This window comes from Micromonospora gifhornensis, assembly GCF_016863515.1.
Classification (GTDB): domain Bacteria; phylum Actinomycetota; class Actinomycetes; order Mycobacteriales; family Micromonosporaceae; genus Micromonospora; species Micromonospora gifhornensis.
In genome coordinates this window covers 172,183-285,406 of record NZ_BOPA01000010.1, presented here as the reverse complement: position 1 = coordinate 285,406, position 113,224 = coordinate 172,183, and the positions used below count along the sequence as shown (strand labels likewise).

At 71.1% G+C, this 113,224-nt stretch carries 107 protein-coding genes, 4 pseudogenes and 1 riboswitch (2 of these 112 running past the window's edge); of the genes and pseudogenes, 55 read left to right on the top strand and 56 right to left on the bottom strand.

Annotated elements, in window-relative coordinates; all coding sequences use genetic code 11:
• On the top strand, positions 1–581 hold the 3' portion of the coding sequence (locus tag Vgi01_RS05850) for an MDR family MFS transporter (protein WP_204290373.1). The gene continues 769 nt to the left of window position 1, outside the view; the window shows 581 of its 1,350 coding nt (coding positions 770–1,350); its start codon lies off the left edge, out of view; it ends in the stop codon at positions 579–581.
• Positions 582–651: 70 nt separating this feature from the next.
• Complete coding sequence (locus tag Vgi01_RS05845; RefSeq protein WP_204290372.1) at positions 652–1,953, top strand: MFS transporter; 1,302 nt, start codon at positions 652–654, stop codon at positions 1,951–1,953.
• 551 nt (positions 1,954–2,504) lie between these two features.
• Here Vgi01_RS05845 and Vgi01_RS31605 read toward each other — a convergent pair.
• The 3 genes and pseudogenes from Vgi01_RS31605 to mshA all read right to left on the bottom strand — a co-directional run.
• Positions 2,505–3,107, bottom strand: a pseudogene (locus Vgi01_RS31605) (hypothetical protein); the annotation flags it as partial.
• A gap of 787 nt (positions 3,108–3,894) precedes the next feature.
• A complete protein-coding gene (locus Vgi01_RS05835) occupies positions 3,895–4,449 on the bottom strand; it encodes a type III secretion system chaperone family protein (RefSeq protein ID WP_373306874.1) in 555 nt (184 codons plus the stop codon).
• 156 nt (positions 4,450–4,605) lie between these two features.
• On the bottom strand, positions 4,606–5,952 hold the full coding sequence (gene mshA / locus Vgi01_RS05830; RefSeq protein ID WP_204290370.1) for a D-inositol-3-phosphate glycosyltransferase: 1,347 nt from the start codon (positions 5,950–5,952) through the stop codon (positions 4,606–4,608).
• Positions 5,953–6,136: 184 nt separating this feature from the next.
• Here mshA and Vgi01_RS05825 point away from each other — a divergent pair, with 184 nt between their 5' ends.
• Positions 6,137–6,325, top strand: coding sequence for a hypothetical protein (locus Vgi01_RS05825; protein ID WP_102658169.1), 189 nt, complete (start codon positions 6,137–6,139; stop codon positions 6,323–6,325).
• Positions 6,326–6,336: 11 nt separating this feature from the next.
• Positions 6,337–7,128 carry a class I SAM-dependent methyltransferase gene (locus Vgi01_RS05820; RefSeq protein WP_204290369.1) on the top strand — a complete coding sequence of 264 codons (792 nt, stop codon included), beginning with the start codon at positions 6,337–6,339 and terminating at the stop codon, positions 7,126–7,128.
• A gap of 5 nt (positions 7,129–7,133) precedes the next feature.
• Here the strand turns inward: Vgi01_RS05820 and Vgi01_RS05815 are convergent, their stop codons facing one another.
• Positions 7,134–8,216, bottom strand: a complete 1,083-nt coding sequence (locus Vgi01_RS05815) for a UDP-N-acetylmuramate dehydrogenase (RefSeq protein ID WP_204290368.1) — start codon at positions 8,214–8,216, stop codon at positions 7,134–7,136.
• A 70-nt stretch (positions 8,217–8,286) separates the two neighbouring features.
• Here Vgi01_RS05815 and Vgi01_RS05810 point away from each other — a divergent pair, with 70 nt between their 5' ends.
• The 8 genes from Vgi01_RS05810 (at position 8,287) to Vgi01_RS05775 (ending at position 16,468) form a co-directional block, all read left to right on the top strand.
• Complete coding sequence (locus Vgi01_RS05810) at positions 8,287–9,051, top strand: maleylpyruvate isomerase family mycothiol-dependent enzyme (protein WP_102658172.1); 765 nt, start codon at positions 8,287–8,289, stop codon at positions 9,049–9,051.
• Positions 9,052–9,263: 212 nt separating this feature from the next.
• Entirely contained in the window at positions 9,264–10,571 is a 1,308-nt protein-coding gene (locus Vgi01_RS05805) for an ABC transporter substrate-binding protein (protein ID WP_204290367.1), read from the top strand.
• Positions 10,572–10,689: 118 nt separating this feature from the next.
• Positions 10,690–11,697 carry a carbohydrate ABC transporter permease gene (locus Vgi01_RS05800; protein WP_204290366.1) on the top strand — a complete coding sequence of 336 codons (1,008 nt, stop codon included), beginning with the start codon at positions 10,690–10,692 and terminating at the stop codon, positions 11,695–11,697.
• On the top strand, positions 11,694–12,527 hold the full coding sequence (locus tag Vgi01_RS05795; protein WP_102658175.1) for a carbohydrate ABC transporter permease: 834 nt from the start codon (positions 11,694–11,696) through the stop codon (positions 12,525–12,527). Before Vgi01_RS05800 ends, Vgi01_RS05795 begins: the two co-directional genes overlap by 4 nt.
• Positions 12,524–13,897 (top strand): GH1 family beta-glucosidase, encoded by a 1,374-nt coding sequence (locus tag Vgi01_RS05790; protein WP_204290365.1) that lies wholly within the window; start codon positions 12,524–12,526, stop codon positions 13,895–13,897. The genes Vgi01_RS05795 and Vgi01_RS05790 overlap by 4 nt, the downstream gene beginning before the upstream one ends.
• Positions 13,898–13,916: 19 nt before the next feature.
• Complete coding sequence (locus Vgi01_RS05785; protein ID WP_102658177.1) at positions 13,917–14,924, top strand: LacI family DNA-binding transcriptional regulator; 1,008 nt, start codon at positions 13,917–13,919, stop codon at positions 14,922–14,924.
• A 107-nt stretch (positions 14,925–15,031) separates the two neighbouring features.
• Positions 15,032–15,442: a RidA family protein gene (locus Vgi01_RS05780; RefSeq protein ID WP_102658178.1), complete on the top strand. Its 411-nt coding sequence runs from the start codon at positions 15,032–15,034 to the stop codon at positions 15,440–15,442.
• 72 nt (positions 15,443–15,514) lie between these two features.
• The gene (locus Vgi01_RS05775) at positions 15,515–16,468 is read left to right on the top strand and encodes an endonuclease domain-containing protein (protein WP_204290364.1); all 954 of its coding nucleotides are present in this window, start codon (positions 15,515–15,517) and stop codon (positions 16,466–16,468) included.
• A 139-nt stretch (positions 16,469–16,607) separates the two neighbouring features.
• Here the strand turns inward: Vgi01_RS05775 and Vgi01_RS05770 are convergent, their stop codons facing one another.
• Entirely contained in the window at positions 16,608–17,123 is a 516-nt protein-coding gene (locus Vgi01_RS05770) for an O-acetyl-ADP-ribose deacetylase (protein ID WP_204290363.1), read from the bottom strand.
• Positions 17,124–17,126: 3 nt separating this feature from the next.
• The gene (locus Vgi01_RS05765) at positions 17,127–17,903 is read right to left on the bottom strand and encodes an EI24 domain-containing protein (protein ID WP_102658181.1); all 777 of its coding nucleotides are present in this window, start codon (positions 17,901–17,903) and stop codon (positions 17,127–17,129) included.
• A 164-nt stretch (positions 17,904–18,067) separates the two neighbouring features.
• On the opposite strand from Vgi01_RS05765, the gene Vgi01_RS05760 reads away from it, so the two are divergent.
• The 6 genes from Vgi01_RS05760 to Vgi01_RS05735 all read left to right on the top strand — a co-directional run bounded on the left by Vgi01_RS05760 (position 18,068) and on the right by Vgi01_RS05735 (position 23,385).
• Complete coding sequence (locus Vgi01_RS05760) at positions 18,068–18,976, top strand: ABC transporter ATP-binding protein (protein WP_204290362.1); 909 nt, start codon at positions 18,068–18,070, stop codon at positions 18,974–18,976.
• Positions 18,977–18,986: 10 nt separating this feature from the next.
• The gene (locus Vgi01_RS05755; RefSeq protein ID WP_204290361.1) at positions 18,987–19,721 is read left to right on the top strand and encodes an ABC transporter permease; all 735 of its coding nucleotides are present in this window, start codon (positions 18,987–18,989) and stop codon (positions 19,719–19,721) included.
• An 11-nt stretch (positions 19,722–19,732) separates the two neighbouring features.
• Positions 19,733–20,998 (top strand): sensor histidine kinase, encoded by a 1,266-nt coding sequence (locus Vgi01_RS05750; protein ID WP_102658184.1) that lies wholly within the window; start codon positions 19,733–19,735, stop codon positions 20,996–20,998.
• Entirely contained in the window at positions 20,995–21,636 is a 642-nt protein-coding gene (locus tag Vgi01_RS05745; protein ID WP_204290360.1) for a response regulator, read from the top strand. The genes Vgi01_RS05750 and Vgi01_RS05745 overlap by 4 nt, the downstream gene beginning before the upstream one ends.
• Before the next feature lie 2 nt (positions 21,637–21,638).
• Positions 21,639–22,622 carry a helix-turn-helix transcriptional regulator gene (locus Vgi01_RS05740; protein ID WP_204290359.1) on the top strand — a complete coding sequence of 328 codons (984 nt, stop codon included), beginning with the start codon at positions 21,639–21,641 and terminating at the stop codon, positions 22,620–22,622.
• Between the two features lie 82 nt (positions 22,623–22,704).
• Positions 22,705–23,385, top strand: a complete 681-nt coding sequence (locus tag Vgi01_RS05735; protein WP_204290358.1) for a nucleotidyltransferase domain-containing protein — start codon at positions 22,705–22,707, stop codon at positions 23,383–23,385.
• 33 nt (positions 23,386–23,418) lie between these two features.
• Here the strand turns inward: Vgi01_RS05735 and Vgi01_RS05730 are convergent, their stop codons facing one another.
• The 9 genes and pseudogenes from Vgi01_RS05730 to Vgi01_RS05690 form a co-directional block, all read right to left on the bottom strand.
• Positions 23,419–24,156 (bottom strand): alanyl-tRNA editing protein, encoded by a 738-nt coding sequence (locus Vgi01_RS05730; RefSeq protein ID WP_204290357.1) that lies wholly within the window; start codon positions 24,154–24,156, stop codon positions 23,419–23,421.
• A gap of 11 nt (positions 24,157–24,167) precedes the next feature.
• Complete coding sequence (locus Vgi01_RS05725; protein ID WP_102658197.1) at positions 24,168–25,055, bottom strand: alpha/beta fold hydrolase; 888 nt, start codon at positions 25,053–25,055, stop codon at positions 24,168–24,170.
• Positions 25,052–25,366: a DUF2516 family protein gene (locus Vgi01_RS05720; protein ID WP_013736126.1), complete on the bottom strand. Its 315-nt coding sequence runs from the start codon at positions 25,364–25,366 to the stop codon at positions 25,052–25,054. The genes Vgi01_RS05725 and Vgi01_RS05720 overlap by 4 nt, the downstream gene beginning before the upstream one ends.
• Before the next feature lie 564 nt (positions 25,367–25,930).
• Positions 25,931–26,521: pseudogene (locus Vgi01_RS31600) on the bottom strand (hypothetical protein); the annotation flags it as partial.
• Positions 26,518–27,225, bottom strand: a complete 708-nt coding sequence (locus Vgi01_RS05710; RefSeq protein WP_204290355.1) for a helix-turn-helix domain-containing protein — start codon at positions 27,223–27,225, stop codon at positions 26,518–26,520. The pseudogene Vgi01_RS31600 and the gene Vgi01_RS05710, both read right to left, overlap by 4 nt.
• A gap of 341 nt (positions 27,226–27,566) precedes the next feature.
• Positions 27,567–28,526 (bottom strand): asparaginase, encoded by a 960-nt coding sequence (locus Vgi01_RS05705; RefSeq protein ID WP_204290354.1) that lies wholly within the window; start codon positions 28,524–28,526, stop codon positions 27,567–27,569.
• Between the two features lie 94 nt (positions 28,527–28,620).
• A complete protein-coding gene (locus Vgi01_RS05700) occupies positions 28,621–29,448 on the bottom strand; it encodes a beta-keto acid cleavage family enzyme (protein WP_204290353.1) in 828 nt (275 codons plus the stop codon).
• A gap of 86 nt (positions 29,449–29,534) precedes the next feature.
• Positions 29,535–30,647, bottom strand: coding sequence for a CAF17-like 4Fe-4S cluster assembly/insertion protein YgfZ (gene ygfZ / locus Vgi01_RS05695; RefSeq protein WP_204290352.1), 1,113 nt, complete (start codon positions 30,645–30,647; stop codon positions 29,535–29,537).
• Positions 30,644–31,072, bottom strand: coding sequence for a Fur family transcriptional regulator (locus Vgi01_RS05690; protein ID WP_102659440.1), 429 nt, complete (start codon positions 31,070–31,072; stop codon positions 30,644–30,646). The genes ygfZ and Vgi01_RS05690 overlap by 4 nt, the downstream gene beginning before the upstream one ends.
• A 69-nt stretch (positions 31,073–31,141) precedes the next feature.
• On the opposite strand from Vgi01_RS05690, the gene Vgi01_RS05685 reads away from it, so the two are divergent.
• Complete coding sequence (locus Vgi01_RS05685) at positions 31,142–31,990, top strand: aminotransferase class IV (protein WP_204290351.1); 849 nt, start codon at positions 31,142–31,144, stop codon at positions 31,988–31,990.
• 8 nt (positions 31,991–31,998) lie between these two features.
• Here Vgi01_RS05685 and Vgi01_RS05680 read toward each other — a convergent pair whose 3' ends face one another.
• Positions 31,999–32,592: a heme-binding beta-barrel domain-containing protein gene (locus tag Vgi01_RS05680; protein WP_102659442.1), complete on the bottom strand. Its 594-nt coding sequence runs from the start codon at positions 32,590–32,592 to the stop codon at positions 31,999–32,001.
• Positions 32,592–32,693 carry a small membrane protein MtfM gene (gene mtfM, locus Vgi01_RS31105; protein ID WP_013736135.1) on the bottom strand — a complete coding sequence of 34 codons (102 nt, stop codon included), beginning with the start codon at positions 32,691–32,693 and terminating at the stop codon, positions 32,592–32,594. Before mtfM ends, Vgi01_RS05680 begins: the two co-directional genes overlap by 1 nt.
• Positions 32,694–32,705: 12 nt before the next feature.
• On the opposite strand from mtfM, the gene Vgi01_RS05675 reads away from it, so the two are divergent.
• The 3 genes from Vgi01_RS05675 (at position 32,706) to Vgi01_RS05665 (ending at position 35,592) form a co-directional block, all read left to right on the top strand.
• Positions 32,706–33,080, top strand: coding sequence for a DsrE family protein (locus Vgi01_RS05675; RefSeq protein WP_204290350.1), 375 nt, complete (start codon positions 32,706–32,708; stop codon positions 33,078–33,080).
• Between the two features lie 92 nt (positions 33,081–33,172).
• Entirely contained in the window at positions 33,173–33,553 is a 381-nt protein-coding gene (locus Vgi01_RS05670) for an SCP2 sterol-binding domain-containing protein (RefSeq protein WP_204290349.1), read from the top strand.
• Complete coding sequence (locus tag Vgi01_RS05665) at positions 33,550–35,592, top strand: amylo-alpha-1,6-glucosidase (RefSeq protein ID WP_204290348.1); 2,043 nt, start codon at positions 33,550–33,552, stop codon at positions 35,590–35,592. Before Vgi01_RS05670 ends, Vgi01_RS05665 begins: the two co-directional genes overlap by 4 nt.
• Before the next feature lie 7 nt (positions 35,593–35,599).
• On the opposite strand, the gene Vgi01_RS05660 is transcribed toward Vgi01_RS05665, so the two are convergent.
• Together Vgi01_RS05660 and Vgi01_RS05655 are read right to left on the bottom strand one after the other, a co-directional pair.
• A complete protein-coding gene (locus Vgi01_RS05660; protein WP_239088810.1) occupies positions 35,600–36,463 on the bottom strand; it encodes a hypothetical protein in 864 nt (287 codons plus the stop codon).
• 55 nt (positions 36,464–36,518) lie between these two features.
• Complete coding sequence (locus Vgi01_RS05655) at positions 36,519–37,037, bottom strand: winged helix-turn-helix domain-containing protein (RefSeq protein WP_204290347.1); 519 nt, start codon at positions 37,035–37,037, stop codon at positions 36,519–36,521.
• A 288-nt stretch (positions 37,038–37,325) separates the two neighbouring features.
• On the opposite strand from Vgi01_RS05655, the gene Vgi01_RS05650 reads away from it, so the two are divergent.
• The 3 genes from Vgi01_RS05650 to Vgi01_RS05640 all read left to right on the top strand — a co-directional run bounded on the left by Vgi01_RS05650 (position 37,326) and on the right by Vgi01_RS05640 (position 43,417).
• Complete coding sequence (locus Vgi01_RS05650) at positions 37,326–41,705, top strand: S8 family serine peptidase (protein WP_204290346.1); 4,380 nt, start codon at positions 37,326–37,328, stop codon at positions 41,703–41,705.
• Positions 41,706–42,096: 391 nt separating this feature from the next.
• Positions 42,097–43,263 carry a glycosyltransferase family 2 protein gene (locus Vgi01_RS05645; RefSeq protein ID WP_102659449.1) on the top strand — a complete coding sequence of 389 codons (1,167 nt, stop codon included), beginning with the start codon at positions 42,097–42,099 and terminating at the stop codon, positions 43,261–43,263.
• A gap of 13 nt (positions 43,264–43,276) precedes the next feature.
• A complete protein-coding gene (locus tag Vgi01_RS05640; RefSeq protein ID WP_013736143.1) occupies positions 43,277–43,417 on the top strand; it encodes a hypothetical protein in 141 nt (46 codons plus the stop codon).
• Positions 43,418–43,678: 261 nt separating this feature from the next.
• On the opposite strand, the gene Vgi01_RS05635 is transcribed toward Vgi01_RS05640, so the two are convergent.
• The 5 genes from Vgi01_RS05635 to Vgi01_RS05620 form a co-directional block, all read right to left on the bottom strand.
• Positions 43,679–44,002 carry a DUF1416 domain-containing protein gene (locus Vgi01_RS05635; RefSeq protein WP_204290345.1) on the bottom strand — a complete coding sequence of 108 codons (324 nt, stop codon included), beginning with the start codon at positions 44,000–44,002 and terminating at the stop codon, positions 43,679–43,681.
• A gap of 1 nt (position 44,003) precedes the next feature.
• Positions 44,004–44,852, bottom strand: coding sequence for a sulfurtransferase (locus Vgi01_RS05630; protein ID WP_102659451.1), 849 nt, complete (start codon positions 44,850–44,852; stop codon positions 44,004–44,006).
• 209 nt (positions 44,853–45,061) lie between these two features.
• Complete coding sequence (locus Vgi01_RS31370) at positions 45,062–45,139, bottom strand: Ms5788A family Cys-rich leader peptide (RefSeq protein ID WP_311202345.1); 78 nt, start codon at positions 45,137–45,139, stop codon at positions 45,062–45,064.
• Between the two features lie 72 nt (positions 45,140–45,211).
• The gene (locus Vgi01_RS05625; protein ID WP_102659452.1) at positions 45,212–45,997 is read right to left on the bottom strand and encodes an LmeA family phospholipid-binding protein; all 786 of its coding nucleotides are present in this window, start codon (positions 45,995–45,997) and stop codon (positions 45,212–45,214) included.
• A gap of 130 nt (positions 45,998–46,127) precedes the next feature.
• Positions 46,128–47,162 carry a hypothetical protein gene (locus Vgi01_RS05620; RefSeq protein ID WP_102659453.1) on the bottom strand — a complete coding sequence of 345 codons (1,035 nt, stop codon included), beginning with the start codon at positions 47,160–47,162 and terminating at the stop codon, positions 46,128–46,130.
• Between the two features lie 254 nt (positions 47,163–47,416).
• On the opposite strand from Vgi01_RS05620, the gene Vgi01_RS05615 reads away from it, so the two are divergent.
• The 3 genes from Vgi01_RS05615 (at position 47,417) to mshD (ending at position 50,068) form a co-directional block, all read left to right on the top strand.
• Positions 47,417–48,157, top strand: a complete 741-nt coding sequence (locus Vgi01_RS05615; protein WP_102659472.1) for a winged helix-turn-helix transcriptional regulator — start codon at positions 47,417–47,419, stop codon at positions 48,155–48,157.
• A gap of 75 nt (positions 48,158–48,232) precedes the next feature.
• Positions 48,233–49,093: a polysaccharide deacetylase family protein gene (locus tag Vgi01_RS05610; RefSeq protein WP_239088809.1), complete on the top strand. Its 861-nt coding sequence runs from the start codon at positions 48,233–48,235 to the stop codon at positions 49,091–49,093.
• Between the two features lie 33 nt (positions 49,094–49,126).
• Positions 49,127–50,068 carry a mycothiol synthase gene (gene mshD / locus Vgi01_RS05605; protein WP_102659454.1) on the top strand — a complete coding sequence of 314 codons (942 nt, stop codon included), beginning with the start codon at positions 49,127–49,129 and terminating at the stop codon, positions 50,066–50,068.
• Positions 50,069–50,080: 12 nt separating this feature from the next.
• Here the strand turns inward: mshD and Vgi01_RS05600 are convergent, their stop codons facing one another.
• Positions 50,081–50,911 (bottom strand): NUDIX hydrolase, encoded by an 831-nt coding sequence (locus Vgi01_RS05600; protein ID WP_204290344.1) that lies wholly within the window; start codon positions 50,909–50,911, stop codon positions 50,081–50,083.
• 88 nt (positions 50,912–50,999) lie between these two features.
• Here Vgi01_RS05600 and Vgi01_RS05595 point away from each other — a divergent pair, with 88 nt between their 5' ends.
• A complete protein-coding gene (locus Vgi01_RS05595; RefSeq protein WP_204290343.1) occupies positions 51,000–51,968 on the top strand; it encodes a Gfo/Idh/MocA family protein in 969 nt (322 codons plus the stop codon).
• A gap of 67 nt (positions 51,969–52,035) precedes the next feature.
• Here the strand turns inward: Vgi01_RS05595 and Vgi01_RS05590 are convergent, their stop codons facing one another.
• The 3 genes from Vgi01_RS05590 to Vgi01_RS05580 form a co-directional block, all read right to left on the bottom strand.
• Positions 52,036–53,040 carry an inorganic phosphate transporter gene (locus Vgi01_RS05590; protein WP_204290342.1) on the bottom strand — a complete coding sequence of 335 codons (1,005 nt, stop codon included), beginning with the start codon at positions 53,038–53,040 and terminating at the stop codon, positions 52,036–52,038.
• 4 nt (positions 53,041–53,044) lie between these two features.
• The gene (locus Vgi01_RS05585) at positions 53,045–53,671 is read right to left on the bottom strand and encodes a DUF47 domain-containing protein (RefSeq protein ID WP_013736154.1); all 627 of its coding nucleotides are present in this window, start codon (positions 53,669–53,671) and stop codon (positions 53,045–53,047) included.
• Between the two features lie 357 nt (positions 53,672–54,028).
• The gene (locus Vgi01_RS05580; protein WP_013736155.1) at positions 54,029–54,535 is read right to left on the bottom strand and encodes a DUF402 domain-containing protein; all 507 of its coding nucleotides are present in this window, start codon (positions 54,533–54,535) and stop codon (positions 54,029–54,031) included.
• Positions 54,536–54,671: 136 nt separating this feature from the next.
• On the opposite strand from Vgi01_RS05580, the gene Vgi01_RS05575 reads away from it, so the two are divergent.
• The gene (locus tag Vgi01_RS05575; protein WP_239088808.1) at positions 54,672–56,816 is read left to right on the top strand and encodes an ATP-dependent DNA helicase; all 2,145 of its coding nucleotides are present in this window, start codon (positions 54,672–54,674) and stop codon (positions 56,814–56,816) included.
• Positions 56,817–56,829: 13 nt separating this feature from the next.
• Here the strand turns inward: Vgi01_RS05575 and Vgi01_RS05570 are convergent, their stop codons facing one another.
• The gene (locus Vgi01_RS05570) at positions 56,830–58,137 is read right to left on the bottom strand and encodes an AI-2E family transporter (protein ID WP_148272344.1); all 1,308 of its coding nucleotides are present in this window, start codon (positions 58,135–58,137) and stop codon (positions 56,830–56,832) included.
• Between the two features lie 160 nt (positions 58,138–58,297).
• Between Vgi01_RS05570 and Vgi01_RS05565 the strand changes: the two genes are divergently transcribed.
• Together Vgi01_RS05565 and Vgi01_RS05560 are read left to right on the top strand one after the other, a co-directional pair.
• The gene (locus Vgi01_RS05565) at positions 58,298–58,636 is read left to right on the top strand and encodes a GroES family chaperonin (protein WP_203223022.1); all 339 of its coding nucleotides are present in this window, start codon (positions 58,298–58,300) and stop codon (positions 58,634–58,636) included.
• 90 nt (positions 58,637–58,726) lie between these two features.
• Positions 58,727–58,894, top strand: coding sequence for a hypothetical protein (locus Vgi01_RS05560; protein WP_013736159.1), 168 nt, complete (start codon positions 58,727–58,729; stop codon positions 58,892–58,894).
• 37 nt (positions 58,895–58,931) lie between these two features.
• Here Vgi01_RS05560 and Vgi01_RS05555 read toward each other — a convergent pair whose 3' ends face one another.
• Both Vgi01_RS05555 and Vgi01_RS05550 read right to left on the bottom strand, forming a co-directional pair.
• The gene (locus Vgi01_RS05555) at positions 58,932–60,425 is read right to left on the bottom strand and encodes a PrsW family intramembrane metalloprotease (RefSeq protein WP_204290429.1); all 1,494 of its coding nucleotides are present in this window, start codon (positions 60,423–60,425) and stop codon (positions 58,932–58,934) included.
• An 89-nt stretch (positions 60,426–60,514) separates the two neighbouring features.
• Positions 60,515–61,708, bottom strand: coding sequence for an FUSC family protein (locus Vgi01_RS05550; RefSeq protein ID WP_239088807.1), 1,194 nt, complete (start codon positions 61,706–61,708; stop codon positions 60,515–60,517).
• A 167-nt stretch (positions 61,709–61,875) separates the two neighbouring features.
• Here Vgi01_RS05550 and Vgi01_RS05545 point away from each other — a divergent pair, with 167 nt between their 5' ends.
• On the top strand, positions 61,876–62,538 hold the full coding sequence (locus Vgi01_RS05545) for an HD domain-containing protein (protein ID WP_204290340.1): 663 nt from the start codon (positions 61,876–61,878) through the stop codon (positions 62,536–62,538).
• On the opposite strand, the gene Vgi01_RS05540 is transcribed toward Vgi01_RS05545, so the two are convergent.
• Positions 62,525–62,815: a DUF4031 domain-containing protein gene (locus Vgi01_RS05540; protein WP_126711328.1), complete on the bottom strand. Its 291-nt coding sequence runs from the start codon at positions 62,813–62,815 to the stop codon at positions 62,525–62,527. The genes Vgi01_RS05545 and Vgi01_RS05540 overlap by 14 nt on opposite strands.
• Before the next feature lie 69 nt (positions 62,816–62,884).
• Here Vgi01_RS05540 and Vgi01_RS05535 point away from each other — a divergent pair, with 69 nt between their 5' ends.
• Positions 62,885–64,285 (top strand): FAD-binding oxidoreductase, encoded by a 1,401-nt coding sequence (locus tag Vgi01_RS05535; RefSeq protein WP_204290339.1) that lies wholly within the window; start codon positions 62,885–62,887, stop codon positions 64,283–64,285.
• Between the two features lie 44 nt (positions 64,286–64,329).
• Here Vgi01_RS05535 and Vgi01_RS05530 read toward each other — a convergent pair whose 3' ends face one another.
• Both Vgi01_RS05530 and Vgi01_RS05525 read right to left on the bottom strand, forming a co-directional pair.
• Positions 64,330–64,839 (bottom strand): hypothetical protein, encoded by a 510-nt coding sequence (locus Vgi01_RS05530; RefSeq protein ID WP_204290428.1) that lies wholly within the window; start codon positions 64,837–64,839, stop codon positions 64,330–64,332.
• A gap of 85 nt (positions 64,840–64,924) precedes the next feature.
• Positions 64,925–66,742 (bottom strand): glycerol-3-phosphate dehydrogenase/oxidase, encoded by a 1,818-nt coding sequence (locus Vgi01_RS05525; RefSeq protein WP_204290338.1) that lies wholly within the window; start codon positions 66,740–66,742, stop codon positions 64,925–64,927.
• A gap of 124 nt (positions 66,743–66,866) precedes the next feature.
• Between Vgi01_RS05525 and Vgi01_RS05520 the strand changes: the two genes are divergently transcribed.
• From Vgi01_RS05520 to Vgi01_RS05510, 4 genes are all read left to right on the top strand, one after another.
• Positions 66,867–69,275 (top strand): S8 family serine peptidase, encoded by a 2,409-nt coding sequence (locus Vgi01_RS05520; RefSeq protein ID WP_204290337.1) that lies wholly within the window; start codon positions 66,867–66,869, stop codon positions 69,273–69,275.
• Between the two features lie 126 nt (positions 69,276–69,401).
• Positions 69,402–69,533: a hypothetical protein gene (locus tag Vgi01_RS31100; RefSeq protein WP_275409870.1), complete on the top strand. Its 132-nt coding sequence runs from the start codon at positions 69,402–69,404 to the stop codon at positions 69,531–69,533.
• Between the two features lie 43 nt (positions 69,534–69,576).
• Positions 69,577–70,512 (top strand): GNAT family N-acetyltransferase, encoded by a 936-nt coding sequence (locus Vgi01_RS05515; protein ID WP_204290336.1) that lies wholly within the window; start codon positions 69,577–69,579, stop codon positions 70,510–70,512.
• 88 nt (positions 70,513–70,600) lie between these two features.
• Positions 70,601–70,843, top strand: a complete 243-nt coding sequence (locus tag Vgi01_RS05510; RefSeq protein ID WP_233196934.1) for a hypothetical protein — start codon at positions 70,601–70,603, stop codon at positions 70,841–70,843.
• A gap of 67 nt (positions 70,844–70,910) precedes the next feature.
• Here the strand turns inward: Vgi01_RS05510 and groL are convergent, their stop codons facing one another.
• The 3 genes from groL to Vgi01_RS05495 all read right to left on the bottom strand — a co-directional run bounded on the left by groL (position 70,911) and on the right by Vgi01_RS05495 (position 74,483).
• Positions 70,911–72,533 carry a chaperonin GroEL gene (groL, locus tag Vgi01_RS05505; RefSeq protein WP_102659469.1) on the bottom strand — a complete coding sequence of 541 codons (1,623 nt, stop codon included), beginning with the start codon at positions 72,531–72,533 and terminating at the stop codon, positions 70,911–70,913.
• Positions 72,534–72,808: 275 nt separating this feature from the next.
• Positions 72,809–74,152, bottom strand: coding sequence for a hypothetical protein (locus Vgi01_RS05500; RefSeq protein ID WP_204290335.1), 1,344 nt, complete (start codon positions 74,150–74,152; stop codon positions 72,809–72,811).
• 127 nt (positions 74,153–74,279) lie between these two features.
• Entirely contained in the window at positions 74,280–74,483 is a 204-nt protein-coding gene (locus Vgi01_RS05495; RefSeq protein ID WP_018787966.1) for a cold-shock protein, read from the bottom strand.
• A gap of 218 nt (positions 74,484–74,701) precedes the next feature.
• On the opposite strand from Vgi01_RS05495, the gene Vgi01_RS05490 reads away from it, so the two are divergent.
• Positions 74,702–75,232, top strand: a complete 531-nt coding sequence (locus Vgi01_RS05490) for a GNAT family N-acetyltransferase (RefSeq protein WP_102659471.1) — start codon at positions 74,702–74,704, stop codon at positions 75,230–75,232.
• Positions 75,233–75,379: 147 nt separating this feature from the next.
• On the opposite strand, the gene paaN is transcribed toward Vgi01_RS05490, so the two are convergent.
• The 5 genes from paaN to Vgi01_RS05465 form a co-directional block, all read right to left on the bottom strand.
• On the bottom strand, positions 75,380–77,056 hold the full coding sequence (paaN, locus tag Vgi01_RS05485; RefSeq protein WP_204290334.1) for a phenylacetic acid degradation protein PaaN: 1,677 nt from the start codon (positions 77,054–77,056) through the stop codon (positions 75,380–75,382).
• Positions 77,057–77,109: 53 nt separating this feature from the next.
• Positions 77,110–78,126: a GNAT family N-acetyltransferase gene (locus Vgi01_RS05480; protein WP_204290333.1), complete on the bottom strand. Its 1,017-nt coding sequence runs from the start codon at positions 78,124–78,126 to the stop codon at positions 77,110–77,112.
• A 47-nt stretch (positions 78,127–78,173) separates the two neighbouring features.
• The gene (locus tag Vgi01_RS05475) at positions 78,174–79,190 is read right to left on the bottom strand and encodes a GNAT family N-acetyltransferase (protein ID WP_204290332.1); all 1,017 of its coding nucleotides are present in this window, start codon (positions 79,188–79,190) and stop codon (positions 78,174–78,176) included.
• Positions 79,191–79,494: 304 nt separating this feature from the next.
• Entirely contained in the window at positions 79,495–80,781 is a 1,287-nt protein-coding gene (gene thrC, locus Vgi01_RS05470; protein WP_013736177.1) for a threonine synthase, read from the bottom strand.
• A 9-nt stretch (positions 80,782–80,790) separates the two neighbouring features.
• Positions 80,791–80,926: riboswitch (SAM riboswitch) on the bottom strand.
• A 182-nt stretch (positions 80,927–81,108) separates the two neighbouring features.
• Positions 81,109–81,558, bottom strand: coding sequence for a DoxX family protein (locus Vgi01_RS05465; RefSeq protein WP_204290331.1), 450 nt, complete (start codon positions 81,556–81,558; stop codon positions 81,109–81,111).
• A 264-nt stretch (positions 81,559–81,822) separates the two neighbouring features.
• Here Vgi01_RS05465 and Vgi01_RS05460 point away from each other — a divergent pair, with 264 nt between their 5' ends.
• Complete coding sequence (locus Vgi01_RS05460; protein ID WP_204290330.1) at positions 81,823–82,530, top strand: DUF4232 domain-containing protein; 708 nt, start codon at positions 81,823–81,825, stop codon at positions 82,528–82,530.
• Positions 82,531–82,600: 70 nt separating this feature from the next.
• On the opposite strand, the gene Vgi01_RS05455 is transcribed toward Vgi01_RS05460, so the two are convergent.
• The gene (locus Vgi01_RS05455) at positions 82,601–83,524 is read right to left on the bottom strand and encodes an ABC transporter permease (RefSeq protein ID WP_239088806.1); all 924 of its coding nucleotides are present in this window, start codon (positions 83,522–83,524) and stop codon (positions 82,601–82,603) included.
• Positions 83,524–86,388: an alpha/beta fold hydrolase gene (locus Vgi01_RS05450; protein ID WP_204290329.1), complete on the bottom strand. Its 2,865-nt coding sequence runs from the start codon at positions 86,386–86,388 to the stop codon at positions 83,524–83,526. Before Vgi01_RS05450 ends, Vgi01_RS05455 begins: the two co-directional genes overlap by 1 nt.
• Positions 86,389–86,758: 370 nt before the next feature.
• Between Vgi01_RS05450 and Vgi01_RS05445 the strand changes: the two genes are divergently transcribed.
• The 7 genes from Vgi01_RS05445 to Vgi01_RS05415 are packed head-to-tail and all read left to right on the top strand — an operon-like array spanning position 86,759 to position 95,026.
• Positions 86,759–87,931, top strand: coding sequence for a hypothetical protein (locus Vgi01_RS05445; RefSeq protein ID WP_102655905.1), 1,173 nt, complete (start codon positions 86,759–86,761; stop codon positions 87,929–87,931).
• Positions 87,918–90,440, top strand: a complete 2,523-nt coding sequence (locus Vgi01_RS05440) for a sensor histidine kinase (protein WP_204290328.1) — start codon at positions 87,918–87,920, stop codon at positions 90,438–90,440. Before Vgi01_RS05445 ends, Vgi01_RS05440 begins: the two co-directional genes overlap by 14 nt.
• Positions 90,437–90,907: a roadblock/LC7 domain-containing protein gene (locus Vgi01_RS05435; protein ID WP_102655907.1), complete on the top strand. Its 471-nt coding sequence runs from the start codon at positions 90,437–90,439 to the stop codon at positions 90,905–90,907. The genes Vgi01_RS05440 and Vgi01_RS05435 overlap by 4 nt, the downstream gene beginning before the upstream one ends.
• Positions 90,904–91,380, top strand: coding sequence for a DUF742 domain-containing protein (locus Vgi01_RS05430; protein ID WP_102655908.1), 477 nt, complete (start codon positions 90,904–90,906; stop codon positions 91,378–91,380). Before Vgi01_RS05435 ends, Vgi01_RS05430 begins: the two co-directional genes overlap by 4 nt.
• Entirely contained in the window at positions 91,358–92,122 is a 765-nt protein-coding gene (locus tag Vgi01_RS05425) for a GTP-binding protein (RefSeq protein ID WP_204290327.1), read from the top strand. Before Vgi01_RS05430 ends, Vgi01_RS05425 begins: the two co-directional genes overlap by 23 nt.
• 41 nt (positions 92,123–92,163) lie before the next feature.
• A complete protein-coding gene (locus Vgi01_RS05420; protein ID WP_204290326.1) occupies positions 92,164–92,643 on the top strand; it encodes a hypothetical protein in 480 nt (159 codons plus the stop codon).
• Between the two features lie 37 nt (positions 92,644–92,680).
• Complete coding sequence (locus Vgi01_RS05415) at positions 92,681–95,026, top strand: AAA family ATPase (protein WP_204290325.1); 2,346 nt, start codon at positions 92,681–92,683, stop codon at positions 95,024–95,026.
• 3 nt (positions 95,027–95,029) lie between these two features.
• On the opposite strand, the gene Vgi01_RS05410 is transcribed toward Vgi01_RS05415, so the two are convergent.
• The 6 genes from Vgi01_RS05410 to Vgi01_RS05385 all read right to left on the bottom strand — a co-directional run bounded on the left by Vgi01_RS05410 (position 95,030) and on the right by Vgi01_RS05385 (position 100,301).
• Entirely contained in the window at positions 95,030–95,539 is a 510-nt protein-coding gene (locus Vgi01_RS05410) for a GNAT family N-acetyltransferase (protein ID WP_102655911.1), read from the bottom strand.
• 104 nt (positions 95,540–95,643) lie between these two features.
• Positions 95,644–96,618 carry a hypothetical protein gene (locus Vgi01_RS05405; protein ID WP_239088805.1) on the bottom strand — a complete coding sequence of 325 codons (975 nt, stop codon included), beginning with the start codon at positions 96,616–96,618 and terminating at the stop codon, positions 95,644–95,646.
• 81 nt (positions 96,619–96,699) lie between these two features.
• Positions 96,700–97,119, bottom strand: a complete 420-nt coding sequence (locus Vgi01_RS05400) for a DUF3263 domain-containing protein (RefSeq protein ID WP_204290324.1) — start codon at positions 97,117–97,119, stop codon at positions 96,700–96,702.
• 205 nt (positions 97,120–97,324) lie between these two features.
• Complete coding sequence (locus tag Vgi01_RS05395) at positions 97,325–98,338, bottom strand: ABC transporter permease subunit (protein WP_102655913.1); 1,014 nt, start codon at positions 98,336–98,338, stop codon at positions 97,325–97,327.
• The gene (locus tag Vgi01_RS05390) at positions 98,335–99,345 is read right to left on the bottom strand and encodes an ABC transporter ATP-binding protein (protein ID WP_102655914.1); all 1,011 of its coding nucleotides are present in this window, start codon (positions 99,343–99,345) and stop codon (positions 98,335–98,337) included. The genes Vgi01_RS05395 and Vgi01_RS05390 overlap by 4 nt, the downstream gene beginning before the upstream one ends.
• A 170-nt stretch (positions 99,346–99,515) precedes the next feature.
• A complete protein-coding gene (locus tag Vgi01_RS05385) occupies positions 99,516–100,301 on the bottom strand; it encodes a DeoR/GlpR family DNA-binding transcription regulator (protein ID WP_102655915.1) in 786 nt (261 codons plus the stop codon).
• 188 nt (positions 100,302–100,489) lie between these two features.
• Between Vgi01_RS05385 and Vgi01_RS05380 the strand changes: the two genes are divergently transcribed.
• From Vgi01_RS05380 to nagA, 3 genes are read left to right on the top strand one after another with little or no spacing between them, the layout of a single operon-like run.
• Positions 100,490–101,419 (top strand): SIS domain-containing protein, encoded by a 930-nt coding sequence (locus Vgi01_RS05380; protein ID WP_204290323.1) that lies wholly within the window; start codon positions 100,490–100,492, stop codon positions 101,417–101,419.
• A 50-nt stretch (positions 101,420–101,469) separates the two neighbouring features.
• Positions 101,470–102,411, top strand: a complete 942-nt coding sequence (locus Vgi01_RS05375; protein ID WP_239088818.1) for an ROK family protein — start codon at positions 101,470–101,472, stop codon at positions 102,409–102,411.
• Positions 102,408–103,517, top strand: coding sequence for an N-acetylglucosamine-6-phosphate deacetylase (gene nagA, locus Vgi01_RS05370; RefSeq protein WP_204290321.1), 1,110 nt, complete (start codon positions 102,408–102,410; stop codon positions 103,515–103,517). The genes Vgi01_RS05375 and nagA overlap by 4 nt, the downstream gene beginning before the upstream one ends.
• Before the next feature lie 7 nt (positions 103,518–103,524).
• Here the strand turns inward: nagA and Vgi01_RS05365 are convergent, their stop codons facing one another.
• Positions 103,525–104,790: a DUF4032 domain-containing protein gene (locus Vgi01_RS05365; RefSeq protein WP_102655919.1), complete on the bottom strand. Its 1,266-nt coding sequence runs from the start codon at positions 104,788–104,790 to the stop codon at positions 103,525–103,527.
• Between the two features lie 59 nt (positions 104,791–104,849).
• Between Vgi01_RS05365 and Vgi01_RS05360 the strand changes: the two genes are divergently transcribed.
• Together Vgi01_RS05360 and Vgi01_RS05355 are read left to right on the top strand one after the other, a co-directional pair.
• Positions 104,850–105,617: a phosphatase PAP2 family protein gene (locus Vgi01_RS05360; RefSeq protein ID WP_204290320.1), complete on the top strand. Its 768-nt coding sequence runs from the start codon at positions 104,850–104,852 to the stop codon at positions 105,615–105,617.
• 9 nt (positions 105,618–105,626) lie between these two features.
• On the top strand, positions 105,627–106,859 hold the full coding sequence (locus tag Vgi01_RS05355; RefSeq protein ID WP_204290319.1) for an APC family permease: 1,233 nt from the start codon (positions 105,627–105,629) through the stop codon (positions 106,857–106,859).
• Positions 106,860–107,006: 147 nt separating this feature from the next.
• On the opposite strand, the gene Vgi01_RS05350 is transcribed toward Vgi01_RS05355, so the two are convergent.
• A complete protein-coding gene (locus tag Vgi01_RS05350; RefSeq protein ID WP_204290318.1) occupies positions 107,007–107,267 on the bottom strand; it encodes a hypothetical protein in 261 nt (86 codons plus the stop codon).
• Positions 107,268–107,434: 167 nt separating this feature from the next.
• On the opposite strand from Vgi01_RS05350, the gene Vgi01_RS05345 reads away from it, so the two are divergent.
• The 3 genes and pseudogenes from Vgi01_RS05345 to Vgi01_RS30485 form a co-directional block, all read left to right on the top strand.
• Positions 107,435–107,734, top strand: a complete 300-nt coding sequence (locus Vgi01_RS05345) for a type II toxin-antitoxin system Phd/YefM family antitoxin (protein WP_204290317.1) — start codon at positions 107,435–107,437, stop codon at positions 107,732–107,734.
• Entirely contained in the window at positions 107,731–107,973 is a 243-nt protein-coding gene (locus Vgi01_RS05340; protein ID WP_204290316.1) for a type II toxin-antitoxin system RelE/ParE family toxin, read from the top strand. The genes Vgi01_RS05345 and Vgi01_RS05340 overlap by 4 nt, the downstream gene beginning before the upstream one ends.
• A 28-nt stretch (positions 107,974–108,001) precedes the next feature.
• A pseudogene (locus tag Vgi01_RS30485) lies at positions 108,002–108,183 on the top strand (hypothetical protein); the annotation flags it as partial.
• Here the strand turns inward: Vgi01_RS30485 and Vgi01_RS05335 are convergent.
• From Vgi01_RS05335 to Vgi01_RS05320, 4 genes and pseudogenes are all read right to left on the bottom strand, one after another.
• The gene (locus Vgi01_RS05335) at positions 108,149–108,394 is read right to left on the bottom strand and encodes a transposase (RefSeq protein WP_204290315.1); all 246 of its coding nucleotides are present in this window, start codon (positions 108,392–108,394) and stop codon (positions 108,149–108,151) included. The pseudogene Vgi01_RS30485 and the gene Vgi01_RS05335 overlap by 35 nt on opposite strands.
• Positions 108,395–108,455: 61 nt before the next feature.
• A pseudogene (locus Vgi01_RS31365) lies at positions 108,456–108,650 on the bottom strand (suppressor of fused domain protein); the annotation flags it as partial.
• Between the two features lie 456 nt (positions 108,651–109,106).
• Entirely contained in the window at positions 109,107–109,778 is a 672-nt protein-coding gene (locus Vgi01_RS05325; protein ID WP_204290314.1) for a hypothetical protein, read from the bottom strand.
• Positions 109,775–113,224, bottom strand: the 3' portion of a protein-coding gene (locus tag Vgi01_RS05320) for a LamG-like jellyroll fold domain-containing protein (RefSeq protein ID WP_204290313.1). The gene runs 7,392 nt beyond the window's last position; only the last 3,450 of its 10,842 coding nucleotides appear in the window; its start codon lies beyond the right edge, outside the window; the stop codon is at positions 109,775–109,777. The genes Vgi01_RS05325 and Vgi01_RS05320 overlap by 4 nt, the downstream gene beginning before the upstream one ends.

The following is a 113,224-nucleotide window of genomic DNA, read 5'->3' as shown; positions in this document are numbered from 1 at the left end:
CGGTGATCGCCCTCAACGGCGTGCTCATCGTGATCGGTCAACTCTTCGTACCCCGGCTGATCCGGGGGCGCAGCCGGTCGCACGTACTCGCGCTGGCGGCGGTGGTGATGGGCGTCGGCTTCGGGCTTACCGCGTTCGCCGACGTGGCCTGGTTCTACGGGTTGACGGTGTTGATCTGGACGCTCGGCGAGATGCTCAACTCGCCGTCCAACGCCACCCTCATCGCCGAACTCTCGCCGAGTGAGCTGCGCGGCCGCTACCAGGGGGTCTTCTCGCTGTCCTGGCAGCTGGCCGGTGCCGCCGCGCCGATCCTCGGCGGCCTGGTCCGGGAACAGGCCGGCAATGCCACGCTCTGGCTCGGCTGCGCCGTCATCGGTCTGGTGATGGCGGTGGGTCATCTGCTCTCCGGGCCCGCCCGGGAGCGGCGGGCCCTCGCGCTGCGCACCGCCGGCACCCCGCCCGTGGTCACGCCCCAGTCGACGGCCCCCCAGCCGGCCGCGCCGAAGGCGGCCGAGCCGGTCGCGCCGGTCGCGCCGGTCGCGCCGAAGGCGGCTGAGCCGGCCGCGACCACCGGCGGGTAGGGCCGCAGAGGAGCCCGAACTCCGGTCAGGCAAGATCTGTTAGGTAACCGAACAGATCTGGGGGGTCGGGGTGCGCGAGCGTCGGGCGGCCACAGCCGTACGCGGGTGGTTCGCCGACACCGCCGGCGGGCTGCCCGCCACCTTCTGGTACCTCTGGGTCGGGTTGCTGATCAACCGCGCCGGCGCGTTCGCGATGCTGTTCCTGTCGCTCTACCTGACCGCCGCCCGGGGTGCCAGCGAGTCGCTGGCCGGCGTGGTGGTCGGCGCATACGGCGCGGGCGGAGCGGCCGGCGTACTGCTCGGTGGGGTGCTGGCCGACCGGTGGGGACGACGCTCGACCCTGGTGGCGGCGCACCTGGTCACCGCCGCGCTAATGGTCGCGCTGGCACTGAGTCAGCACCTCGGCGTGATCGCGGCGCTCGCCCTGCTGGTCGGCGTCACCCACTCGATGCCGAGCCCGGCCTTCGTCGCGGCGATCGTCGACGTGGTGCCCGAGGAACGCCGGTCCCGCGCGTTCAACCTCCAGTTCTGGGCGTTCAACCTGGGCATGGCGGTGGCCTCGCTGCTGGCCGGCCTGCTGGCCGAGGCGAGCTACGTCGCGCTCTTCCTGGTGGACGCCGCCGCCACCCTGGCCACCGCGGTGCTGATCGCCTGGAAGGTGCCGGAGACCCTACCCACCCTGCGGGCGTACGGGCAGCCGAAACCGTCGCTGGCCGGCCGCCGGCCCGGGCTGCACACCGCGCTGACCGACCGGCACTTCATGGTCTTCGTCGGGCTGACATTCGTGCTGGCCGTGCTGACCATGCAGGCGTCGACGATCATGCCGCTGGCGATGCGCGCGGACGGGCTCGGCCCATCGGCGTACGGGACGGTGGTGGCTCTGGGCGGGGTGCTGATCGTGCTGGGGCAACTCTTCGTACCCCGACTCATCGACCGGCGGCGCAAAGGGACCGTACTCGCCGTCTCCACCGCGCTGCTCGCGGTCGGCTTCGGTGCCCTGGCCGTCGCCGACGACCTCGTCTTCTACCTCGGGGCCTGCGTGGTCTGGACGGTCGGCTCGATGCTGGCCGCGCCCCCCAACGCGCAGATCAACGCGGACCTGGCACCACCGGTCCTGCGGGCGCGCTACCAGTCGGTGTTCTACCTGGCCTTTCCGGCGGCATCGTTCGTCGCGCCCACGCTCGGCGGGTTCAGCCTGCAGTCGTGGGGCGACGGACACTGGCTGGTCATGGGCGCGTTGGGCCTGCTGGCCGCCGGTGGCCATCTGCTCGCCGGGCCGCCCCGGGAACGGCGGGTCGCCGCCCTGCGCCGCGCCACGGCGAGCCCGGTCGCGGACGAGGCCGCCCGGTCTACCCTCGCAGCGCCCAACTGATCAACCCGGGCCACTCGGGCCGCACTGCTAGCTGATCAACCCAGGCGGGCCGCGCTGCCGGCTGATCAACACGCCACTCGGGCCGCGCTGCCGGTTGATCAACACGGTTTCGGCGCAATGGCGGTTACCGGACGCCCGGGTAACCGCCATTGCGCCGTAACGGCGCTGGGCCGCGCGCGGACAACACGATGTGCCCGGCACGTGGGCACCGGGCACATCGGTTCATCGCTACGACCGGCGGCGGCGGGCGGCACTCACCCCCGTAAGCGACGCCCGCTCGCGCCGCCGGTCCAAACAGGCGGGCACCGTCCCCCAACGGTGGATCCACCCGTCCCCCGACACCTCGCTTGGTGCACAGATCTGATCGATCCGCCGCTCCCCCGAACGGTTCCAAGCGTGGCGCGGTGCAATAACGCTAGTTCGCCCCATGGGACGGATTCAACCTGGTTGGCTGTCTCGCCCGTCACAGCGCGCCCGTGTCCCGTTGGGCTGCTTGATGGGGCTTCGTTCACGGCTAACAGCGCATACCCGGCGAGGATTCCCGCAAACGCTCACGCGTCCTCCCGATCGGGTGACTCGGTACGGAAGAAGTTGCTCTGCCGGCCGTCTCGCAGCTGTTCCTGGTAGATCAGGTTGAGCCGGCGCAGGTCGAAGGTGTGGAACCACTCGTCCCAGGTGATCTCACGGATCCGGCTGCTCTCCCGGTAGCCCGGGATGTTGAAGGTCAGCACGCCGGCCCGGCCGTCCCGCTCGGTCCCGCTGATCGTCGCCGGCTTCGCGCCGCGCTCCCGGGCCCACCGCTGGATCACGTCGTGGTTGGTGGTGACCAGGCTCCGCCCCGGGCGCTCCGGCCGGTCCTGCAACGACGAGATCATCTGCGACGACCGCGTCGAACGGGCCGTCGACCTCCCGGTCCGCACCCCGCCACCTGCTGCGGCCGTCTTCGCCGCACTACGGGAGGCGGGTGCAGTCTTCGCTGCACCGCGAGCGGGTGCCGTCTTGGCCGCGCCACGAGCTGGTGCCGTCTTGGCCGCGCGACGAGCGGGTGCCGTCTTGGCCGCGCCACGAGCGGGTGCCTGCCGGGTGGCCGCGCGCGCCGTCGTACCCGTCTTGGTGGTGCTGCCCGCTGCGGTCTTCGCCGCCGCTGCGGTCTTGCGGGGAGCCGCCTTCCTTGCCCCGGCCGCAGTCGTCCGCGCAGTCGACGTCGCCGTGCGGGCGGACGTGGCCGTGCGGGCCGGGGCGGTCTTGCGGGCGGCGGTGGTCTTACCGGCCGGCGCGGTCTTCGCAGCCGACGCCGTCTTGCGAGGGGCCGCCTTCCTTGCCCCGGCGGCGGTCGTCCGCGCAGTCGCTGTCGTCTTGCGGGCCGTGCTGGCCTTGCGTGCCGCCGTCGTCGTCTTACGGGCGGTACTGGCGTTACGGGCGGTGCCCGTCGTCGCCGTCCGCGCCGGGCCGGTCCGCTTGGCGGGTGCGGCCTTCGCCCGTCCCGTGGCGGTACGAGCCGACGCCGACTGCTTCGTCGCGGTGGTCTTCGTGCTGCTGGCACGGCCGGCCGGTCCGCTGCTGCCACGCGCCGCCCCGCCCGAACGCAGCGTGCTGGCGAGTCTCTTCACCAGTTCCGGCTTACGCAGGGCGGAGATGCCGGAGACCCCGTACCGACGCAACTGGCCACGGATGTCGTCCACCCGCATCCGGGAGATCTCCGACTCGGAGATCCGTGGCGTGTTCGGGGTCTGGTTGCTGGCCTGCTGCTTGGTCCTGGTCGCGGTCCCGCCGCGACCCGCGCTGTTTCGCTGAGCCATGGACGCTCACGCTCCTCGACACTGAAGTCTCGGCGCGCGGCGGGTCCCAAAGCCGCACCGCGCGGTGCGGCTTACCCCGTAGCGGCGAGCTAAACCACGCTGCGGTGAACGCGTTGCCGGCTGCCGTGCGGCGGCACCCCGGTCAGGGCCGGTCCGCGCCACCCTCCGGGGCGGCACCGGCGGCGGCTGCCGGGTTGTCGGCAGGGGTCTGCCCCGACGGCTCGAAGAGATGCGCGAAGGCCGCGAGGTTCGCGGTGGATTCGCCCCGCTTGACCCGCCACTCCCATTCCCGCCGGATCGAACTGCCGAAGCCGATCTCCAACATCGTGTCGAAGGACTCGTCGGCGTAGCTGAGCACCGCACCGAGGATGCGGTCCAGCTCGTCGGCGTCCACTCCGGCGGGGTTGACCCGGCCGGTGAGGTAGATGTCGCCGACCGCGTCGATGGAGAAGGAGACGGCGTACATCCGCGCGTTGCGCTGCAACAGCCAGGCCCAGAGCTCCTCGCGGCGCTCGTCCGGCTGACGCATCACGAACGCCTCGATCCGCAGCGCGTGCTCGCCCACGATCAGGTTGCAGATCGTCTTGAGCTTGTGCGTGCCGGGCAGGGTCACCGCGTACGCGCCGGGACCGGTCGGCTCGCAGGGCAGTTCCCGCTCGGCGCAGACCGACTCGATCAGAGCACCCAGGTCACTCATCGGCTCCACTCTACGGCCGCCCAACCTGCCGCTGCCCGGCGACGGGCGGCGTCGCGCGGGCCGACGGGCGGGCGGGCCGGCGGGCCGGCGGGCCGGCGGGCGTTAACAAGGGGCCCTTCCTATGCACGAGGCGTTAAAAGGGTGCCCTTCCTTTCATCAGCAGGAGGCGGCGAGGGCGGAGGTGAGATGGGCGCGGTGGGCGGTGATCGCTTCGCCGTACACGGCGAGCAGACCCTCGGCCGTACGGTGCCAGGAGAAGTTGCGGGCGTGCCGGGCGGCGCCGAGCGACAGCTCCCTCCGACGGGAATGGTCGGGCAGCAGGCGGGCCAGGGTGTGCGCCCAGTCGACCGGGTCGTGTCCGCGCACCAGCATCCCACTGACCTGGTCGCGTACCGCGGTCACCAGGCCGCCGACGGCGGCGGCCACCACCGGCGTACCGCAGGCCTGGGCCTCCAGGGCGACCAGGCCGAAGGATTCGTTGTACGACGGCACCGCGACCAGGTCGGCCGCCTGGTACAGCAGGGGCAACTCGGCGCCGGTACGCGGCGGCAGGAAGTGGATCCGGTCGGCGACGCCGAGCGACGCGGCCAACTCGATCAGGGCGGTGGGGCGGTCGAGGCCGCTGCCGCTGGGGCCACCGCAGATCACCACGGAGACCTCCTGGGCCAGCGCCGGATCCCGCTCGCACAACGCGGCGATCGCGCGGATCAGCACGTCCGGGGCCTTCAACGGTTGGATCCGACCGACGAAGGCGACCAGGTAGCCGGTGGTGGGCAGGCCCAGTCGGGCCCGCGCGGCACTTGTCGCGGCGTCCCGGTCACCGACCGGTGGGCGGAAGCGGTCCAGGTCCACCCCGGGCTCGACCACCGCGACCCGGCTCGGGTCGGCGGTGTACCTGTCGATCAGGTCCTGCGCCTCGACCCGGGTGTTCGCCACCAGCCGGTCGGCCTCGGCGACGACCTGTTCCTCGCCGATCACCCGGGCTTTGGGTTCGGGGCGGTCACCGGCGGCGAGCTGCGCGTTCTTCACCTTGGCCAGGGTGTGCGCGGTGTGCACCAGCGGCACTCCCCAGCGGTCCTTGGCCAGCCAGCCGACCTGCCCGGAGAGCCAGTAGTGGGAGTGGATGAGGTCGTAGTGGCCCGGCGGGCGGGACGCCTCGGCACGCAGTACGCCGGCGGTGAAGGCGCAGAGCTGGCCGGGAAGTTCCTCCTTGGTCAGCCCTTCCAGCGGGCCGGCCATCACGTGCCGGACGTGCACCCCCGGCGCGACCTCCACCACCGGCGGCAGGTCACCAGAAGTGGCCCGGGTGAAGATCTCCACCTCGACGTCGGCCTCGGCCAACCGCCGGGCGACCTCAAGGATGTAGACGTTCATGCCGCCTGCGTCCCCGGTGCCGGGCTGGTGCAGGGGCGAGGTGTGCACCGAGAGCGTGGCGATCCGTCGGGGTCTCGGCCACGGCAGGGCACCTCGCTGACGACCGACGCCGGTGTGCAATTCCGCCACTTCTGCTCCCTATGCCAGGGTTGATGCCATACTGCACGACCGACGTGCCTCTGCGTCAACCTCCGCGCCAGATGTCATCTTCCCGATCGGCGGCTGGTAATACGTCGCCCAGGCCGACGGGCGTGACCGACCTCATCACCGGGGAAGCTCCGACCCTCGGCGTGACAGGGGCGAGAATGGCCGGATGAGTCGTGTCGCCGTCGTCACCGGGGCATCCAGCGGACTCGGCGCCGGGACCGCTCGGTGCGCCACCCAGGCGCCACACGTCAACGTGGACCGTCTCGTCGTACGCCCATTGGCGCAGGCCGCCCGGCACATGGTGCACCGGGTGAGCGGCACGGGTGCCGGTGACCGGTCACCCGGCGGAGCCTGAGGAACGCTGCCATGGCGGCGCGTACGCCCCGGCCGCTCGGAACCATCACCCGCGGCACCACAAATCCCAACCGGCTCCGACGGGTGGACAACTGGATCGTCGACACCTGCGGCGACGCGTTACGCGCCGCACCGGACCCACTCGTGGTGGACCTGGGGTACGGCGCGAGCCCGGTGACAGCGGTGGAACTGCGCACCCGACTGGCCGCCGGGGTACGCCCCGACGTACGGGTGGTCGGCCTGGAGATCGATCCGATCCGCGTCGCGGACGCCCAACCCGCCGCCGACCCACCCGGCCTCACCTTCGCCCGGGGCGGATTCGAACTCGCCGGCCTGCGCCCGGCCCTGGTGCGCGCGTTCAACGTGCTACGCCAGTACGACGAGAGCGAGGTGGCCGCCGCCTGGGCCACCGTCACCAGCCGACTGGCACCCGGCGGACTGTTCGTCGAGGGCACCTGCGACGAACTGGGTCGCCTCGCCGGCTGGATCCTGCTCGACGCCAACGGCCCGCGCACGCTGACCCTGGCCGCCCGTCTGTCCACTCTGCAGACCCCGGCCGAGTTGGCCGAACGGCTACCCAAGGCGTTGATCCACCGCAACGTCCCCGGTGAACCCATCCACGACCTGATCCGCGCTCTGGACGACGCCTGGCACGCTGCCGCCGGCTACGCCCCGTACGGCCCCCGCCAGCGTTGGCTGCACGCGGTGGCCGCCGTACGCGCCCAGGGCTGGCCCATCCTCCACCGCCCCCGCCGCTGGCGCCAAGGCGAACTGACCCTCCCCTGGCCCTCCCCCACCCCCTGACGCGGTTAGAGGGTGCAGGTTATGAGGACGGGTTCGGGGTGGAGGGTTACGGCGAAGCGGGCGTGGACGCCGTCGCGGATCTCCCGGGCCAGGGTGAGGAGGGCTTCGGTGGTGGCGGTGCCGGTCTGGTTGGTCAGGGCGAGGGTGTGCTTGCTGGAGATGGCGACGCCCTCGGGGCCGGCGTAGCCCTTGCCGAAGCCGGCCTTGTCGATCAGCCAGGCGGCGCTGACCTTGACCAGGTCGCCCGCGCCCGGCCAGGCGGGCGGCTCACCGATGTCGGCGGCGTGCTGCCGGAGCACCTCGTACTCGGCGGCATCGAGGACGGGGTTGGTGAAGAAGGAGCCGACCGAACGGGTGTCGGGGTCGGCGGCGTCCAGCACCATGCCCTTTCCGGCGCGAAGCTCCAGCACGGTGGCGCGGGCGTGTGCGAGCGGCACCCGGTCACCGACCTCGACGCCGAGCGCGCGGGCCAGTTCCGCGTACCGGACCGGGCCGGACAGCGGCGAGCGGGCCAGCCGGAAGTCGACAGCGAGCACGACCCAGCGCTCGCTGTACTTGAAGATGCTGGCCCGGTAGGCGAAGCCGCAGTCGGCGGCGTCCAACAGACTGATCGTCCCGGCGGTACGGTCGTACACCTGCACGCCGACGATGGTCTCGGCGACCTCCTGGCCGTACGCGCCGACGTTCTGGATCGGGGTGGCGCCGGTGGAGCCGGGGATGCCGGACAGGCATTCCAGGCCGGACCAGCCGTTGCGCACCGTGGCGGCGACCAGGTCGTCCCACGGCTCGCCGGCCTCGACGCGGATGGTCACGGTCTGCTCGTCCTCGGTCAGCACCCGCAGGCCTCGGGAGCGGACCAGGATCACCGTGCCCGGGAACCCGGCGTCGCCGATCACCACGTTGCTGCCCCCGGCGAGCAGAAGCACATGTTCGCCCGCCTCGCGTACGTGCGCGACAATCTCCTCGGCGGTGGTTGCGGTGACGATCCGCCGGGCAGGTCCGCCGAGGCGCAATGTGGTGTATTGCGACAGTTCGCCGGGAATGACGGGTTGAGCGGCGGCTGTCGGCTGGGCGTAGACGTCAGGCACATCTTTCACCCTAGGCTGAGAGGTAGCCGTGGCACCCACTGGTGGCCCGGTCACCCCCGGGAGGATGGCGATGAGCAGAATGCACGGCAGCAAGGACTTCTGGATCGGTGCACTCCGCGCGGAGGGCCCGGCGTTCGCCGCCGCGGTCGCCGACGCCCCGCCCGAGACACCCGTGCTTTCCTGCCCCGGCTGGACGGTGACCGACCTGGCCCTGCACCTCACCGGCATCTACCAGTGGGTACGCGACGTCGCCGGGTCCGGCCGGGCCACCGCGCCGGAGCAACGCCGGTCGCAGCGCCCCGAACTCGTGCCGGGGCTCACCGCCGCACAGCAGTGGCAGCAGGCGTACGACGAGCTGATGGCCCTCTTCGACACCCTGGACCCGGAGGCCCCGGCCTGGAACTGGGCCCCCCAGCCGAAGAAGGCCGGCTTCTGGCCCCGCCGGATGGCCCACGAGACGGCCCTGCACCGCTGGGACGCCCAGCTCGCCATCGCCGCCGGCGAACCGATCGAGGCCAAGCTCGCGGCCGACGGGGTGAGCGAGGTGCTCGACACCTGGCTGCCGGCCGGTCGCCGGGCGGCGAGCGGTCAGTGGCGCGGGGTGGTTCGGCTCAGCGCGACCGACGCGGCGCAGGAGTGGTACCTGCGGCTGCGCGGTGAGGGGGTGGCGCTGCTGGACACCGGCACCATCCTCGATCACGACGAGCACCACGCCCGGGTGCACGTCAGCGGCACGGCGAGCGACCTGCTGCTGGCGCTCTGGGGCCGGGTCAGCTTCGACACCCTGTCCGTGGCCGGCGACCCCACCCTCCTCGACGGGGTACGCACCGGCTGATTGACGCCGTTACGGCGCAATGGCGGTTACCGGGCACCCCGGTAGCCGCCATTGCGCTGTAACGACGACCTCGCACCGATTGGCCGTGGCCATTCTGTGACCCCAGCCGAGAGAGCGCTCTCTTGACACGCCCCGGCGGGGGACGCAGGCTACGTGAGAGCGCTCTCAGACTCATCCACCACCACTCACCCACTGAGAGGGGTCACCAGACCATGGCCACTTTTCCGCGCCATCGCCTTGCGGCGGTCGCCTTGGCAACCGTTGGTGCGCTACTCGCCACCAGCGGCTGCGCCAGCGACGACGACGCCGCCGGCGACGGCCAGATAACGCTTACCGTCGACGTCTTCGGACAGTTCGGCTACGAACAGCTCTACCAGGAGTACATGGACGCCAACCCGGGCGTGAAGATCGTCGAGCGGGGCACCGGCGGCAACCTCGACGAGTACTCGCCGAAGTTGACCCAGTGGCTCGCCGCGGGCAAGGGCGCCGGTGACATCGTCGCCATCGAAGAAGGTCTGATGGTCGAGTACAAGGCCAACCCGGACAACTTCGTCAACCTGCTCGACCACGGGGCCGCCGAGCTCAAGGGCAACTTCCTGGAGTGGAAGTGGAACCAGGGGCTGACCGCCGACGGGCAGAAGCTGATCGGGCTCGGCACGGACGTGGGCGGCATGGCGATGTGCTACCGCACCGACCTGTTCGCCAAGGCGGGGCTGCCCACCGAGCGCGACGAGGTCTCCAAGCTCTGGCCGACCTGGGAGGAGTACATCGCGGTCGGCGAGCGGTTCAAGGCGGCAGACACCGGCGCGTCGTTCCTGGACGCGGCGACCAACACGTTCAACACCATCGTGCTGCAGACCGCTGGCAAGGCGCAGGGCTACCACTACTACGACACCAGCAACAACCTGGTGGTGGACAGCAACCCGGCGGTCAAGCAGGCCTGGGACACCACCATGAAGATCATCGGTGCCGGCCTGTCCGGCAAGTACGGCTCCTGGTCGGAGGAGTGGGTCTCGGCCTTCAAGCAGTCCAAGTTCGCCACCATCGCCTGCCCGGCGTGGATGACCGGGGTGATCGAGGGCAACGCCGGCGCGGAGGCCAGCGGAAAGTGGGACATCGCCCGGGTGCCCGGCGACGGCGGCAACTGGGGCGGCTCGCACCTGGCCGTGCCGGCGCAGAGCAAGCACAAGGAAGAGGCCATCAAGCTGGCCAAGTTCCTGACCAGCCCGCAGGGCCAGATCGGTGCCTTCAAGGTCAAGGGCCCGCTGCCGTCCTCGCCGCAGGCGCTGAGCGACCCCGCCATCGCCGAGGCCACCAACGCGTACTTCTCCGGTGCGCCGATCGGGACGATCTTCGGTGAGGGCGCGAAGACGTTGCAGCCGGTCTACATGGGCCCGAAGAACCAGGCGGTACGCACCGAGGTCGAGAACGCCGTCCGCACCGTCGAGCTGGGACAGCGTACGCCCGAGCAGGGCTGGCAGGACGCCGTCAACAACGCCAAGAAGGCCGCCGCCAAGTAACCGGCCCGACTGCCTCCACCCCCGCCGCCGATCCACCCCCGCCACGCTCGCCGAGCGTGCGTGGCCACCGGCCGGAGGATCGGCGCGGGGCGGGGGCGTGGAAAGGAGTCAACGGGTCATGGCGTTGCAGCTCGACGCGCGACCGCCGACCGCGCCGACACCGGGCCGGTCCCGACTGTCGCGGGCCGGCCGGCTCAGCCGGATCGACGCGAAGTACTCGCCCTACCTCTACATCGCCCCGTTCTTCGTGATCTTCGCGATCTTCGGGGCCTGGCCGCTGGCGTACACCTTCTGGGTTTCCTTGCACGACTGGGACCTGCTGGGCAGCAATCCCACATTCATCGGCGCGGACAACTACACCCGACTGCTGGCCGACAGCGACTTCTGGCACTCGGTGGTCAACACCCTCGGCATCTTCCTCCTCAGTACGGTGCCGCAGCTGCTGCTGGCGCTCTGGCTGGCCAACCTGCTCAACCGGCAACTGCGGATGCGTACCGGCTGGCGGATGGCGGTGCTGGTGCCCAACGTGACCTCCACCGCCGCCGTGGCGATCGTCTTCGGGGTGCTGTTCGGCCGCGAGTTCGGCATGATCAACTGGCTGCTCGACCTGGTCGGCATCGACGGGATCGAGTGGAAGTCCAACCGGTTCGCCTCCTGGGTGGCCATCTCCACCATGGTCGACTGGCGGTGGACCGGCTACAACGCCCTGATCTTCCTGGCCGCCATGCAGGCCATCCCCCGCGACCTGTACGAGGCGGCGGCGATCGACGGCGCGAACCGGGCCCGACAGTTCTGGTCGGTCACCGTACCGCTGCTCAAGCCGACGATCATCTTCTGCGTCATCATCTCCACAATCGGCGGGCTGCAACTGTTCACCGAGCCCCGGCTGTTCCACTCCGGCACCAACGCGATCCGGGGCGGGCCGCTGCGCGAGTCGCAGACGATGACCATGTACATGTTCGAGAACGCCTTCGCGCCGTACTACAACTTCGGCTACGGCTCGGCGGTGGCCTGGCTGCTGTTCGCCCTGATCGCCATCGTCGCCGCGATCAACGTACTGATCATCCGCCGGCTCGGTTCCTCCGCCCGACCGCCGGAGGCCAAGCGAAAGGGAGGGTTCCGATGAGCCGGCTGTGGCGGGCGAGCCCGCTGACGTACTTCGCGCTTGTCGCCGCCGGAGGTTTGTCGGTCTTCCCGATCTACTGGATGTTCGTGGTGGCCAGCCGCTCCAGCGACGCGATGGGGCAACTGCCGCCGCCGGTCACGCCGGGCGGCAACCTGGGCGCCAACATCTCCCGACTGTTCGCCAACACCGACGCGTACTTCCTGACCGGTCTGATCAACTCGGCGATCGTGGCGATCACGGTCACCGTCTCGGTGGTGTTCTTCTCCTCGCTGGCCGGGTTCGCCTTCGCCAAGCTGCGCTTCCGGGGCAGCAACGCGCTGCTGATGATCATCATCGCGACGATGATGGTGCCCACCCAGCTCGGCATCATCCCGCTGTACATGCTGATGACGAAGCTGAACCTCAACGACCGGCTGCCCGCGGTGATCCTGCCCGTCCTGGTCACCGGCTTCGGTGTGTTCATGATGCGGCAGTACGCCGGCCAGGCGATCAGCACCGAACTGATCGAGGCGGCGCGGGTGGACGGCTGCGGCACCGCCCGGATCTACTGGAACGTGGTGCTGCCCGCGTTGCGGCCGGCCATCGCGGTGCTCGGGCTACTCACGTTCATGACCACCTGGAATGATTTCCTGTGGCCGTACGCGGTGCTCAACGATCCGGAGAACCCCACCGTGCAGTTGTCCCTGCGGGCCCTGTCCGACGGCTACTACCAGGACATGTCCCAGGTGTTCACCGGTACGGCAATCGCCACGCTGCCGCTGCTGCTGGTGTTCGTACTGTTCGGACGGCAGATCATCGGCGGAATCATGGAAGGTGCGGTCAAATCGTGAGTGGAATCCGGTTCCCGGAGAATTTCCTGTGGGGGGCGGCGACGGCCGCCTATCAGATCGAGGGGGCGGCCCGCGACGACGGGCGCGGGGAGTCGATCTGGGACACCTTCAGCCGCACACCGGGCAAGGTGTACGCCGGGCACACCGGCGACGTCGCCTGCGACCACTACCACCGGTACGCCGACGACGTGGCGATGATGGCCGAGCTGGGCCTGCAGGCGTACCGTTTCTCGGTTTCCTGGCCCCGGATCCAGCCCGACGGCAGCGGCCCGGTCAACCCGCGCGGCCTGGACTTCTACGACCGGCTGACCGACGCGCTGCTGGGTCGGGGGATCGACCCGATCGTCACCCTCTACCACTGGGACCTGCCGCAGACGTTGCAGGACCGGGGTGGTTGGACGGCGCGGGAGACCGCCGAGCACTTCGCCACCTACGCCGCCGCCGTGTACGCCCGGCTCGGTGACCGCATCGGCACCTGGACCACGCTCAACGAGCCCTGGTGCTCGGCGTACCTCGGCTACGGCAACGGCGTACACGCCCCCGGGGTGCAGGACCCGGGTGCCGCCTTCAGCGCCGTGCACCACCTGCTGCTGGCGCACGGCCTGGCCACGCAGGCGCTGCGCGCGGGCGGTACCGAGCGGGTCGGCATCACCCTCAACCCGGCCGACGTACGCCCCGCCGACGCGGAGAGCGCCGCCGACGCCGACGCGGTACGCCTGGTCGACGGCCTGCACAACCGGATCTTCCTGGATCCGCTGCTGGTCGGCGGCTACCCCGACGACGTCCGTGAGCACGTGGCCCGGATCGTCGAGCCGGTGTTCGTCGTCGACGGCGACGAGAAGATCATCGCGGCGCCGATCGACCTGCTCGGGATCAACTACTACGCGCCGACCTACGTCGCCGGGCGACCGGACGGCGCGGGTGGCGGCGGCGCGTACCCGGGCACGGCAGCAGCGGTGGAGTTCCTGCCGCCGGTCGGCCCGCTCACCGACATGGGCTGGATGATCGAACCGGCCGGGCTGACCCGGCTGCTGGAACGCATCGCCACCGACTATCCGCCGGTGCCGCTGATGATCACCGAGAACGGCGCGGCGTTTCCGGACAAGGGCAGCTCGGACGGGACCAGCCAGGTGCGCGACGAGGACCGGATCGCGTACCTCGACGGGCACCTGCGTGCCGCGCACGAGGCCATCGCCCGGGGCGTCGACCTGCGCGGCTATCTCGTATGGTCATTGCTGGACAACTTCGAGTGGGCCGAGGGGTACCGCAAGCGGTTCGGCATCGTGCACGTCGACTACCTCACGCAGCGGCGTACACCGAAGTCCAGCGCCCGGTGGTACCAGGAGGTGATCTCCCGGAACGGGCTGTGACGAGGCGGTGGTTTCTCCGATGACGGGCGCGCAACGGCCCACTCTGGAAGCGGTGGCGCGGCGGGCCGGAGTGTCCCGGGCCACCGTCTCCCGGGTGGTGAACGGTTCCACCACGGTCGCCGAGCCGATCCGGGAGGCGGTCCGCCAGGCGGTGGCCGAGCTGGGGTACGTGCCGAACCTCGCCGCCCGCTCCCTCGTCACCCAGCGGACCGACTCGATCGCCCTGGTGATGCCGGAGGAGGCGACCCGGGTCTTCTCCGACGACCAGGTCTTCCCCGGCATCATCCGGGGCGCAGCCCAGGAGTTGGAGGCCGCCGACAAGCAGTTGGTGCTGATGCTGGCCGGCTCGCCGGCCGGGCACGAACGGGTCGAGCGGTACACCACCGGACGGCACGTCGACGGGGTGCTGTTCGCCTCGCTGCACGGTGCCGACCCGCTGCCCGCCAAGCTCGCCGCGCTGGGCATCCCGGTGGTGTGCAGCGGCCGGCCCCTCGACGGCGCGAACGTGCCGTACGTCGACGTCGACCAGGTCGCCGGGGTGACCAAGGCGGTACGCCACCTGATCGACACCGGTCGGCGACGCATCGCCACCATCGCCGGGCCGCAGGACATGGTCGCCGGCATCGAACGGCTGGCCGGCTACCGGGACACGGTGGCCGCCGCCGGGCTGCCGCAGATGGTGGCGGTCGGCGACTTCACCCGGGAGTCCGGTGCGGCGGCGATGCGGGAACTGCTCACCGCCCACCCCGACCTGGACGCCGTCTTCGCCGCATCTGACCTGATGGCGCACGCCGCCCTGCGTACCCTGCGCGAGGCGGGACGGCGGGTGCCGCAGGACGTCGCGGTGATCGGTTTCGACGACATCGAGACCGCCGCGTACACCGAGCCGCCGCTGACCACCGTGCGGCAGCCGATCGTGGAACTCGGCCGGCAGGGCACCCGTCTGCTGCTGCGCCTCGCGGCCGGCGAGGAGGTCGAACCCGCCCTCATCCTCCCCACCGAACTCATCCTCCGCGACTCCGCCTGAGGTGTAAGGAAGGGCACCTTGTTAACGCCTCCGGTAGAGCAAGGGCCCCTTATTAACAAACACTTATCGCCTGGCACCCGGCTCGGTGGGCGGCTAGCCTGCCCCGCATGTCCCACCCGGTTCGCCTGCTGCCCGTTCCCGCGCTCGCCGACGTCGCCCCGTACGCCTATCTGGCCACCGTGGAACCCGGTGCCCGCCTGGTCTTCACCGCGGGCGCCTGCCCGCTCGACGCCGAGGGCCGGACGGTCGCTCCCGGCGACCACGCGGCCCAGGCCCGGCAGGTGATGGCCAACCTGGAGACCGCCCTGGCCGCCGCCGGCGCCACGCTCGCCGACGTCGTCAAGAGCACCGTGTACGTGGCCTCCACCCGCCAGGAGGACCTGGTCACGGTCTGGGAGGTGGTACGGGCGGCCTTCGGCGACCACGACGCCCCCAGCACCCTGCTCGGGGTGACCGTGCTCGGCTACCGCGACCAACTCGTCGAGGTCGAGGCGATCGCCGCCATCCCCGCCTCCTGAACCCGCCCTCTGGGTGCATTTGTTGTCGTCCCAGGGACAACAAATGCACCCACATTGCGCTGCAATCGATCGATGCGGATGCCGAGCGACGATGCGGATGCGATGGAGTGGTTGCTGTTCGAGCAATCGGGGATGTTGAGCTGGGCGCAGGCGACCGCCGAACTGACTCCGGCGAAGGTGCGGCACCTGCTGGCGACCGGCCGGTGGGGCAGGGTGTGCCGCGGCATTCTCCGTGCCGCACCGCCCGGCGAGCCGTACCGCCGGGAGCAGCAGTGGTGGGCTGCGGTGCTGGCCGCCGGGCCGGGCGCAGTGCTCGCCGGGCTCGCGGCGGCGACGGCTGGCGGCCTGCAGGGCAAGTGGCGCTACGAGACCGTTGACGTGTTGGTCCCCCACCAGCGACGGCAGGCAGATCTACTGCGCCGTCTGCCGCTCGGCCTACCTGCGGTACGGGTACGACGTGCACGGCACCTGTTGGCCGAGGATCGGCAGCGTGGCCGGCCCGACCGTACGGCGATGGCACGGGCCCTCGTGGACGCAGCGCAATGGGTGCGTACCGACGACGAAGCGCAGCAGCTCCTGGCGGCGGGATGTCAGCAACGGCGGGTGACACCGGCGGAACTTGCAGCGGTCCTGGATCGGATGCCTCGGGCCGGGCGGCGCAGGCTGATCAGGGAGACGATCAACGACATCGCCGGCGGTGCGGAGGCGCTGTCCGAGATCGATCTGGTCCGGCTGTGTCGGCGGTACGGGCTGCCTGCACCACAGGCGCAGCAGCAACGCCGGGACACCGACGGGCGGCTGCGCTACCTGGACGCGTACTGGCCGCAGTGGCGGCTACACGTCGAGGTCGACGGTGGACATCACATGGACGCCCGACACTGGGCCGCCGATCTGCGTCGACAGAACCGGATCTGGATCGAGGGCGACCGCATCCTGCGGTTCACCGCCTTCGACATCCGGCACCGCCCAGACGAGGTCGCGGCGCAACTCCGCGCCGCCCTCACCTCAGCCGGTTGGCCAGGATGATCACCAATGCCACTCGCTTTGGGTGCACTTCTTGTCGCCCTGGCAACAACAAACGCACCCAGTCGCGTGGTGCCGGGCGGGAGCGGGCGGGAGCGGGCGGGTCAGGCTGGCGCGGGCCGAGAGAGCGAGCCGCGGCGGGTCAGGGGGTCGCGTGGACCTGCTTGGCGGTGGCGTGGGTGTCGGGGCCGAAGAGGACCAGCCGGGCCTCGGTGAGGTTGGTCGGGGTGGCCGCACGCAGCACCGTCAGGGCCTGGCGGACCGCGTCGGCGACCGGCCAGCCGTAGACGCCGGCGGAGATCAGCGGGAAGGCGATGGTGACCGCGCCCAGGTCGTCGGCGACGGCGAGGCTGTTGGTGTAGCAGTCGCGCAGCAGCGCCGAGCGGTCCTCGGTGGCCGACCAGACCGGGCCGACGGTGTGCACCACCCAGCGGGCCGGCAGGTCACCGGCGGTGGTCGCGACGGCCTGGCCGGTCGGCAGGCCCCGGCCGTAGCGGGAGGCGCGCAGCGCCCGGCATTCGGCGAGGATCGCCGGGCCGCCCCGGCGGTGGATGGCACCGTCCACTCCACCGCCGCCGAGCAGTGACGAATTGGCGGCGTTGACCACCGCGTCCACCCGTTCGGCGGTGATGTCTCCCTCGACCAGGGTGATGTCCACGGGTCAGTCCTCCGTGACGGGTTGGCCGAGGGCACGGCGGGCGAGCAGGGTGGCACCGGCGATCGCGGCCGGCATGAGCAGCACCGCGCCGAGCGGGATCAGGAAGCAGACGAAGACCGCCATCCCGAAGCCGAGCGCGGTGGGACGGTCGACCTTCAGCGCTGCCCGACGCTCCCGCAACCCCTTGCCGCGCCGGTAGAAGGGCGCGCCGACAAGTTCCACGGCGAGCAGCCAACCACCGACGGCGGCACCGATCACCGGTACCACCGTCTGGCCGAGCAGCGGAATGAACCCGGCCGCGAACAGCGGAATGCCGAACAGCGCTGCCAGGGCGACCAGCCGGATCGAGTCGGCGGCGCTGCGCCGCAGGGACGCCCAGAACGGCACCTCGACCGCGTCGGGCGCGCCGCCGTACCGCTGCTCCACCCGCTCGGAGATCTTCTCGTAGAACGGGTCGCCGATGACCAGGGTGACGGCGGTGAAGGTGAGCACAGCGAGCAGGCCACCGAGGCCGAGGACGGCCAGGCCGGCGATCACCCGGACCACCCTGCGGGCCGCCGTCGACCAGTCGTCGGCGAAGGGGGTCACCGCCGTGGCCAGGTCGCCGACGAAGGCGACCAGGATGGCGTACGCGGCCAGGAACAGCACGCCGGAGATCAGCGCCGGCACCACGCCGAGCAGCATCAGACCGGGATTGCGTACGTACAGCCCGATGCCACGCAGCAGGAACCCGGCACCATCGGCGAACCGCCGCGCGGTGCTCGTGGCGGTGCCGGACATCTCGGAAACGTTCACGCCGCTGAGCCTAGTCACCGGCCAGCACATCAACCGATCGACGGATCGTTCGGGTCAACCGGAGCCGAACGAGATCGTCTACAGCTGGTCGATCCCGTACCGGCCCGCCGCGGCGACGCTGTACGGGTAACCGAGCGAAGGGCGATGCGATGCCGGTGATCGAGGTGTCCCACCTGCACAAGCGGTACGGCGAGACGGTGGCGGTGCAGGATGTGTCGTTCGACGTCGCGGCGGGCGAGATCTTCGGCGTCCTCGGCCCGAACGGTGCGGGCAAGACCACCACCGTGGAGTGTGTCGCCGGGTTGCGCGTCCCCGACGGGGGCGAGGTGTCCGTCCTCGGGCTGGACCCTCGCCGGGACGCCACCCGGCTGCGCCATCTGGTGGGGGTGCAGCTACAGGAGAGCCGGTTGCCGGACCGGCTCCGGGTGGCGGAGGCGCTGGAAATGTACGCCTCGTTCTACCGCGACCCGGCGGACCCGGCCCAACTCATCGACGAGTTGGGGCTCGGCGAGAAGCGCAACACCCCGTACGACAAGCTCTCCGGCGGCCAGAAGCAACGGCTCTCCATCGCGCTGGCGCTGGTCGGCAACCCGAAGATCGCCATCCTGGACGAGTTGACCACCGGGTTGGATCCGCAGGCCCGCCGGGACACCTGGAGTCTGATCGAGCGGGTCCGGGATCGCGGCGTGACGATCGTGCTGGTCACCCACTTCATGGAGGAGGCCGAGCGGCTCTGCGACCGGCTCGCCGTGATCGACAAGGGGCGGGTGATGGCGTTGGACAGCCCGGCCGGGCTGGTCTCGGCCGTGGTACCCGACCAACGGATCCGGTTCCGCCCGTCCACTCCGCTCGACGATCACCTCCTCACCGGGTTGCCGCAGGTGACCTCGGTGACCCGCAGCGGCACCCAGGTGGTGGTGACCGGCACCGGTGACGTGCTGCACGCGGTCACCTCCGTCCTCGCCCGTAACCAGATCATCGCCGCCGACCTGCGGCTGGAGCAGGCCACGTTGGACGACGCGTTCGTCGAGCTGACCGGGCGCCGGCTCACCGACTGAGGGGAACGCCATGCACGCCTTCAGCCAGATCCTCAAGACCGAGGCACGGCTCTACCTGCGGGACACCTCGACGATGGTGCTCACCATCGCACTGCCCACCCTGATCCTGGTGGTCCTCGGACTCATCCCCACCCTCCGCCAGCCCACTGCGGATCTCGGCGGGCAGTCCTTCATCACCTACTTCACTCCGTCCCTGCTGGTGGTCACCCTGGCGATGGTCGGCGTGAACGTCCTGCCCACCGTGCTGGCCACCTATCGGGAGCGCGGCATCCTGCGCCGGCTGGCCACCACCCCGGCCAGCCCGCTGGCCCTGCTGCTGGCCCAACTGGTGCTGGCGCTGATCGGCATTCTGATCAGCGCGGTGCTGCTCGCCATGGTGGCCCGGCTGGCGTTCGGCGTACCGCTGCCGCAGCATCCGCTCGGCTTCGCCGCCGCCCTGGTCCTCGGCACCGCGGCGCTGCTCGCGCTGGGACTGCTTGTGGCGGCGGCCGCGCCCACCGCCAGGTCGGCCCAGGCGCTGACCGTACCGGTGTTCATGGTGGTGATGTTCTTCGGCGGCGTGTACCTGCCGAGGTTCCTGCTGCCCGACTTCATCGCCGAGATCGGCGCCTACGCCCCGCCCGGAGTACAGGCCCTGCTGGATGCCTGGACGGGCACCGCACCGCACCCGCTGCATCTGGTGATAATGGCGGTGGTCGCGGTGGCCGCCGGTGCTCTCGCGACGAAACTGTTCCGCTGGCAGTAGGCGGGGATCCGATGACCAGCAGCGGCGACCGACCCGACGACCGAATGGATGCCTGGCAGGTCCGGGAAGCGAATGTCTGGCGGGTGCTGCCCTTCGGAGGGCTGATCGTCGGCACTGTGCTGGCCGTCTTCGCGCCGACGCCGCGCAGTATCCCGTTGGCGGCCACCCTGACCGTCGCCGTGGCCGCTGCCTGCTGGATCGCCTGGTTCATCACCCTGCACCCGCGCTGGCAGAGCCGGCGTGCGCTGATGACGGTCTACTACCTCGGGCTGCTCGCATTCGCCGCCGTGCTGGTGGTCGCCAGTCCGTGGTACGGCTTCTTCGCCTGGATCGGATATGTGCACGCCTTCTTCCTGCCCGGCAGGTGGCGGATCGCCGGGGTGGTCGTCACCGCCGTGCTGCTCGCCACCTCGCAGAGCGGCGGCCTACCGGTTGTGTCGTCGCACTGGGCGATCTGGCTGGTGATGGTGATCTTCAACGTGACGATCGCCGGGGCGGTCAGCTGGTTCACCTACGTTTCCGAGCACCAGGGCGAGAAACGCAAGCGGCTGGTGGCCGAGTTGGCCGCCGCGAACCGCCAGCTCACCGAGACGGTACGGGAGAACGAGGGTCTGCACGCCCAACTCGTCACCCAGGCCCGGGAGGCCGGGGTGCTCGACGAACGGCAGCGGATGGCCCGGGAGATCCACGACACCCTGGCGCAGGGGCTCACCGGCATCATCACCCAGTTGGAGGCGGCCGAGCAGACCCGCGACCGTTCCGGTGACTGGCGGCGGCATGTGGACAATGCGCTGGCGCTGGCCCGGGAGAGCCTCACCGAGGCCCGTCGCTCGGTCCGCGCGATCCGTCCGGAGCCGCTGGAGGCCGCTCGGCTGCCCGACGCCCTGACCGAGCTGGGTGGACGCTGGTCCGCGCGGCACGGGGTACGGGCCGAGGTCAACACCACAGGCACCCCTCGGCCGCTGCATCCGGAGGTCGAGGTGACCCTGCTGCGGGCCGCCCAGGAGGCGTTGGCCAACGTGGCCCGGCACGCCGCCGCCACCCGGGTGGGGCTGACCCTGTCCTACATGTCGGATGTGGTGACCCTGGACGTCCGGGACGACGGCACCGGCTTCGACGCCGAGGCTGCCGCACCGAAGCCGGACGGCGGCTACGGGCTGACTGCCATGCGGCAACGGGTCACCGAGGTCGGGGGCCGCCTCGATGTGGAGTCCGAGCCGGGCGGCGGCACCGCGATCTCCGCGTCCGTGCCGGCCCTGCCGGGGGGTGTGGGGTGACCGATCCGGTACGCCTGCTGATCGTCGACGACCATCCGGTGGTGCGGGACGGGCTACGCGGCATGTTCACAGGTGATCCCGGGTTCGAGGTGGTGGGCGAGGCGGCCGACGGCGCCGAGGCGCTGGCTTTGGCCGCCCGGCACCGTCCCGACGTGGTGCTGATGGACCTGCGGATGCCCGGCATGGACGGGGTGACCGCGATCGGTCGGCTGGTCCGCTCGGACAGCACGGCGAAGGTACTGGTGCTGACCACGTACGACACGGACGCGGATGTGCTGCCGGCGATCGAGGCCGGTGCCACCGGCTACCTGCTCAAGGACGCCCCCCGCGACGAACTGGTTCGGGCGGTACGCGCCGCCGCCCGGGGCGAGTCGGTGCTCTCCCCCGCCGTGGCGGGTCGGCTGATGGGCCGGCTGCGCGCCCCGGCCGAGGAGCCGCTGAGCCACCGGGAACTGGAGGTGCTCACCCTGGTGGCGCGCGGCTCGACGAACCGGGAGGCCGCCGCCCAACTGTTCATCAGCGAGGCCACCGTCAAGACCCATCTGCTGCACGTGTACGCCAAGCTCGGGGTCAACGACCGGGCCGCCGCCGTGGCCGTCGCGTACGACAGGGGTCTGCTGACCCCCGGCGGACGCTGACCGTGCGGGCCGCGCGGCTGATCTCGTTGCTGCTGCTGTTGCAGGCGCGGGAGGCGATGACGGCAGCGGAACTGGCCCGGGAGTTGGAGGTATCCGAGCGGACGGTGTACCGGGACATCGTGGCGCTCTCCGCCGCCGGGGTGCCGGTCTACGCCGACCGGGGGCGGGCCGGCGGTTACCGGCTGCTCGGCGGTTACCGGACCCGGCTGACCGGGATGACCCGGGACGAGGCCGAGGCGCTCTTCCTCGCCGGGCTGCCCGGACCGGCCGGGGACATGGGGTTGGCCGACGCGGTAGCCGCAGCCGAGTTGAAGGTCCTCGCCGCGCTGCCGCCGAGCCTGCGCGACGCACCGACGCGCACCGGGCAACGGTTCCACCTGGACGTGCCCGGCTGGTACGCGCAGCACGCCCCACCGCCGTGGCTGGCCGACCTGGCCGGCGCGGTCTGGCGGGACCGGGTGGTGACCCTGCACTACCGGCGTGGCGATCAGGAGGTGACCCGGCGGGTCCACCCGTACGGTCTGGTCCTCAAGAGCGGCATCTGGTACCTCGTCGGCCAGGTCGACGCGGACCTGCGCACCTACCGGGTGGACCGGATCGTCGCTGTCGAGCCGCACGAGGAGACCTTCGACCGGGAACCGGACTTCGACCTGCCGGCGTACTGGCACGCACAGGCGGAGGCGTTCCTGCGGGGCATGCTGCGGGCCGAGGTGCGGATCCGGCTGAGCCCCGCCGGCCTGCGCCAGCTCAAGCACCGCAGCGACATCCCGTTCGGGTACGCCGAGGCGGTCGCCGCCGCCGGCGAGCCCGACGAGCAGGGCTGGGTCACGACCCGGCTGCCCGTCGAGTCCGTCGACGTGGCGTACACCCAACTGCTCGGGCTGGGCCCGGAGGTGGAGGTGCTCGACCCGCCCGACCTGCGCGCCCGGCTGGCCGAGGCGGCGGCCCGCGCCGCCGCCCTCTACACCGCCCCCGGCGACCGCTGACCCCCGCTGCTGACTCCGCCAGCGAGACCTGACAACCGACGTCAGGTTTCGCGGACGACAGGTGATCCGTCATGCTCCCCGCATGCACCTGCTGCTCTCCGGCATCGTCGGCTCGGTGGCGTACGGGCTAGCGGGGCCGGGCTCGGACGTCGACCGGATCGGCGTCTTCGCCGCGCCCACTGTCGCCTTCCACGGTCTGCACCCGCCGCGCGAGTCGGTGGTCAGCACCGACCCGGACACCACCCTGCACGAGGCCCGCAAGTGGTGCCGGCTGGCGTTGAGCGGCAATCCGACCGCCAGCGAGCTGGCCTGGCTCCCCGACGACTGCTACGAGACCCGTACCGAGTTCGGTGAGCGACTGATCGGCATCCGGTCGGCGTTCCTCAGTGCACCCCGGGTCCGCGAGGCCTACCTCGGCTACGCCGCCCAGCAGTTCCGCAAGCTGGAGTCCCGGGGTGACGGGACCTTCTCGTCGGAGACCCGGCGGCGCACCGCGAAGCACGCCCGGCACCTGGCCCGGTTGGTCCACCAGGGCCGACTGCTCTACGCCACCGGGATACTGGAGATCCGGCTCGCCGACCCGGAGTGGTTCCGCAGCTTCGGGGACCGGGTCGCCGAGGGCGCGCTGGACGAGGCACGCACCCTGCTCGCCGAGGCCGAACTCGACTTCGACCGGATCCGGACGCCACTGCCCGACCGGCCGGACGAGGAACCGGTGGAGCGCTGGCTGCTCGACGTCCGCGCCGCCCACCTGCCCCGCTGACCGGGCACACCTGCCGGGTCGGTCCGACCCGGGTCAGTCGGCCAGGCGGATGCGGACCCGACGGTTGGCCCGGCCCTTGCTCTCCACCTTGACCACCCGCACCTTGCCGATCTGGGCGGTGGAGGCGACGTGCGTACCCCCGTCGGCCTGCACGTCCAACCCGACGATGTCGACGATGCGGACCTCCGCCTCGTCGGGCGGGATCAGATTCGACTGGGTACGGATGATGTCCGGCAGGGCCAGCGCCTCCGCGCGCGGCAGCACCCGGGTGGCGACCGCGCGGTCGGCGGTCACCTCCGCGTTCACCAGTTCCTCGATCCGACTCTTGAAGTCCGACGGCACCTCGGGCAGGTTGAAGTCCATCCTGGCCTCGCCGGGTTCCATGTTGCCGCCGGTGACCAGGGCACCGAAGTCGCGGAACACCACCCCACAGAGCACATGCAACCCCGAATGGGTACGCATCAGCCGGGTCCGCCGATCGTCCTCCACCGCACCGGTGACGGTGGTGCCCGTCGGCGGCAACGGGTCACCCTCGGCGGGGATCAGCCACAGGTCGTCGGCCTTGCGGGTGCCCACGACCCGGGTCTGCACCCCCTGCCAGAGCAGTACGCCGTGATCCGGCGGCTGCCCGCCGCCACCCGGGTAGAACGCCGAGCGGTCGAGCACGATGCCCTGCTCGGGGTCGCTGTGCAGCACCGTGCACTGCCACTCGCGCAGGCTGGGATCAGCAAGATCGAGCCGGTGCGTACGGCCATGGTGTGTGACGCCCATGACAGGGCAGGCTACCCGTTGAGGAACTCGGAGATCCGGGCCCGCACGTCGGCGCGTTCCGTCCAGAGCACCCCGGGGCGGGCGTACCGGTGCAGGGTCGCCCGGGGCAGCGCGGCCGCAAGCTGCTCGGCGACCTCCACGGGATGCAGGTCGTCGCCCTCGCAGGCGATGATCAGCGCCGGAGCGGTGACCGCACCGAGCGCCCCGGCATCGGTGACGGGTGCCTGACCGGGCAGATCGGCCAGGCCTGCGGCGAGACCGTCGCGCAGCAGGTGATCGAGCCGCTGCCGCAGGTACGCCCAACCGGCCGGCGTGTTGCGTACCGCCGGTGGCATCTCCGCCGCGACCACCTCGGCCACCGCCGAGGCGTCCCCACTCTCCACTGCGGACAGCAGTTCGAGCAGCCGGGTCCGGGCGACCGGGGCACGCGGCTGGTCGAGCGCCGCAGGCAGGAAGAAGATGAGCCGCTCGAAGCGTTCCGGGCTCTCGACGAGCAGCCGGCACAGGGCACCCGCGCCGAGACTGGCGCCGAACGCCCGGGTCGCACCGGACAGATCGGCGACCGCCCGCAGATCCCGGGACAGGTCGAGATAGCTCCACAGACCTTCCGGCGCGTCCGAGCGACCGTGTCCACGGAACTGGAAGAAAACCTTGCGGCCGGTGACGCCGCTGCCGAAGGGACGGGTGACGGCGATGCCGTTGCCCAGCCCGTGAGCGAACACGGTGACCGGATCACCGGTGCCGGTGACCAGCCGCTCCAGCCGTACGCCGTGCGGCGTGGCGATCAGCTCGGTGTCCGGCTCGGGTAACGCCGGCCGTCCGCTGCGTGGCCCACCCGGGCCGGGCCCCCAGGTGCGAGGCCCACCGTCAGGTGGTGGTGGCCAGCGGAAAGCCCTCACCACGACCCTCTGTTGTCACCCAGTTCGCGTAGGCCGACCCGGACGTCGAGCAGATAGATCAGGGCCGCCGCGATGCCGATCAGCCCGAAGATGCTGAGCGTGGTCTGGGTGAGCAGAGTCAGCAGGAGAGTGACCGCGAGAATCGCGATCCAGCCACCCTTGGGCAGAGTGCCGATGGCGGGGAAGGCGTCGGAGCGCTGCGTGATGGCGTGCACGAGCGCGACCCCCTGCACGATCAGTGCGAACACGAACAGGATCAGGTCGATCACGAGGCGAACATCGAAGGCGAAGATCGGCGCGGCGTAGGCCATGACGGCAAGCTTATGCCGACGACCCCGGATCCGTCCGACAGGACGGTCACCGGGGTCGCCGGCAGGTGGTCACTCGGCGGCCGGACGGGTCCGCTTGGTGGCTCCGGGCAGCTTCGCCGACGGGGTTGCCGTCCGCTTGGCGGCCGGCTGCCGGGTCGTCGCCTTGGCGCGGGTGGCCTTCTTGGCAGCGGCCGGCTTGGCCTGTGCGATCTCGGCAACCTCGGCCGGGCTCGGCACCTCGGCCGACTCGACACCGGCGGCCGGCTTCTTCGTCGCGGTCGGCTTCTTCGTCGCAGCCGGCTTCTTCGTCGTATCCGGGGTCGTCTTCTTCGTCGCGGCCGGCTTGGTCGTAGCGGCGGCCTCAGTCGTCACGGCGGTCCCGGCCGCAGCGGCGGCCCCGGTCGGGGCGGCGGCCTTGGTCTTGGCGGCGGTCTCGGTCGTCTCGGCGGCCTCGGTCGTCTCGGCGGCCTCGGTCAGGGCGGGCGCGGCCTGCACGCTGGCCTGGGTGGCCTCGATGTCGGCGTTGACCGTGTCGGCGGCCTCCAGCACGCCGGTGCCGACCGCCCGCTCGCCTCGGGTCACGAGCTTGCTGTAGACGGCCATCGCGCGCTCCTGCGCGGCCTGGGCGCCGGCGACGACCACGGCGGCGTTACGGGCCGCCAGGCCACGCAGCCGGTCCAGATCGGCCGCCTCACGCAACCTGTTGAAGTCGGCGCTCTCCCGCAGCCGATCCAGGTCGGCCGCCTCCCGAAGACGGTTGAAGTCCGCGACCTCGCGCAGCCGGTCCAGATCGGCGGCCTCGCGCAGCCGGTTGAGGTCGGCAGCCTCACGCAGGCGCTTGAGATCGGCGGCCTCGCGCAGGCGGTTGAGGTCGGCAGCCTCGCGCAGGCGGTTGAGGTCGGCGTTGCGCCGCAGCGACTCGGCGGTCAGGTTGGCGTCGCGCAGCTTCTCGTTGGCCTTCTGGCGCAGCTCGAACCCGGCCACGACGGCCTTGCCGCCCAGGTCGTTGGCGACTCGGCTGCCGTCACTGGCGACCCGTTCGCCCAGCTCGGCGACCACCGCGGGCAGTTTGCGCAGCTGCTCCAGGGCGAGGTCACCGGCACCGGCGGCAGCGTAGATCGGAGCGGGGATACGGTTCGTCTTCGGCTGGGTCACGACTTCTCCTCTTCGGCCGCGACGGCGGCCTTGCGGACCACCTTGCGGGCGGCCTTCTTGGCAGGGGGGCGGGCCGGTGCCGGAGCGGGACCCGCCTCGGTCACGGCGACCGATTCAAGGACGGCCTCGGTCGGTGTGCCCTCAGGGGTGGTGGGGCCGGTCGCGGCCAGGTTGGCCACGTCGGGCGCGGTGATCGGCGCAATCTCCTCGCCGCCGGTGGCGGTGTCCGTACCGTCGACAGGGCCGACCGGAGCGGACCCGGCAGTGGCGGCAGTTCCGTCTGGGTTGGCGGTGCCGTCCAGGGTGGCGGTGGCCGGTCCACCCGGCGCAGCATCGGTCGCGGCAGCGGTGGCCTCCGCGAGCCGGGCGTTCTCCCGGCGGAAGGTCTCGTAGATCTGGGTGAGGGACTGCTTCTGCGCCATCGTCAGGTCCTGATCGACCGCGATGGCGGCCAGCACGCCCTGGCCCTCCTTGTCATCGAGCAGGCCGGCCCGCAGATACATCGCCGGCGTGGAGACCCGCAGCGCGCTGGCGAGTTGCTGGAGCACCTCGGCACTTGGTCGACGCAGCCCTCGCTCGATCTGGCTCAGGTAGGGATTGCTGACCCCGGCCTGCTCGGCAAGCTGCCGCAACGAGATCTTCGCGTTCCGCCGCAGGTCACGAATGAACCCGCCGACGTCGGGAAGGTCTTTGGAAGTGGCCATGACTCAACGCTAGCTCGCCCCGCTAGCACCTGCAAGCAATCCGCTAGCCACAGTTAGCAGCCTCACTCCCCACCCAAACCGCCCCCCTCACCCCCAAAACCCACACTCACACTCCGCACCCCCACCCCCACCCCCACCCCCACCCCCACCCGCACCCGCACCCGCACCCGCACCCGCACCCGCGATCTTGCACTTTCCGTCGGGACAAAACGCCATAAAAAGCGCGAGCCAGCGACCAAAAGTGCAAGATCGCGGGCAACAGGGGCGCACGGACCACATGGCGCGGGCGGACAGCGCCACGGGCGGGGCGGCGAAGGGAGGGGGGAAGGGAGGGGGTGGGGTTACCAGAGGGGGTGGGTGGTGCCTACGGGGAGTCCGCCGCCGAAGAGGGGTATCTCGGCGAACTCGGCAAGCACCGGGGCGTCGATCGCGAGCCGGCGGAGCGCAGAGGTCACCACGGGCATCCGGGCCCGCCCCGCACCGTCGTCGATCTTCAGCGCGAGGGCGCCGACGCCGGGCACGGCCGCGGCGATCACGCCCTCCGCGCCCACCTTGGCCAGCAGTCCGGGTACGCCGCGCATCAGCCGGGTGTCGTCCGCCTCGGTGCCGCCGACGATCTCCGGGTACGCCCGCATCGCGTCGGCCACCGTCCGCTCCAGGGTTCCGGTCTCGGCCGACACCAACCGCAGGTACGCCCGGGCGAGCCCGGTCAACGACACCGCCAATACCGGTGCGCCGCACCCGTCCACTCCGACCGCCGCCGCCTGCTCACCGGTCAGGTCCTCGATCGCGTCGCGCAACCGCTGCTGCAACGGGTGCTCCGGCCGCCAGTAACCATCCACCGGCCAACCGGCGGATCGGCAGGTCAGCAGCATCCCGGCGTGCTTGCCGGAGCAGTTCATCTGGATCCGGGTGGGGCCGCCGCCGGCTCGCAGCACCGCCTCCCGCGCCTGCTCGCCGACGGGCAGATCCGGCGGGCAGTGCAGCGCCTCCTCGTCGAGCCCGGCATCGGCGAGCAGCCGGGCGACCCGGGCCAGGTGGAACTCCTCCCCCGCGTGGCTGGCCGCCACCAACGCCAGGTCGGCGGGGTCGGTCAACGGCAGCCCGGCCCGGAGCATGCCGACCGCCTGCATCGGCTTGTTCGCAGAACGCGGGAAGATCGGCCCGCTCACGTCACCGGCCGCGTCGAGCACGGCACCCGTGGCGTCGAGCACCACCACCGAGCCGCGGTGCACGCCCTCCACGAAGTCGGACCGGACCACCTCGGCGAGCGGCACGCCGCCCGCGTACGTCTTTCCCACGGTGTGGACGGTACCGACGGTTGATGGGGTGCCGACGTCGGGGTGAGCAGGGACTCCCCCTCCGGGTGTACAGCGACGCCCGGCGGGGCAGCCCTTACCGGCCGAGCAGTTCGCGGGCCTGGGTGGTGTTCAGCGGTGGACGCTGGGCGAGCTGGGCGAAGCCGACCGCCCGGGCGACCAGCTGCATGTTCGACTCCACCGGGCGTCCCTTGGCGTACGTGACGGTGTCTTCCATACCGACCCGCAGGTGGCCGCCGGTCGACAGTGAGGCCAGCATCACCGGGATGGTGCTGCGCCCGACGCCGGTCGCCGAGAAGGTGGTGCCCTCCGGCAGGTCGCGCAGCATCTGCTGAGCCGCGACCAGGGTCGCTGTGGTGCCGGGCATACCGCCGGGTACGCCCATCACGAAGTCCACGTGCACGTGGCCGCCGTGCGGCAGGCCGTACCTGTCCAGCAGGCGGCGCAGCGCGGTCAGGTGACCGAGGTCGAAGATCTCGTACTCCGGCACGATGCCGCGTTCCTGCATCCGGGTGTGCAGGTCGACGATGAACTCCCAGCGGTTGAGGAAGACGTCGTCACCGAAGTTGACGGTGCCCATGGTGCAGGAGGCCATGTCCGGTGCGGCGTCCAGCACGGCGAGCCGGTCGGCCTCCGGGTCGGTGACCGCGCCGCCGGTGGAGAGCTGCACGATCAGGTCGGTGCTCTCCCGCAGTGCCGACACGGTGGCCCGCAGTCGTCCCAGGTCCAGGGTGGGCCGGGCCTCGTCGTCACGGATGTGGACGTGGATGATCGAGGCGCCCAGCGCCTCGCACTCCGTGGCGGTCAGCAGCAGTTCGTCCAGGGTCACCGGCAGCGCCGGCACCTCCGTCTTGGCCGACTCCGCGCCGGTGGGGGCAACCGTGATCAACGTCCCTGTTGTCATGCCGGCGATCCTAGAACGCCCGCTGAAGGTACTTGTGTTAACAGGGGGCCCCGCCTCTACCGGAGGCGTTAATAAGGTGCCCTTCCTTACTCCCGGTCGATGGCGGCGGCGCTCTCGCCGACGCGCAGCACGGCGTCGTCGGGCACCGAACGCTTGACCACGGCGAGCGCGACCTGACCCAGCTCGTGGTGGTGCACGGCGGTGCCGACGAAGCCGACCGTACGACCGGCGAGTTCGACAGGGGTGCCGGCAACCGGCAGTTGGTCGGTGGTCACCCCGTCCAGGTGCAGCAGGACCAGCCGACGCGGCGGACGGCCCATGTTGTGCACCCGGGCGACCGTCTCCTGCCCCCGGTAACAGCCCTTGTCCAGGTGTACGGCCGGGGCGATCAGGTCGACCTCGGCCGCAATGGTGCGATGGTCGGTGTCGACGCCGACCCGGGCGCGTCGGGCGGCCACCCGCACCGCCTCGTACGCCCACAGCCCGGCGACCCCGACCCCGCCGTCGCGCAACCGGGCGACCACCTGGTCCATCGCGGTCCGGGGCACCAGCAGGTCCACGCCCAGCGGCCCGAGTCGCGCCCACCCGCCCGACGGCAGGGGCTTGACGTCGTAGCGGGCGGTGGGCCGGGGCGGCACCTCGCCGGAGCGGAACTTGGGCCCCGGTACGCCGGTGACGTCCGGCGCGTTCAACGTGGGCACGTCGAGCAGCGCCAGCGCTTCGGCCACCCGGGGCCCGACCAGCGACAGCAACGCTTGATCGGCGGTGACGTCACGCGGCTCGACCCGGCTGAAGAACCGCATCTTCTCCAGGTATGTCAGCAGGCCCTCGGTCGCACCCGGCTCGGTGTCCAGCCAGGTGGTGTCGCCGTCCTCGGCGACCATGGCGTGCTGTTCGATGTGCCCGTTCGGCGAGAGCACCAGCAACTCGGTGCCCTGCCAGGGGCCCAGCTCGGCCAGATGTTGTGTGGTGAGGGTGTGCAGCCAGGAGATGCGGTCCGCACCCGGCACCGCGATCACGCCCCGGTGGGATCGGTCCACCAGGCCGACCTCGGTGTCGAGCAGGCGCTGCTCGCGCATCGGGTCGCCGTAGTGGGCCGCCACCGGGCGCACCCCGGCCGCCGCGTGCGCCGGCTCCGGCTGGTCGCGGCTGGACTCGTCGAGGCTCTCCACGGCCACCGCACCCGCGATGTCGATCATGCTGGACTCCCGTCCCCGCAGCGTGCGCAGTTGCCGAAGAAGGAGACGTGGCCGATGTCCATCCGGAAGCCACGTTCCCGCGTCAACTGCTCGGCCAGCGGACGCATCAACTCGGGGTCCATCTCGTCGATCGCGCCACACTCGCGGCAGACCAGGTGGACGTGCTGGTCCTCACCGGCGGCGTGGTAGGTCGGCGACCCGTGGGACAGGTGGGTGTGGGTGACCAGGCCGAGTCGTTCCAGCAGTTCGAGCGTGCGGTAGATGGTGGTGATGTTGACCCCGGCGGCGACTTCGCGCACCGCCGTGTGCACCTGCTCCGGCGTGGCGTGCCCCAGGTCCAGCACCGCTTGCAGGATCAGCTGCCGCTGCGCCGTCAGCCGCAGGCCACGGGAGCGGAGCAGTTCCGCGAGGGAGGATTCGGACACCCTCCGATCATAGTTCGGCCGTCTCCGAATCGTTCGACGGAGACCGCTGTCCGTCTATCCTGCCCAGTTGTGGAGGTCACACGGATCGGCGTACTCGGTCGAGGGTTGCTATCGGTCACCGAGCCGGTACTGCGCGGCGACGACCTCGGTGTGCTGCGCGGCGACGGGCTGTTCGAGACCATGCACCTGCGGGACGGGCGGCCCTGGCTGCGCGAGGCGCACCTGGCCCGGCTGCGGGCCGGCGCCGCGGCGGTGGAGCTGACCCTGCCCGACGACGCGGCGCTCGTCGAACTCCTGGATACCGTCGCCGCCGGGTGGCCGACCGAGGTCGAGGGCGCCTTGCGGCTGGTCTGCACCCGCGGGCCCGAGGGCGGCGGCCCACCGACGGTGTACGCCACCCTCGCCGCCGTCCCGGCCGCGGTCCGGCAGGCCCGACACGACGGGGTACGGGTGGCGACGCTGAGCCTGGGGGTACCCGCCGACGCCCGCCCCGAGTTGGACTGGTTGCCGGCCGGGATCAAATCGACGTCGTACGGGGCGAGCACGGCGGCCCGCCGATGGGCCGCCCGAGCCGGGGTGGACGACGTGCTCTGGGTCTCCTCCGACGGCTACGTCCTGGAAGGGCCGACCGCCAACGTGGTCTGGTCGACCGGCGACACGCTCTGCACGGTGCCGGCCGCGCGCACCGGCATCCTGCCCGGCACCACCGTCGCCTGGCTGCTCGCCAACGCCGCCGAGGTCGGCTGCCACGCCGCCGAACGCATGGTCACCCCGGCCGAGCTACGCGACGCCGACGCCGTCTGGCTCACCTCGTCCGTTCGCGGTCTGGTGGAGGTGCTCGCCCTCGACGGCGAGCCGCTGCCCCGCAGCCCGCGTACCCACGCGCTGCGGGACCTGCTCGGCTTTCCGCTGCCCTGACCGTCGGGTCAGCCGGCGACCCGGATGAGCCGGGCGGACAGGTGCGGCGTCAGCGGCTGACCCACGGCCGCCATGTCCTGCGCGTACAGCAGGGCACCCTCGACGATGCCGAACAGCCGGTGCCCGGCGGTGACCTCCTTGGCGGTGGCGGTACGCACCACCGCATCGGTCACGAACTCGATCTGGGTGCCCTTGCGCCGACCGATGTGCAGCTCCATCACCCCGGTCGGGACGGTCAGCAGCGCCTCCAGTTCGTCGGTGACCCGGTCACCGTCGAGTACCGGCCGCCACCAGCCGACCTCCCGTCCCGCCGGGCGCACCGGGCGGGACTGCTCGTCGAGGATCCATGCCCGCGACTCGTACGACAGGAACGGCCGCCCGTCGTGGCTGATCCGGATCTCCTGGGCGAAGTCGAAGTCCTCGATGGTGGGGAAGCCACCCCGACCCCGACCCCGCCACACCCCGATGTACGGCAGCAGGCCGTCCAGGGTCGGGTGCAGCTTCGGCCCCACCCGCAGGTCGTGGCTCTCCTCGTAGGGGTACGGTTCGACCGGCGGCGCGTTCAGCCACGGCGGCGGTGCCAACGGATTGTCGTCACTCATCACTTGCCTCTTGAGATGCGGACGGCCAGATAGATCAGGCCACCGGCGAGCGCGCCCAGGCCGGCGACCAGCAGGCTGACGAACCCGATCTCGGTGACCATCCGACTCATCCTATGCTGGTCGCCATGGCCCGCTCTCTCGTCGTCAAGGCCACCGCCGGTGCCGATGCACCCGAGCGCTGTGCCCAGGCGTTCACTGTGGCGGCCACCGCCGCTGCCGCTGGTGTGCACGTCTCGCTCTGGTTGACCGGCGAATCGACCTGGTTCGCGCTGCCCGGGAGGGCTCAGAACTTCGAGTTGCCGCATTCGGCGCCGCTGGCCGAGCTGCTGCACGTGATCCTCACCACCGGCACGGTGACGGCCTGCACCCAGTGCGCGGCCCGCCGGGACATCGGCACCGACGACGTCATTCCGGGAGTGCGGATCGCCGGCGCGGCGGTGTTCGTGGAGGAGACGATGGCCGAGGGAGCGCAGGCGCTCGTCTACTGAGCCCTGGCTGCTCGATCGTCAGTAGCCGGAGCCGGCTTCGGCAAGGCGACGGAACCTGCCCGGCAACTCGGACTAATGCCTACGATTCGGGTGTGACCGAGGCGATCGAGCAGTTCTTTGCGACCTTGCCCGCCCGCGCCCCGCAGCTGCTGCGCAGCTCGCTCACCGGCACGCTTCGGATCGACCTCACCGACGACGGCCGCACCGAGCACTGGGTGCTCCGCATACGACCGGGCGCCCTCGATATCGACCGAGGGTTGGCCGAGGCCGACGCCATCTGGTACAGCAGCGTAGATCTGTTCGACCGGCTGGTGACCGGCCGTTCTCAGGCGATAGCCGCGCTGTTTCGCAACGAGAGCACGTTCAGCGGACGGGTGACGCTGTTCCTGGCGTTCCGGCTGTTCTTCCCGCCCGCACCGGGCACCAGGGACCCGCGCGAGGTGGCCCGGGAGAAGGTCAGGCGGGCCCGGTGAAGGAGCTTGTCAGCATCCTGGACGGCAACACCTTCCTGGTCAGTGATCGCTGTGGGGACATCGAACCCTCCCTCGACTTTCCGACCGGCCTGTTCGCCTTCGACACCAGGTTCCTCTCCACCTGGCTGCTGCTGCTCGACGGAGAACGGCTGCAACCGCTCTCCGTCGACGACGCGGAGTCCTACCGGACTCGCTACTTCCTGGTGCCCGGCGAGCCCACCCACTTCCTGGACACCAAGGTCTCGATCATCCGGAACCGGGCCATCGGCGACAGCTTCGACGAAGACCTGACCGTGCTCAACCACTCCGGGAAGGAGATGACGTTCACCGTCCGACTCGAGATCGGCGCCGACTTCGCCGACCTGTTCGAGATCAAGGACGTGCAGCACAAGCAGGGCGACCTCACCGTCGCGGTCGAGGATCACGCGCTGCGCCTGACGTACCGGCGGGAGGCGTTCCACCGCGAGACGGTGATCCACAGCAGCGCACCCGCGGCGGTCGACAAGCGGGGAATGACCTTCTCGATCCAGATCGGTCCGCACGGCGAATGGACCACCCACCTGAGGATCTCCACGGTGATCTACGGCGCGCGGGGTGAGGACGTCCGCACCGGGCTGCCGATGGCGGGCAGCCGCAGCACGGCGGCGATTCAGGCTGAACACGCGGAACTCGTCGCGAACGCGCCCAAACTCGTCTGCGACTGCGAACCCCTGGCCACCGCGTACCGGCGCAGCCTGGAGGACCTGGCCGCGCTGCGGTACGAGTCCATCGCCCTCGGCGTCCGGCTGATGGCCGCCGGGCTGCCCTGGTTCATGACGCTGTTCGGTCGGGACAGCATCATCACCTCATTGCAGGTGCTGCCGTTCCTGCCGGACATCATCCCGCCCACGTTGATGATGTTGGCCGGGCTGCAGGGCCACCGGATCGACGACTTCCGCGACGAGGAGCCCGGCAAGATCCTGCACGAGCTGCGCTACGGCGAGACCGCCGGGTTCGAGGAGCAGCCGCACTCGCCGTACTACGGCGCGGCCGACTCCACCCCGCTGTTCGTGATCCTGCTCGACGAGTACGAGCGGTGGACCGGCGACAGCACGCTCATCAAACAGCTGGAGTACCCCGCCCGGGCGGCGCTGAACTGGATGGACACGTACGGCGATCTGCTCGGCACCGGCTACCTCTGGTATCAGACCCGCAACACCCGCAACGGGCTGGAGAACCAGTGCTGGAAGGACTCCTGGGACGGGATCTCCTACTCCGACGGGCGGCTGCCGGGCTTTCCCCGCGCCACCTGTGAGATGCAGGGCTACGCCTACGACGCCAAGCTGCGCGCCGCCCGGATGGCCCGACTGTTCTGGAACGACCCGCAGTACGCCGACCAGCTGGAACTCCAGGCCGCCGCGCTGAAGGAACGGTTCAACCGGGACTTCTGGCTGCCGGACAAGGAGTACTACGCACTGGGTCTGGACAGCGACGGCACTCCGGTGGACGCGCTCAGCTCCAACATGGGGCACCTGCTGTGGAGCGGCATCGTCGACGAGTCGCGGGCCGCCCGGGTCGCCGAGCACCTGCTGGGACCACGCCTGTTCTCCGGATGGGGGGTTCGCACCCTCGGCGACGACCAGGGACGTTACAACCCGATCGGGTACCACGTGGGAACGGTCTGGCCGTTCGACAACTCGCTCATCGCCTGGGGTCTGTGGAAGTACGGCTTCCGGCAGGAGGCCGGGCAGATCTGCGAGTCGATGCTCGGTGCCTCGCGCTACTTCGACGGCCGGTTGCCGGAGGCGTTCGCCGGCTACGAACGCGACCTCACCGAGTTTCCGGTGCAGTACCCGACCGCGTGCAGCCCGCAGGCATGGTCGGCGGGCACCCCGCTGCTGCTGGTCCGGGTCCTGCTCGGGCTCGAACCCGAGGACGAACACCTGATCATCGACCCGTACGTGCCGGAGGGGATGGGTCGGGTGGAGCTGCTGGACATCCCCGGCCGGTGGGGTCGGGTGGACGCGCTGGGCCGCAGCCGCGACCGTGACGACGAGTGAGGGCGGTTCAGTCTGCGCATCCGGTGGTGGCTGCCAGGACCGTTCGGTCCTCGTACAGCTCGACAAGCACCGCCACGCCGTCGTGTCGGTAGGCGTACAGCTGGTCGGTGGCCACCACGGGCGTCCCACCGGCCAGGGGCGCGAGCGCGGCCTGGGGTGACTGCGCCGCGGCCGCGACGTCGGCCCGGCGGGTACGCGCCACCCCGCCGCTCGGGCAGGCCACCTGCATCAACTCGTCCGGTCCTCCGGCCGGCACGCCGAGGGCGGAAAGCGCGGCGCTCAGGGCCGCCGACTCGGGGCCTCGTGGGTACTCCGGCAGTAACGAAGCGAGAACAGCGTCGGCGGGGCGGCAGCCCGTTTCGACGCTCAGGCGCACCCGGCCGTCGGCGACGGTACGACCCGAAACGGTGACGAACTCCCCCGCGTCGGCGCGCAGCCGGGGGCCGTCGGAGGTGAGCCGGACGCCGGCCCGCCAGGGCGAGGGCAGTCCCTCGGCGACCCGCTCCAGCACGGCCCGCTCCTCACCGGCCGGCACGGCCAGCTCGACGTGGCGGCGCAGGATCGCGCCGTCGGCGAACGGGGTGACCCGGCAGCCCTGCTCGAACTCGGCCGGTGCCAGCGCGTACACCGTGCCGGAGGCCGCCGCGACCAGCTCGCCGATCGCGGCATGCACGCGCGGCATGGCCTGGGCCATGGTGCGCTGCTCGCGTACCGTCGGCGGATCGTTGCGGGCCGAGTGCCAGGTCAGGCCGGCGAGCAGCACCCCCCAGACCACGGTCAGCGCGACCAGCCACCGCGGCCAGCCAGGGCCGGACTCGGGTGGCGGCGGGCCGGCGGAAGGGGCGTACCCCGTCGGGGCTGTACTGCTCACCCGGCCATGGTGTCACGCGCGGCGACTCTGCCCGGGCCGGGTCAGCGGTGCGGTGTCAGTTCTGGTCCTCGATGGCGTCGGGGGGTGCGGTCAGGCGGTAGCCGACCCCGCGGACGGTCTGCACCTGGGGCCCACCGGGCAGGGCGCGCAGCTTGCGCCGCAGTCGCTTGACCGCCGAGTGCAGGATCGCCGTGTCGCCGAGGTAGGCGCCACCCCAGACCGAGGCGAACAGCCGCTCGTAGCTCCACAGGCTGACCGGCGAGCTGGCCAACCGGGCGAGCAGCTCCCGCTCGGTACGGGTCAGCCCCAGCGGTACGCCCCGCCAGCTGACCAGGTGCCCGGCCCGGTCGATGACGAGATCGGCCCAGCCGCCCGCAGCGCCGGCCCGACGTTCAGGAGGTCGGGCATCCGTCAGATCGGGCTCGCCCGGTGGCTCGGGAAACATCGCTCGCAACTGAGCCAGGTCGGCGCAGATCACCACCGGACCCACGCCGTCGAGTCGTTGGACCACGCGCTGCCGCACAACGGCGTCGGAGCTGACGCAGACCAGGATCGGGATCTCCACACCGGACACGTTGCCTCCCCACGAGCCCGCGCTGACCTGCGACTTCCCATCAATCGACAACGACGGCCACCGATGACTCCCGGCAATGAGCCTAACGGTCAGGATCGCGCCTCGTCACTGACCGAGTACTGACCGACATCTTCCATTGATCACTGATCGTCGGCGCAGAAGCATGACTCTCAGCGGGCGGGCACCACCACCAGCCACCCACATCGTCCGACCGCTCCGCGGTGTCACGATCCGGCCCGCGGATGCCCGGCCCGAGTCGATCGGGACGACGACGTGGGGGAGGAACCTTTGTTCACACGACCATCCGCACGGTCACCACGATGGCGGGCGGTGGCGGTCGCGACCGCTGCGCTGCTGGCCGTCACCGCCCAGCCCGCGGTCGCCGCGCCGGCACCGCAGCCGGCACCACAGCGGGCCACCGTCGACCAGGCGTTGGTGGACCGGCTCGCCAGCAGCGACACCACCGCGTTCCTGGTCTACCTGCGGGAGACCGCACCGCTGGCCGAGGCCGCGAAGACGCGCGATGCCGACGAGCGGGCCCGCACCGTGCACCGGCTGCTCACCAGCACCGCCGCCCGCAGCCAGGCCGACCTGCGCGAGCTGCTCGACGAGCGGAAGGTACCGCACACCGCGTACTGGATCGCCAATGCGATCCGGGTCGAGGGCGACAAGGCGTTGGTCGACGAGATCGCCGGCCGGCCCGAGGTGTCCCGGATCGCGCCGAGTCGCAGCTACCCCCTGCTGCTGCCGACCTCCAGCGAGGCGACCCGGGCGCGTACCGCCGCGGTCGAGTGGGGGCTGACCAACATCGGGGCACCCCGCGTCTGGGACGAGTTCGGCGACCGCGGTGAGGGCATCGTGGTGGCCAACATCGACAGCGGTGTGCAGTACGATCACCCGGCGCTTGTCGCCTCCTACCGGGGCAACCTCGGCGGCAGCTTCGACCACGCGTACAACTGGTTCGACCCGGCCGGGATCTGCACCGGCACCGCGCCCTGCGACAACAACGACCACGGCACCCACACGATGGGCACGATGGTCGGCGACGACGGGGCCGGCAACCAGATCGGGGTGGCACCGGGCGCGAAGTGGATCGCCGCCAAGGGCTGCGAGTCGCGCAGCTGCTCCGACGCCTCCCTGCTCGCCTCCGGCCAGTGGGTGCTCGCGCCCACCGACGCCAACGGTCAGAACCCCCGGCCGGATCTGCGTCCCGACATCGTCAACAACTCCTGGGGCGGCGACGGCGGTGACCCCTGGTACCAGCAGACCATCGCCGCCTGGCGGGCCGCCGGGATGTTCCCCGTCTTCTCCTCCGGCAACGACGGCCCGAGCTGCGGCAGCGCCGGCTCCCCCGGTGACAACGCCAACGCGTACGCGGTCGGGGCCTACGACGTGAACAACGCCATCGCCAGCTTCTCCGGTCGCGGCTCCGGCACCGACCTGATCAAGCCGAACATCGCGGCACCCGGCAGCAACGTGCGCTCCAGCGTCCGCAACGGCGGGTACGCCTCGGCCAGCGGCACCTCGATGGCCGCCCCGCACGTGTCCGGCACCGTGGCGCTGGTCTGGTCCGCCGCGCCGAGCCTGCGTGGGGACATCGCCGCCACCGAGGAACTGCTGGACCGCACCGCCCGCGACGTCGACGCGACCACCTGCGGCGGCACCCCGGCCGACAACAACGTCTTCGGCGAGGGCCGGCTGGACGCGTACGCGGCGGTCCGGGACGCGCCCCGAGGCGCGATCGGCCGGGTCACCGGCCGGGTGACCGACGCGGCCGACGGCGACCCGGTCAACGGCGCGACCGTGACCGACGGCACCCGCACCACCAGCACCGGCCCCGACGGTCGGTACACGCTGAGCGTGCCGGCCGGCGAGAGCACGGTGACGGTCAGCGCCTACGGGTACGCCGGCCAGTCGGCGACCGTCACCGTCGCCGAGGGCGGTGCCGTCACCCGCGACTTCGCGTTGACCGCCAACCCGACGGTCACCGTGAAGGGCAGGGTCACCGACGCTTCCGGCCACGGCTGGCCGTTGTACGCCAGGATCGAGGTGGCCGGCCGGCCCGGCGGTCCGATCTTCACCGACCCGGTGACCGGGCGCTACTCGTTCACCGCGCCGGGTGGCACCTCGTACCGGCTGACCGTCACCGCCCGGTACCCCGGCTATCAGAGCGTCACCCGTGACGTGGCGGTGGCCGCTCGGGACGTGACGGCCGATATCGCCGTACCGGTCGAGGCGAGCTGCGTCGCCGCCGGTTACTCGGGCCAGTTCGGTGCTCCGCTGCTGACCCAGAGCTTCGACGGCACGAGTGCGCCGTCGGGCTGGACGGTGACCAACCGCACCGCCTCCGGTGGCTGGGTCTTCAACGACCCGCGCTCGCGCGGCAACCTGACCGGCGGCTCGGGCGGGTTCGCCATCATCGACAGTGACGCCCTGGGCAGCGGCAACACCCAGGACACCGACCTGGTCGCCCCGCCGGTGAACCTGTCCGGCGCGACTGCACCGGTGCTGCGCTTCCGCAGCGACTGGCGGGCGGTCGGCATCACCGACACGGCCGACATCGACGTCTCGACCGACGCCGGAGCGACCTGGACCAACGTCTGGCACCAGACGTCGAGCCGGCGTGGGCCCCGGGTCGAGGAGGTGCCGCTGACCCCGGCCGCCAACGCCGGGTCGGCGCTGGTCCGATTCCGGTTCAACGGCACCTTCGCCTGGTGGTGGCAGGTGGACGACGTGGAGGTGGTCAACCGGGAGTGCACGCCGGTTCCGGGCGGCCTGGTGGTGGGCACCACCACCGACCGCAACACCGGTGAGGCGGTCAACGGGGTGACGGTGGTCAGCGACGACCAGCCGCAGGACCGCGCGGTGTCGGCGGCCACCCCGGAGGACGCCGCCCAGCCCGACGGCTTCTACTGGATCTTCTCCACGCTGACCGGTACCCGGCCGTTCACCGCCAGCCGGACGCCGTACCAGTCGCTCACCAAGGATGTCGCGGTGGTCGAGGACGGGGTGAAGCGGACGAACTTCGCGCTCCGCGCCGGGCGGGTGACGGTCAGCCCGACAAGCATCGAGTCGCACCAGCGGCACGGCGTCGTACGGACCACCAAGGTGACGGTGAGCAACACCGGCAGCGCGCCGGCCGAGGTGGATCTGCTGGAGCGGTCCGGCCAGTTCGAGCTGCTCACGCAGGGTGCTGGCGCACCGCTGCAGGTGCAGAAGATGAAGGGCATCAGCAAGGAGCGGTCCGGTGTCGCGTACGGCGGTGCCGCACCGGAGTCCGCTTCGACCGCCGCCGACGACGCGTGGAGTGAGATCGCCAAGCTGCCCGCGTCGATCTACGACAACGCGGGTGCGTGGTTGGACGGCAAGGTCTACTCGGTCGGCGGTGGCAGCAGCACCGGCACCGAACGCAAGGCCTGGGTGTACGACCCGAGCGCCAACGCCTGGACCGCCCTGCCCGACCTGCCGGTGGCCCGCTCGAAGCCGGCGGCGGCGGCGGTCAACGGCAAGCTCTACGTGATCGGTGGATGGGGTGGCAGTGGTGACACGGTTGCCACGGTCGACGTCTTCGACCCGGCCGCCGGCAGCTGGAGCACCGTCGGCGGTGCCACCAACCCGGCCCCGGTCGCGGCGGCCGGCGCGGCGGTGCTCGGCGGGAAGGTCTACCTGGTCGGTGGCTGCGCCGATGCCACCTGCACCGACAGCAACCGGGTGGTGATCTTCGACCCGGCCACGGGTTCCTTCCGTACCGGAGCCAACTACCCGCATCCGGTGTCCTGGCTGTCCTGCGGCGGGATCGGATCGTCGGTCTACTGCGCCGGTGGCACGGGCAGCACCGAGTACACCGACGCCTACCGGTACGACCCGGCGGCAGACAACTGGAGCCCACTGCCGAGCATGCCGCTGGAGCTCTGGGGCTCGCAGTACGCGGCAGCAGGCGGGCTGCTGGTGCTGGCCGGCGGGGTGACCGACGGGTCGACGGCGGTCACCAACCGCTCCGTCGCCTTCGACCCGGCCACCGGGGCGTGGCGTGACCTGCCCAACGCCAAGTTCGGCAGGTACCGGGGTGCCGCCGCGTGTGGCGCGTACAAGATCGGTGGTTCGCCCAGTTCGTTCGTGGGCAGTCCGGACAGTGAGCGGCTCGGCGGCCTGGACCTCTGCGCGGCCGAGGCGGACCTGCCCTGGCTGAGCACCTCGCCGAGCACCTTCACGCTCGCTGCGGGTGCGTCCCGGACGGTGACCGTGACGCTCGACGCCACCACCGAGGCGGGCGTCCTCCAGCCGGGCCGGTACGCCGGTGAGCTGGCGATCGCCTCGAACACCCCCTATCCGGTGACCCCGGTATCGGTGGAGATGAACGTGTCTCCGCCGAACAACTGGGGCAAGATCCAGGGCACGGTCACGGGTACCACCTGCGGCGGCGTCACCGTCGGCATCCCGGCGATCGTGCGGGTGAACCTGATCTCGGCCGGCACCGGCACCACGCTGACCGCCGACGCCAGCGGTAAGTACGCCTGGTGGCTGCCGCGAGGCCGGTACGAGGTGATCGTCGCCAAGGACGGTTGGGTTCCGCAGGTGCAACGTCACCAGATCGAGGCGGGCATCGTGGGCACCCTGAACTTCGCCCTCGACCCGGCTTCCACCTGCACCAGAGCCACCGGTATCTGATCCGACAACCCCAAGGTGGCCGCCGGTCGTTCCATCGACCGGCGGCCACCGCTTTTGTTGTCGAGGAAGCCGCGCGGAACGGCGGGGGTGGCGAAGACCACTTCGGCGGGGAGCGTCGGGCTGTAGACGGTCCTGAACCTGGTCAAACGGGGTGCCTCGGTAGCACTTCGGGCGGCCCGGCCAGCCAGCCTGGCCTGCTGGTTCGCGGATCTGCCGCGCCGCGAGGACATTCACGGATGGCCCGATCGGCCGAATTTGATCACCAGACTTGGCGATCCATCAAATATCACTTAGCGTTATCGGCGAACCCCCAACGCGAGTAGCGCTCACCTCCCCCTCTACCTGCGAATTGACCCCCATGCCCGAAGTTTTGCTGACTTTATCGATTACTGTGAGTAGTCTCGTACTGCTCCTCATCATCGGCTCCTTCGGGTACGGCTTCCTCCGTCCGGCCGTGGGCTACCAGGCGCGCCACGCCGCCCGCCCCCCGCTCTACGGGCCGGTACGCGCGGACCAGGTCGCCATCCTGATCGCCTGCCGCAACGGCGCCGCCACGATCGCCGCGACGGTACGCGCGGCGCGGGCCACCGGCAGCGACGTCTACCTCGTCTCCGACGCCTCCACCGACGACACGGCCGAACTCGCCGCCGGGGCCGGCGCCTGGGTGCTGCCGTTGACCCACAACGTCGGAAAGCCGGCCGCCCTGCACACCGCCTATGAGGCGTTCGAGCTCGGCCGTCGCTACCGGGCGGTGGCCATCCTCGACGACGACGTGGTGGTCGCGCCGGACTTCGTCACCGCCGCGCTGGCCAAGATGACCGACGAGGTCAGCATCGTGGTGGGACACAACGCCACCTGGTGGCCGCCCGAGCGACGGTGGAACCCGTGGCTGGCCAAGCGGGCGTACAGCTACTGGATGTACCAGGCGGTGATCCGCCGGATCCAGAGCCACTTCAACGTCATGAACTGCATCTCCGGCTCGAACTCCATCTACCGGACCGAGCTGCTCGACGTGGTGCTGCCCACGCAGCCGCCGTACATCGTCGACGACACCTACTGGGTGTTGGAGACCCACCGGCGCAACCTCGGCCGGGTCGTATACGCACCCCGCGCCCTGGCCCACCTGCAGGACCCGACCAACCTGCGCGACTGGTACCGGCAGAACCTGCGCTGGATGTGGGGCACCTTCCAGGGCGTCATCGGTCACCGCGTCGGCCGGTACGCCACTCGGTTCGACTACGCGTACGTCCTGTTGATTCTGCACTGGCTGCTCTATGTGGCCGGCGGCCCGCTGACCCTCTGGCTGATCGCCACCGCCGGCCCCGGACTGCTCCCCGGGCTGCTGTTCCTGCTTGCCGGCCACGGCATCTGGGTGGGAATCGCCGCGTGGCGGCTCCGCCACCCGCAGCTTCCGCTCTTCCTACCCGTGATCATCGTCGCTGACCTGCTGTACCGGGTGATCCTCGTGCACGCCCTGGTGAAGGCGATCCGTCAACCCACCGTCGACCGATGCGTCTGGGACTCCCCGGCCCGCATCGCCGTCGGTGCGAAGGGGTGAGGGAGGTGAGAACATGTCCGCAAACCAGGACCTTCCGCTGACCGGCGCCTCCACGGCCGCCGTCGGCCTGGTCGGCAGCATCCTGCTGGGGCTCGGCGCCCTGCTGGTGACCGTCGCCAACCTGGGCGCCAAGGCCCGCCGCAAGATCAGCTGATCGCGCGAGCGCCAGCTCGAAAGAGCAACAACCACACGCGGTACGGCCGTCGGGGCAACCCGGCGGCCGTACGCGTTTCCCAGGCCCGGACCACGCCCAGCAGGTACGGCGATGGTGCGGTATCGACCGGTCCCGCACCCAGCAACTTCGGCGTTGTTGCAGAACCGCCTGCCCTCCCTCGTCGGAGGGTGGAAACGGCGCGTGGCCCGGGTCCCCCGACGGATGGGAGGGACACGGGCCACGCGGCCAGCGGTACGGAGGTCAGTCGCCGACGGTGACGGTCACCTCGGTGACGCCCCGACCGGCGGTGACGGCGATGTCGCCGTTGCCGTGGCGGGACAGTGCCCGCAGAGTCCAGTTGCCCGGAGCGGCGAAGAAGCGGAACTGACCGGCCGGCGAGGTCACCACCTCGGCGGTGAACTCACCGGTGGAGTCGAGCAACCGGACGTACGCACCCGGCACCGCCTCGCCCTGCGCGGAGTGGACGACACCGGTGATGACGGTTTCCTTCTCCAGGTCGATGCTGGCGGGCAGCGGCGCGGCCTGGTCGGGTGCGGCGCAACCAGCGGCGGTGGGTGCGGTCATCTCAGGCCTCCCCGGGCTCATCGCCGAGCGCGATCGGCACGCCGATCAGCGAGCCGTACTCGGTCCACGAGCCGTCGTAGTTCTTCACGTTGGGGTGGCCGAGCAGCTCCTGGAGGACGAACCAGCTGTGCGAGGAGCGCTCGCCGATCCGGCAGTACGCGATGGTCTCCTTGCCGTCGTCCAGCCCCGCCTCGCCGTAGAGCTTGCGCAGCTCGTCGTCGGACTTGAAGGTGCCGTCCTCGTTTGCCGCCTTGGACCACGGCACGCTGATCGCGGTCGGGATGTGGCCACCGCGCTGCGCCTGCTCCTGCGGCAGGTGGGCGGGGGCGAGCAGGCGGCCGGCGTACTCGTCGGGGCTGCGCACGTCGACCAGGTTCTTGGTGCCGATCGCGGCCACGACCTCGTCGCGGAAGGCCCGGATGCTGTTGTCCGGCTCGCTGGCGACGTACTGGGTGGCCGGGCGGGTCACGGTGTCCTTGACCAGCGGCCGGGCGTCCAGCTCCCACTTCTTGCGACCGCCGTCGAGCAGCTTGACGTCGCCGTGGCCGTAGAGCTTGAAGTACCAGTACGCGTACGCGGCGAACCAGTTGTTGTTGCCGCCGTAGAGGATGACGGTGTCGTCGTTGCTGATCCCCTTCTCGGAGAGCAGCGCCTCGAACTGGGCCTTGTTGACGAAGTCCCGCCGGATCGGGTCCTGAAGGTCGGTCTTCCAGTCGAGCTTGATGGCGCCGGCCAGGTGGCCGGTGTCGTAGGCCGAGGTGTCCTCGTCGACCTCGACGAAGACGACGCCCGGGGCGTCGAGGTTCTTCTCGGCCCAGTCGGCCGAGACGAGTGCGGTGTCGCGACTCATCGAATCACTCCCTGGTGAGGATGGATGGTGAGCCAGCGCGCGGAGGTCGTGGGATGTTGAATGTCGCACCACGCGCGGGACCCATAGCTAGGAACGGATCACGGGTTTGTGCGACGGCGCCGCTGCCGGGCGTCCGGTGGGTGCACCGGGATGGAGTACGCAAACCCCGAGTGCCGATGGCCGCTATGCGGCCGGAAGCAGCCCCGCCGTCAGATGACGGGGCGACACAGGCAGGTGGCCACGCGGCACAGGTCGACCGCGCGCCGTTTGGTGAGGAGCGTCCCCATGACCAGGGAGCCTACCAGTGATCCCAATTTTCTCCAGGGGCCCGACCAGCATCCGGGACGCTGAGCCCGAGGTCAGCCAACCGAGTTGATCGGTACGTCCCGCGCATCGGCGGTCACCGTCAGGCCCTGGGGCTGCGGGAGCACCTCCCGGACGGTGAGCTGGAACGGCAACTCCGGCAGCGGCACGTCGACCGAGATGCTGCGGGCGAAGTTGTTCAGCAACGTACGGGCCAGCGGGGCGCTTGGCAGCCCTTCGGCGTCGAGGTCGGCGAACCGCAGGGCGATCTGCCCCTCGTCGCTGACCACGATGTCGGCGACGCCGGTGACGGTGAGCCGCTGACCGAGGACCTCCAGGGGGGCGGTGACGGCGAGTTGCCCGTTGCGCTCACCGAGGGTCAGCCCCTCCCGGTCGAGCAGGGCCGCCAGGCTCTGATAGCTGATGGTGGCGGTGCCGTTGACCGTCTCGGCCACCACGTCGCCCTGACCGGTACGCAGGGTGTCCAGCGAGGCCCGCACGTTGCGGGCGTCCACGTCGAGGCTGGGCAGCGAGATCGCGTCGCCCTGCACCGCGCCCTGCACGTCACGCATCCGGATGGTGATGCGCTCGTACCGCCCGTCGACGACCTGGGTGAGGAACGGGAACCCACCCACCTCGACCTCCGGCGGCGAGGACTGCGCCTGCTGGCGAGCCACCTGTTGGCGAACCTCGTCGGCGATTCTGCGCTCGGCCACGCTTGCCGCCACCCGGTCGGCGATGACGACCAGCCCGACGAGGACCAGCAGCAGGACGACGAACCCGATCAGTAGCTTGCGGCCCCGTCGCCGCGGTCGCCGGTCGTACGTCTGCTCGTGGTCCACGCCGCCTCCTGTCTTCACGTACGCCGGCCTGCCTGCGTACGCCGACTGTCCTTGACGTACGCCGATCCCGGCGCACGAGTGTTACCCGGAGCCCGAATTACTCAATCACCGCCGGTGCCGCAGCGGTCGGTCACAGCAGGAGCCGACACATCAGGTACGCGGCCGGCGCCACCATCGCCAGCGCGCCCAGCGGCCCCTGCACGTGCCGGGCCGCCCACACGGTGGGCTGTTCGCCCGCCATCAGCCGACCGGCCTCGGCGTAGCTGACCGCGAGGTCGGCCAGCACGGCGACCACCGCGGCGACCAGACCGAGGATCGCGGCCCTGGTCGGAGTGAACGGGGTGACCAGGTAACTGCCGAGGACCGCGCCGACCAACGTACCGACCATCGCCCCGCCGACCACGCCCGCTGCGCCCCGGGGCACCTGGGGTGCGAGGCGGGGCCAGGCGGCGAAGGCGTCGGTCGCGCGGGCGACCGCCACCGTGACCGCGCCTGCGGTCAGGCAGACGACGATGGCCTGGGTGCCGGCAGGGATCCGACTCAGCACGATCAGCGTGGCGAAGGCGACCGTGCCGAACATGATGGTGGCGGTGGTCCGCAGCGAGTCGGTGACCCGGACCCGGTCCACCCGGCGCACCAGTTGACCGAGCACCGTGGCGAGCACCGCGCCGATCGCGATGTAGAGCAGCGGCCCGAGTCGCGCCTCGGAGCTGCGTACGGCCACCGCGTCGGCCGCCAACGCGGACAGTGCGCCGACGCCGAGCACCACCGGCAGGGCGGGTGGTCGGGTGACCATCGTCCAGCCCAGCAGGAACAGCATCTGCACGGTGAGCACCACGATCGTGAAGGGCAGCCGATGGTCGGGCCCCGACGTGTGTGCACCGAGAACCAGGCCGAGGCCGAGGAGCGCGGCGAACCCGGCGACGGCGAGCGAGAGTTGCCGGCTGACCTCGACCGGCGGCTCCGTCTCCTCCTCGTCGTCACCGTCGAGCGCCTCGTCGGAGCGGCGTGACGAGCCGCCACGGCGCAGGCGTCGCGGGCCGCCGGAGCGACGCGCCTCGTCGTTCTCCATGGTCGGGCCGGTCGACGGTGCCGCACCACCGGCCGGGGGCGGGTCGTCCGCCCACGGCTCGCGGCCGGTCTCAGGTGAGCTGGAGGGAAACACCCAACCGATGGTGCCAGACCGACCGCAAATCGCGGGTGCCAGCGTTTCCGCCAGGTTAAAACCTGAGGCGCGATCGAGGGCAGATGGGGCAAACGGGAAATCACGCCCGGGCTCGGCGCAGTCGATCGGTTACGCTCATGCCGAAACCCGCCCGTCAGCGACGCCGGGACCCACGGATGTTCCCAGCGCCATATCCGCCAAGGAGTGCCGCTGGTCGCGCGCGGCCGCACGGGGCCGCCGGGACGGAGGTGATCGTGGAGATCCTGCTGCTGGTGACCGCACGAGCCGGCGAACCATCTGCAGTGCTGCCGGCACTGGACCTGCTACCGCACTCGGTACGCACCGCACCTCGCGACGTTCGCACCCTGGTCGCCGGGCCCAGCCCGGACGCCGTCCTGGTCGACGCCCGCTCCGAGTTGAGCGAGGCGCGGGCCACCTGCCGGATGCTGCACGCCACGGGGCTCGGCGTACCGCTTGTCGCGGTGGTGACCGAGGCCGGTCTGATCGCCCTGAACGCCGACTGGGGAGTCGACGACGTCATCCTCGCCTCCGCCGGCCCGGCCGAGGTCGAGGCCCGGCTGCGGCTCGCGGTCGGTCGACTCAGCAACGCGACGGCCGGGGTCGGTGGTTCCATCCGGGCCGGCGAGCTGATGATCGACCCGGACACCTATGCCGCGAAGCTCAAGGGTCGCCCGCTCGACCTGACCTACAAGGAGTTCGAGCTGCTCAAGTTCCTCGCCCAGCACCCGGGCCGGGTCTTCACCCGCGACCAGCTGCTGCGCGAGGTCTGGGGGTACGACTACTTCGGTGGCACCCGGACCGTCGACGTGCACGTTCGGCGCCTGCGCGCCAAGCTCGGCTCGGAGTACGAGTCGATGATCGGCACGGTGCGGCAGGTCGGCTACAAGTTCGTCGTGCCGTCCTCGCGCAACTCGCTCTCCGAGGCCGTCGAGTCGGCGTCCCTCGCCGCACGCCCCCTCACTGTCGAGGGCTAAATCTCGCATATGCCCCTTTTGGGCGGCTTGGCAGTTTTATGGTGACTGCCGAGTTGGCCAGCGGGAGGGGCAGCGGTGCGCGGTTACCACGGGGGCACGGGCCGAGTGCTCGGGATCATCACGCTCGTCGTGACGGCGGTGCTCGGATCGGCGTACGTGCTCGGCCGGAGCCTGGTCCCCGATCCACCGCGCCACGACTCGGCGGTCACCGCCACCGGCGCTGACCACCCCGAGTACGCCGACCAGTCCGCCGAGGCCGACCCCAGCCCCGATCACCCGTCCGGCAGCCCGTCGAACCCGGCGAGCCGGCCGGACGGGACGGACCCGAACTTCGGCCCGATGGGCACCCGGCTGAGCACCGGCACCAACGAGGTGGCGCTCACCTTCGACGACGGCCCGAACCCGGACTACACGCCGCAGGTCCTCGCCATCCTGCGGGAGTACCACGTCACGGCGACCTTCTGCGTGGTCGGGCAGAACGCCCAGGCCTACCCGTGGCTCGTCCAGCAGATCGTCGACGAAGGCCACACCCTCTGCAACCACAGCTGGAGCCATGACGTGAGCCTGGGCGGGCGGTCGCCGGATCGGATCCGCGACGACCTGCTGCGTACCAACGCCGCGATCCACGCCGCCGCGCCGGACGCGCCCGTCACCTGGTACCGGCAGCCCGGCGGCGCCTGGACCTACCCGGTCATCTCCGTCTCCCGCGACCTGGGCATGACGCCTCTGCACTGGACACTCGACCCGTCGGACTGGCGGGCCCCCGGCGCTGCCCGGATCGCCTCCGTGGTGCTGTCCGAGGCCCGAGCCGGATCGATCGTCCTGCTGCACGACGCGGGCGGTGACCGGCAGGGCACCGTCGACGCGCTCTACCGCATCCTGCCCGACCTGACCGCCCGCTTCGACCTCCACGCGCTGCCGAAGCACGGTACGTGAGGGACCCTGCCGGGTGCGGATACCGTTTCGGGGATGAGCGAGCGAACGCAGAGCGCGGGTTTGACAGGTACGCAGGTGAGCCGGCTGGACCGGCTCGATCCCGCACAGATCGCCGAGGTCGTCGACCTCGCCCGGGCAGCCGGCGACACCGACGGCGCGGACCCGCTGGACGAGCAGGTCCTGCTTCGACTCCGCGACGAGCGGGCCCCGGCGATCCACCTGGTCGCCCGTGGCGCCGACGACGAGACGCTGACCGGGTACGCGCACCTCGACACCACCGACCCGGGCACGGGTGTCGGGGTAGGACTCGTGGTGCATCCGGCGCACCGGCGGCGGGGCATTGGGCGGGCGCTGGCGCAGCAGGTGCTGGCGAATGCCACCGGGCCACTGCGGGCGTGGGCCCACGGCGACCACCCCTCCGCCGCGGCACTCGCCGTCGACCTCGACTTCCGTCGCGCCCGCGTGCTCTGGCAACTGCGTCGGCCGCTCTCCTCCCCGCAGCCCGAACCCCGCCTGCCCGACGGGGTGACCCTGCGCGCGTTCCGTCCCGGTGCCGACGACGAGGCATGGCTGGCCCTCAACGCCCGGGCCTTCGCCGATCACCCCGAGCAGGGCCGGTGGAGCGCCGACGATCTGCGGGTACGCCTCGCCGAGCCGTGGTTCGACCCGGCCGGCTTCCTGCTCGCGGTCGAGTCGGCGACCGACCGGCTGCTCGGCTTCCACTGGACGAAGGTGCACGAGCGTCCCGGCTCGGCCCGCATCGGTGAGGTGTACGTGCTGGGCGTGGATCCGTCCGCGCACGGCGGCGGGCTCGGCCGGGCCCTGACCACGGCCGGGCTGACGTACCTGCAGGAGCAGCGCGGCCTGGACCGGGTGATGCTCTACGTCGACGAGTCGAACACCGCGGCGGTGGCGCTCTACGAGCGGATCGGCTTCGCCCGCTGGTCCGCCCACGTCAACTACCAACTCGGCTGAGGGCGCACCGGCTCAGGTCAGGTGGAACCGGGGGTCGTCCGGGTCGGACAGGTCCAGCCGGGGAGTGATCGGCGTGGCCGCGTCCCGGGCCGAGGCGGCGCGCGCCACCGCGTCGAGGTCCGGGCAGGCGGCCACCTCGCCGAGCGTGACAAGGGTGGGCGGGAGCATGTTCAGCTCACCGGCCCCGGCCCGCGCGCAGGCGTCGGCGGGTCGGATCCAGAGCGTGTGGTCGGCCTCCCCGGAGACGTCCCGGGTCCGCTGCCCATCGGGCAGCAGCGCCACGAAGAAGTACGTGTCGAACCGACGCGGCTCGAACTCCGGCGTCACCCACCGGCTCCACGGCAACAGCAGGTCGGACCGGAGGGTGAGGCCGCGCCGGGCGAGCAGCTCGGCGAAGCCGGTACGGCGTTGCTCCAGGTCGGCGCGGGCGCGTTCCCAACTGTCGTCGCTGACGTCACCGACGACCCGGCTCGCATCCGGCCCGGCGAGCAGCACCCCGGCCTCCTCGAAGACCTCGCGGGCCGCCGCGCAGACGACCGCCTGTGCGGCGGCCGGGGCCAGGGCGAGGGTCTCCCCCCAGCTCGCCGGCTGCGGGCCCGCCCAGTCGACTCCGGTAGTGGAGTCCGAGGCGTCGACCCCGCCGCCGGGGAAGGCGTACATGCCGCCGAAGGCCATCGCGGCGACCCGGCGGATCAGGTACGCCTCGAAGCCCTCCCGGGCCGGACGCAGCAGCAGTACGGTGGCCGCCACCCGGGGTACCGGCGGCTGGTCGCCACTGGTCCAGAACCGGCGGGCGTGCTCCACCAGCGCAGGTGGGGCGGGATATCCACGGTCGGTCGTCATCGCCCAGCAGCCTAGCCGGGCGCTCGTCGCGGTCTCGACGGGTGGATCGGCCGTACGAGGCAGTGGTGATCTTCGGTAGCGTCACGCCATGACTCGTTGGGGCATCCTGGCCACCGGCCACATCGCCGCCCGCTTCGCCGAGGACCTCCGGCTGGTGCCGGGGGCCGAACTGGTCGCGGTCGGCTCACGAACCGCCGAGAGCGCGCAGCGCTTCGCCGACCGGCACGGCGCTGCCCGGGCGTACGCCTCCTGGGCGGAACTGGCCGCCGACACCGACCTGGACGTCGTCTACGTGGCCACCCCGCACGTCGCGCACCACGAGGCGGCCCGCACCTGCCTGGCCGCCGGCCGGGCGGTGCTGCTGGAGAAGCCGTTCACCCTCGACCTGCCCACCAGCACCGAACTGGTCGACACCGCCCGCGCGGCCGGGGTCTTCCTGATGGAAGCGATGTGGATGCGCTGCAACCCGCTCATCCTGCGGGTCTGCGAGCTGATCGCGGACGGCGCGATCGGCACGGTGACAAGCGTCCGGGCCGACTTCGGCCTGGCCGGTCCGTTCCCGCCGGAGCATCGGCTGCGGGCCCGGGCGCTGGGCGGCGGCGCCCTGCTGGATCTCGGCATCTATCCGGTGAGCCTGGCCCACCTGCTGTTGGGCGTGCCGCAGCACGTGCGGTCGTGGGCGAAGCTGGGTCCGGAAGGCACCGACGAGAACACCGGCCTGGTCCTCGGGTACGACTCGGGCGCGATCGCCACGCTGAGCTGCGGCCTGGTGGGGGCCACCGGCGTCACCGCGTCGATCACCGGCACCGCCGGGCGGATCGACCTGCCCGAGCCGTTCTTCCGGCCGGAGGCCTTCCACCTGCACCGCGATAGCGCCGAGACGGAAACGTTCACCGCCGAACTGGTCGGCTCGGGTTACCAGTACGAGGCCATCGAGGTGCAACGTTGCCTGGCCGAGGGGCTGACCGAGAGTCCGCTGGTGCCGCACTCCGCCACGCTGGAGATCATGGGCCTGCTCGACGAGGTACGCGCGCAGATCGGTGTCTCGTACCTCTGAGGTGCTGCGTGTTAAAAGGGGCCCCCTGTACTACGCGAGGCGTTAACAGGGGGCCCTTCCTTACCGCTCAGCTGAACAGGGGGCGGACCAGGAAGTACATCAGGGCGCCGATCGAGCCGGCGGCCGGGAAGGTCAGGATCCAGGCACCGACGATGTTGCCGGCCACGCCCCACCGGACGGCGGAGAGCCGCTTGGTGGCACCCACACCCATGATCGCCGAGGTGATCGTGTGGGTGGTGGAGATGGGGGCGCCGAGGACCAGGGCGTTGAAGTAGAGCACACCGCTGGCCACCGTCTCGGCGGCGAAGCCCTCCGGCGGACGCAGGTCGATGATCTTGCGACCGAGGGTGCGGATGATCCGCCAACCACCGGCGTACGTGCCGGCGGCGAGTACGGCGGCCGAGGTCCAGAACGCCCACTCCGGGATGTGGGTCGGGTCGCTCTGGTAGCCGCCGACGAAGAGGGCGAGCACCACGATGCCGATGGTCTTGGCGGCGTCCTGCATGCCGTGACCGACCGACATGGCCGCCGCGGAGGCGGTCTGGGCCCACCGGAAGCCCCGGTTCAGCTTGCCCGGGTGCCCGTTACGGAAGGCCCACTGCACACCGATCATCACGATGTAGCCGAGGACGAAGCCGACCATCGGCGACAGGATCATCGGGATGATCACGCTCTCGCCGATGCCCTTCCAGAGCACCGTGCCACTGGCCGCGACGGTCGAGCCGACCAGACCACCGATCAGGGCGTGCGAGGACGACGAGGGCAGCCCGAAGTACCAGGTGATGAGATTCCAGACGATCGCGCCGATCACGCCGGCGAAGACGATGCCGAGGCTGGACACGCCGGTCGGCAGCTCGACCAGGCCGCTGCCGACGGTCTTGGCCACCTCGGCGCCGAAGTGCGCGCCGATGAAGTTGCCGACCGCCGCCATGCCCAGGGCGACCCGGGGGGTGAGCGCCCGGGTGGAGATGCTTGTCGCGATCGCGTTGGCAGCGTCGTGGAAGCCGTTGGTGTAGTCGAACACCAAGGCCACCCCGATCACCGCCAACACCGCGATGAGCTCGGGACTCACAGGCTCAGGACTCCTTGACCGCGATGGTCTCGACGGTGTTGGCCACGTGCTCGAAGGAGTCGCAGGCGGCCTCCAACTCGTCGGCGACCTCCTTCATCTTCAGCACGGTCAACGCGTCGTACTCGCCGGAGAAGAGACGCACCAGCAGCATCCGGTACGCCTGGTCGCCGTCGTTCTCCAGCCGGTTGATCTCGATCCAGTAGTCCTCGAGATCCTTCATCGACTTGAGTCGGGGCATCGCCTCGGCGGTCAGCTTCGCCTGCTGGTCCAGCACGTGCACCAACTCGTGCATCTCCCGCGGCAGCGACGGCAGCTTGGTCAGCCCGTAGAGGTAGAGCAGGTTGCCCACCGCCTCCAGGTGGTCCATCACGTCGTCGAGCAGCGAGCCGAGTCGGTATATGTCCTCCCGGTCGAACGGGGTGACGAAGGTCGAGTTGATCTTCTTGTACAGCTCGTGTGTGATCTTGTCGCTGTCGTGCTCGACCTCGGTGAGCCGTTCGCTGACCGACTGCACCTCGACATCGGGCAGGGCAAGTTCGTTGAGCAGCTCGGTACCCCGGACCAGGTTCTGCGCGGCCCTGGTGAAGAGCTCGTAGAAGGCGCCCTCGTTGGGGCGGAAGGAAAACTTCACAGCACGGACCTCGTCGTGTCGGCGGAAGGGGTGTCAGCGCGCTGTCCGGCGCTCTGCTGAGGGAATGCTAGGGAACGGTTCGACCGGCGATTCGGCGGCCCACCCCTGGCCAGGTGCCATTCACCGGTCGTTCAACTTCCGTTCACCTTCACCGCTTCCACCGCACCCGACAGCGCGCCTTCGCACGCCCACGTGACGTCGAAGCCGGGCGGTGGATACCCCCCCGAGAGCAGGGTGTCGAACGTCTCACGCCGTCGTGCTCCATCGCTGCATCATCACCCGTCGCCGACGCGTTCGCTCGGCGTCCGGGCAGATGTGCGCCGGGTCGACCCCGGCCTGACCAGGACCTTCGCCAGGTCAGACCACCAGGGCGAGCCACTTACGGTACGAGGTGGCGAACGGCTCCGTGCCATCGCCCAGCGCGGTGAGCAGCCAGCGGGACGCCGCCTCGGCCTCGACCACCAGATCGTCCGGGTAGCCGAACCGGGCCCGGTGCTCGGCGAACTCGTCCTCGTCGCGCAACTCGACCAGGCCGGTTTCCCGGCGGCGGACCACGTCCAGGTCCAGGTCGACCAGGTGTACGGTCTCCTCGCCCTCCCAGCGTGCCGGGGTGGCGATGTCGCAGTAGACCTCGCTGGTCCGCGGCGGCGGGTTGAACATGCCCGTCCACCAGGCCTGATGCGGCACCAGCAGGACGAAGGGGATCTGCTCCACCGAGGGGCGACCGTGATAGACCGAGCTGGTGCCGGCCGGTACACCGAGCCAGATGCCGAGGTCGTCCTCTGCCAACCGGCGAGCCGGATAGTCCCGGTGGGCGCTGCCGTCGTACTTGCGGTAGATCACTCGGACCACGTCGCTCGGCATGAGTCGCACCCTAACCGATTACGCCCACGCCGCGCCGTCGGGAAGTTACCGGACGCAAGGGCGGTATCCGCTGCGTGAACCGCAACACGGTCCGATCGGTACCGCCCGCGTCGGTCCCGGCGGGTACCGTGCCACGGTGACCCCGCCCCGCACCGCCACCGGCTCCGCCTCGACCCGCAGCAGGGCCCGTCGGTCCGGTGATCGCCCGGGTGGGGCCGAGTTGCTGGCCGCCGCGGTCGGTGCGGTGCCCGGTGGCACCGCTCGTCCGGGTCAGCAGCAGATGGCCACGGCGATCGAGGAGTGCGTGGCCTCCGGTGAGCACCTGCTGGTGCAGGCCGGCACCGGCACCGGCAAGTCGCTTGCCTATCTCGCTCCCGCGCTCACCGTCGACGGCCCGGTGGTGATCTCCACCGCCACCCTGGCGTTGCAGTCCCAGCTGGTCGAGCACGATCTGCCCCGGCTCGCCGACGCGGTCGAGCCGCTGCTGGGACGACGCCCTACGTACGCCGTACTCAAGGGCCGGCACCACTACCTCTGCCTGGCCCGGCTGGACAACTCGACCGAGGACGAGCCGGCGGACACCCTCTTCGACGCTCCGGCCGAGCGGCCCGGTGGCGGCGCCCGCTGGCTCGGTGAGGCGGGCCGCCTCGGCAAGCAGATCCAACGCCTGCGGGACTGGGCGTTGGAGACCGACACCGGCGACCGGGACGAACTCGACCCGGGCGTCGACGACCAGGCCTGGCGGCTGGCCTCGATGCCGGCCCGTGAGTGCGTCGGCGCGGCCCGCTGCCCGTACGGTGCGGAGTGCTTCGCGGAGGCTTCCCGCGCCCGGGCTCGGGAAGCCGACATCGTGGTGACCAACCACAGCCTGCTCGCGGTCGACATGCTCGCCGGACGACACATCGTCCCGCCGCACCGGCTGCTTGTCGTCGACGAGGCGCACGAGCTGGCCGATCGGGTCTCCTCGGCGGCGCAGGCGGAACTGACCCCGGATCTCATCGACCGGTCCGCCCGGCGGGCCCGCCCGTTGCTGCGTCCGGAGACGGCCGAGTTGCTGACCGAGGCCGGTGACGCTCTCGCGATCGGGCTGGCCGAGGCCCCGGCCGGACGGATCACCAGCGGCCTGCCCGGTCCGTTGCGGGAGGCGTGCACGTTGCTGGACGCGGCGACCCGGGCCGCCCTGGACGCCATCGGCGACATCAAGGCCGACGACCCGGACCCGGTCCGCAAACAGCAGGCCAAGGCCGTCCTCGACGAGATGTCCACCACCGCCCAGCGGCTGCTGGAGGAGGCGGAGCACGACGTCGCCTGGGTGGAACGCAACGACAACACCGGCCGGCGGGCGCTGGTGGTGGCGCCGCTGTCGGTCGCCGGTACGCTCGCCACCCACCTGTACGACGAGCGGACGGTGGTGGCCACCTCGGCGACACTCGCACTGGGCGGGCGCTTCGACACGGTGGCCCGGGCGCTGGGCCTCGAAGCGCCACCGCCCGGCCCGCCGTCGCCGGCCGCCGAGGCGCTCGCCGCCTCGACCGTACGACCGGGCGGCACCGCACCGACCGCCGGCGGCAGCGCCAAGGACTCCCCCAGCCAGTACGCCGACTCGGGGCCGGGCTGGCGTTCGCTGGACGTCGGCTCCCCGTTCGACTACCCCCGCCAGGGGATCCTCTACGTGGCCGCGCACCTGCCCCGCCCCAGCGTCTCCGGGCTGCCCGACGCCGCCGGGGAGGAGTTGATCGAGCTGGTCACCGCGCTCGGTGGTCGTACGCTCGGGTTGTTCTCCTCCCGGCGGGCCGCCACCCAGGCCGCGGAGCTGCTGCGGGCCCGCACCGACCTGCCCGTGCTGTTGCAGGGTGAGGAAGCCCTGCCGCTGCTGGTCCGCCGGTTCCGGGAGGAACGGTCGAGCTGCCTGTTCGGGGTGATGTCCCTGTGGCAGGGCGTGGACGTGCCAGGTGACTCGTGCCAGCTCGTCGTGATCGACCGGCTGCCGTTTCCGCGGCCCGACGAGCCACTGGCCGCCGCCCGGGCGGCGGCGGTGGACGCGCAGGGTGGGTCCGGCTTCGCCGCGGTCAGCGTGCCCATCGCCGCGGTCCGGCTGGCGCAGGGCGTCGGGCGGCTGATCCGCGCCTCCGGCGACCGTGGCGTGGTGGCCGTGCTCGACTCGCGGCTGGAGACCGCCCGGGGCTACGGCCCGTTCCTGCGCCGGTCGCTGCCGCCGTTCTGGTACACCACCCGCCGGGAAGTGGTCCGGGGTGCGCTGACCCGGCTGGCCGACAGCTGACCGACCAGCGCGGTCAGGGTGCGCGGGAGGCGACGACGACCGCGTCGGGCGGGGTGTCGGGAACGGTACGGGCGGCGAGCCGACGTACCGCGGTGTTGAGTACCGCGATCAACGGGACCGCGACCAGCGCTCCGGTGATCCCGGCGAGGACCACACCGGCGGCCAGCCCGATGATCACCGCGAGCGGGTGGATGGCCACCGCCCGGCCCATGATCAACGGCTGGAGGATGTGCCCCTCGACCTGCTGCACCCCGATCACCACACCGAGGATGATCAGCGCGGTGACCGGCCCGCTGTCGACGAGGGCGACGAGCACCGCCACGCCGCCGGAGAGCGTCGCGCCGATGATCGGGATGAACGCACCGAGGAACACCAGGGCGGCCAGCGGGAAGGCGAACGGGATGTCGAAGATGACCAGGAAGATGCCGATGCCCACGGCGTCGATGAAGGCGACCAGCACCGTCGCCCGGACGTAGGCGACCAGGGTGGCCCAGGAGGCGCGCCCCGCGTCGTCGACCTTCCAACGGGCGGCGACCGGCAGCAGCCGGACCACGAAGCGCCAGATCATGTTGCCGTCACGCAGGAAGAAGAACGCCGCGAACAGCACCAGGATCGTGCCGGTCAGCACCTCTGCCAGCGTCGTCGCAGTGGAGAGCGCGCCGCTGGTGAACTGCTCGGTGTTGTTGTTGACCCACTGTTGGGCCTCTTCGAGATAGCGGTCGAGGTCGTTGTCCGACAGGTGCAGCGGCCCGGTCTTGAGCCAGTCCTGGATCTGTTGCAGGCCCTGGCTCGACTTCGCGGCCAGCTCCGGCACACCCTTGATGAACTCGTTGACCACCAGGGTCAGCGTGCCGACCACCGCGGCGAGCCCGGCGACCAGCACCACCGCGGTCGCCAGCGACTTCGGCAGCCGGGCCCGCAGCAGCCAACCCACCGCCGGTGCCAGCAACGCCGAGAGCAGCATCGCCACCGCGAGCGGAATGATCACGATGCTGATGGTGCTGACCAGCTTCACCAGCGCCCAGAACACCACGCCGACGACGATCAGCCGCCACGACCAGGCGGCGGCGATGCGCAGCGCGTGCGGCACGTCCGCGTCGTCGCGGCTGGAGGTGGAGTGGTGCAGGGCCGGGGACGGTGGCTCCGCGCCGACCACGGTGGCGGCCGGCGGTGCCACCGGCCCCGGTTCCGACGGCGAGGCCGCCCGGGCGGGCGTGGGCACATCGGGCGGCGTGCTGCGGGCGGCGCGGACCGTGTCCCGGCCCGACTCGTACGCGCGGCGCAACCGTCCACGTAACCGCTCGAATCGGCTCAAGCGCACCTCCCGGCAGGATTCGGCCCGTGCACGGCGCCAGGGCGGACAGGATACGCCCGGCGACTCGACAGTAGGTCAGGTTTGCACCACACATTGCCCCGCCGACGGTCCGGTGAATCGCAGACCACCGGCGGCTTGCCGGAAACGACACGGTAGCGTCTGCGACGTGACAGCCGACCACGACCTCGACTCCGGCCTCCCCATCCGGCTGCTGCACGACCGGGTCCTGGTGCGCATGGAGGGCAGCGAGGGGGAGCGCCGCTCCACCGCCGGCATCGTGATCCCGGCCACCGCAGCCGTGGGCAAGCGCCTGGCCTGGGCCACCGCCGTGGGCGTGGGGCCCAACGTCCGCTCCATCGTCTCCGGCGACCGGGTGCTCTTCGACCCCGACGACCGTTCCGAGGTCGAGTTGCACGGGCGCGGCTACGTGTTGTTGCGCGAGCGCGACGTGCACGCGGTGGCCGCCGAACGAGTCGAGGAAGACGCCACCGGGCTCTACCTCTGAGCCTTCCCGGCACCGCACCGACACGGTCCGCGTCGTTTGCCACGCTCCCCGGCGGGAAGCCAGCCGCACCACCGGCCCTGGGGAGGGACGATGCCGGTATTCGTGAAGAAGGTGTTGGCCTGGGGAAGCCTCGCGTTCCTGATCTACTTCATGGCGTTCCGCCCGGAGGGCGCGGCGCAGATGTTCAAGGCGATCGGCGGCGCCCTGGTGATGATGGCCCAGGGGTTCGGGGACTTCCTCACCAGCCTGATGACCTGACCACGCCCGAGTTCGACCGGCAGCCTCGACGGACCGGTCAGCGGTGCGGTGGCCAGGGTGTCACCGGGCGCGGTCCGTACCAGCCCGGCGGAGGGTGGTGACCCGGGTACGGCGCAGGCGGCGGGGGCGCGGCGAGCACCACCGGGATCGGGACCACCGGGTCCTCCGGCGCGTCCACCGCACGCTGCGATCCGTCCGGAAAGCGCAGATGGTAGCGGTGACCGTCCCAGACGCCGACAGGTGTCTGCGGGTCCCGCCCCACGAAGAACGACCGGTAGACGCTTATCGAGTCCAGCAGCTCCCGTTCCTCCCGCGCCGTCCGCTCCCGGTCGACGGGCCGACGGTCCAGTCCGCGCAGGGAGCCGTCGCGCAGCAGCGCCAACCGGGTCGCCGCGAACTGGTAGCCGCGCATGGCGCGCAGACCGGCGTCGCCGGCCACCCGTCGGGCCCAGGCCCGGGCCGCGTGCCTGCGGCCGAGACTGCTCAGCGCCGCCACCTCCGGTGGCGTGAGCCAACCGGCGCGCACGTAGTCCGGCAGGATCCGCTCGGTGAGGCGACCTTCCCAGGCCCGTAGCCAGACCGCCAGGCCGACCATGCCGAAGAAGATCGGCACCATCACGCCGACGAAGCCGAAGAGCGAGATCAGCACCTGGCCGGTGGCCTGGGTGAGCGTCGGGATCAGGTTCCACGCCCCGTGCAGCATCATCGCCAGCAGCAGACCGGCGATCGGTGCGAACACCCGGACCCGACGGTCCGCCGTCCGCGCGGCGATGCCGAGCCCGATACCGGTCATCGCGGTGAACAGGGGATGGGCGAACCCGAACAGCAGGATCCGGACGATGAAGATGGCGATCACCTGCTGCGCCCCGGTGGCCGGGCCGTACTGCTCCGCGCCCGAGGCGTACCCGTGCCCACCGAGGTAGAGGATGTTCTCCACCATCGCGAAGCCGATCGCGGACAACCCGCAGTAGACCAGGCCGTCGGTGATGCCGGACCACTCCCGACGCCGGAACACCAGCAGCAGGATCGGGGCGATCGCCTTGGTCAGCTCCTCGATGAAGGGGGCGACCAGCACGGCAGTGAGCGCGACGGGCAGGCCCTGATCCTCGAACCACCCGGCGGCGGTCTCGTTGACCAGCAGGGATGCCGCGGTGGAGACGAAGGCACCCCAGCCGAAGCAGAAGATCAGGTATTTGAGCGGCTCCGGTTCGTACCGGTCCAGCCAGAGGAAGCAGGCCACCAGCACCGGAACCGGCAGGATCGCGGCGGCGGCACCGATCAGCAGCGCCTCCGTACCGAGGTTGGTGCCGAGCGTGAAGAGCATGAAGATCGCACAGGCCGCGATCAGCAGGATCGCCCCGCTCAGCACCAGGGCGCGGCGCCAACCCAGCCGACGACGGGGCACTCCAGGTGCCCCGTTCCCACCGGGCGGCGCGGCGGGCACGGGCGGCGACGGCGGCAGGGGACCGCCGGACGGGGTGTCGGCCATGCGGTCAGCGTAGTCATGTCCGGCTCGCCGGGCCGCAGACATCGGCGGCAACGCCGGCCACCTGCGTGCTCCGGGCTCGGGCGGGCGCGCTTCACACCGGGCGGGGGTGCTCCAGAGCCGGGCGGACGTGCTCAGCCGACCGGCGGCGCGGTGGGCTGCTTCACTTCCGGTTCCGGGCCGGCCGGGGAACCGGGCCTGTCGGTCTCGCCGAAGGACTGCCGGACCATCCGGTTCGCCTCCTCCTGGCTGATCCCCGAGGCCACAATCAGGTCGCTGGCGGTGGTACGCACCTGGGCCACCACCACACTGCCGGAGAAGCCGACCCCCTCGGCGTACGCCCGGCCGGCATCGCTGACCGCGCGCAGCGAGCGCTCCCGGGCCCGCTCGGGCTCCTCACCCTGGGCGAACTCGCGCTTGAGCAGGCGGACCGCCTCGGCGAGATGGGCGACCGCGTCCGGCATCGGCTCCGGCACCGGTTCGGCGTCCTCGATCAGGGTGACCGCACGCCGGATCAGGGTGCCGCTGTTACGCATCGTCCGATCGATCGGGTCGGCCGCCTCGGCATAGTGGGTGAGTTCGCTGCGCCGGTGCCAGCGCGCCGGGGAGAGCAGGGCGGTCTCCTTGGCGCCCTCGATCGCCTCGGTGAGGGTGGCCAGTTCCGCCTTGTTGTCGCGCAGCCGGTCCAGCGCCGTCTGGACCTTGTCCCGGTCCCGGGCGCGCAGCCCGTCGGCGGCGGCGTCGAGCTGGTCGGCGAGCAGGTCCAGGGCGGGCCGGGCGGCCCGGTTGAGCACCCGCAACGGGTTGAGCGGCAGCAGGATCGCGGTGACCAGCAGCGCGATGCCACCGCCGACGAACGCGTCGACGAACCGGGGGATCTCCAGGGCTTCGACCGTCGGGCTGAGGGTCACGATCAGCACCGCCGTGGCCGCGGCCTGGATGACGATGGCGACGCTTCCTCCGGCGAAGATGGTCAGCAGGATGGCGACGGTGACGACCAGCGCGAGCTGCCACGGACCGGTGCCGAGAAAGTGGACGAGGATGTCGCCGACCGCCACCCCGACCGCCACTCCGATGATCAGCTCCACGGTCCGCCGGAATCGCTGCCCCACCGAGACGGCGAGGGTGCCCACGGCGGAGATCGGGGCGAAGACCGGCTGCGGGTTGCCCAGCAGTTCGTGCGCGGCCACCCAGCTCAGTCCGGCCGCAAGACCCGCCTGTACGGCCAGGGCGAGCGACATCCGGACCCGGTGCAGGCGGTCGTGCAGGGTCGCTTTGCCCCGTTGGCGCACCTGCGCTGCGGTTTCGGTGATCCGTGCCGTGCCCATGTCGGACAGGCTCTGGCGTATCCGGTCACGGCGCAGCACTCGAAAACGTCGCTTCCGGGCCTCCGCCATGGCCGCTACTACCCGCCGCGCGCCGGGACAATCCTCGCGCAGCGGTACCGATCGCACCGTCGGGCCGACGATGTCCCCCGATACGGCAGACTGGCCGGATGGCGGGACTGATCGAGCGGTGGCGTACTACGGTCCGGGCCGCCGGGGCGAGTGACCCTGCGGCGATCGAGGCGACCGGGAGCGAACTGCTCGAACGGTGGCGGGAGCCGCACCGGCACTACCACACGGTCGACCACCTGACCGCCGTGCTCGACGTCGTCGACGGGTACGCCTCGGCGGGGCGACGCCCGGACCTGGTCCGGCTCGCCGCCTGGTGCCATGACGCGGTGTACGACCCACGGGCGGCGGGCGACCGCAACGAACGCGACAGCGCCGCGCTCGCCGACACCCTGCTCACCGGCGCCGGGCTGCCCGGTCCCGAGGTCGCCGAGGTGCGCCGGCTGGTCCTGCTCACCGCCGGGCACCAGGTGGATCCGGCGGACGCCGACGGGGTGCTGCTCTGCGACGCCGACCTGGCCGTGCTGGCCGCAGCCGAGCCGGAGTACGACAGGTACGCGAGCGCGATCCGCCGGGAGTACGCCCACGTGCCGCCGGCCGCCTACCGGATCGGCCGCGCCCAGGTCCTCACCCACCTGCTCGCCCTGCCCAGCATCTTCCGCCTGCCGAGGCCGGCCACCCACTGGGAGCCTCGGGCCCGGGCCAACCTCGCCCGCGAACTGGGCACCCTGCAGGCGGCGGATCAGGACGTCACGGTCGACTGACCGGCTGGCTCGGCACCCGGTGCAGGTGTTTGGGGCGGCGGAGGTTCGCCGCGTACAGCAGGCGGACCAGGTCGCGGCTGGGCCGTACCTCGGCACCGAGCCAGACCGCCATGTCGAACCGGTCGGCGGGGATGTCGTAGTGGTCGCGGTCGAAGCCGCGCCGGGGTGCGCCCAACGCCTCGGCGAAGACGTGCAGTTCGGCGAGGGAGACGTCGCTGATCAGGTGTGACCAGAGACGACCACGCGCCGGCCAGGCCGGCCGGTCCAGGTAGATCACGGCAGCCACGGTACCCGGGACCGGGCATCCGTTTGATGATCACCGGCGGCCGGCCGTAGCCTCGGCGACATGGCCGCCTCCCTCCTCCTCGACGACCTGCGCGCCGCCCTCGGGCCGGACGCGGTGCTCACCGATCCGGACCTGCTGCGCGGGTACGAGCGCGACGAGGCCGACCTGTGCGCTTCCGGCACGCCAGTGGTGGTAACCCGGCCGCGCAGCACCGAGGAGGTGGCCGCCGTGGTCCGCGCGGCCGGGCGTTACGGCGTACCCGTGGTGCCGCAGGGGGCGCGGACCGGGCTGGCTGGGGCGGCGAACGCGGTCGACGGCGCGGTGGTGCTCAGCACCACGGCGATGGACGCCATCCTGGAGATCGACCCGGTGAGCCGGATCGCCGTGGTGCAGCCCGGCGTGGTCAACGCGGCGCTCACCGCCGCGGTGGCCGAGCACGGGCTCTGGTATCCGCCGGATCCGGGCTCGTGGGAGTCGTCCACCATCGGCGGCAACGTCGCCACCAACGCGGGCGGGATGTGCTGCGTCAAGTACGGCGTGACCACCGAGTACGTGCTCGGGCTGGAGGTGGTGCTCGCCTCCGGCGAGGTGCTGCGCACCGGACGACGTACCGCCAAGGGGGTCGCCGGATACGACCTGACCCGGCTCTTCGTGGGCTCGGAGGGCACCCTCGGGGTGATCACCGAGGTGACGGTGGCGCTGCGACCCGCCCCGGCGGCATCGCTGACCCTGGTCGCCGTCTTCGGCTCGACCGGCGCGGCCGGCGAGGCGGTGGCCCGGATCGCCGCCCAGGGCCTCTCCCCCAGCCTGCTCGAACTGCTCGACCGCACCCATCTGGTGGCGATCGAGGCGTACCGGCCGATGGGGTTGCGGACCGACGCCGAGGCGCTGCTGCTGGCCGCCGCCGACACCGGCCCACGGGCCGCCGAGGACCTGGCCGAACTGGCCGCGGTCTGCACGGCGGCCGGCGCCGAGGAGGTGTACGCGGCCACCGACGCGGCGGAGGCCGCCGCCCTGTTGCAGGCCCGCCGGCTGGCCCATCCGGCGATGGAGAAGTACGCCGCCGACACGTACCCGGGCGGCAACGGCGGCTTGATCATCGACGACCTGGCCGTGCCCCGGGGCGCGTTGGCCGCCCTCCTCGACGGGGTGGCCCGGATCGCTGCGGAGTGTGCGGTGCCGATCGGTGTCGTCGGTCATGCCGGCGACGGCAACATGCACCCCAACATCGTGGTGGACCGCAACGACCCGGCCAGCCTGGAACGCGGCCGGCGGGCCTTCGACGAGATCATGCGCCTCGGTCTGGAACTCGGCGGCACCTGCACCGGGGAGCACGGCGTCGGCCTGCTCAAACGGGAGTGGCTGGCCCGGGAGATCGGGCCGGTCGGCGTACGGGTGCACCAGGCGATCAAGTCCGCCCTGGATCCGGCCGGGCTGCTCAACCCCGGCAAGGTGCTCTGAAACGGTCGGCCGCCCCGTCGGCCCGCCCTGTCGGCCCGCCCCGCCTAGGACGAGGTGAGCTGCGCGGGGGTGTTCTGGGTGAGCAGCAGCAGGATCTCCTCCGCCACCGGCGGGCGCTCCTCACCCGGGCAGTCCTGCGAGGTGATCAGCCCGGCGGTGGTCAGCAGGCTGGAGGTCAGCGCGCCGACGCAGGTGACCTTGTAGCCGCGCGCCTCGTCGGTCTCCATCACCAACGTTGGGTCGGCCAGCAGGAGCTGCAACCGCTCCGAGTGCTCCTGGCCCAACGCGCCCGTGGAGGTCACCCCGTCGCCCGCGCAGTCGACGCACTCCCAGCGCCCGTCCGGCTCCACGTTCAGGGTGCGCAGCGGGCCGTCCGTACCCTCGTTCTGCAGCAGGCTGACCCGGTACTTGCCGCTGGTGCCGGCGGCGTTGCCGGCCGCCGCCGGTTGGGTCGACGGGTCGCGCTGGTCGCCGAACGGGGCGCACCCTGTGACAGCAACCGCCAGTAGGGCGGATGCGCAAAGGTGAGCCAGCCGCGACCAGGAAAGCGCCATCACGCGCGGAACTTACCTCACCGTAGGTAGCGAGCGGAACCCGTCATGCGGACATCTGCCGCAGACAATGCCCGAAGTGGACTGCTCAGCGTGGAAGCCCGGCATCGTCGGCGCCCCGGTCGGCGGCGTAGCCGCGCACGTCCGGCGCACCGAGCCGGGCCGCGTCGGCCGTCGCATCGTCCGGCATCAACTGCGACTGCCGTTCGGCCATCACCCGGGCCCGGTAGTGCGCCACCTCCCGGGCCCGCCGGTCGGCGTCCCACCCGAGCACCGCGCCCATCAACTCGGCCGTGTGTTCGGCCGACTCCAGGCCCCGGTGGGTGGTCTCGAACGAGATCCGGGTACGCCGAGTCAGCACGTCCTCCAGGTGCAACGCTCCCTCGGCCCGAGCCGCGTAGGTCACCTCGGCCGCGAGGTACTCCGGTGCCCCCGCCAGCGGAGAGGCCAGCAGCGGATCGGCGTCGATCAGGGCGAGCAGATCCAGGGTCAGGCTGCCGTAGCGTTCGAGCAGGTGCTCCACCACGCCGACCGGCAACCCGTGCCGGCGGGCCAGGACGGCCCGGTCCCGCCACATGGCCGCGTACCCGTCGGCGCCGAGCAACGGCAGGTCGGCGGTACGCGACGGCCGTGGCCAGCCGAGCCGACGCGCGGCCCGGTCGACCACGTCGGCGGCCATCACCCGGTACGTCGTGTACTTGCCCCCGGCGACAAGCAGCAGGCCGAGCATCGGCTCGATGACCGCGTGTTCCCGGGACAGCTTGGAGGTGGAGTCCGCCTCGCCGGCCAGCAGCGGGCGCAGCCCGGCGTAGACACCTTCGATGTCGGCGGTGGTCAGCGGCCGGTCGAGCACGGTGTTGACCTGCCGCAGCAGGTAGTCGATGTCGCTGGCGGAGGCCGCCGGGTGGGAACGGTCCAACCGCCAGTCGGTGTCCGTGGTACCGATGATCCAGTGCCCGCCCCACGGGATGACGAACAGCACGCTCGTCGCCGTCCGCAGGATCAGCCCGGTGTCCCCGGTGATCGCCGAGCGGGGCACCACCAGGTGCACGCCCTTGGAGGCCCGTACCCGGATGCCGGGGCGCAGCCCGACGTCGTTGAGCATGCGGGACATGTCGTCGGTCCACACCCCGGTTGCCGCGATCACCGATCGCGCCTGCACCTCGAACTCGGCGTCCGGGGAGCCGGCCGGTGCCTCCAGGTCACGTATCCGCACCCCGGTGACCTCCCGGGCCTGCCGGATCAGGCCGACCGCCTGGGCGCTGCTGACCACTGTCGCCCCCAGGCTCGCGGCGGTGCGGGCCAGGGTGACGACCAGCCGGGCATCGTCCACCTGCCCGTCGTAGTAGCGGATCGCTCCGGCCAGCCCGTCGGTGCGCAGGCTCGGAAAGATCCGGCGGGCGCCCTCCCGGCTCAGGTGCCGGTGCAGCGGCATGCCCCGGCCTCCGCCGAACAGACCCGCGAAGGCGTCGTACGCGGCCACCCCGGCGCCGTAGTAGGCCCGCCGGACGATCCGGGCGGGCAGGCCCCGTACGCCGTCACCGGCGGGCAGCGGCACCAGGAACGGCACCGGGCGTACCAGGTGCGGTGCCAACCGGGTGGCCAGCAGCCCCCGCTCGGTCAGCGCCTCGTGCACCAGGTTGAACTCCAACTGTTCCAGGTAGCGCAGGCCGCCGTGGATCAGCTTGCTGGATCGGCTGGAGGTGCCGGCCGCGAAGTCCCGCGCCTCCACCAGGGCCACCTTCAGCCCCCGCGACGCGGCATCGACGGCCGCGCCCGCACCGGTCACGCCTCCACCGATGATCAGCACGTCGAAGCGCTCGGCCCGCAGCCGACGCAGGTCGCTGGCCCGGCGGGAGGACGAGAGTTGCCCGGCGACGGATCGCAGTACGTGTGGATCGCGCATCGCTCCACCGTAACCGTCCCGCCGTACCCGCGACCTTCGCCGCCAGGGCCGGCCCGCTCCCTCCTCGTCCACCCTTCGTGCCGAGCCCACCGGCCGGGTGCGGCCTGCGTCGTACTGTGTGCGGATGCGGGCGGACTACTCATCTGGCACTGCCAGCAGCCCCTGGGCGGTCGTCGTCACGGTCCTGATCGGCTGCTGGGCGGTCGGGGTCACCGTCGTGTCGCAGACCGGCGGGTGGGCCGTCGACCAGGTGCTGTTGATCACCGCGCTGGATCGGTTGGCGCTGCTCTGGCCGTTGGTGAGCCTGTTCACCGTCGTCGCGATCGGCACGGCCGCCCTGCCGCTGGCGATGGTGCCCCGCTCGGCGACGATCCGGAGCGCTGGTCGGGTGTGGCTGGCCGGGGCGCTGACGCTTGGCGTACTCGGGCTGTTGCGGGCGATCCCCCCGGTGCACCACGAGGCGTACCTTGCCGCGCTGGCCGTCACGGCCACCCTGCTGGCGCTGGTCGCCAGGTGGGTGTCGAGCCGGCTGACCGGGGCCGACCGGTGGCCGGCACCGGCGCGGCCCCGCAGCCTGCGGCCATCGGTGGCGACCTGGCTGGCTCTGGCCGCCGGGCTGGCCCTGCTGGTGCCGTGGGTCTGGCTGGGCGCGCTCGGTGGTCTGCTGGAAACCGTGGTCGCCGGGCTGGCCGCAGCGGCCGTCGGGGCGCTGGCGGCGGCGTTGCTCGATGCCCGGTTCTGGGACCACTTCACCGGTGGCCAGCCGCCCCGGCCAGCTCGACTGGTCCTGCTGGGTGGGCTGGTCGCGGGGGTGGTGCTGCTGCTGGTCGGTGCCGGCACCGGCCAGTCCGGTGCCCAGTTGCCGCTGCTGGTGGCGCTGCCACCGGTGGGCTTCGCGCTGGCCGCGCTGCACGCGCTGACCCGTCGACACCCCCGGACCGCGGGCCGCACCTCCACCGTCTGGCTGGTCGGGCTCACCGTGTTCGGTCCGCTGGCGTTCACCGACCCGGAGGAGATCAGCCTGCTGCTCGCCACCACCCGGGACGTGCCGTTCTGGGTGGCGGTCGCGACAGGTGTCGGGCTCCTCGTCGCGCTGGTGCTGGCCATCGCGTACGGCCTGCTGCTGGCCCGTCCGGCGGCACGCCCGCCCCGCCCCGCACTGGCCGGGCTGACCACGCTGGTCCTGCTGGTCGCGGTCGGTGCGATCGGTGTCGGGGTCGGTCAGCCCGGCCTGCACGGCGAGCGGCTCTTCGTGCTGCTGCGCGAGCAGGCGGATCTCGCCGACCTGCCGACCGGGACGGGTAAGGCGGGCCGCGACGCCCGCGCCGAGCAGGTCTACCGGCGACTGGTCGCCACCGCCGAACGCACCCAGGCCGAGTTGCGTCGCGACCTGCGCCGGCTGCGACTGGAACACCGGCCGTACTACCTGGTCAACGCGATCGAGGTGGACGGTGGACCGGCGGTACGGGCCTGGCTGTCCCGCCGGCCCGAGGTGGCTCGGGTGCTGGTCAGCCAGCGGCTGCGCCCGTTGCCCTCACCCGCCGCGCCGGCGGTCGGTCACGCACCGGCGCCGGACGGCCCGCCCTGGAACATCACCATGATCGGCGCGGACCGGGTCTGGTCCGAGCTTGGCGTCACCGGGGCCGGGGTGACCGTGGGCAGTTCCGACTCCGGGGTGGACGGGCGGCATCCGACGCTTGTCGAGAACTTCCGGGGCGGCGACGATTCCTGGTTCGATCCGTGGAACGGCACCCGTACGCCGACCGACCGCAGCGGGCACGGCACCCACACGGTGGGCAGCGCGGTCGGCCGGGGCGGCATAGGCGTCGCGCCGGGGGCGAACTGGGTGGGCTGCGTCAACCTCGACCGCAATCTCGGCAATCCGGCCTCCTACCTCGACTGCCTTCAGTTCATGCTGGCGCCCTTCCCGCCCGGCGGTGACCCGTTCACCGACGGCCGACCGGCCCGCGCACCGGAGATCCTGACCAACTCGTGGGGCTGCCCGCCGATCGAGGGCTGTGATCCGCAAGCGCTACGACCGGCCACGGACGCGCTGGAGGCGGCGGGAATCCTGGTCGTCGCGGCGGCCGGCAACAGCGGACCGCTCTGCGATTCGGTACAGGACCCGCCCGCACCGTACCCGGACGTGCTCACCGTCGGCGCGGTGGACCAGCGGCGTCAGGTCGCCGCCTTCTCCTCCCGGGGCCCGGCGCCCGGCGGGGTGGCCAAACCGGACCTGATGGCTCCGGGAGCGGACGTGCTCTCCGCGATGCCCGGCGGCGGGTACGCCACCCTCGACGGCACCTCCATGGCCACCCCCCAGGTGGCGGGCGTGGTTGCGCTGATGTGGTCGGCCGATCCCGACCTGGTCGGGGACCTCGATCGGACCCGGCAACTGCTGCGCGCCACGGCCACCGCCGTCCCGACCGGTACCGATTCGGCGGAGCGGACCGACGCCTGCGGTGGTACGCGCAACGTGATCGGCGCCGGCCTGGTCGACGCGTACGCGGCCGTACGCGCCGCCCGCGGCTGACCTCACGCAATGTGAGCAGATCTCGTCAAGGGGTCACAAACGGTCCGTGAACTGCTATCTTGCAGGCTCATGCACGGTCATTCACCCGGCGCTCCCCTGGCGCCGTCGGTTGCCCGGTGGCGCGGCATGGCGCTGCTGGTCCTGCTGGGCGTGCCCGCCCTCGTCGTGGCCCTGTGCTGTGGAGCGATCCAGGTGGTCACCAAGTCCAGCGTCGACGATCCGTTGAGTGTCCGAGGCGGCATCAGCACCTCACCATGAGCGGGTCTGACACCGGATCGGCGATGATCTAGGGTCGGCAGCCATGGATGCCGAGACGACCGTCACCGAGTTGACCCTCGAACGGGCTCCCGAGGTGGTGCGACTGTGTCGACGGGCGCTCGACCTGCCGGAGGACGCGACCGAGGCCGAGCCACTCGTGACGACGCTCTGGGTACGCGCCGAGGCCGACCGGACGGTGCGAGTGTTCGGGGCGTACCGGGCCGGTGAGTTGATCGGCGTACTGATCTGTTCGTTGGCCGACGGCGACGGCCGCGCGGGGCACGTGGACCTGGTGGCCGTGGAGCCACGCCAGCGGCGTCAGGGCGTCGGCCGGGCACTGCTCGGGCACGCCGAGCAGGCGCTTGCCGAACTGGGCGCGGTCGAGGTGCTTCTCGCCGGCAACCCGCCGCACTACGCCTGGCCCGGGGTGGACGTCAGGTACACCCCGGCGGTCTGCCTGGCCCTCGCACTCGGCTACACGCAGGACCGCACGGCCTGGAACATGACCGTCGACCTGTCGTACGACGGGTCACCGGCGCTGCGCTCCACGGAGGCCGCCGAGACCCGCCTCGCCGGGCAGGGGGTGACCGTACGCCGTGCCGAGCCTGCCGACCTGCCGGCGCTCGCCGCCTTCTCCCGGGCCACCTTCGGCGGCTCCTGGGACGCCGAACTGGCCGGCTCGCTCGGACGCCCGGACGCCGGCTGCCACCTGGCCGAACGCGACGGCGAGCTACTCGGCTTCGCCGCCTACGGGTCGGCGCGGCCGAGTTGGTTCGGGCCGATGGGTACGGCACCCGCAGCCGAGGGATCCGGCATCGGCGGCGTCCTGCTGCGGCGCTGCCTGGCCGACCAGCGGGCCGCCGGGATCGAGACCGCACAGATCGGCTGGGTCGGTCCGGTGCCGTTCTATTCACGCAGTGCGGGAGCCCGGATCGAGCGGGTCTTCTTCCTGTATCGCCGGAGCCTCGACTCGGCGTAACCGGGCGAAGGGTGCATAGCCTCCGATAGCGCCGTTCGCCCGCCCGGGTCATCGACGCCCCTTACCGTTCGGTATAGAGGAGGCAGCCATGACCACGGACGACGATCAGGCCTCGGAGGCGTTGCCTGCCGGCTGGGCCCCGGTCCACGACCTGCCGGGCACACTGCCGATCAACCGGCTGGATTACGGCGACGCCGAGCAGCTGGCGGAGATGACCGGAACGACCGAAGCACCCGAGGAACCACTCATCCTGGTGGACGAGCCGGTGCCACACCGTCCGCCGTACGACCGGGCGCAGAAGCGGCGCAACCAGCGCCCCGTGCCCCGATAGGGAAGTCGCCCCGACAGGAAAAGGGCGGACCGCTGACGCGGCCCGCCCTTTCAGGTTGAAGCTGGACTCAGAAGTCCATCTCCCCGCCACCCGGGCCAGCCGGGGCGGCCGGGGTCTTCTCCGGCTTGTCCGCCACCACGGCCTCGGTGGTGAGGAACAGCGCGGCGATCGACGCGGCGTTCTGCAGCGCTGAACGGGTCACCTTGGCCGGGTCGATGATGCCCGCGGCCAGCAGGTCGACGTACTCGCCGCTCGCGGCGTTGAGGCCGTGACCCGCGTCGAGGTTGCGAACCCGCTCCACCACGACGCCGCCCTCGAGGCCGGCGTTGACGGCGATCTGCCGCAGCGGGGCGTCCAGCGCGATCTTGACGATCTGCGCGCCGGTCGCCTCGTCGCCGGTCAGGTCCAGCTTGTCGAAGGCGGTCTTGCCGGCCTGCACCAGCGCGACGCCACCACCCGGGACGATGCCCTCCTCGACAGCGGCCTTGGCGTTGCGCACCGCGTCCTCGATGCGGTGCTTGCGCTCCTTGAGCTCGACCTCGGTGGCCGCGCCGACCTTGATCACCGCAACACCGCCGGCCAGCTTGGCCAGACGCTCCTGCAGCTTCTCCCGGTCGTAGTCGGAGTCGCTCTTGTCGATCTCGGCCCGGATCTGGTTCACCCGGCCCTGGATCTGCTCGGCGTCACCGGCACCGTCGACGATGGTGGTCTCGTCCTTGGTCACCACGACCTTGCGGGCGCGGCCCAGCATGTCGAGACCGGCGGCGTCCAGCTTGAGGCCGACCTCCTCGCTGATGACCTGACCACCGGTGAGGATGGCGATGTCGGTCAGCATGGCCTTGCGGCGGTCACCGAAGCCCGGCGCCTTGACGGCGACCGACTTGAAGGTGCCCCGGACCTTGTTGACCACCAGGGTGGCCAGGGCCTCGCCCTCCAGGTCCTCGGCGATGATCAGCAGCGGCTTGCCGCCCTGCATGACCTTCTCCAGGATCGGGAGCAGGTCCTTGACCGACGAGATCTTGCTGTTGGCGATCAGGATGTACGGGTCGTCGAAGACGGCCTCCATACGCTCCGGGTCGGTCATGAAGTAGGCCGAGATGTAGCCCTTGTCGAAGCGCATACCCTCGGTGAGCTCCAGCTCCAGCCCGAAGGTGTTGCTCTCCTCGACGGTGATGACGCCTTCCTTGCCGACCTTGTCCATCGCCTCGGCGATGATCTCGCCGACGGTGTTGTCACCGGCGGAGATGGAGGCGGTGGAGGCGATCTGCTCCTTGGTCTCAACGTCCTTGGCGAGCTTCAGCAGCTCCTCCGAGACGCTGGCCACGGCGGCCTCGATGCCCCGCTTCAGGGCCATCGGGTTGGCGCCGGCGGCCACGTTGCGCAGACCCTCGCGCACGAGAGCCTGGGCCAGGACGGTCGCCGTCGTCGTGCCGTCACCGGCCACGTCGTCGGTCTTCTTGGCGACCTCCTTGACCAGCTCAGCGCCGATCTTCTCGTACGGGTCCTCGAGTTCGATCTCCTTGGCGATGCTCACACCATCGTTGGTGATGGTGGGGGCACCCCACTTCTTCTCGAGCACCACGTTGCGGCCCTTGGGGCCGAGGGTCACCTTCACGGCGTCGGCGAGCTGGTTCATGCCCCGCTCGAGGCCGCGGCGCGCCTCTTCGTCGAACGCGATCATCTTGGCCATACGGCGTTGTCCTCCTGGACACTCACGGGCCACCCGAGTGTGTGCCCCGGATGAACCGTCTGGTGTACGCACCTTGGGACGTCGCCACCTGGCGACGACGACGTCTCCTCGGCCGGGCCGGATAGCCCGCGACGACCGGCCACATGCCTCACCCGCGGTTATGCCACGAGCGCGGCCGTAGCCCCACCGTCCCGACCAGTTGGCACTCACACTACGCGAGTGCCAATGACTTGTTTAGCACTCTCCCCTGCCGAGTGCAAGCACGATGGCCCGGTTCAGCCGAGTTCGGCAGCCAGTCGCCCACTGTTCACCGGACCCTCGTGGGCCCGCTGTTCGGCGTACGTGACCACCAGCCCGACCAGCTGGGCCAGATGTGCCGGCAGTCCCACCAGCGCCGCCCCGACGATCACCAGGACCGCGCCGACGGCGGTGTCCACGGCTTCGAGCGGCGCGGTGCCGAACGGCATGAGCACGACCCCCTCCACCACGCCGGCGACGAACCCGATGGCGATCACCACGCCGGCCGTCAACGCCACCCGGCCGAGCAGCAGCCCCAGCCGGTCGCGCAGCATCCGGTGCGAGCGGCCGAACGGATCGTGGCGCTCGAAGAGGTAGACCGGTCCGGCCATGGCCAGCGCGAAGCCCGCGTAGACACCGGGCAGGAAGCAGAGGCAGAAGCCGAGGGTCACGATCAGGCCGATGAGCAGCGTCCAGCCCCAGAGGCCGAACGCCCGGCGCACGCCGTAGCCGAATGCGCCCCCGAGGCTGACCTGTGCACCGGCTGCCTGGCGGGCGATCACCCACGTGCCGGCGGCCCACCCGACACACTGCACCAGACCGAAGATCAGACCCCCGGCGACCAGCACACCCATCCACTTCGCCAGGTCGACACCGAAGTTGGCGGGCAGGGCCGCAGAGTCGGCGGCGATCTCTGCCTCCCACCGGGCCGACGGGTCGAAGATCAGCCCGAGCACCGACAGCGCCGCCGCCGGCAGCACCTGGGTCAGCACGACGATCGGCAGCAGCAGGCTCCAGCCCCGGCGCACCGCACCCCAGCAGCGGCTGAACCAACCATTGATACCCGCACCGGGCGGAGTGACCAGGGCGTCGGCGGGATCGAGCCCGTACGCCGCCGGGTCGTACCAGCCGTGGAAGGGCTGGCCGGGATAGACCGGCACCGGCTGTTGAGGATTGCCGACCAGCGGAGCCGGCTGGCCGGGATAGGCGGGATATCCGCCCCAGAGCGGCGGGTTACCCGGCGAACCGCCCGGCGGCGGACCGTACCCGCCCGGCGGCGGGGCTACAGGCGGACCGTACCCGCCAGGTGGCGAGCCGTACCCGCCCGGCGGCGGGGCTACCGGCGGGCCGTAGTCGCCGGGTGGCGGGCCGTACCCGGCTGGCGGTGCGGCAGCGGGCGGGCCGTATTCACCAGGCGGCGTCGCGGAGGCCGGGCCGTACCCCTGCGGCGGAGGTGACGGCGGACCCGCGGTGGCCGGATCTCGTTGCGGCGAGGCAGGTGCCGTCGGGTCGGTGGGCTGCCAACTGGAAGCACCGACGGACGGGGCCGATTCGTCTGGTGACGAATTCGGTGGACCTGCCGGGGGTGGCTGGTCGGACATGAACCCTCCTCAGCGACAGCTGGTTCCGGCTCACGATCTTCCCTTGTGAGGTATCCGCACCGCAGCCCCCCTCCGGCCGCGACCACGCCACCCGTACCGACGGTCTGCCGGCGTGGGTGGAACGCACTCAGGCGATGAGGCGTACCCGCTCGGCCTGGGGGCCCTTCTGGCCCTGGGCGATCTCGAACTCCACCCGCTGGCCGTCGTCCAGCGCCTTGTAGCCGTCCATCTCGATCGCGGAGAAGTGGACGAACACGTCCTGCCCGCCGTCGACGGCGATGAAGCCGTAGCCCTTCTCGGCGTTGAACCACTTCACGGTGCCCTGTGCCACGGTGTTGTCCTCACTCTGCGCGGCGTTCCCCTACCTCCGGGCCGGGCCGGCGGCACGCCGGACGGCCCGAAACTCACCGTCTTCGGCAGTCATCGACGACCACGGAATAGGGTGACCGAAATCGCACGGTACACGAGGCGTGACGGCGGCGCACGACCACAAATCGGACATATTCTGACCAGCGACATCGTCGCTCGTCATTGTGATAGGTATGCGACATGATCAGCGCCCCGGGCGATGAGGCCCCGCTGCGGGCCGAGGTACGGCGGGTCCGACCGACGGACGCCGCCCGGATGCGCGCGCTGCGTCTGGAGATGCTCGCCGACGCGCCGTTGGCCTTCCTGGAGACGCTCGCCGAGGCCGCCGCCCGCCCGCACGCGGAGTACGCGGCCCGGATCCGTCAGACCTCGACCGGCGCCACGAATGCCCAGTTCGTCGCCGATCCGGGCGGCCGCCTGGTCGGCCACATCGGCGGTGTCGCCCACCCCACCGAGCGTGGGGTCACCCTGATCTACGCGGTCTACGTGACCCCGACGTGGCGCGGCACCGGCCTGCTCGCGGACCTGATTGCGGCGGTGGCAGCCTGGTCCCGAGCGCAACGGCGCGACGACCTGATGCTCGAAGTGGTGGTCGGCAACGACCGCGCCTACCGGGCGTACCAGCGACTGGGCTTCGTCGACACCGGCCTACGCGTCCCGCACCCCGTCATCCCCACCCTCCGCGAACTACAGATGCGCCGCCCCGCCTGACCACCACACCCACCGCACCCCACCCCACCCGGCATCGCCGGACGCAGCCCAACCCGGCAGGGGTTCCGGGGCAGCCCGACCCGCGCAGGGATCAAGCCTGACCGCCCGGAGCGGGTCGGGCTGCCCCGGAACCCCCCACCGCAACCACTACGACGAATGCCGGCGACTCTGCACGATCCGGAACCGGTTCGCCACGTAGGCCCCGTCGGTCAACGCCGCATTGGCCGCCGCGTTCGCCCCGCTGCCATGGAAGTCGGAGAACGCCGCCGACTGGTTCACGAAGACCCCGCCGGTGAGGTTGGCCGACAGGTGCACCCCGACCTCGATCGCGGCGTTCTCGGTGGCGGCGAGCACCGACTCGTCGGTGGAGTAGACCGCCGCGGTGAGGGCGCCCTTCTCCCCCACCGTCGAGCGCAGGATCTCCAGGCTGTGTGCGGTGGAGTCGGTTGCGATGGCGAAGGAGATCGGCCCGAACCACTCCCGCGAGTAGGTCGCGGTGTCGCCCGCGTCCAGCTTGACGATCGCCGGCGTACGCACGACGGCGCCGGGGTAGGCCGGGTGCTCGACGGTACGGGACTCCAGCACCGGCTCGCCGACCTTGGTGACCTCGTCCAGCCGCTCCAGTACGCCGTCGTTGACGATCGCGCCGGTCAGCTCGACACCCCGGGCGGGGTCGGCGGTCAGCTTGCCGACGGCGGCGGCGATGCCGGCGGCCACCTCGTCGAAGCTCTTGTGCCCCTGGTCGGTGTCGATCCCGTCCCGGGGGATGAGGATGTTCTGCGAGGTGGTGCACATCTGGCCGCTGTAGAGCACGAGGGTGAAGCCGAGATTGCGGCACATGCCGACGAAGTCGTCGGTGGAGTCGATGACGACCGTGTTGAGGCCGGCCTTCTCCGTGTAGACGGCGGCCTGCCGGGCGTTGGCTTCGAGCCAGTCGCCGTACTCGGTGGAACCGGTGAAGTCGACGATCTTGACGGCCGGGTGCAGGGCCAGCGTGGTGGCCAGCTTCTCGTCGGCGGCCTCCGGGGCGAGCAGCACCAGGTTCGGGTCGAAGCCGGCCTCGGCGAGCACCTCGCGGGCGTACCGCACGGTGATGGCCAGCGGCAGCACGGCCCGCGGGTGCGGCTTGACGACCACCGGGTTGCCGGTGACCAGGGAGGCGAACAGGCCCGGGTACGAGTTCCAGGTCGGGAAGGTGTTGCAGCCGATGACCAGGCCGACGCCGCGGGGCACGACGTGGAAGGTCTTGGTCATCCGCAGCGGGTCGCCCTTGCCGGCGGCCTTCTCCCAGCCGGCGGTGCCCGGGTGCCGGGTCATCTCGGCGTAGGAGTAGGCGATCGCCTCCAGGGCCCGGTCGAGGGCGTGCGCGCCACCGGCCTGGAAGGCCATCACGAACGCCTGACCGCTGGTGAACTGCACCGCGTTGGCCAGCTCGAAGACGTGCTTGTGCAGCCGGGCCAGGATCTCCAGGCAGACGCCCGCCCGGGTCTGCGGACCGGCGTCGCGCCAGGCGGGCAGCGCGGCGGACGCGGCGGCGACCAGCTGGTCGGCGGTGGCGTGCGGGTAGGTCACGTTCAGCTCGACGCCGAACGGGCTGGTCTCGGTGGCGATCCACTTGCCGTCGGTGGGCTGGTCGAGCGGGAAGTTCCCGCCCAGGTACGCCTCGAAGGCGGCCTTGCCGTCGGCCGCCGCGGTCTCGCCGTACACCCGGGGGCTCGGTGATTCCGGGTAGGCGGACCAGTACCCGCGCTCCGTGATCGCGGTCAGCGCGCGGTTGAGAGTTTCGGCGTGCCTGTCGTAGTGGGGGTGCGGGGTGTCCGTCATGCCCGCCATCATGCAACAGGAAGCCCCGCGATCAGTAGAGGGCTGTCACAAACTCAGAGGGTCAACTGCCAGTCCGCGGCGCTTTCGGCCACCCGGTAGCCGAGCTGTTCGTTGATGTTGACCATGTGGTCGTTGACCGCCGCGTTCCAGGTGTCGATCACTCGCAGCTCCGGTTCCTGCGCCAGCACCTGACGCAGGTTCTCGATCTTCACCAGCAGGCCGAGGCGGTGCCCACGGTGTGCCGGGTCGACGATTGTGATCTCCTGCGAGGCGTACCAGTTCGTGAACGGGCCGGTCTGGATCATCGTCCAGGCGACCAGCCGCCCGGTCTGCTCGTGCACCGCCCCCAGGTGGTAGCGCCGCCGACCGCGCAGCGCCTGGAACCGCTCGATCTCGCGGATCCGCGCGGCGTCCACCCGCTCCGCCTCCATGGCGAGATCGCCGGTAGGGGCGTCGACGAGCAGCCGGGCCTCCAGCCGGGCCACGTCGGCCACGTACTCCTCCGGGGCCGCACCCCGCCACGCCACCGTGCGGTAGCCGGCCGCCCGGGACCGGGCCTGCTCGTGCAGCGCGGTGAGCGCGGCCTCGTCCAGCCCTGTGGTGACCAGCCGGCGGCGCACCATCGGCAGGGCGGCCTGCGCGCCGACCGCCGCCGCGAACGCCGCACCGGGCGGCTGCCGGTCCTCTCCCGGCGGCACCCCGTCGACCTCTGCGATCAGGTGTTTGCGGCCGTGCCCGAGGGCCACCTCCCGGGCGTGGGCGAGCAGGGCACGGCCCACCCCGCGCCGCCGGTGAGCCGGGTCGACGAAGAGTTCGACGAGGACGGTGCTGGTGTTGTCCAACTGCGGCAGGCGTAGCCACAGATATCCGACGGCCTCGCCGCCCCGTCGGGCCAACGCGCGATGGATCAGATTGCCGTACGGCGGATGGGCCGCCACCAGGCCGAACTCTGCGCGGTCACCGGCCGGCACGTCAGGCGTGTCGACCACCTGGGCCGCCACGCGGATCCGGTACGCGTCGTCCAGCGCCGCCTCGTCGGAGGGGTCGAACGGGGCTACCGCGATATCCATGGCCGCGAGCCTGCCCGCCGCCGCCCGGCCCCGCCACCGGTTTTCCGTCACACCGTCAGCTGCCAGTTGCTCCACCTGTCCCGCACCTGGAAGCCGAGTTGCTCATTGATCGCGATCATGTGCTCGTTGCTGTCCGCGTTGAAGGTGTCGATGGCCTGGACGGCCGGCTCGTGGGCGAGCAGGTGCCGCAGGTTTTCGATCTTGGCGAGCAGGCCGAGTCGATGCCCACGGTGCTCGGGGTCCACGATGGTGATCTGCTGGAAGGCGTGCCAGCCGGTGGATGCGCCGACGTCCAGCAACGTCCACGCGACAAGCCGCCCGGTCGCCTGATGGCGTACGCCCGCGTGGTAGCGCCGCCGGCCGCGGGCCGCCAGCGCCCGGTCGGTGCCGCGCACCCGCTCGGCGTCGATCTGCTCCGGCTCCCAGGCGAGATCACCCATCGGCGCGTCAGCAAGCAACCGACCGTCCAGGTACGCCACGTCGGCGAGGTACTCCTGCGGCGTACCGCCCTGCCAGAACAGCAGCTCGTACCCGGCCGTCCGGGCCCGCGCCTCGGCCAGCAGCGCGTCGAGCCGCGCCTGGTCGAGGTGGCGGGTGTCGAGTCGCCGCCGCACGTCGACCAGGGCGTCCGTCGCGCCGACGGTGGTCGCGAAGGCGGTTGCCGGCGAGGGGCGGTCCGGCTGGCCGGGCAGGTGCGCGGCGCTCATCGTGCTCACCCGCACGCGTCCCCGCTCGCGCAGCACGTCGAGGCCCCGGTCGAGCAGCGCGCGCCCCACCCCCCGGCGACGGTACGCCGGATGCACGACCAGATCGGCGGAGGCGTTCTCGGTGTTGTCCAACTGCGGCAGGTCGAGCAGCAGATAGCCGACGGGCGCACCGTCTAGGTGGGCCAGCAGGTGCACCGCCACGTCGCCGGGCATCGGGTGCCGGATCATGCCGAAGAACCGTTGCCGGCAGCTGGGCAGGTCGGGCACGTCCACCGCCCAGGCGGCGGTGTCGATCTCGTACGCCTGCTCGATGGCGGTGTCGTCGCCGGCACCGAAGGGCGCGATGGTGAGGGTCATGTCGGCAGCCTGCGTGAGGGAAAGACGAACGGGCCAGCGAATTTCTCGCTGGCCCGTTCGGACGTTGGTCGGGAGGGTCGATCGCACAACGCCTCCGGCGTTGGGTCGTACAGACTGAAAGTCTACGGCGATACGCCCTCCCGCACGGAGCATCTTCCGCTGTGCGGTTCTTGCCGTCAAGTCCTCGTCGGCGTGTTTTCCGCATTTCTGAAGAAACGTGAATCCACTTCGATCACCGGCGATCCCGCTCGATCATTTACCGCTGGTCACAGCATTTCCGCTGATCATGTGCCCGATGGTCAACTCAGCCGAGCAGGCCGGCATCGCGGGCGGCCCGCAACGACGGCTTGATCCGATGGGTCGGCCCCACCTCGCCGGCCACCGCGTCGAGGGTCTTGAGCCCTTCGCCGGTGTTGAACACCACCGTCTCGGCGGTCGGATCCAACCGGCCGGACTCGACCAGCTTGCGCAGCACCGCCACGGTCACGCCACCGGCCGTCTCGGCGAAAACCCCTGTGGTACGCGCCAACAGCCGCACTCCGGCGCGGATCTCGTCGTCGTCGGCGTACTCCATCCAGCCGCCGGTGCGACGTACCGCCTCCAGCGCGTACAGACCGGCGGCCGGGTCGCCGATGTTGAGCGACTTGGCGATGCCGGTCGGCTTGACCGGAGTGATGACGTCGCTGTCGGCGTGCAGGGCGGTGGCGATCGGGTTGCAGCCGGCCGACTGCGCGCCGAACACCTTCCAACCGCCCGCGGGCGCCTCGACCAGCCCGATCTCGACCAGTTCGGTGAATGCCTTGTCAATCTTGGTGAGCAGTTCACCGGAGGCCATCGGGACGACCACCTGGGCGGGAATCCGCCAACCGAGTTGTTCGGCCACCTCGTAGCCGAGCGTCTTGGAACCCTCCGCGTAGTACGGCCGGACATTGACGTTGACGAAGGCGGTGTCCTCGAACTCGTCGGTCTCCACCAGTTCACCGCAGAGCCGGTTCACGTCGTCGTAGGAGCCGTCGATGGCGACCAGTTCGCCGCCGTAGACGGCGGTGGTCACCACCTTGCCCTGTTCCAGGTCGCTGGGGATGAAGACCACCGAGGGGACGCCGACCCGGGCCGCGTGCGCGGCGACCGAGTTGGCCAGGTTGCCGGTGGAGGCGCAGGCGAACCGGGAGAAGCCGAGCGCCCGGGCGGCGGTCAGCGCCACCGACACCACGCGGTCCTTGAACGAGTGGGTGGGGTTGGCGCTGTCGTCCTTGACCCACAGCGGGGCGGTGATGCCCAACTCGGCGGCGAGCCGGTCGGCGGCGACAAGTGGGGTGAACCCCGGTTCCAGGGTGACCCGGGTGGTCGGGTCCTGACCGGCGGGCAGCAGGGCGGCGTACCGCCAGATGTTGCGCGGCCCGGCCTCGATCTGCTCCCGGGTGACGGCGGCGAGGGCAGCCGGGTCGTAGTCGACCTCCAGCGGGCCGAAACACTCGTAACAGGCGTGCTGGGCGGCGAGGGGGTAGCGGGCCGAACAGGCGCGACAGACCAGAGCGCGGGCCGGGCTGGTGGCGGTGTTGATGCCGGAGGGGGCGAGCGTCGACGTCATGTCGAAGTCCTCTCATCTTTCCCCGCATCGCACTCTGCGGCGGGGACGGAATTGGCACCTGCCCCGCCGGACGCTCAACGATGAGCGCGCGAGGTGGTTGCCGGGGCGTCGTCGGGCCGTATCCCTCAGCCCCTCTGGATGAGGTATGCAGTTGTGCTGCCGATTCTAGGCAGTAGCGCCGCCGCCGTCGCCTGGCTGTCCCAGCTTGTGAGCGAAATCGCCGATTGGTCCGCAGGTCACGCTCATTCCTGGATCGAGTGGCATCAGTGCCGCCGAAGCACCACCCGATCCAGGTCCGAGCATGATCGCGACTCTCGCGAGGGAGGGTCAGGCCGGCACGGAGCTGCGCGCGTCGGCGTCGAGAGCGAGTTGCCGCCCGCCGCGCTGCCCGAACAGGTTGTCCAGCGCCCAGCTTCCCGGGCCGAGGATCGCGACAAGCAGGAACGACCAGCAGAACAACACGGACAACTCGCCCTGGTTGCGCATCGGCAGCAGCGCCTCGGGCTGGTGGACCATGAAGTACGCGTACGCCATCGAGCCCGAAGCCAGCAGCGCGGCGGGACGGGTGAGGAGGCCGACAAGCACCAGCGCACCACAGAGCGCCTGGATCAGTGCGGCCCACCAGCCCGGCCACTGGCCGAGCGGCACAGGTTCACCGCTGCCCCGGTTACCACCGAAAATGCCGAACAACGAGGCCAGGCCGTGACAGAGAAACAGCAGGCCGACAACCATGCGGAACAGGGACAGTGCCGGCCCGCCGAACCGGTCGATACGCATTCGGATACCTCCGTAGTAGATCCGATGAGGGGATCCAGAATGCGAGATGTATAGATAGTTGTCGATGCAATCTCTGACTGTGGGAACGCTCCCAGACCATGCTAGCGGCTGAAACTTCCGGGCGCTGTCCCATCACTCAGCGTCCAACCGGTTCGCGGAAGGCTCGCGCCACGGGAATCCCCTTACCGGGGCAGGTGTGCTCCTCGATCACGAATCCGGGACGTCAGGACCACGCGTGGTATCGGGCGATGTGACGATGTCCCGATGCGCGGGACACGTATGACATCTCCAGCAACGACCGCCCGGCGCCGGACCCGGCCGTATCGCCGCCCGGTCGGGGCGCTCGCGACGCTGGCCCTGCTCGTCGGGTGCGCCCCGACCCCCGACGCCGACGACAGCACCGCCGGCGCGACCGACACCCCACCACCGGTCGCCACCCCGTCGACGGGTACGCCGCCGACCGCCGACACCGCCGCACCAGGCCCCTGTCCGGCCGAGGGCGTACGGATCAGCTCCCTCGGGGTGAGCGCGGCCATGGGCCTGCGGGCGATGAGCCTGGAACTGGTCAACTGCGGCAGCCACCCGTACCGCCTGCACGGCTACCCGCAGCTACGGCTGCTGGACAGCGACGACAACCTGATCAGAGTCCGGGTCATCGCCGGAGCCGCAGAGATCACTTCGGGCTTCGACGACCCGCCCCGGCCCCTGACGCTGGCGCCCGGAGAAGCCGCGGGCGCGGCAGTGCTCTGGCGCAACCTGGTCGACGACCCGAGCGTGGTCGCCACCAATGCGCAGCGGCTGGAGGTCGCCCCGGCGGAGGGAGAGCCGACGCAGGAGGTCGCCGTCGAGGGGCCGATCGACCTCGGCAACACCAACCGGGTCGGCGTGAGCGCCTGGAAGAAGCAGCCCCCCACCTCGGCGCTGCCGCCCGCCACACCCCTCGCCCCGAGCACGGTCCCACCGCAGCACTGACCCGCCGCGAGGTCCTGGTGCGACGACACCCGTTGCCGGCGGCACCGACCAGGATCTCGCGGCAGCCGGGCTACGAGACGACGTCCTTGCGGGTGAAGCGCCAGAAGGCCAGTCCCCAGAAGGCGGTGGCGTAGCAGATCGCGGAGACGGCGCCACGGACGATGTCGTCGGTCTGTATCGGGGTGGAGAGCAGCCCCAGCCAGGCGGTGCTGTAGTGGGTGGGCAGGAAGGACCGGATCGCGCCGAGCGCGGTGATCTGGTCCAGGATGCTGGACAGGATCCACAGCAGCACCGCACCGCCCACCGCACCGAGCGCGGCGTCCGTGATCACCGAGAGCAGGAACGCCAGGCCGGCGACGACAAGCAGGACCACCGCGAGGTAGCCGAGGACGGCGAGCAACCGCAGCAGGCCCTCGCCCGGCTCCAACTGGGCGGCGACCGTGCTGCGCAGCGGCGACCAGCCGTACCGGAGGGTGCCGATGAGCAGAGCCGTGCCAGCGAGCAGCACCAGCGCCAACCCCGAGTAGGTCAGGGCGACCAACAGCTTGATCGTCAGCAGCCGGGCCCGTGGCACCGGAATCGCCAGCAGGTAACGCAGGCTGCCCCAGCTCGCCTCGCTGGCCACCGTGTCGCCGCAGAACAGCGCCACCACCACGACCAGCAGGAACGACGCTGACACGAAGATGGTGAACAGGGTGAAGTTCAGCCCGCCGGAGGTGGCGAACGAGACCAGGCTGCCGAACTCACCCCGGCCGTTGTCGTCGTCGCCGGTGTCGAACTGGAAGGCGATCAGAATGATCAACGGCAGCAGCACCATGAAGCCGAGCGCCAGTTGGGTACGCCGCCGCGACGCCTGCCGCCGGAACTCCGCCGCGAACGGCAGGGTCCGCGAGGGCCGGTAACCGGCCCCGGCACCCGAGGCGGCCACCCCGCGGCCGGCGGCCGACGTGGGCTCGCCTCCGCCGCGCGTGGGTTCGACAGTCGATCCCGCCATCACCGGTCCCCGCTTCCCCGAGAGTTCTCCCCCACCAGGGCGAGGAAGGCGTCCTCCAGGCGGCGCCGAGGCACCACCCGGTCCACTCCGATCCCGGCCCGGACCAACTCGGCCACCACCTCGCTGCGGGTGGTGCCGTTCGTGTCGACCACCAGCTGCCCGTCGGTGTCGTCGAGCACCCGTACCCCGCCGAGATCGGCAAGCACCTCCCGGGCCGCCGCCGGGTCACTCACCTCGAACAGCACGCTCGGCGAGTCACCGACGATCTCCTCGACCGGTCCGGAGGCGACGATCCGGCCCTTGTTGACCACCACAGCGTGGGTGCAGGTCTGCTCCACCTCGGCGAGCAGGTGGCTGGAGACCAGCACCGCCCGACCGTCGGTGGCGTAGCGCTGGAGCACCCGACGCATCTCGGCGATCTGGGGCGGGTCCAACCCGTCGGTGGGCTCGTCGAGCACCAGCAACTCGGGCAGGCCCAGCATGGCCTGGGCGATGGCCAGCCGCTGGCGCATGCCGTGGCTGTACTTGCGTACCTTGCGGTGCACCGACGAGCCGAGCCCGGCGATCTCCAACGCCTGGTCGAAGTGCGCGTCAGCCTCCGGTCGCCCGGTCGCCCGCCAGTACGCCTTCAGGTTCTCCAGCCCGGACAGGTGCGGCAGGAAGCCGGGTCCCTCGACCAGTGCGCCGATCCGCGAGAGCACCGGCGAGCCGGGGACCAGTCGGTGCCCGAAGACGTAGATCTCTCCGGCGGTCGGCTGGGTCAGCCCCATCAGCACCCGCAGGGTGGTGGTCTTGCCGGCACCGTTCGGCCCGAGCAGCCCGACCACCTGACCGGGGTGCACCTCGAAGTCCACCTCGGAGACGGCGACGAAGCCGTCGGCGTACTCCTTGCGCAGATGGCGCACGGCCAGCGGCGTGTCCGCGTACTCCGGGTGCACGGAGGTGTCCTGGCGGCGGTGTCGCAGGCGCAGCAGGAGCACGAGCACGACGAGCCCGAGCACGATCGCGGCGAGCAGCCCGACCAGGATCCAGCGCCAGAGCACCGCCTCGGTGGGGATCGGTTCGGCGTCGACGGTGGGCAGGCTCACCGGGCCGGTGGCCGCGACCTGGTAGACCGTCGGCTCGACCGGGGTGGTGTACGCCTGGTCCGAGGTGGCCAGGACCAGGCGGAGGCGATGCCCGGCCTCGACCCGGTGGACGATCGCCGGCAGCGTGACCGTCACCGGGGCGGCCTCGGCGACCTGGGTCGGCAGGCCGGTCAACCGGATCGGGGCGATGAGCCCGCTGGGCAGGGTGGCCGCCCCTTCCGGGTTGACGTCGTAGAGCTTGGCGAAGAGGACCGCCTCGCCGGTGGGCGACGCGGCGCGGATCTGCACGGTGGGCGACCCGACCACGTCGACGGCCTCGGTCAACGGCTCGGAGTCGAACCGGGCGTGCTGGCCCGGTATGTCGGCGGCCACCCCGCTGAGCAACGAGCTCAACGAGCCGGCGAAGGGCACCGAGGAGATCGCCGCCGGGTTTCCGGCGGGCGGGTTGGCGATCGGTTGGGGCGGCCCGGCCAGGGCCACCTCCTGCCGGGACTGCCCGTTCAGGCCCGGATAGTCGGCGGTGCGGTAGCCGGTCGCCACCAGTCCCCGGTCCAGCGCGTCGAAGCCGGCGATCCGGGAGAAGGTGAAGCTGTCCGCCGGCGTGGCGGCCGTTCCCGCGACGTAATGGTCGAGCCACTGGGCGGTCAGGAACTTCACCCGGTCGGAGTCGGTACGCGGACCCGCCCCGCCGTCGTGGCCGCCGGTGAACCAGGCGACCCGGACCGGGGTGCCGTTGGCGGCGATTCCCCGGGCGTTGGCGTCCGCCTCGCCGAGCGGGAAGAGGGTGTCCGCCGCCCCCTGCACCAGCAGGGTGGGCGCCTTGATCCGGTCCAGCACACCGGCCGGACTGGACCGCCGCAGCAGGTCGACGGCGGCCTGGTCGGCCTGCCCGGTGACGGCGATGCTCAGGTACGCGGCACACACGTCGGGGGCGAAGCGGCCACAGGCCGGGTCGGGGATGGTGCCGGTGGTCGGTGCGCCCGGCGCGGTGCCCGGCCCCTGCCCGGGTGCCGGGCTGGGCGGACCGGGCGACGGTGCCCCCTCGGGGGCCTCCGCGGTGTTGCCGGAGATTCCCGCCGGACCGGAGCCCACATTCCCCCCGCCGCCGAAGAAGATGCCGGCCCAGCCGGACTTGAACACCCCCCGGGTCGGTTCCCCGCCGGTGCTCTCCGGCAGGAAGGACCGGGACAGATCGTTCCAGGTGATCATCGGGACGATCGCGTCCACCCGCTGGTCCTGGGCGGCCAGCAGCAGCGCCAGGCCGCCGCCGTAGGAACCGCCGACGACACCCACCCGCGGGTCACCGTCGCCGTCGATACGGATCTCCGGTCGCGCGGCCAGCCAGTCCAGCAGGCGCTGAGCGTCGCGTACCTCGTAGTCGGGGTTGTCCAGATGGATCTGGCCCCCGCTGCGGCCGAACCCGCGCGCGGTCCAGGTCAGCACCGCGTAGCCCCGGTCGGCCAACTCCTCGGCGTCGGTGCGGACCGAGTTCTTGGTGCCGCCGAAGCCATGGGCGAGCAGCACCGCCGGCACCTTCCGGTCCGCGGCGGCGTCGTTCGGCAGGTACAACGTGGTGTCCAGGTCGACCGGCTCGTTGCCGGTCGGTCCGGATGCGACGGTGAGCATCGCGGACTCGGTGCGGAAACCCGGGCGATCCGGCCACGCGGCCCAGACCACGACGGCGGCCAGCAGGACGACGGCCACCGACACCGCGACGGCCCGGCGACCGGTGGGCAGGGCACGGCGCAGCCGCGCGGCCGAGATCGGCGATTTCATTCGCCACACGGTACGGCGCGAAACCTGTGTACTAGCTGAGTTCCGCCGTACGTCCGTTCTGTTCGGCCGAACGTCACCCGGGAGGGGTCAACCGCACAACGTCCATCGGGCCAACCTTTGGGACGACTTCCCATTGTGGAAATTCCTACCTTCCATCGGAATCCATATGGAAGTACGTCTTATCCCTCCCAAAAACAGCACCCACGGTGATCGATTCGATGAGCCTGCGTCACCTCGCGCGAAGTGACGCAAAGCCGACCCGTGAGGCCGGTACCGGGCCAACTGTGTTCGATTAGTTTCCGGTCCGGCGCACGGGACCGGCTCGTCGACGCCGCTGCCGCACCTGCGCCGACCGCTCAAGGAGATCATCATGACCGTTCCCGCTCCGCGGGTCCGTCGCCGACCCCGGACCCGGGGTCGGCTGTTGCCGCTGCTGCTCAGCATCGCGCTGCTGCTCCCGGTGGCGCTGCTCACCGTGCAGGCCCACCGGCTCGTCGACGCCGACCGCGAGGTCGTCGAGCGGGAACGGCTGGGCGTGGAGTACCTGCGGGCCCTCGCGCCGGTCACCGAGGCGCTGGTGAACGCGCAGAGCGCCGCCGTCGCCCGCCGGCCGCTGCCCCGACAGGTCCTGGAACAGGCGATCGAGCAGGTCGCGGCGGTCGACGCCCGGATCGGCGGCGAGTTGCGCACCGGGGAACGGTGGGCCGGCGTCCGGGCGAAGCTGGAGGCGCTGCCGGAACGCTCGCTGACCGACCCGGAGGCCGCCTTCGCCGCCTACCGCGAGGTCACCGACCTGCTGCTGGCCCTGCACACGAAGGTGCGGGAGAGCAGCGGTCTGATCCGGGACGCCGGCGCCGACTCGCACTTCCTCCAGGACGGCGTCGGGGAGGAGATGCCGGAGGCCCTGGTCGCCGCCGGGCGGCTCACCGACCTGGCCATGCTCATCGAACGGCGAGCCGCCACCGAACAGCTGCGCTCCTTCGGTGAACTGGCCGCCCACCGGGTCGCCGCCCTCCAGCCCGCCAACGACCTGGTCAACAACCTTCGGGCGGTGATGGACAGCTCGGAGAGCGCCGACCTGGGCGCGAACGTGCTCAGTTCGTTCGACGCCTACCAGCGGGGGGTCGAGGCGATGGCGCTGACCTCCCAACCCGACCAGACCGGCAAGCTCGACGTGGTCCGGCTCACCGGTGCCCGGCTGGAGGCGCAGGAAGCCGCCAAGCAGCTCCAGCCGGTCCTGCTCGACGAGATCGACCGACTGCTTGCCGAGCGGCTCGACGAACTCAACCGGGACAACCTGCTGGTCCTCGGCGCGGGTGGGCTCGCCGGGCTGCTGCTGATCGCGCTCGCGGTGACCATCTGGATGTCTCATCCGAGGGACAACCCAGGCATTGTCGACGCGCCCGGCAACGAGCCGGAGCGTGCCGGTTCGGACCGGCCGTCCGGCAGTCACTGGGAGCAGATGGCGGCGCAACGACCCCCGGTGCCGGTGGGACAGGGACACGACCCGGATCGCTGGAGGCCCTTCGATGCTGCTCGATAGGCTTCGGATCCGGGGCAAACTCGCCCTGTTGGTGCTCATCCCGGTGCTCTGCATGCTCGGGCTGACCATGCCGGTGGTCTGGGAGCGGGTCGGGGTGGCACAGCGTGCCGACGACATCGCCGGCACCGTGCAGGTCGCCAACCGGGTCGGCACCCTCCTGCAACACCTGCAACGGGAGCGGATGCTCGCCGTCGGTCTGCTGCTGCGGCAGGCCGACCGCAGCGACCTGATCCAGGAGATCGCGGAGGTGGACGACCTGGTCGCCGACCTGCGGGCGGAACTGGGCGACGGCCTGACCCCCGCGGTGAGCGCCGCGCTCGACGGGGTCCGGCAACTGGCACCCGTACGCACGGCCCTGCTCGCCGACCGCGCCACAGTCGAGCAGATCCTGGGCACGTACGCGCCGGTGCACCTCGCCCTGATCGACTCGCTGCGGCTGCCGTACGACGTGGACACCCGCACCTCGGTCGGCCGGCAGGTGCTGGCCCTGGACCGCATCCTGCGCAAGAGCGAGGGGATCAGCGCGGGCGCCGCCCTGATCGTGCTGATCGCCGCCGACCCCAATCCGGGGCTCGCCACCGCCTACGTGGCAAACATGGCCACCCTCCGGGCGGACAGCAACCAGATGCTCGGTCTGCTCACCCCCGAACAGCTGGTGCTGATGGACATCGAGCAGGCCGCGGTGGACGCCCGTGCCGGTGAGGACTTCCTCGAACAGAGCGCCCTGGACCCGGTCACCGCGGCGTCCCGGATTCCCATCGAGGCGCTCTACCCGACCACCTCCTCGCTGATCACCCTGGGTCAGTTCGTGGAGAAGAAGCTGGTCACCGACGTCACCGCCGAGGTGCGCGCCGAGCGGCAGGCCGCGCTGTTCGCCGCGTACTGGGTGACCGCCCTGGTCCTGGTGATCCTGGTCGTCGTCGTACTGCTCGCCCTGGTGATCGGCCGGGCGGTCGCACGCCCGCTGACCCGACTCACCCGCTCCGCCGACCGGGTCGCCCGGGTCGCCGAATCCGAGCTGCTGCGGGTCGCCGACGACGAGGCGGACCAGGCTCAGTCGATCCGTCTCGACCGGGTCGAGATCCGGGGCCGCGACGAGATCGGCGATCTGGCCCGGGCCTTCGAACGGGTCCAGACCACGGCCGCCCAGTTGGTGGAACGACAGGTGGCGAGCCGACGCAACGTTGCCCAGATGTTCGGTCACGTCGGTCGGCGTACCCAGAACCTCGTCGGCCGCCAGATCGCCCTGATCGACCGGTTGGAGCAGCAGGAGACCGAGCCGGGGCGGCTGGAGAACCTGTACCGGCTCGACCACATCTCCAGCCGGCTGCGGCGCAACGCGGGCAACCTGGTGGTGCTCTCGGGCGCGGCCGGCGACGTGGTGCACGCCGCGCCGGTTCCGCTCGCCGACGTGGTCCGCCTGGCCCTCGGCGAGATCGAGGACTACACCCGGGTGGACGTGCAGGTTCCCGGCGAGGTCTCGGCAGCACCGGCGATCGTCGGTGACCTGGTGCTGGCGCTTGCCGAGTTGATGGAGAACGCCACCGTCTTCTCCCCGCCGCACACCCGGGTGGTGGTCAACGGCGAGCTGACCGAGGACGGTGCCCGGCTGACCGTGGTCGACCACGGCATCGGCATGACCGAGGCGCGGCTGGCCGACGAGAACGCCCGGCTCACCCGGCGCGAGCGGCTGGACCTGGTCCCGACCGAGGTGCTCGGGCTCTTCGTGGTGGGTCGGCTGGCCCGTCGACACGGCTGGCGGGTCGTACTCTCCGCCACTCCGGGCGGCGGGGTTTCCGCCACCCTGTCGATCGCTCGGCCGGACCTGGTGCTCGGCACGCCCGAGCCGGATCTCCGGACCGCCCCGATCACCGCCCGGCCCGCCCTGCCGACGCCATCGCAACCGGTACCCGCCAGCCCTGCCCGGCCCGGGGACGGGCTGGCGGTGGCCGGTACCGGCGGGCCGGGCGGGTTCGACCAGCGGCTGCTGACCCGGGCCACCGCGAGCATCGAGTTGGCCGAGTCGTGGGACGCCTTCGCCACCGCTGCCCGCGCCGAAGCCGACCCGGCTGCGACGCAGCAGACACCGGTTCCGCCGGCACCGCCCGGTGCCACCACCCCGCCGCCCGGGATCCGGCAGCGGGTTCCCGGAGCCAGCCTGCCGAGAATCACCCCCCAGGTCGGCCCGGCGGACGCCACCACCGCCGACCCGGTCGCCGCACGCACCCTTGTCGAACAGTTCGAGTCCGGGGTACGCCGAGCCGAACAGCAGCGGGAGCACGCGCAGCCCGAGCCGGTGGCTCCCGCACCGTCCGGCGCTCCGGCCCACCTGACCCGGCGGGTTCCCGGCGCGAATCTGGTCACGACGCCCAACCGGCAGCAGCTCACCGACCACCCCGGCGACCCGGCCGAGGTGCGCGATCTCATCAACGCGTTCGAGCACGGCGTCGCCCGGGCTCTGCGCGATGTCCGTCCAGACCGCAGCAACGACGAAGGAACGCCACATTGACCAGTCCGCACGTACACGAGAACCTCGACCACTCGGGCCACCCGGTCGGTGACCTCAGCCCCGAGGCCCGCACCTTCAACTGGCTGCTGGACACCTTCACGTCCAGCACGGCAGGCGTGCTGGAGGCGATCGCCGTCTCGTCGGACGGGCTGCTGATGGCCATGTCCGCGATCAAGGACCGCTCCAACGCGGAACGGCTCGCCGCCGTGGTCTCCGGCATGACCAGTCTGGCCGGCGGTGCCGCCAGTTGGTACGCCCTCGGCGGGCTGAACCGGGTCGTGGTGGACATGGCCGAGGGGTATCTGCTGATCAGCGCGATCAGCAGCGGCTCGGTGCTCGGCGTGGTGGCCGACCGGTCCGCCAACCTCGGCACCGTGGCCTACGAGATGACGCTCTTCGCCGGTCGGGCCGGCAGTGCACTCACCCCGCGCCTGATCGCCGAACTCAAGAATTCCGTCCAGCAGTGACTCACGACGCCGCCGGTGAGCAGACAGGGCCGGAGCCCCGGATCCGACCCTACCTGCGCGCGTCCTCCCCGGTCGGTGACGCCGAGGGGGCACCGGCGGCGTTCGGGGCGGAGCCGGAGACGGCCGAGCCGATCGGCCTGCGCCCGTTCGTGCTCACCGCCGGCCGGGTGGCCGGAGCGGACCCGACGATCGGCCTGGAGACCCAGGTGACAGCCCGGGCGGACGCCGAGGCGTGGCACCTGGCAGCCGCCCGGCTCACTCCGGAACTTCAGGCGATCGTGGCGCTCTGCCGTGAGCCGATCTCGGTCGCCGAGATCTCCGCGAAGACCCGGCTGCACTTCGGCGTGACCCGGGTGCTGGTGGGGGATCTGCGCGCCGCCGGCCATCTCGACGTGCACGTCACCGACACCGACGACGCCCTCGACCCCGACGTCATCCTGCGAGTGATTGATGGACTCCGTGCAATCTCCTGACTGGCCGGTCGCCCCGCAGGGCGCGCTCTCCGCCAACAGCGCCACCGCCCGTTACGGCGGTCCGACACCGACTCCGCCGCCGGTGGTGGGGCGAGCCAGTCTGCCGCCGCCCCAGCCGGCAGCCCAGCCGTACCATCCGCCGGTCGCCGCGCCGGCCGCGACCGGCACCCCACCGCGCCCCGCGCCACCGATCCCGGTCAAGATCCTGATCGCGGGTGGGTTCGGGGTCGGCAAGACGACCACTGTGGCGTCGATCTCGGAGATCGATCCGCTGACCACCGAGGCGGAGATGACCATCGCCGGAATCGGGGTCGACGATCCGGGACAGCGTTTCGACAAGACCACCACCACCGTGGCGATGGACTTCGGCTGCGTCACCATCGACCGCAGTCTCAAGCTGTACCTGTTCGGCACGCCCGGTCAGGCCCGCTTCGGCTTCATGTGGGACGACCTGGCGCGCGGCGCACTCGGCGCGCTCGTGGTGGTCGACAGCGCCCGGATGGACGACTGCTACCCGGCGATCGACTTCTTCGAACGGGCCGGGCTGCCCTTCGTGGTCGGGGTGAACGCCTTCGACGGGCGGCTGGCGCACGACCTCGGCGCCATCCGTTGGGCCCTGGCGATCGGCGACCATGTACCTCTGGTGCAGTTCGACGCCCGGGATCGGCTCTCGGTACGGGACGCCCTTCTGGTCGTCCTGGACCGGGCGCTGGCCCGGGCCACCCGGGACAAGCGGGCCTGAGCCGACCGGCTCGGAGCCCCTCGTGGGAAGGGGTGAGGCGGATGCGAGGCGGGCTGGACGAAACCCTGGCCCGGATGCGGCGGCGCGAGGAGGCACTGCGTCTCCGGTCCACCGAACCGGCCGACGGCGAATCCGGGTCGGCGGACGGGACACCCCCGTCCGGTGCCGGCGGACGGAACGACGGGACCGGCTGGGCTCCGCCCCGGGAGGCGGGCGGGCACGTGCTCGACGATGTCGCCGAGGCGCTGCGGGCCGCCGTCGCGGTCCATCCGGGCACGGCGGTCACCGCCCGGATCGACCACGACGGGCAGGCGTACGACCTGCGGGTGGCCTGGACCGGCCAGGAGGTGACGGTCACCGGGCAACCGGTGGCGACACCGCCGTCCTGGCCGTTGTCGGCGAACACCGTCGCCGGCTGGCCCGCCCGCCAGGAGTCGCTGACCGGCGACCCGGCGGCCCGGCTGGCCGAGTTGATCCGCCGCGACCCGTCCCTGCTCACCAGCGAGGGTCCGCCGGGCTGACCGCACACGGGATGATCGGGCCGTTTAGGGTCGGGCGATGGGCGAACCCGAGTTGACCTTGACCGCGAGCCTGCGGGCGGCCGCACTGGACGCCCGGCGCGGCATCGTCCGGCTGCACCCCGAGGTGCTCACCGCGCTGGGCCTGCGGCCGGGCGATCCGGTCCGGTTGACCGGCCGGCGGGTGACCGCCGGGATCGTCGCCCCGGCCGAACCGACCGCGAGCAGCGCCCTGCTGCACGCCGACGACCTGATGCTGGGCAACCTCGGCGTACGCGACGGCGGCCAGGTGCGGGTCTGCGCCGCTCCCACCGTCGCGGCGGCCCGGGTGCTGCTCGCCGGGCCGGCGGAGGTCGTCGCGGTGGTCTCCCCGGAGATGCTCCGGTTGGCGTTGCTGGGCAAGGTCGTCACCACCGGGGACGACGTGTCGCTGCTGCCCCAGGACGTGCTGCCCGACGCCGCGACGCGCAGCCTGGTCGAGGTGGCCCGGCGCAGCCTGTCGACCCGGGTCGGCTATGCCTGGACCAGCACCCTGCTGCGGGTCGTCGCCGCCGAACCCGAGGTCGGCGCCCTGGTCACCATGGACACCACGGTCGGCTGGGAGCACGGCGCCCGCACCCACGGTGTCGCCGGCTCGCTGGCCGGGCGCGCCGCGTCCCTGGCCGGTGCCGGGGGCACGGGCACGCCGTCGCCCACCGACACGTCCCGGTTCGACACCGCCGCTCGGTTGCGCGGGTTCGATGCCGGCCAGGCCGGTGACGTCGATGCCGACGCGGCATCCGCAGGCTGGTCGGGCGGCGAGTCGACCGCCGAGTCGGCCGAGCACGTGGCGTCGGTGGACGAACTGCCCGGCCTGCGTTCCCAGGCCGAGGAGCTGACCGAACTGCTCGACCTGGGCTTTCACCACCGCGAGGTGCTAGGCCGGCTGGGCACCACGGTGGCGCTCGGGGTGCTGGTCAGCGGTCCGGCCGGTTCCGGCAAGTCGGCGTTGGTCCGGGCGGTCGCCGCCCAGGTCGGCGCCCGGGTGCATGCCCTCTGGGCGCCAGAGGTCGCCGCCCTGAGCAACTCCTCGGCCGCCACCCGGCTGCGGGCGACCACCGCGGAGGTGATCGCCGACGGGCCGGCCGTGCTGTTGGTCACCGACGTGGAGGCGCTCGCCCCGGCGGACACCCCGGGGCCGGTGGCGACCGTGTTCCGTCAGTGCCTCGCCCAGATCGTGCAGGCCGGCGCAGCGGTGGTCTGCACCACCAGCCGGCCGGAGGCCCTCGACCCGGCGATGCGCGCCCCGGACCTGCTCTCGTTGCGGATCGACGTACCCCTGCCCGATGCCGCCCTGCGCCGGGAACAGCTGACCGTGCTGACCCGCCCGGTCCCGCTCGCCGACGACGTACGGCTGGACGAGGTGGCGGGGCGTACGCCCGGTTTCGTCGCCGCCGACCTGGCCGCGCTGGTCCGCGAGGCCGGCATCCGCGCGGCGCTGCGCCAGAAGTCGGACGAGAACCCGACGGTACGGATGGCCGACTTCACCGCCGCCCTGGAGGTGGTCCGGCCGACAAGCATGGCCGCCTCCACCCTGGAACTGGCCCGGGTCACCCTCGACGACGTCGGTGACCTGGTCGAGGTCAAACAGCAGTTGACCGAGTCGGTGCTCTGGCCGCTTACCTACCCGGACACCTTCGCCCGGCTCGGCGTGCAGCCGCCGCGCGGGGTGCTGCTCTACGGGCCGCCCGGCTGCGGCAAGACCTACCTGGTGACCGCGCTGGCCGGGTCGGGCCGGGCGAACGTGCTCTCGGTCAAGGGCGCGGAGCTGCTGTCGAAGTGGGTCGGCGAGAGCGAACGGGCGGTACGCGAACTGTTCCGCCGGGCCCGGGAGGCCGCACCGACGCTTGTCTTCCTCGACGAGCTGGACGCCCTCGCCCCGGTACGCGGCCAGGCCACCGACGGCGGCACCACCGACCGGGTGGTCGCCGCCCTGCTCACCGAGTTGGACGGGGTGGAGGCGCTGCGCAACGTCGTCGTGGTCGGCGCGACCAACCGGCCCGACCTGATCGACCCGGCGCTGCTGCGCCCGGGGCGGCTGGAACGGCTGGTCTACGTGCCGCCACCGGACGCCGAGGCACGCGCGGCGATCCTGCGCGCCGCCGCGCGTAACGTGCCGCTCGCCGAAGACGTCGACCTCGGTGCGCTCGGCACCGAGTTGGACGGCTTCTCGGCCGCCGACTGCGCGGCGCTGGTCCGGGAGGCGGCACTGGCCGCGATGCGCGAGTCGCTGACCGCCGCCACGGTCACCGCCGCACACGTGGAGACCGCCCGGGCGCGGGTACGTCCGTCCCTGGACCCGGCCCAGGTGGCGTGGCTGGCAGCGTACGCCGAGCAGCGTGGCTGAGCCCTAGAGTGCCGGTGGCGTCGCGTCGAGGTGGATCTCGGCGTGCACCCGGTCGCCGTCCTCGCGCAGCTTCGCGCCGCACTTCTCCAGCACCGACATGGCCCCGCGATTCTCCGGTGTGGTGTCGGCGACCACGACCCGCATGCCGGCCGCGGCGGCCAGGTTCAACAACTCGCGCAACGCCGCCGCGCCGATGCCCTGGCCCCGGGCGGAGCGGCCGAGCCACATGCCCACCTCGGCGACGTCGGGCTCGTCGCGTCGGGCCATCCGGATCATCCCGACCACCTCGCCGCCGGCCATGATCGCGTACATGGCGGTGCGGGTGGCTGCGTCGAGCCCGCCGAAGCTGGCCCGGTGGAACTCCCGGAACGCCTCCCGCCGCGCGTGCGACCAGCCGGCCGGTGCCGCCACCGGCGGCATCACGTCGGCCGGTTCCGCCTCGGCGACCGCTACGGAGAGCAACGGTTCGAGGTTCTGCTCGTCCACCGGCTCCAACCGGACCGCACCCGTCACGTGCCGGAGTCTTCCGCGCCCGGCAGCGGAAGTCCACCGGGTTGGCGAGGAGGTGCACCTCTGGTGCAATCGGATCGGCCGGTCGGCCGAAATCGGTTACCGCCTCACATTCCGGTGTCGTCCGGCCGATCAAATTCGCAGTAGACGGCGGAGGCGTCGTCGGCCCGTTTGTGCCGGCGCAACCGGTCGGAATGGTCCCGCTCGGCAGCCCGCACCCGGGCGATCAGCCCACCCGGCCCCTCGGCTGCCACCACGTCGAGCAGGCCACCCCAGTCGAACAGCCCGAACTCCTCCACGGCGACGGACGCTCCGTCGCTGAGCAGCACCGCGCGGCGCAGCGCCGACGGGCCGCGCAACGGCAGGCTGCCGACCACCGCGTGGTACGCCGCGTCCGGGTCGGCGGCCGCGACCCAGTAACCGTGCGTACGGTTCATCCGCTCCCGTTGCACCGACACGGCGTGCCGCAACCGGGTGGCCCGGTCGATCGAGTCGGGCAGCGCGGCTACGGTGCCCCGCAGGCCGGCCGCCGCAGATGCCAGCCGGTCGTCGACGATCACGTCGACCCGGTCGCCGGTGTCGAGCACCAGTGGGCTGTCGCAGAGCACCAGGTAGTCCACCTGATCACCGCCGTCGCGCAGCAGGCAGACGGTGCTGGCCGGGGTCCCCGGATGCTCAAGATCGCACTGGTCGCCGTGGTCGGCGCGAACCGCCAGGATCGCCGCCGCCAGGTTGCTCACCAGCGTCGCCGCCGGCCGAGCCGCCTCGGCCAGCCCGAGCCGGGCGGCCAGATGCCGGACGTACCACTGCGGCCCGTGTACACACCCGGTGTCGAAGCCCTCCGGCACGGTCGCCCCGTCCAACACCCCGACCAGGGGGCCGAACTGGAACACCACGTCCTCGTTGACCGTGCTGCCGGGTGGCGGAGCGGACGCGGAGCGTACCCGCATGGTTGGCGCGGATCCGACGGCCATGCCCCGCCGACGCTCGTCGGCCGTCGCCTCGGGCGGCCCGGTGCCGCTGCCCGGGTGCGTCACCTGCACCCCGGTCCGCCTCGATCCGGCGGGGTCACCTCGGGTCATCGCCGCCACCTCCGCGCCCCGGCTACCCGCCCGGCGTCCCGACATGCCCCCGATGTCGCTCCGGCTCTGCGGGCGGTGAGTTCAGCGGCGGCGGTTACGGGCTCGGGAAGCGCGGAGTCGCCGTAGCCGGCCTACCAGCACCGGGTCGGCGGCCAGCGCCGCCGGATTGTCCAGCAGCGCGTTGAGCAACTGGTAGTAGCGGGTGGCGGAGAGCCCGAAGCGATCCCGGATGGCCTGCTCCTTGGCGCCGGCATGCCGCCACCACTGCCGTTCGAAGGCGAGGATCTCCTGCTCCCGCTCGCCGAGGGCACCGGCCGGCGCGGCCACGGAGTCGGGAGCGGCCACGGCGTCGGGAGCGGCCACGGCGTCGGGAGCGGTCGGCGTGGACTCGTCCTCGGGCGCTGATCGCGGCGGCGGCACCGCCACGGGCTCCGGGCCGGCGCTGGTCGGCATCCGGGCCTCGGGGCTCTGCGCTGTCGGGGTGGCGTCGGCGGGCGGCATGGGGCTCCTCACGGGGGCGGCCGGCACGGGCGACGCCAACCGGGGTTTCCCAGCCTAACCACAGGTCACACCCGACGCACCAGGAGCGCCGTGCCCCTCGGCCAGCCCTGCGCCGCCGCCGCGCCGCGGCGTCGGAGGCGACACCGCCCGTGGGCGCGATCCGGGGAGAGATCGCGCCCACGGGCCCCCCTTCAGGTGATGCCCGTCAGGCGATGTCCCGCCGACGGAGCGTCCAGAGCGCCCCGCCGAGGAAGATCACCACCGCGACCGTGAACAGGATCGACGAGTGCTGCCAGGTGATGTCCAGGGTGGCCGGGTTGCACTCACCGGTGTAGGAGGCGTTGCAGGACCGCCAGTCCTCAAGCGTCAGCGTCTTGGTCATCCAGGCGTACACGTACGTGGGCAGCAGCCATGCCTCGCCGAACCGGACCTGGGCCAGGTCCAGCAGGATGGCGAGCCCGGCCTGGCCGACCACCATGACCGCGATCGCCCCGCCCAGTGCCATCGCGGTGTGCCGGCCGAGCGAAGCCAGGGCGAAGCCCACGGTCGCCGCGACCAGCACCAACACGACCCCGCGCAGCCCGGTGAGCAGGAACGACTGCCAGACACCGGAGGTCATCCCCTCGGTGGTCCCGCGCCAGCTGCCAATCAGCCAGAGAATGCCGAACCACGCCACGGAGGCGGACAGCGCCAGGGCGAGCATCCCGGTGAGCAACGCTCCCAGCTTCGTCAGCAGGACGTTCAGCCGCTTCGGTCGCCACAACAGCAGGTTCATCATCCCGCCGGTGTTCCACTCGGCACCGATGAAGGAGGCACCCACCACGAAGCCGACCATGGCCAGGATGCCCGCGAGTGTGACGAGCATGTCCGGGGCGTTGGCCTTGAAGATGAAGGTCGACGGGAGGTACCACTCCGCCTGGATGTCCTCCCGTGCCGGTGGGGCGATCTCCGCACAGTCGGCCGGGTAGTACTCGACGTCCTCGCCTGCCGCCTTCGCGCGCTCGCAGCTGGCACGCTCCTGCTCGGCCCACCGCACCTGCTCGGCATGGCTTCGGTCGGCGGCCCGCGTGGCCTCGGCCCACTGTTCGGGGCCGATCTTCTCGTTGGTGGCGAACAGGCCCACCACGACGAGGGCCAGGATCAGCAGGCCACCGGCGGTCATCCAGCGGGTGAAGCGCCGCTTGGCCAGCCGGCGCAGTTCGGTACGGAAGAGACTCACGCGCCCCAACCTCCCCCGGTGGGCGCGGACGGTGCCGCCCCATCGACTCGTACGGACTGGTCGACCTGCCGGTGCTGGCCGGGAACCGGCGCGGTGTTGGTCAACTCGAGGAAGACGCTCTCCAGGTCGACCGTGACCGGGGCGAGTTCGCTGACGTAGAGGCCCTGTTCGGCCAGGAGCCGGGTGATCGTGGCCGGCTTGTCCACCCCGGCGACCATCAGGTGGTCCTGGTTCGCGGTCACCCGGTAACCGTTGCCGTGCAGCGCGTTCGCGGCGAGCGGCAGGTCCATGACGGCTTCCAGCCGGACCCGTACCCCGCCGCCGGAGTGCTGCGCCAGCACCTCGTCGACCGGGCCGTAGGCGACCCGACGCCCCAGCGAGATGATGGTGACCGAGTCACAGATCAGCTGGATCTCGCCGAGGATGTGGCTGGAGAGCACCACAGTCATCCCCGACTCGGCGAGGTTGCGCACCAACGTACGCATCTCCCGGATGCCGCCCGGGTCGAGGCCGTTGGCCGGCTCGTCCAGGATCAGCAGCTTGGGGTTCTTGAGCAGGGCCGAGGCGACAGCGAGCCGCTGCTTCATGCCCAGCGAGTACGTCTTGACCCGCTCGCCGGCCCGGTCGCGCAGGCCGACCAGTTCCAGCACCTCGTCGACCCGCTGCTGAGGCACCTCACCGGCGCCGGCCAGCAGGGAGAGCGTGTCGCGGGCGCTGAAGTGCGGGAAGAACTGCGGGCTCTCCACGATCGCGCCGACCTGACGGGCAATCTGGGGCAACGCCGCCGGCACTTCCTGGCCGAGAATGGACATTCGGCCGCCGTCGGAGCGGATGAGCCCGAGCAGCGTACGCAGAGTGGTGGTCTTGCCCGACCCGTTGGGGCCGAGGAAGCCGTGCACCTCCCCCGCCTCGACCCGCATGTCGAAGCCGTCCAGGGCATTGCGGGTGCCGCGTCGTCGACTGCGGTACGTCTTTCGTAGACCTTCGATTTCCAGGACAGCTGGCAAGCTGCACCTCCCCCGTTGGGTGTGGGGCGCCTCCGTTGCGGGGGCGACCACGACACCATACTTGGTATGCACCCGAAGGCAATACCCGGTATGCAGCGCCACGCCGAGACCCTGTTAAAAGGGGCCCCCTGCTCTACCGGAGGCGTTAAGAGGGGGCCCTTCCTTACACCTCAGGCGCAGATGACGTGCACGCCGGCGGCGCGGAAGGCATCGACCACGTCGGGCGTGGCGCCCGAGTCGGTGACAAGCGTCTCGACCCGGTCGACCGGGCAGATCCGGGCGAAGGCGTGACCGCCCAGCTTGGACGAATCAGCGATTATCACCACTCGCTTGGCCCGAGCCACCATGAGGTTGTTCATCGCGGCCTCGCCCTCGTGGTGGGCGGCGGCACCGAGCTGCGGGTCGATGGCGTCCACGCCGAGCAGCGCGACGTCCAGGGTCACCTCGCGCAGCAGCGCCCCACCCAGGGGCCCCACCAGCTCGAACGACTTGGGTCGCACCACCCCGCCGGCGACCACGACCTTCATCCGGGAGCGGACCAGCAGCTCGTTGGCGATGTTGAGGGCGTTGGTGACCACGGTCAGCTGGGCGCCCTCGGCGTTGGTGTTGAGATCCGGCCGGACGGCCAGCGCCCGGGCCACCTCGGTGCTTGTGGTGCCGCCGTTGAGGCCGACCACCGTGCCCGGCGTGACAAGCGCTGCGGCGGCGGCGCCGATGCGCTGCTTCTCCGCGGAGTTCTTGGCCGTCTTGTAGCGCAGGGGCAGGTCGTAGGAGACCCCGTTCGCGACCGCGCCACCCCGGGTACGGGTGATCATCTGCTGCTGGGCGAGCTGGTCGAAGTCCCGGCGGATGGTGGCCTGGGAAACGTCCAGCCGGCCGGCGGCCTCCTCGACGGTGACCCGACCGGACTCGGTCAGCATCTCGAGCAGGGCGTTCCATCTCGCGTAACGGTCCACCCCGGGACCTCCGTGTCTGCACGAATGTGATTGGTTGCGTGCACACTAGTGCTCAAAACTAGGAAACAGCAAAACCTGATGCTGCTCGATCAACCAGGCGGTTGCTATTTCCATCGAGTTTCGCGCAGAATAACGCGCGAAAGACGGGTCAAACGAGCCGTATTGCGCAGCCGCTGCGAGGAGTTCTCATGGCGCACGTCCACGCGGAGATCGCTAGTCAGCCGGACTGTTGGCACCAGGCAGCAGACCTCGCTCCGACGGTCCTCGACCGGCTACCACGCGACGGTGAACGGGTCGCCGTCGTCGGCTGCGGCACGTCGTGGTTCATGGCGATGGCGTACGCGGCCCGCCGCGAGGCCACCGGCCACGGCGAGACGGACGCCTTCCAGGCCAGCGAGTTCCCGATCGGCCGCCGCTACGACCGGTTGCTGGTGATCACCCGCTCCGGCACCACCACCGAGGTGCTCGACCTGCTCGCCGCGCTGCGCGGGCGAATCCCGACCACGGTGCTGGTCGGTGACCCCACCTCCCCGGCTGTGAGCCTCGCCGACGCCGCGGTGCCCCTGCCGTTCGCCGACGAACGGTCGGTGGTGCAGACCCGCTTCGCCACCACCGCGCTGGCGCTGCTGCGCGCGCAACTCGGCGACAACATCGGCGCGCTGGTCGCCGACGCGGAGGTCGCCGTCCGCGCCCCGCTGCCGATCGACCCGACTCTGATCGAGCAGGTCACCTTCCTGGGCCGCGGTTGGACGATCGGCCTGGCTCTGGAGGCGGCACTGAAGTGCCGGGAGGCGGCCACCTTCTGGGCCGAGGCGTACCCGGCGATGGACTACCGGCACGGCCCCATCTCGGTGGCCGCTCCCGGGCGGCTGGTCTGGGCCTTCGGTGAGTTGCCCGACGGGCTGCCCGAGGACGTCGCCGCCACCGGCGCGGCCTTCGTGCACAGCCGCACCCACGGGGTCCGTACCGTGCTGGGTCGTTGGGCCGCCGGACGCACCCCGGTCGACCCGATGGCGGACCTGATCCTGGCGCAGCGCTTCGCCGTCGCACTGGCGACAAGTCGCGGGCTCGACCCCGACGCGCCCCGGCACCTGAGCCGGTCCGTGGTGCTCGCGTGAGCGAGCGCGACGGCAGGGTCGTCGTCGCGCTGGACGTGGGCGGCACCGGGATGAAGTGCGCGCTGATCCGTCCGGACGGTGCCGTGGTGCACGCCGAACGGCACCGCACCGGTGCCGACCGTGGGGCCGAGGCCGTGGTCGACACGATCCTCGCGGTGGCTGACGGGCTGGTCGGCACGGCGCGGACGGCAGGGCTCACCCCGACCGCGCTCGGCATCGTGGTGCCGGGCATCGTGGACCAGACCCGTGGCGTCGCCGTCTGGTCGGCGAACATCGGCTTCCGGAACGTACCGCTGCGGGACCTGGCCACCGACCGGCTCGGCCTGCCCACGGCGCTCGGCCACGACGTACGCGCCGGCGGCCTCGCCGAGGCGCGCCTCGGTGCCGGCCGCGACGCCGGGCACGTGCTGTTCGTGGCGATCGGTACCGGCATCGCCGCCGCGCACGTGGTCGCCGGAGCGGCGGCCACCGGCGCACACGGTGCCGCCGGAGAACTCGGCCACATCCTGGTCCGCCCGGGCGGTCCGCGCTGTGGCTGCGGACGCTCCGGCTGCCTGGAGGCGATCGCCTCCGCCTCCGCCGTGGCCCGCCGCTACACCGCACTCGCCGCCGGCACGACCGGCGACGCCGACACCACGTCGGACGGCGGGTCCGCTGCCGGGTCGACGCCGGGACCGACAGTGGTCACCGCCGCCGAGGTCGCCGACCGGGCGGCAGCCGGTGAGGAACTGGCCACCCGGGTCTGGCGGGAGGCCGTCGAGGCGCTGGCCGACGGCCTCGCGACCGGACAGGCGTTGTACGACGTGCAGACGATCGTGCTGGGCGGCGGCCTCGCCCAGGCCGGTCCCGGGTTGTTCGACCCGCTGCGCACCGCCCTGCGCGAGCGCCTGACCTTTCACCGGGAGCCACGACTCGTCCCGGCCGCCCTCGGTGACGAGGCCGGTTGCCTCGGCGCCGCCCTGCTCGCCCTCGACCAGTTGGAGGATTCATGACCGTACGGGTGAACGGCAAGGTGGTGACCCCGACCGGGGTCGTCCGGCAGGGCTGCGTCGAGGTCAGAGGCGACCGGATCACCGCGGTCGCCGAGTACCCGTCGGTGCGCGACGGGCACTGGGTCGTGCCGGGCTTCGTGGACATCCACACCCACGGCGGCGGTGGACACACCTTCACCACCGGCGACGCCGACTCCGCCCGGGCCGCCGCCGCGTTCCACCTGGGCCACGGTACGACCAGCCTGCTGGCCAGCCTGGTCAGCGCTCCCTTCGAGCTGATGCGCTCGGCCACCTCGGCCTTCGCGCCGCTGGTCCACGAGGGGGTGCTGGCCGGCCTCCACTTCGAAGGGCCGTACCTGTCCGCCGCCCGCTGCGGCGCGCAGAACCCGCAGTTCCTCCGCGACCCGTCCACCGACGAGCTGACCGAGTTGATCAAGCTGGGTGACGGGGCGGTGCGGATGGTCACCCTTGCGCCGGAGCGGGCCGGGGCACTGGCCGCCATCGAACTGCTCACCGGCCACGGCGTGGTGGCCGCGGTCGGTCACACCGACGCCACGTACGAGCAGACCCGCGCCGCCATCGCGGCGGGCGCGAGCGTCGGCACGCACGTGTTCAACGGCATGCGTCCGGTGCACCACCGCGAGCCGGGGCCGGTCGTGGCGCTGCTGAGCACCCCGAACGTGATCTGCGAACTGGTCGCCGACGGGGTGCACCTGCACGACGGGACGCTCACCTTCGCCACCTCCACCGCCGGGCCGGAACGCTGCGCGCTGATCACCGACGCGATGGCCGCTGCCGGCATGCCCGACGGCGAGTACGAACTCGGCGGCCAGGCCGTGACCGTCGCCGACGGGGTGGCCCGACTGGCCGGCGACGGTGCGATCGCCGGCAGCACCCTCACCATGGACGCGGCCCTGCGGCACGCGGTGGCCGCCGGCATCCCGGTGCCCGACGCGGTACGCATGGTCTCCACCACCCCGGCGCTCGCCATCGGCCTCGGCGACCAGGTCGGCGCCCTCCAGCCCGGTCTGCGCGCCGACCTGGTGGTGCTCGACAACGACCTGAACGTCGTCCGGGTGATGCGCGGCGGCACCTGGGTGGAGTGACCCCGCATCAGCGGGGTGAGGGGATCTCCACGCCGAGCACCGCCTGCTCGTCGGGGCGGTGCACCAGCTCCTCGGTGAGGAACGACTGCACGGCGTGACGCATCCCGACGTCCCGGGCGGCCCGCTCGGAGAGCAGCCACTTGTGCTCGATGATCTGGGCGAACAACTCCTGCGGCTCCAACTTGCGGCGCAGGTGCGCGGGGACGGCCCGGACCACCGGCTCGAACACCTCGGTCAGCCAGCGGTGGGCGGCCTGCTGCTCGTCGGTCAGGTCGCTCTCCGCCCGGTACGCGTCGAGGTCGTTGAGCAGCTTGCGGGCCTGATTCTCCTCGGCGTCCAGACCGGTCAGCCGGAGCAGTCGCCGGTGGTGGTAGCCGGCGTCGACCACCTTCGGCCGGATCAGGTAACGCCCGTTGCCGATCGTCGACATGGCCACCTCGGCCACGTCGAAGCCCATCTCGTTGAGCCGGCGGATGCGGCCCTCGATGTCGTGTCGGGCGTCCCGTTCGACCTGCTGCTCGTAGGTGATCTCGTGCCACAGCCGCTCATAGCGCTGCACGACCTCCTCGCAGACCACCTCCGGGTCGATCGAGTCGTGCAGCAGACCGGCGGCCTGCAGGTCGAGTGCCTCGCCGAAGATGTTGACCCGGGCGATCTCCAGGTCTTCACCACGTTGACCGTTGGAGAGACCGTTGCGCAGCGCCCCGGTCTCGGCATCGACCAGGTAGGCGGCGAAGGCACCCGCGTCACGCCGGAACAGCGTGTTCGACAGCGAGCAGTCGCCCCAGAAGAAGCCGGTGAGGTGCATCCGGACCAGCAGCGCGGCCAGCGCGTCCAGCAGCCGGCCCATGGTCTCCGGTCGCAGCGTGTGCGAGAACAACGCCCGGTACGGCAGGGAGAACTGGAGATGCCGGGTGATCAGCACCGGGTCGAGCGGCTCACCCGAGTCGGACTCCCGGTCGGCGACGATCGCCACCGCCTGCACCGACGGGAAGTCGATCCGCTCCAGGGCGCGCAGCAGGTCGTACTCCCGCTCGGCGACCCGCTCCCCGGTCTCCTTGACCGCGTAGACGTACCCGCCGAGGCGCACGAAGCGCACCACGTGCCGGGAGATGCCCTGCGGCAGGGCGACCAGATGCTCGGCCGGCCACTGCTCCAGCGGTGTCGACCAGGGCAGGTCGAGCAGCGCCGGGTCCACGAGGGCCGAAGTGATCCGCACGCAGTCAAGTCTGACGCTTTCCCCGCCGGAACGCCTCCCCGCGTGGCTCGGCACACAGTCACCACGATCACCGCCCGAACCCGGCCGCCGCGCGCGGCCGGTAGCGTGATCGGGTGCGAGAAACCACGACGGTACGCGGACGCGTACGCCTGGCACCGGTCCGACCGGCCGGCTGGTGGTTCGACGCACTGCTGCTGGCCGCCCTCGTCGGACTGACCGTGGCACTCGCCGCCGGCTGGTTCTTCGGCATCGACAGGTCGGTCGCCGACTGGGCCGACGCGCACCGGCCCACCGCCGCCCGGTGGGTCGCGATCATCCTCAACTACCTCGGTCAGGGCACCCCGCTGACCCTGATCGCCGCCGGCCTGTCGGTGCTGTTGGCGATCCGACTACGCTCGGTGCGCCCGCTGTTCGTCCCGGTCGCCGCCTTCGTACTCACGCTGTTCACCATCGGCCCGCTGAAGGTGTGGACCGCCCGGCCGGCACCGAGCGCCAGCATCAAGGAACCGTTCCTGCCGCCCGAGCAGACCCTTCCGCTGTTCCAGGAGGACCTGCCGGTCCGCTTCGCCCAGTCGTACCCGTCCGGGCACGTGGCCAATGCGATCGTCTGGTACGGCGTCATCGCGCTGCTGCTCGCACCCCTGCTGGCGACCCTCGGCCGGAGGCTGCCGCGCCGGGTGGTGCTGGAGATCCGGATCGTCCCGCCGGCCGTGGTGCTGTGCACCACCACCTACCTGGGCTGGCACTGGCTCAGCGACTCGGTGGCCGGGCTGATGCTGGGACTGCTGCTGGACCGGATCCTGCACCGGGTGCCCTGGGACGAACTGCCGCTGCCCGCCCGGTTACGAAGTTGGGACCGGCCGTTCACCGAGCCTGTCTAGGCTGCCGCCGTGAATCAGCTGGCACGCCGGTTGGGCGTACCCGATGCCGTGGTCATCGGTCTGGGGTCGATGCTGGGTGCGGGCGTCTTCGTGGTCTTCGCCCCGGCCGCGGCGGCGGCCGGTGGGGTCGGCCTGCTGGCCGCGTTGGCACTGGCCGGCTTCATCGCCTACTGCAACGCGACAAGTTCGGCGCGGCTCGCGGCCCGCTACCCCGAATCCGGCGGCACCTACGTGTACGGCCGGGAGCGGCTCGGCCCGTTCGCCGGTTTCGTCGCCGGCTGGGGGTTCGTGGTCGGCAAGACGGCCAGTTGCGCAGCGATGGCGCTGACCATCGGGGCGTACCTCTGGCCCGGGCAGGCCCGGCTCGTCGCCGTCGCCGCCGTCGTCGCGGTGACCGCCGTGAACCTGCGCGGCATCGCCAAGACCGCCACCGCGACCCGCATCCTGGTGCTGGTCGTGCTGGCGGTGCTGGCCCTGGTCGCGGTGGCCGGCGCGACCGACGTCTCGATCGCCCGGATCGACGCGCCCGGCGGCTCCGCCCGGGGCATCCTCACCGCCGCCGGCCTGCTCTTCTTCGCCTTCGCCGGGTACGCCCGCATCGCCACCCTCGGCGAGGAGGTACGCGATCCCGAACGCACCATCCCCCGCGCGGTGCCGCTGGCCCTCGGCCTGGTGCTGGTCATCTACCTGGTGGTGGCCGTGATCGCCCTCGGGGTACTCGGCCCGGATCGGCTCGCCGCCTCGACCGCACCGCTGGCCGAGGTGGTGACCGCCGCCGGGCTGCCCGGCCTGGCCTGGGTGGTCCGTGCCGGAGCCACCGTCGCGGTGACCGGCGTGCTGCTCTCCCTGGTGGCCGGGGTCGGCCGCACCACCCTGGCGATGGCCCGCCGCCGCGACCTGCCCGCCGCCCTGGCCGCTGTGCACCCCGTACACCAGGTGCCGCACCGCGCCGAGTTGGCCGTGGCAGCCGTGGTGATCCTGGTCGTCACGCTGGCCGACGTACGCGGCGCGATCGGCTTCTCCAGCGTCACCGTGCTGGTCTACTACGCGATCACCAACGCGGCGGCACTGACCCTGGGCCGGGACCGGGACCGGAAACTGCCGGTGCAGGCGCTCGCCGGGGCCGGGCTGGTCGGCTGCATCCTGCTCGCGGTCAACCTGCCGCTGGGTAGCGTGCTCGCCGGCTTCGGCGTGCTCGCCCTCGGCTCAGCCTGGTACGCCCTACGCGCAGCACGCCGCTGAACCAGCCCGGTCACTCCGTCTGACGCGGATGGCCGGTGCCGACATACGTGAGCCAGACCGTACGGCGCTCGTCGTCGACGAGGTACCAGATCCGACCACCGCCAGCCACCTCGTACTGCTGTTCCCAGGTCCCGCTACCTATTCGCCTCAGGCATCTTCAACCAACTGAAAATCACTCCGAATGACGCCATATTCCGCAGGTTCCACCCAGCAACTGAAGCGGCGTCCGAGCAGGCTCGACTGCTCTACCCCCAATTGATACGCCAGAACTTCAGCGTCTGTCTTCCGGATTCTGGAGTCGCCCACCTCACGGAATTCCGCGATCCCGCCACGTTTACCAACCACGACATACTCGACCCTCCCTCCAACCCCACTTCTATCCACATGCTCGCCATGGTCGTCAGCCATCGGCTGACCACAAATGCTTCGTCCTATCCGGAGCAACACCCCGCCACTGCGTACGGATCTGTGGGCCTGGAGACAGGCCCGTGGCGGGCTGCTGGGTTACGCCTGGGGAACTGTGCTGCTTCTTCCGTGACGGAGGCGACATGGTACCGCGTGGTACAGTGAGGTACATGATGAGGATTACCCTGCGGGAGTTCCGTGATGGCGCGGGTCGGGTACTGGACGGGGTCGAGCGCACCGGTGAGCCGGTCATCATCACGAAGTACGAACGGCCTGTCGCCGTGCTGGTCGGCATCGACGAGTGGGAGGAGATTGAGGCGTTCCGGGACCGTAGGGACGCTGCGGTGATCGCTCGTTCCCGTGCCGAGGGACAGTTCGTGCCCCTGTCGGCGGCCCTGGAGTCGCTCGGAGTCGATCCTCGTGAGGCGGAGGCGCTGCTGGCTGACCGGGCCAACGGTGAGGCGGCGTGAAGGTTCAGATCGATCGGGACGTGCTGGTCTGGCCGCACAAGCAGCCACGCAACGTGTTCCTGACCGTCCTGAGCGCAATCCTCGGCTTGGTCTCCGACTCTGCGCCACAGAACTCGACCGAGATGCGCGACGGATCCGGGCGTCGGCTGCGCGTCGGTGACTACCGGATCCTCTACTGTCTCGACGGTGACGAGTTGACCATCCACGCCGTCGGGCACCGCAAGGACGTCTACACCTAAGCCACACGGTTTCCGTGGCCTTCTGGCCCTGTTCGCCTTCGACCCCTGGCGCTCCAGCATCCTGCTCGTCGATGGAGACAAGGCCGGACGCTGGCAGCAGTGGTCACCGAAGCGATCCCCCTGGCCGAGCAACGCTACGAGATCTACCTAAGTGTGCGTCCGGAAACTCCGGTCATCAGTTGCCGGTGCGGGCGAGGCGGCGTGACATGACCATGATCATGGCGATGTGGATCATGGCTTCGTGGTGTGCAGGTCGGGTCTCGTAATCGCGTACGCAGCGGCGATGCTTGCTGATCCAGGCGAACGTCCTCTCCACCACCCACCGGCGGGGCAGGACGACGAAACCCGGCTCGCTGCGTTTGACGATCTGGACGCTCAGGTGCAGGACGGTGCGGGCCCAGACCAGCAGCCGCCCAAACATCCACCACCGTAGGTGCAGAACGGAGTAGCACTACGCCCGGGGTGCAGGATTCGAAACCAATTCAGCAGATAGACGGTCGACGGGGATCCAAGAGATCTGGGTCCTTTTCAACCAACTCGCGTTCGAACGCTTCCCATCCGCGATCAAGCACGTAGTCTTTTTCTAGATCGCTGATCGGCACCATCCAAACAATGGCGACGCCACGGTCCTCGAGATCGACAGAATCAAAGTCTTCATCAGTGCAGAATGCGTCGACATAATAAGTTCCATCGACATCTCCCTGCCACCAGAAGGAGAGGGCAGGTAGTGCCGGCTAAGTCTCACAGTCGCGTACGACGTGGATCCAACGAGTTGCCCACCTCCCCGAACTCTGCCACCTGGAATGGCAGCTCAACACCTTCTGGATCACGCGTCCAACCCGACTGGATCTTGCCGAGTCGACTCTCTAGGTGCGCGATAAGCAAGGACATTGCCAACCAACCAGTCTGCGCCAGCACCGCAGTTGCAGGGTATGCACTCTGCCCCACCATTCTGGTGGTACCGGTCAATAACTTCTGGGCGTGTCACATCTGGCGGAAACTTCGTATTGCTCCACGCATCCCCTTGGTCGTGACGTAATAAAGTCTGCCCGGACCTGCAACGCGGATCCAGCCACCTTGATTACCCCTTCAAGGACTGCATTGCGAGACACTAGGTCTGTTACGCAGGTCTGTCACAACGGGCAACTCTTCACCTTCGCCAGCTTGTGCTTGCCGATTTGACCATCGACGATCAACTGGAGGGTCTTGGCATCGCCTGCGACGCGCCGCAACCCCTGTAACCACCCATCCCGCCCAGCCCAGCTCAAGGGCAGGCGCGACGTCGGCCATATCGCCGACAGCTCTTCAGCTAGACTGAAACCTCTTTCGGTCAGATCGAGCCTGCCGACCACAGCCGGAATGAGGATGCTGTCCTCGACTTCTATTACGGCAGGCGGCAAACCATCTTCAGCCTGCGCCCGCGCGAAACGGTGGTATTCTCCGACAATTTCTTCAATTGACGGAGGATCACCAAGAGACAGCGGACTCTGCACAGAAATCCGCCGGAAAGCGTCTTGGCACACCTCGTCATGCTGCGCAAATCTTATCGACTCCTGAACCCCGGAACTCCCCTGAAGTCGATGAGACATCGTCATCGTGACGACCGGAAACTCCCGCGTCAAGGCGTGCACATGTGCGGTTGGAAAGTACGAGTCTCCTGCAGTGGACACATCCAAGGTTATTCCCTGGACCACAGGGCCGACACGACGCACGAGGCGCAGTGGTCGCCACTGACTGAACCCGGGAAACGCTCTCCCCCAATCCGACGTTACACGCTTGGTGGAGACCGCATCAACCTTGCTCATGGGTTTACCTCAATTGTGAGCCACGCGCCCGGAACATTATTTGCATTCTTGTCCGCCTGCGCTTTCCCGATCCCTCGTCCCGGCTTAGACACGAACTTGTAATCATAGATAATACCACTGGCAGGATCGTAGACATCTGGGCGGGCACTGCCTGCCGTCCCCCGAGGCACCAGAGCGCCGCTCAGGTAGCTTTGTTCAGTGACCAGACCGCGGCTTCCATAGATATCCTGGTATCGCTGAAGCAACTTGTCCGCGTAGGCGTGCTTTGCCGTTCCTGCGACAGAACCGCTTCCGCCAATCTTACGCTCAGCCCGTCTTGCGATCTCCTGGATTAGGTCTGCATTGGAGGGGTTGGTAGACCCGTTACAGGCGCATGCATTTCCATTCGGCGCGACACCCCCGCCACAGTTGTGCACCAAAACTGGTTCGTCGTCGATGACAATGTAGTAGGTGTGGATGTCGGCGACGGTGAGGTCGCGCATCTCTTCGAGGCCGAGCTTGTTGAGCACCGCCACGACCGTGACCGCGCCCTGGCCCTTGACCAGCAGCTTCGTACCCGGCTTCAGGTCCTTCGCGTCGGTCCACTTGCGCTCCGAGGCGTTCCAGAACGGGTGATGCCAGGTCGTCTCGACCTTCGTCACCTTCCCGTCCTGGTCCTTCACGGTCAGGTCGGTCAGGTCCTCGTCGAGGTTGCGGTGCAACTGGGTGACCTGCTTGGGCACCGACCCACCCGCCACCGGATCGGTGGCCATGACCCGGTCACCGACGTTGACATCCTCGATCGGCCGACTACTGCCATCAGCCATCAACACCGGCGTCTTCGGATCGAAACTGTGCCGACGCCCCGACGTCGAACACGACGCACCAGCCCCACCGACCGAAATACCGAACCCGCCACCGCCGGAGCCGCCGGCGACTGCACCACCACTGCGCGCGCCACCACCGCTCTTGCGGTTCAACGCGCCCAGGCCCGGCACCATGTTCTCCGCCGCCGTACGCGGGTTGTAGCTGCCCGTCATCGCCAGCTGCGACATCGCGTCCTCGGCACCGGCCTCGGCCGACTCGGTCGCCAACCGGCCCAACAGGCCCGTACCGGCCTTCTTCGCCACCGCCGCACCGACCCTGGCCGCGATCGCACCACCAGCACCACCGACCAGGCCGGTGACCGCGCCCGTGCCCAACGAACCCAACGCGTCACCGATGCTGTGGATGTCGCCCTGCGCCGCGTCCTTGGCCAGGTTGATCAACGCCCCGGCACCGACCATGCAGGCCACCGCGCCGGCTCCGGCGGTCACCGCGGTGCAGGCGATGCCGGCGAGGATCGCGCCACTGATCGCGGCGACCTCCAACAGGACGTCCTTGTGGTCCTTGACCCATTTCTTGGCCGCGTTCGTGGCATCACGTACCTGACTGACGGCCTTCTTGACGGTCCGCTGCGCCTTGGCCGCGACCTTCTTGCCGGCCTGTTTCGCCTTGGCGACCGCTTGCTTGGCCTTCTTCTTGACCTGGGCGACCTTCTTGGTGACGTGTTTCTTGGCCGCCTCGTACTTCTTCTTGACGGTGCGTTTGACCTGGTTGTACTTCTTCTTGACCTGCTGTTTGACCTGGGTGTATTTGCGTTTCGCCTGTTGGACCTTCTTCTTGACGGTGGTCTTGGCCTTCGTCACCGTCTTGGTCACCGTCGACTTGGCCGACCGGTACGCCGACGAGGCGTAGGACGAGGCGTACGAGTAGGCGCTGGAGGCGTACGACGAGGTGTACGAGTACGCCGAGCGGACCGTCGAGGAGACCGAACTGACCGCCCGAGAGAAGGACTTCTTGACGCTGCCCCAGCCCCAGTGCCCGGTGGGGTCGGTGACGATCAGCGGGTTCGCGTCACCGTACTGGTAGCGGTTGGCGTTGATCGAATCCGGGACGGGACTGTTGTTGGCCGTGTCCCGGGTGTCGAACTGCCCGGTGTCGGTGTTGTACCAGCGGGCGTGCATGTTCACCCGGTTGGTCAGCGCGTCCGTCCACTCCGACTGGTAGCCGAGCTGCCCCAGCAGGCCGACCGTGTTCAGCACCTTGCCGAGCGGGTCGTAGGTGACCGAGCCGGTCAGCGCCGTACCGGTCGGGCTGAACTGGCCGACCACGTCGCTGTGCAGGTCGGTCCAGACCAACCGCTTGTCACCGCCGGAGGCGGCACCGACCACCTCACCGGACGGCCCACGCACGTAACTCGCGGAGGCGTCGGCGGCCAGGTCGTTGCCGAGCCCGGTGTACGAGTGCCCGGGCCGCATCGCCCGACCGAGACCGTCGTACGTGTAGGTCTGCGTGCCGTTGGTGGACTGCTGCTCGATCACCTGCCCGAACGCATCGGTGCGGGTGATGTTGGCGCCGGCCTGGGCCAGGGTGCCGCGTGCGGTGTAGGTGTACCCGACGCCGTCGGCGTTGATCAGCCGGTTGCGCTGGTCGTAGTTGAACAGCTTGCTGCCGTTCTGCACCCGGTTACCGGACTTGTCGTACGCGTACGCGGTGATCGTGCTGCCGTTGTTCCACGAGGTCAGCCGGTCAGCGAGGTCGTAGGTGTAGGTGTTCGCCGCCGAACCGGCGAAGCCGGTCGTGGTCTTGGCGATGATGTTGCCGTTGAGATCCCAGTCGTACGAGATCTTCGCCAGCGAGGCCCCGGACGGCGACTTGAGTTCGTCGCCGTTGAGCCGGCGCAGCGGGTCGAAGGTGAAGTTGCGGGTGTTGCCGTTCGAGCCGTACGTGATCTTCGTGACCTGGGACAGCGTGTTGTAGGTGTAGGCCATCTGCACGCCGGCCGTCGGGTTGGCCAGCGTCGACAGCCGTCCCGCCACGTCGTACCCGTAGGAGGTGGTGCCGGCCGCGTCCTGCCGGGAGGCGAGGCGCCCGTCGGCGTCGTAACCGAACGCCGAGTTCCCGGAGGGGCCGGTCACCGACACCGGTAGATCACGGTCGTCGTAGCTGATCGTGTTGGTGCCACCGGGACCGGACAGCGAGGTCATCCGACCGGCCAGGTCGTAGCCGAACTCCCGCTCCTCGGTCTGCACCTCGGCACCGGCACCTGCCTGCCGGATCAGCTGGCCCGACTCGTCGTACGAGTTGGTCACCGTGACCCCGCCGGGCAGGATCTGCCGCACCGGCAGACCGCTGTCGTCGTACTCGATGGTGAAGGTGCGGTCGGCCGGGTTCGGGTGGGCGCTGGTGGCCGGTTCGATCTGCGACTCGGGCAGCCCCCACGAGTTGTACGTCGTGTAGAAGGCGTTGCCCCGCCCGTCGGTGAACCGGGTGCGGTTGCCTTCCAGGTCGTAGCCGAATGTGGTGACGATCGAATCCGATGCGGAGATCGGCTGGATCTGCTTCGTCAGCACGCCCGTCGCGTCGTACTCGAAGGTGGTGGTGGTACCGCGCGCATCCGTGCTGGACACCATGTTGCCGGCCCG

Coding starts and splice junctions, on each gene's coding strand:
- Vgi01_RS05420 (WP_204290326.1), top strand. CDS start 92,164: ATGCGAGGCGGGCTGGACGAAACCCTGGCCCGGATGCGGCGGCGCGAG.
- Vgi01_RS05820 (WP_204290369.1), top strand. CDS start 6,337: ATGGCGGCGCGTACGCCCCGGCCGCTCGGAACCATCACCCGCGGCACC.
- Vgi01_RS05730 (WP_204290357.1), bottom strand. CDS start 24,156: ATGGGCGTCACACACCATGGCCGTACGCACCGGCTCGATCTTGCTGAT.
- Vgi01_RS05640 (WP_013736143.1), top strand. CDS start 43,277: ATGTCCGCAAACCAGGACCTTCCGCTGACCGGCGCCTCCACGGCCGCC.
- Vgi01_RS05795 (WP_102658175.1), top strand. CDS start 11,694: ATGAGCCGGCTGTGGCGGGCGAGCCCGCTGACGTACTTCGCGCTTGTC.
- Vgi01_RS05440 (WP_204290328.1), top strand. CDS start 87,918: ATGCTGCTCGATAGGCTTCGGATCCGGGGCAAACTCGCCCTGTTGGTG.
- Vgi01_RS05710 (WP_204290355.1), bottom strand. CDS start 27,225: ATGGCCACTTCCAAAGACCTTCCCGACGTCGGCGGGTTCATTCGTGAC.
- Vgi01_RS05490 (WP_102659471.1), top strand. CDS start 74,702: ATGATCAGCGCCCCGGGCGATGAGGCCCCGCTGCGGGCCGAGGTACGG.
- Vgi01_RS05530 (WP_204290428.1), bottom strand. CDS start 64,839: ATGGCGCTTTCCTGGTCGCGGCTGGCTCACCTTTGCGCATCCGCCCTA.
- Vgi01_RS05460 (WP_204290330.1), top strand. CDS start 81,823: ATGCGCGGGACACGTATGACATCTCCAGCAACGACCGCCCGGCGCCGG.
- Vgi01_RS31100 (WP_275409870.1), top strand. CDS start 69,402: ATGGCGCTGCTGGTCCTGCTGGGCGTGCCCGCCCTCGTCGTGGCCCTG.
- Vgi01_RS05535 (WP_204290339.1), top strand. CDS start 62,885: ATGGCCGCCTCCCTCCTCCTCGACGACCTGCGCGCCGCCCTCGGGCCG.
- Vgi01_RS05680 (WP_102659442.1), bottom strand. CDS start 32,592: ATGAGTGACGACAATCCGTTGGCACCGCCGCCGTGGCTGAACGCGCCG.
- thrC (WP_013736177.1), bottom strand. CDS start 80,781: ATGACGTCGACGCTCGCCCCCTCCGGCATCAACACCGCCACCAGCCCG.
- Vgi01_RS05525 (WP_204290338.1), bottom strand. CDS start 66,742: ATGCGCGATCCACACGTACTGCGATCCGTCGCCGGGCAACTCTCGTCC.
- Vgi01_RS05400 (WP_204290324.1), bottom strand. CDS start 97,119: ATGCCGCCCGCCGACGCCACCCCGACAGCGCAGAGCCCCGAGGCCCGG.
- Vgi01_RS05600 (WP_204290344.1), bottom strand. CDS start 50,911: ATGACGACCGACCGTGGATATCCCGCCCCACCTGCGCTGGTGGAGCAC.
- nagA (WP_204290321.1), top strand. CDS start 102,408: ATGACCGTACGGGTGAACGGCAAGGTGGTGACCCCGACCGGGGTCGTC.
- Vgi01_RS05350 (WP_204290318.1), bottom strand. CDS start 107,267: ATGGCTGACGACCATGGCGAGCATGTGGATAGAAGTGGGGTTGGAGGG.
- Vgi01_RS05335 (WP_204290315.1), bottom strand. CDS start 108,394: ATGTTTGGGCGGCTGCTGGTCTGGGCCCGCACCGTCCTGCACCTGAGC.
- Vgi01_RS05425 (WP_204290327.1), top strand. CDS start 91,358: ATGGACTCCGTGCAATCTCCTGACTGGCCGGTCGCCCCGCAGGGCGCG.
- Vgi01_RS05415 (WP_204290325.1), top strand. CDS start 92,681: ATGGGCGAACCCGAGTTGACCTTGACCGCGAGCCTGCGGGCGGCCGCA.
- Vgi01_RS05630 (WP_102659451.1), bottom strand. CDS start 44,852: ATGAGTCGCGACACCGCACTCGTCTCGGCCGACTGGGCCGAGAAGAAC.
- Vgi01_RS05810 (WP_102658172.1), top strand. CDS start 8,287: ATGAGCAGAATGCACGGCAGCAAGGACTTCTGGATCGGTGCACTCCGC.
- Vgi01_RS05405 (WP_239088805.1), bottom strand. CDS start 96,618: ATGACCCGAGGTGACCCCGCCGGATCGAGGCGGACCGGGGTGCAGGTG.
- Vgi01_RS05480 (WP_204290333.1), bottom strand. CDS start 78,126: ATGGATATCGCGGTAGCCCCGTTCGACCCCTCCGACGAGGCGGCGCTG.
- Vgi01_RS05550 (WP_239088807.1), bottom strand. CDS start 61,708: ATGGGCACGGCACGGATCACCGAAACCGCAGCGCAGGTGCGCCAACGG.
- Vgi01_RS05765 (WP_102658181.1), bottom strand. CDS start 17,903: ATGTCCGGCACCGCCACGAGCACCGCGCGGCGGTTCGCCGATGGTGCC.
- Vgi01_RS05545 (WP_204290340.1), top strand. CDS start 61,876: ATGGCGGGACTGATCGAGCGGTGGCGTACTACGGTCCGGGCCGCCGGG.
- Vgi01_RS05450 (WP_204290329.1), bottom strand. CDS start 86,388: ATGAAATCGCCGATCTCGGCCGCGCGGCTGCGCCGTGCCCTGCCCACC.
- Vgi01_RS05750 (WP_102658184.1), top strand. CDS start 19,733: ATGACCAGCAGCGGCGACCGACCCGACGACCGAATGGATGCCTGGCAG.
- ygfZ (WP_204290352.1), bottom strand. CDS start 30,647: ATGATCGACATCGCGGGTGCGGTGGCCGTGGAGAGCCTCGACGAGTCC.
- groL (WP_102659469.1), bottom strand. CDS start 72,533: ATGGCCAAGATGATCGCGTTCGACGAAGAGGCGCGCCGCGGCCTCGAG.
- Vgi01_RS05500 (WP_204290335.1), bottom strand. CDS start 74,152: ATGTCCGACCAGCCACCCCCGGCAGGTCCACCGAATTCGTCACCAGAC.
- Vgi01_RS05520 (WP_204290337.1), top strand. CDS start 66,867: ATGCGGGCGGACTACTCATCTGGCACTGCCAGCAGCCCCTGGGCGGTC.
- Vgi01_RS05465 (WP_204290331.1), bottom strand. CDS start 81,558: ATGCGTATCGACCGGTTCGGCGGGCCGGCACTGTCCCTGTTCCGCATG.
- Vgi01_RS05455 (WP_239088806.1), bottom strand. CDS start 83,524: ATGGCGGGATCGACTGTCGAACCCACGCGCGGCGGAGGCGAGCCCACG.
- Vgi01_RS05780 (WP_102658178.1), top strand. CDS start 15,032: ATGTCCCACCCGGTTCGCCTGCTGCCCGTTCCCGCGCTCGCCGACGTC.
- Vgi01_RS31370 (WP_311202345.1), bottom strand. CDS start 45,139: ATGGGGACGCTCCTCACCAAACGGCGCGCGGTCGACCTGTGCCGCGTG.
- Vgi01_RS05800 (WP_204290366.1), top strand. CDS start 10,690: ATGGCGTTGCAGCTCGACGCGCGACCGCCGACCGCGCCGACACCGGGC.
- Vgi01_RS05580 (WP_013736155.1), bottom strand. CDS start 54,535: ATGCCGAGCGACGTGGTCCGAGTGATCTACCGCAAGTACGACGGCAGC.
- Vgi01_RS05375 (WP_239088818.1), top strand. CDS start 101,470: ATGAAGTGCGCGCTGATCCGTCCGGACGGTGCCGTGGTGCACGCCGAA.
- Vgi01_RS05775 (WP_204290364.1), top strand. CDS start 15,515: ATGCGGATGCCGAGCGACGATGCGGATGCGATGGAGTGGTTGCTGTTC.
- Vgi01_RS05720 (WP_013736126.1), bottom strand. CDS start 25,366: ATGGCCTACGCCGCGCCGATCTTCGCCTTCGATGTTCGCCTCGTGATC.
- Vgi01_RS05805 (WP_204290367.1), top strand. CDS start 9,264: ATGGCCACTTTTCCGCGCCATCGCCTTGCGGCGGTCGCCTTGGCAACC.
- Vgi01_RS05755 (WP_204290361.1), top strand. CDS start 18,987: ATGCACGCCTTCAGCCAGATCCTCAAGACCGAGGCACGGCTCTACCTG.
- mshD (WP_102659454.1), top strand. CDS start 49,127: ATGAGCGAGCGAACGCAGAGCGCGGGTTTGACAGGTACGCAGGTGAGC.
- Vgi01_RS05560 (WP_013736159.1), top strand. CDS start 58,727: ATGCCGGTATTCGTGAAGAAGGTGTTGGCCTGGGGAAGCCTCGCGTTC.
- Vgi01_RS05380 (WP_204290323.1), top strand. CDS start 100,490: ATGGCGCACGTCCACGCGGAGATCGCTAGTCAGCCGGACTGTTGGCAC.
- Vgi01_RS05445 (WP_102655905.1), top strand. CDS start 86,759: ATGACCGTTCCCGCTCCGCGGGTCCGTCGCCGACCCCGGACCCGGGGT.
- Vgi01_RS05475 (WP_204290332.1), bottom strand. CDS start 79,190: ATGACCCTCACCATCGCGCCCTTCGGTGCCGGCGACGACACCGCCATC.
- Vgi01_RS05760 (WP_204290362.1), top strand. CDS start 18,068: ATGCCGGTGATCGAGGTGTCCCACCTGCACAAGCGGTACGGCGAGACG.
- Vgi01_RS05785 (WP_102658177.1), top strand. CDS start 13,917: ATGACGGGCGCGCAACGGCCCACTCTGGAAGCGGTGGCGCGGCGGGCC.
- Vgi01_RS05835 (WP_373306874.1), bottom strand. CDS start 4,449: ATGAGTGACCTGGGTGCTCTGATCGAGTCGGTCTGCGCCGAGCGGGAA.
- Vgi01_RS05675 (WP_204290350.1), top strand. CDS start 32,706: ATGCTGGTCGCCATGGCCCGCTCTCTCGTCGTCAAGGCCACCGCCGGT.
- Vgi01_RS05325 (WP_204290314.1), bottom strand. CDS start 109,778: ATGAGCAAGGTTGATGCGGTCTCCACCAAGCGTGTAACGTCGGATTGG.
- Vgi01_RS05825 (WP_102658169.1), top strand. CDS start 6,137: ATGAGTCGTGTCGCCGTCGTCACCGGGGCATCCAGCGGACTCGGCGCC.
- Vgi01_RS05510 (WP_233196934.1), top strand. CDS start 70,601: ATGACCACGGACGACGATCAGGCCTCGGAGGCGTTGCCTGCCGGCTGG.
- mtfM (WP_013736135.1), bottom strand. CDS start 32,693: ATGGTCACCGAGATCGGGTTCGTCAGCCTGCTGGTCGCCGGCCTGGGC.
- Vgi01_RS05515 (WP_204290336.1), top strand. CDS start 69,577: ATGGATGCCGAGACGACCGTCACCGAGTTGACCCTCGAACGGGCTCCC.
- Vgi01_RS05595 (WP_204290343.1), top strand. CDS start 51,000: ATGACTCGTTGGGGCATCCTGGCCACCGGCCACATCGCCGCCCGCTTC.
- Vgi01_RS05635 (WP_204290345.1), bottom strand. CDS start 44,002: ATGACCGCACCCACCGCCGCTGGTTGCGCCGCACCCGACCAGGCCGCG.
- Vgi01_RS05555 (WP_204290429.1), bottom strand. CDS start 60,425: ATGTCTGCGGCCCGGCGAGCCGGACATGACTACGCTGACCGCATGGCC.
- Vgi01_RS05345 (WP_204290317.1), top strand. CDS start 107,435: ATGATGAGGATTACCCTGCGGGAGTTCCGTGATGGCGCGGGTCGGGTA.
- Vgi01_RS05700 (WP_204290353.1), bottom strand. CDS start 29,448: ATGACAACAGGGACGTTGATCACGGTTGCCCCCACCGGCGCGGAGTCG.
- Vgi01_RS05735 (WP_204290358.1), top strand. CDS start 22,705: ATGCACCTGCTGCTCTCCGGCATCGTCGGCTCGGTGGCGTACGGGCTA.
- paaN (WP_204290334.1), bottom strand. CDS start 77,056: ATGACGGACACCCCGCACCCCCACTACGACAGGCACGCCGAAACTCTC.